71 protein-coding genes (1 of these 71 running past the window's edge) are annotated in these 82,816 nt (G+C 39.1%); 44 read left to right on the forward strand and 27 right to left on the reverse strand.

All coding sequences use genetic code 11. The annotated features are described in order from the left end of the window. The 3 genes from H5161_RS07115 to H5161_RS07125 form a co-directional block, all read right to left on the reverse strand. Positions 1-799 carry the 5' portion of a VWA domain-containing protein gene (locus H5161_RS07115; protein WP_182768995.1) on the reverse strand. The gene continues 389 nt to the left of window position 1, outside the view, so 799 of the gene's 1,188 nt are visible here — the first part of the coding sequence; the start codon lies at positions 797-799; its stop codon lies off the left edge, out of view. Between the two features lie 266 nt (positions 800-1,065). Next, a complete protein-coding gene (locus H5161_RS07120) occupies positions 1,066-1,911 on the reverse strand; it encodes a MoxR family ATPase (RefSeq protein ID WP_182768996.1) in 846 nt (281 codons plus the stop codon). 52 nt (positions 1,912-1,963) lie between these two features. Next, complete coding sequence (locus tag H5161_RS07125; RefSeq protein WP_039486721.1) at positions 1,964-2,203, reverse strand: DUF1653 domain-containing protein; 240 nt, start codon at positions 2,201-2,203, stop codon at positions 1,964-1,966. A 60-nt stretch (positions 2,204-2,263) separates the two neighbouring features. On the opposite strand from H5161_RS07125, the gene H5161_RS07130 reads away from it, so the two are divergent. From H5161_RS07130 to rpoS, 11 genes are all read left to right on the forward strand, one after another. Continuing rightward, on the forward strand, positions 2,264-2,743 hold the full coding sequence (locus H5161_RS07130) for a DUF2947 domain-containing protein (RefSeq protein ID WP_002958965.1): 480 nt from the start codon (positions 2,264-2,266) through the stop codon (positions 2,741-2,743). A 75-nt stretch (positions 2,744-2,818) separates the two neighbouring features. Further along, complete coding sequence (locus H5161_RS07135; protein ID WP_182768997.1) at positions 2,819-3,454, forward strand: hypothetical protein; 636 nt, start codon at positions 2,819-2,821, stop codon at positions 3,452-3,454. Between the two features lie 37 nt (positions 3,455-3,491). Further along, positions 3,492-3,779, forward strand: a complete 288-nt coding sequence (gene ftsB / locus H5161_RS07140; RefSeq protein WP_002958963.1) for a cell division protein FtsB — start codon at positions 3,492-3,494, stop codon at positions 3,777-3,779. Next, positions 3,769-4,470 (forward strand): 2-C-methyl-D-erythritol 4-phosphate cytidylyltransferase, encoded by a 702-nt coding sequence (gene ispD, locus H5161_RS07145; RefSeq protein ID WP_182673805.1) that lies wholly within the window; start codon positions 3,769-3,771, stop codon positions 4,468-4,470. Before ftsB ends, ispD begins: the two co-directional genes overlap by 11 nt. Next, positions 4,467-4,964 (forward strand): 2-C-methyl-D-erythritol 2,4-cyclodiphosphate synthase, encoded by a 498-nt coding sequence (ispF, locus tag H5161_RS07150; RefSeq protein ID WP_024604077.1) that lies wholly within the window; start codon positions 4,467-4,469, stop codon positions 4,962-4,964. Before ispD ends, ispF begins: the two co-directional genes overlap by 4 nt. Next, a complete protein-coding gene (gene truD, locus H5161_RS07155) occupies positions 4,961-6,013 on the forward strand; it encodes a tRNA pseudouridine(13) synthase TruD (RefSeq protein WP_182768998.1) in 1,053 nt (350 codons plus the stop codon). The genes ispF and truD overlap by 4 nt, the downstream gene beginning before the upstream one ends. Continuing rightward, positions 5,994-6,758, forward strand: a complete 765-nt coding sequence (surE, locus tag H5161_RS07160) for a 5'/3'-nucleotidase SurE (RefSeq protein ID WP_182768999.1) — start codon at positions 5,994-5,996, stop codon at positions 6,756-6,758. Before truD ends, surE begins: the two co-directional genes overlap by 20 nt. Then, positions 6,748-7,386, forward strand: coding sequence for a protein-L-isoaspartate(D-aspartate) O-methyltransferase (locus H5161_RS07165; protein WP_002958958.1), 639 nt, complete (start codon positions 6,748-6,750; stop codon positions 7,384-7,386). The genes surE and H5161_RS07165 overlap by 11 nt, the downstream gene beginning before the upstream one ends. A 9-nt stretch (positions 7,387-7,395) precedes the next feature. Continuing rightward, a complete protein-coding gene (locus H5161_RS07170) occupies positions 7,396-7,974 on the forward strand; it encodes a YqaA family protein (RefSeq protein WP_002958957.1) in 579 nt (192 codons plus the stop codon). Positions 7,975-8,015: 41 nt separating this feature from the next. Further along, on the forward strand, positions 8,016-8,840 hold the full coding sequence (locus H5161_RS07175; RefSeq protein WP_182769000.1) for a peptidoglycan DD-metalloendopeptidase family protein: 825 nt from the start codon (positions 8,016-8,018) through the stop codon (positions 8,838-8,840). 35 nt (positions 8,841-8,875) lie between these two features. Continuing rightward, complete coding sequence (gene rpoS, locus H5161_RS07180; protein ID WP_002958955.1) at positions 8,876-9,850, forward strand: RNA polymerase sigma factor RpoS; 975 nt, start codon at positions 8,876-8,878, stop codon at positions 9,848-9,850. 91 nt (positions 9,851-9,941) lie between these two features. On the opposite strand, the gene mutS is transcribed toward rpoS, so the two are convergent. Then, positions 9,942-12,527, reverse strand: a complete 2,586-nt coding sequence (gene mutS, locus H5161_RS07185) for a DNA mismatch repair protein MutS (protein WP_182693730.1) — start codon at positions 12,525-12,527, stop codon at positions 9,942-9,944. Between the two features lie 21 nt (positions 12,528-12,548). Between mutS and H5161_RS07190 the strand changes: the two genes are divergently transcribed. Both H5161_RS07190 and recA read left to right on the forward strand, forming a co-directional pair. Further along, positions 12,549-13,037, forward strand: a complete 489-nt coding sequence (locus H5161_RS07190; RefSeq protein ID WP_024597314.1) for a CinA family protein — start codon at positions 12,549-12,551, stop codon at positions 13,035-13,037. Between the two features lie 67 nt (positions 13,038-13,104). Beyond that, positions 13,105-14,148 (forward strand): recombinase RecA, encoded by a 1,044-nt coding sequence (gene recA / locus H5161_RS07195; RefSeq protein WP_002958952.1) that lies wholly within the window; start codon positions 13,105-13,107, stop codon positions 14,146-14,148. Between the two features lie 190 nt (positions 14,149-14,338). On the opposite strand, the gene H5161_RS07200 is transcribed toward recA, so the two are convergent. Together H5161_RS07200 and H5161_RS07205 are read right to left on the reverse strand one after the other, a co-directional pair. After that, positions 14,339-16,462: a TonB-dependent siderophore receptor gene (locus H5161_RS07200; RefSeq protein WP_182769001.1), complete on the reverse strand. Its 2,124-nt coding sequence runs from the start codon at positions 16,460-16,462 to the stop codon at positions 14,339-14,341. 219 nt (positions 16,463-16,681) lie between these two features. Next, the gene (locus H5161_RS07205; protein ID WP_024600614.1) at positions 16,682-17,848 is read right to left on the reverse strand and encodes a DcaP family trimeric outer membrane transporter; all 1,167 of its coding nucleotides are present in this window, start codon (positions 17,846-17,848) and stop codon (positions 16,682-16,684) included. Between the two features lie 441 nt (positions 17,849-18,289). On the opposite strand from H5161_RS07205, the gene acs reads away from it, so the two are divergent. Beyond that, entirely contained in the window at positions 18,290-20,230 is a 1,941-nt protein-coding gene (gene acs, locus H5161_RS07210; RefSeq protein WP_024597311.1) for an acetate--CoA ligase, read from the forward strand. A gap of 104 nt (positions 20,231-20,334) precedes the next feature. Further along, the gene (locus H5161_RS07215) at positions 20,335-20,985 is read left to right on the forward strand and encodes a response regulator transcription factor (RefSeq protein WP_002958948.1); all 651 of its coding nucleotides are present in this window, start codon (positions 20,335-20,337) and stop codon (positions 20,983-20,985) included. A gap of 99 nt (positions 20,986-21,084) precedes the next feature. Here the strand turns inward: H5161_RS07215 and purU are convergent, their stop codons facing one another. Both purU and H5161_RS07225 read right to left on the reverse strand, forming a co-directional pair. Beyond that, positions 21,085-21,915 carry a formyltetrahydrofolate deformylase gene (gene purU / locus H5161_RS07220; RefSeq protein WP_024597310.1) on the reverse strand — a complete coding sequence of 277 codons (831 nt, stop codon included), beginning with the start codon at positions 21,913-21,915 and terminating at the stop codon, positions 21,085-21,087. A gap of 206 nt (positions 21,916-22,121) precedes the next feature. Continuing rightward, positions 22,122-24,008 (reverse strand): hypothetical protein, encoded by a 1,887-nt coding sequence (locus H5161_RS07225; RefSeq protein ID WP_182725105.1) that lies wholly within the window; start codon positions 24,006-24,008, stop codon positions 22,122-22,124. Positions 24,009-24,320: 312 nt separating this feature from the next. Here H5161_RS07225 and H5161_RS07230 point away from each other — a divergent pair, with 312 nt between their 5' ends. From H5161_RS07230 to H5161_RS07240, 3 genes are all read left to right on the forward strand, one after another. After that, a complete protein-coding gene (locus tag H5161_RS07230; RefSeq protein ID WP_154903681.1) occupies positions 24,321-25,298 on the forward strand; it encodes a DNA topoisomerase IB in 978 nt (325 codons plus the stop codon). 210 nt (positions 25,299-25,508) lie between these two features. After that, a complete protein-coding gene (locus H5161_RS07235) occupies positions 25,509-26,834 on the forward strand; it encodes a murein L,D-transpeptidase (protein WP_182769002.1) in 1,326 nt (441 codons plus the stop codon). 11 nt (positions 26,835-26,845) lie between these two features. Further along, positions 26,846-27,847 carry a D-Ala-D-Ala carboxypeptidase family metallohydrolase gene (locus H5161_RS07240; RefSeq protein WP_182769003.1) on the forward strand — a complete coding sequence of 334 codons (1,002 nt, stop codon included), beginning with the start codon at positions 26,846-26,848 and terminating at the stop codon, positions 27,845-27,847. A gap of 275 nt (positions 27,848-28,122) precedes the next feature. Here the strand turns inward: H5161_RS07240 and pelG are convergent, their stop codons facing one another. Genes pelG through H5161_RS07275 form a run of 7 tightly spaced genes read right to left on the reverse strand, consistent with a single transcriptional unit; the run spans position 28,123 to position 39,779 of the window. Next, on the reverse strand, positions 28,123-29,487 hold the full coding sequence (pelG, locus tag H5161_RS07245) for an exopolysaccharide Pel transporter PelG (protein ID WP_024597305.1): 1,365 nt from the start codon (positions 29,485-29,487) through the stop codon (positions 28,123-28,125). Next, positions 29,475-30,992, reverse strand: coding sequence for a GT4 family glycosyltransferase PelF (gene pelF, locus H5161_RS07250; protein WP_182769004.1), 1,518 nt, complete (start codon positions 30,990-30,992; stop codon positions 29,475-29,477). Before pelF ends, pelG begins: the two co-directional genes overlap by 13 nt. Continuing rightward, positions 30,985-31,968, reverse strand: coding sequence for a protein PelE (locus tag H5161_RS07255; protein ID WP_182769005.1), 984 nt, complete (start codon positions 31,966-31,968; stop codon positions 30,985-30,987). The genes pelF and H5161_RS07255 overlap by 8 nt, the downstream gene beginning before the upstream one ends. Next, the gene (locus H5161_RS07260; protein WP_182712257.1) at positions 31,965-33,263 is read right to left on the reverse strand and encodes a PelD GGDEF domain-containing protein; all 1,299 of its coding nucleotides are present in this window, start codon (positions 33,261-33,263) and stop codon (positions 31,965-31,967) included. Before H5161_RS07260 ends, H5161_RS07255 begins: the two co-directional genes overlap by 4 nt. Continuing rightward, positions 33,260-33,775: a hypothetical protein gene (locus H5161_RS07265; RefSeq protein ID WP_002958938.1), complete on the reverse strand. Its 516-nt coding sequence runs from the start codon at positions 33,773-33,775 to the stop codon at positions 33,260-33,262. The genes H5161_RS07260 and H5161_RS07265 overlap by 4 nt, the downstream gene beginning before the upstream one ends. A 14-nt stretch (positions 33,776-33,789) precedes the next feature. Next, positions 33,790-37,071 carry a tetratricopeptide repeat protein gene (locus tag H5161_RS07270; RefSeq protein WP_182769006.1) on the reverse strand — a complete coding sequence of 1,094 codons (3,282 nt, stop codon included), beginning with the start codon at positions 37,069-37,071 and terminating at the stop codon, positions 33,790-33,792. Continuing rightward, a complete protein-coding gene (locus H5161_RS07275; RefSeq protein WP_182769007.1) occupies positions 37,071-39,779 on the reverse strand; it encodes an endo alpha-1,4 polygalactosaminidase in 2,709 nt (902 codons plus the stop codon). Before H5161_RS07275 ends, H5161_RS07270 begins: the two co-directional genes overlap by 1 nt. A gap of 485 nt (positions 39,780-40,264) precedes the next feature. Here H5161_RS07275 and H5161_RS07280 point away from each other — a divergent pair, with 485 nt between their 5' ends. From H5161_RS07280 to H5161_RS07300, 5 genes are all read left to right on the forward strand, one after another. Then, a complete protein-coding gene (locus H5161_RS07280) occupies positions 40,265-41,932 on the forward strand; it encodes a methyl-accepting chemotaxis protein (protein ID WP_182753351.1) in 1,668 nt (555 codons plus the stop codon). Between the two features lie 106 nt (positions 41,933-42,038). Beyond that, complete coding sequence (locus tag H5161_RS07285) at positions 42,039-42,554, forward strand: MarR family winged helix-turn-helix transcriptional regulator (RefSeq protein ID WP_259398680.1); 516 nt, start codon at positions 42,039-42,041, stop codon at positions 42,552-42,554. A 133-nt stretch (positions 42,555-42,687) separates the two neighbouring features. Further along, positions 42,688-43,437, forward strand: coding sequence for a serine/threonine protein kinase (locus H5161_RS07290; RefSeq protein ID WP_182769008.1), 750 nt, complete (start codon positions 42,688-42,690; stop codon positions 43,435-43,437). Between the two features lie 314 nt (positions 43,438-43,751). Next, a complete protein-coding gene (locus H5161_RS07295; RefSeq protein ID WP_165724231.1) occupies positions 43,752-45,104 on the forward strand; it encodes a magnesium transporter in 1,353 nt (450 codons plus the stop codon). A gap of 55 nt (positions 45,105-45,159) precedes the next feature. Further along, a complete protein-coding gene (locus H5161_RS07300; protein ID WP_024596278.1) occupies positions 45,160-46,221 on the forward strand; it encodes a DUF21 domain-containing protein in 1,062 nt (353 codons plus the stop codon). A 32-nt stretch (positions 46,222-46,253) separates the two neighbouring features. Here the strand turns inward: H5161_RS07300 and H5161_RS07305 are convergent, their stop codons facing one another. Continuing rightward, on the reverse strand, positions 46,254-46,859 hold the full coding sequence (locus H5161_RS07305; protein ID WP_002958928.1) for a TIGR04211 family SH3 domain-containing protein: 606 nt from the start codon (positions 46,857-46,859) through the stop codon (positions 46,254-46,256). 307 nt (positions 46,860-47,166) lie between these two features. Here H5161_RS07305 and H5161_RS07310 point away from each other — a divergent pair, with 307 nt between their 5' ends. From H5161_RS07310 to H5161_RS07325, 4 genes are all read left to right on the forward strand, one after another. Continuing rightward, positions 47,167-48,690 carry a CYTH and CHAD domain-containing protein gene (locus H5161_RS07310; protein WP_182769009.1) on the forward strand — a complete coding sequence of 508 codons (1,524 nt, stop codon included), beginning with the start codon at positions 47,167-47,169 and terminating at the stop codon, positions 48,688-48,690. Further along, positions 48,691-49,356 carry an START domain-containing protein gene (locus tag H5161_RS07315; RefSeq protein ID WP_154903669.1) on the forward strand — a complete coding sequence of 222 codons (666 nt, stop codon included), beginning with the start codon at positions 48,691-48,693 and terminating at the stop codon, positions 49,354-49,356. Positions 49,357-49,443: 87 nt separating this feature from the next. Next, positions 49,444-50,253 (forward strand): phosphate/phosphite/phosphonate ABC transporter substrate-binding protein, encoded by an 810-nt coding sequence (locus H5161_RS07320; RefSeq protein ID WP_182769010.1) that lies wholly within the window; start codon positions 49,444-49,446, stop codon positions 50,251-50,253. Continuing rightward, positions 50,240-52,471: an ATP-binding protein gene (locus H5161_RS07325; RefSeq protein WP_182695060.1), complete on the forward strand. Its 2,232-nt coding sequence runs from the start codon at positions 50,240-50,242 to the stop codon at positions 52,469-52,471. Before H5161_RS07320 ends, H5161_RS07325 begins: the two co-directional genes overlap by 14 nt. A 39-nt stretch (positions 52,472-52,510) precedes the next feature. Here the strand turns inward: H5161_RS07325 and H5161_RS07330 are convergent, their stop codons facing one another. Further along, positions 52,511-54,028, reverse strand: a complete 1,518-nt coding sequence (locus H5161_RS07330; RefSeq protein WP_182769011.1) for a S10 family peptidase — start codon at positions 54,026-54,028, stop codon at positions 52,511-52,513. 363 nt (positions 54,029-54,391) lie between these two features. Here H5161_RS07330 and H5161_RS07335 point away from each other — a divergent pair, with 363 nt between their 5' ends. The 4 genes from H5161_RS07335 (at position 54,392) to mrcB (ending at position 59,897) form a co-directional block, all read left to right on the forward strand. Then, a complete protein-coding gene (locus tag H5161_RS07335) occupies positions 54,392-55,615 on the forward strand; it encodes a diguanylate cyclase domain-containing protein (RefSeq protein WP_002958922.1) in 1,224 nt (407 codons plus the stop codon). Between the two features lie 211 nt (positions 55,616-55,826). After that, positions 55,827-56,165 carry a P-II family nitrogen regulator gene (locus H5161_RS07340; RefSeq protein WP_004587162.1) on the forward strand — a complete coding sequence of 113 codons (339 nt, stop codon included), beginning with the start codon at positions 55,827-55,829 and terminating at the stop codon, positions 56,163-56,165. Between the two features lie 9 nt (positions 56,166-56,174). Continuing rightward, positions 56,175-57,404 carry an ammonium transporter gene (locus H5161_RS07345; RefSeq protein WP_024596272.1) on the forward strand — a complete coding sequence of 410 codons (1,230 nt, stop codon included), beginning with the start codon at positions 56,175-56,177 and terminating at the stop codon, positions 57,402-57,404. Between the two features lie 150 nt (positions 57,405-57,554). After that, positions 57,555-59,897 carry a penicillin-binding protein 1B gene (gene mrcB, locus H5161_RS07350; RefSeq protein ID WP_024596271.1) on the forward strand — a complete coding sequence of 781 codons (2,343 nt, stop codon included), beginning with the start codon at positions 57,555-57,557 and terminating at the stop codon, positions 59,895-59,897. 214 nt (positions 59,898-60,111) lie between these two features. On the opposite strand, the gene H5161_RS07355 is transcribed toward mrcB, so the two are convergent. From H5161_RS07355 to H5161_RS07375, 5 genes are all read right to left on the reverse strand, one after another. Continuing rightward, positions 60,112-61,953, reverse strand: a complete 1,842-nt coding sequence (locus H5161_RS07355; RefSeq protein WP_182769012.1) for a methyl-accepting chemotaxis protein — start codon at positions 61,951-61,953, stop codon at positions 60,112-60,114. Between the two features lie 179 nt (positions 61,954-62,132). After that, complete coding sequence (gene hemL, locus H5161_RS07360) at positions 62,133-63,413, reverse strand: glutamate-1-semialdehyde 2,1-aminomutase (RefSeq protein WP_024596268.1); 1,281 nt, start codon at positions 63,411-63,413, stop codon at positions 62,133-62,135. Positions 63,414-63,446: 33 nt separating this feature from the next. Further along, positions 63,447-64,463 carry an aspartate carbamoyltransferase gene (locus H5161_RS07365; protein WP_002958914.1) on the reverse strand — a complete coding sequence of 339 codons (1,017 nt, stop codon included), beginning with the start codon at positions 64,461-64,463 and terminating at the stop codon, positions 63,447-63,449. Positions 64,464-64,577: 114 nt separating this feature from the next. Continuing rightward, on the reverse strand, positions 64,578-65,012 hold the full coding sequence (locus H5161_RS07370; protein ID WP_002958913.1) for a CopD family protein: 435 nt from the start codon (positions 65,010-65,012) through the stop codon (positions 64,578-64,580). Between the two features lie 14 nt (positions 65,013-65,026). After that, on the reverse strand, positions 65,027-66,709 hold the full coding sequence (locus H5161_RS07375; RefSeq protein ID WP_002958912.1) for a chloride channel protein: 1,683 nt from the start codon (positions 66,707-66,709) through the stop codon (positions 65,027-65,029). Between the two features lie 321 nt (positions 66,710-67,030). Between H5161_RS07375 and erpA the strand changes: the two genes are divergently transcribed. Continuing rightward, on the forward strand, positions 67,031-67,369 hold the full coding sequence (gene erpA / locus H5161_RS07380) for an iron-sulfur cluster insertion protein ErpA (protein WP_002958911.1): 339 nt from the start codon (positions 67,031-67,033) through the stop codon (positions 67,367-67,369). A 49-nt stretch (positions 67,370-67,418) separates the two neighbouring features. On the opposite strand, the gene H5161_RS07385 is transcribed toward erpA, so the two are convergent. Then, positions 67,419-67,607, reverse strand: a complete 189-nt coding sequence (locus tag H5161_RS07385; RefSeq protein ID WP_024596569.1) for a hypothetical protein — start codon at positions 67,605-67,607, stop codon at positions 67,419-67,421. Positions 67,608-68,053: 446 nt separating this feature from the next. Between H5161_RS07385 and H5161_RS07390 the strand changes: the two genes are divergently transcribed. After that, positions 68,054-68,293 (forward strand): helix-turn-helix domain-containing protein, encoded by a 240-nt coding sequence (locus H5161_RS07390; RefSeq protein WP_002958908.1) that lies wholly within the window; start codon positions 68,054-68,056, stop codon positions 68,291-68,293. Positions 68,294-68,363: 70 nt separating this feature from the next. Here the strand turns inward: H5161_RS07390 and H5161_RS07395 are convergent, their stop codons facing one another. From H5161_RS07395 to H5161_RS07410, 4 genes are read right to left on the reverse strand one after another with little or no spacing between them, the layout of a single operon-like run. Then, the gene (locus H5161_RS07395) at positions 68,364-69,743 is read right to left on the reverse strand and encodes an AmpG family muropeptide MFS transporter (RefSeq protein WP_182712249.1); all 1,380 of its coding nucleotides are present in this window, start codon (positions 69,741-69,743) and stop codon (positions 68,364-68,366) included. 49 nt (positions 69,744-69,792) lie between these two features. Beyond that, positions 69,793-70,413, reverse strand: a complete 621-nt coding sequence (locus H5161_RS07400; protein WP_182695057.1) for a peptidylprolyl isomerase — start codon at positions 70,411-70,413, stop codon at positions 69,793-69,795. 2 nt (positions 70,414-70,415) lie between these two features. Continuing rightward, complete coding sequence (locus tag H5161_RS07405) at positions 70,416-70,976, reverse strand: YajG family lipoprotein (RefSeq protein WP_182695056.1); 561 nt, start codon at positions 70,974-70,976, stop codon at positions 70,416-70,418. Continuing rightward, complete coding sequence (locus H5161_RS07410; protein WP_024604970.1) at positions 70,977-72,119, reverse strand: methyltransferase; 1,143 nt, start codon at positions 72,117-72,119, stop codon at positions 70,977-70,979. A gap of 42 nt (positions 72,120-72,161) precedes the next feature. Between H5161_RS07410 and H5161_RS07415 the strand changes: the two genes are divergently transcribed. The 11 genes from H5161_RS07415 to nqrM all read left to right on the forward strand — a co-directional run bounded on the left by H5161_RS07415 (position 72,162) and on the right by nqrM (position 82,331). After that, on the forward strand, positions 72,162-72,773 hold the full coding sequence (locus H5161_RS07415; RefSeq protein ID WP_024596565.1) for an alpha-ketoglutarate-dependent dioxygenase AlkB: 612 nt from the start codon (positions 72,162-72,164) through the stop codon (positions 72,771-72,773). A 61-nt stretch (positions 72,774-72,834) separates the two neighbouring features. After that, positions 72,835-73,146 carry a BolA family transcriptional regulator gene (locus H5161_RS07420; protein WP_182769013.1) on the forward strand — a complete coding sequence of 104 codons (312 nt, stop codon included), beginning with the start codon at positions 72,835-72,837 and terminating at the stop codon, positions 73,144-73,146. A 113-nt stretch (positions 73,147-73,259) separates the two neighbouring features. Further along, complete coding sequence (gene fabV / locus H5161_RS07425; RefSeq protein WP_182695055.1) at positions 73,260-74,453, forward strand: enoyl-ACP reductase FabV; 1,194 nt, start codon at positions 73,260-73,262, stop codon at positions 74,451-74,453. Between the two features lie 628 nt (positions 74,454-75,081). Further along, complete coding sequence (locus H5161_RS07430; RefSeq protein WP_024596562.1) at positions 75,082-76,425, forward strand: Na(+)-translocating NADH-quinone reductase subunit A; 1,344 nt, start codon at positions 75,082-75,084, stop codon at positions 76,423-76,425. Between the two features lie 4 nt (positions 76,426-76,429). Further along, on the forward strand, positions 76,430-77,632 hold the full coding sequence (locus H5161_RS07435) for an NADH:ubiquinone reductase (Na(+)-transporting) subunit B (RefSeq protein WP_002958899.1): 1,203 nt from the start codon (positions 76,430-76,432) through the stop codon (positions 77,630-77,632). Continuing rightward, positions 77,625-78,377 carry a Na(+)-translocating NADH-quinone reductase subunit C gene (locus H5161_RS07440; RefSeq protein WP_002958898.1) on the forward strand — a complete coding sequence of 251 codons (753 nt, stop codon included), beginning with the start codon at positions 77,625-77,627 and terminating at the stop codon, positions 78,375-78,377. Before H5161_RS07435 ends, H5161_RS07440 begins: the two co-directional genes overlap by 8 nt. Continuing rightward, the gene (locus H5161_RS07445; RefSeq protein WP_002958897.1) at positions 78,377-79,009 is read left to right on the forward strand and encodes an NADH:ubiquinone reductase (Na(+)-transporting) subunit D; all 633 of its coding nucleotides are present in this window, start codon (positions 78,377-78,379) and stop codon (positions 79,007-79,009) included. Before H5161_RS07440 ends, H5161_RS07445 begins: the two co-directional genes overlap by 1 nt. A 10-nt stretch (positions 79,010-79,019) precedes the next feature. After that, positions 79,020-79,628 carry an NADH:ubiquinone reductase (Na(+)-transporting) subunit E gene (gene nqrE / locus H5161_RS07450; protein WP_002958896.1) on the forward strand — a complete coding sequence of 203 codons (609 nt, stop codon included), beginning with the start codon at positions 79,020-79,022 and terminating at the stop codon, positions 79,626-79,628. An 18-nt stretch (positions 79,629-79,646) separates the two neighbouring features. Next, a complete protein-coding gene (gene nqrF / locus H5161_RS07455) occupies positions 79,647-80,876 on the forward strand; it encodes an NADH:ubiquinone reductase (Na(+)-transporting) subunit F (protein WP_002958895.1) in 1,230 nt (409 codons plus the stop codon). 109 nt (positions 80,877-80,985) lie between these two features. Next, a complete protein-coding gene (locus H5161_RS07460; RefSeq protein ID WP_024596561.1) occupies positions 80,986-82,017 on the forward strand; it encodes an FAD:protein FMN transferase in 1,032 nt (343 codons plus the stop codon). Positions 82,018-82,118: 101 nt separating this feature from the next. Next, positions 82,119-82,331: a (Na+)-NQR maturation NqrM gene (nqrM, locus tag H5161_RS07465; RefSeq protein WP_007376137.1), complete on the forward strand. Its 213-nt coding sequence runs from the start codon at positions 82,119-82,121 to the stop codon at positions 82,329-82,331. The last annotated feature ends 485 nt before the right edge of the window (positions 82,332-82,816 follow it).

Raw genomic sequence — 82,816 nt, forward strand, 5'->3', positions numbered from 1 at the left:
TAAATTCGCTGTGAGCGGCGCTAAATAATTCTTCGCAGGTGTGGATATAGTCATCCATTGAGCCGCCAATATCAAACAGCATGAGTACTTTTACTGCATTGTGGCGTTCGGGTGCCATTTTTACATCAAGCATGCCGCCTTGCTTTGCAGTAGCGTGAATGGTCTCGTTTAAATCAAGCGTGTCGCTTGCGCCAGTGCGGGCAAACTTTCGTAACTTTTTAAGGGCGAGTTTAACTGTGCGCGAACTAATTTCTCTGTCGGTGTCGAGGTTTTTGTATTCTCGTTTATCCCACACTTTTACCGCTTGGCGGTTACGGTTGCCGTCTTGCCCTATACGCACGCCTTCGGGGTTATAGCCGTATGCACCAAAAGGTGATGTGCCGCCAGTGCCCACCCATTTATTGCCGCCTGCGTGGCGTTTTTGTTGCTCTTCTAAACGCTCTTTTAGGGTTTTCATAAGCTCGTCGAGCCCGCCCATGGCTTTTAGTTGGGCTTTTTCTTCATCGCTTAGGTGTTTTTCAAACTCTTTGCGTAGCCAATCTTCAGGTAGGTTGTGCTGTTGCTTTAAACTCTCGAGCAAATCAAGGTCAGCAATACCGCTAAAGTAATCGCTAAAGGCTTTATCAAACCTATCAAAATGGGTTTCGTCTTTTACCATTATGGTGCGAGCTAAATGGTAAAAGGCGTCTACGTCGGCAAATATAACGCCTTTTTTTAAGGCGTTAATTAAGTCGAGTAACTCGCGCAGGCTTACAGGCAAGCGGTATTTACGTAGCGTGAAAAAAAACTGTACTAACATATTAGGGCCTGTTTATCTTTCGAGGTTAAATTTGCAGCAGTGTGTTTGGTATTTAGGTAAGGCAGAGCCTATGTAGTGTGGTTATTCCCCATAAATAGGCGATAACACAGCATAAATACCAAACACGCGCTGCCTGAAGGTTCGTCCTAGGGACGATTAACTCTTTGTTGCTCGGCTTTTACTTAGCCCACTAGGTTACAAACCTCGCGCCACGATTAAATCGTCCCTAGTTAGAACAAATTTTAATCCTGAAAGGTCAACAGGCCCTAGCGGCTCATAAATGCGAGCTTTTCGATTAGGCTTATATCTTGCTCATTTTTAAGTAATGCGCCAAACATTGGCATTAAACCGCCTTTTTTAGCTTTGTCGTGCAGTGTTTTAGCGTCTATGTCTTCAGCCATTAAAAGCTTTAACCAGTCGAGTAATTCGCTGGTGGAAGGTTTCTTTTTAAGGCCGTTTGCTTCGCGCAGGTTAAAAAACACTTCAAGTGCTTTGCGTACTAAATCCTGTTTAACGTTAGGGTAGTGCACGTCAATAATTTGCTGCATTTCGTCGCTGCTAGGAAAATCAATATAATGAAAAAAGCAGCGGCGTAAAAATGCGTCCGGCAATTCTTTTTCGTTATTTGATGTGATGATCACAATAGGGCGCTCTTTTGCGACAATGCGCTCGTTAGTCTCATAAACATGAAACTCCATTTTATCAAGCTCAAGTAGTAAGTCGTTTGGGAACTCTATGTCGGCTTTGTCTATTTCATCAATCAAAAGCACTGGGCGTTTACCGTTGAGCTCTGCATATGTAAATGCCTGCCAAAGCTTACCTTTAACGATGTAGTTGCCAATATTGTGTACACGCTCGTCACCTAGTTGGCTGTCGCGCAGGCGCGAAACCGCGTCGTACTCGTATAAACCTTGCTGTGCTTTAGTAGTCGATTTTATATGCCACTGAATAAGCGTAGTATCTAAGCTTTTAGCCAACTCCTCAGCCAGCATGGTTTTACCTGTGCCAGGTTCGCCTTTAATTAAAAGTGGTTTTTCGAGCATAATGGCAGCATTTACAGCTTGTTTAAGCGCGCTACTCGCTATGTAATTGTCAGTTGAATTAAATTGCACGGTGTACCCTTGTCTGGTCTGAGCAGTAAGTTATTTTGTTATAATGCCATAGTTAAGCAGCAGGTCCAATATAAGCAAAACGCTGTATGACCTCACCTTCTTTTTCAACAGTTTCTAAAAACATACTAAGTGGGCGCGCCCATATACCAAATTCACCATAAAGTGCTTGGTAAATCACAAGCTGTTCCTCGGTTTCGCTATGGGTGGCAACATGAATAACTTTATATTGCGGGCCTTTGTAGTGTTGGTATATGCCTGGTTTTAGGGAAAGTGGTTTTATTGCTGTAGTCATGTTTTGATCTCTTGTATAATTTGGCTTTGCACTTTTAATGTTAACTAATTTGCCAATACTATGAACTATATTTCTTTAGATGATTACAAAAAGGCGTGGGTTTTTCGCCACAAAGATTTACCTGTATCTGATGAAGACGCAGCAAAAATAAAGCCTATGAGCGACGAGCGCGCAGCCGTACTTTGGACAACCATGGTGAGCCGTGAGTTTGATCACCCTGATTTTTTTGAAGACACCGATTGGTGTGGTCAAGAAAAAAGCTTTAGCCAAGAAGTAGATTGGCAAGATGCGTGGGAAAATGGCGATGCGTTACCACCAGAAGCAATCTTAACGTTTTTAGATTGGGAAGCTAACACCACGGTTTATTTTTGTATGGCACGCGATAATATTATCGAAACGACGTTTGATGTATTTAAACGCAATTGGCAAAACTTTATGTTTTTAGCTGATGGCAGTTTATTGATTGGTAAAAAGCGTAATACGGTTGTGCAATTTTTAGAATCAGGTAAAGCAAAATTAGGTGAAAAGCCAAGCGCTTAAAATAGTGCGCTGCGCTTAAAAAACATTCAATACTGTGTTATAAAACATTTACCTGAATATTTTTGAGTACAGCTTTTGGTCGCTAAAAATCAGTCACTTGGTGCTCAACAGCAAGTTGAAATTTGGCAAACTGATGCACAAAAAGTGTTGTATGCACAATTGTGCAATGCGTTTTATCAGCGTGAGGTTCAGCGATTAGTTGCAGAGCCTAATGCCGATAAACTGCGCCGCCAGTTAAAAAGCCTACCTTATTATATTGAGCGAGCGGCAACGTTAGTTGCCAGTGGTGACACGCCTTTTACGCTTGATGCACAAAATGGTACGTGGCTTGAAAAGCAAAAACCGACCCCCCCCGATGTGAATGTTCAAGCTAATGAACTTTTTTATCAAACGTATGCCAAAGTGGGGCTTATTGTGCCCGTTATATTGCATGGCTACGATCAGGTGCGTCTTAGAATAGACAGTATCGATCAGTTAGGCGAAAATAAGCTGCATTGTAACGAGCTTGGTTGGTTTGATTTTTTAGGAAATGGGCTAGAGCAGCAAAATGCTCAGCTAATAAAGCCAAGTAAAGTGAGTTTAACCGCTGCATGTTGCGGGCATCAGTGGCAATTTTCGAAGCGTTGCATGCCACGGGTTTTATCACTACGCGAAATGCTTTTAGCGGGTAGTATTAATTGGCGCAATTTAAAGCGCCCCTTAGCGTATTAAAGTTAAGGTATTTGGAATTTAAAATAAGGAGTGTTAAATGCGTATTTTTCAAGTTGGCTTACTGTGCTTAGCACTGTTTGTACAATACAGGTTATGGTTTGGTCATAATGGCTTACAAGACTACACACGACTAAAAGGTGCAGTAACGTCGCATCATCAAACCAACGAAAAACTCATTAAACGTAATAAAGTACTTAAAGCAGATATTGAAGACTTAAAGCTTGGCCAAGAAGGCATTGAAGAGCGTGCACGCAACGAATTGGGAATGATTAAACCGGACGAAACATTTATTCGTGTTTTACCGGGCAAACAATATGACAAATAAACAGACTATTGCAGCAATTGTACCTGCTGCGGGTGTTGGCAGTAGAATGCAGCACAATGCGCCTAAGCAATATATACAATTAGCCGGTAAAACCATTTTAGAACACACCTTAGCTAAACTTTCTCAATTACCTCAATTACGCACTATTGTTGTTGCCCTTAGCGACAGCGACCCCTATTTTGACGAACTCCCACTGCTTGATAATCGCATTGTGCGAGCCAGTGGCGGAAAAGAGCGAGCCGACTCGGTGCTCAATAGCTTGCTTTTTTTAGCGCCTAACCCACCAACATGGGTATTGGTGCATGATGCTGCTCGTCCATTAGTTAATATCAGTGATATAGAACGTTTAATTGATGAATGCATTAACGCTGATGAAGGCGGTATTTTAGCTAGCAAAGTAAAAGACACTATAAAACGCGGCCACACTCATGCCCTACAAACTGTGCCGCGAGATGATTTATGGCAAGCACTTACCCCGCAGTTTTTTAAATATGACGAGCTTAAAAATGCACTGCAAAACGCATTAGCAAGTGGGGCTACTATTACCGATGAAGCCAGTGCAATTGAGTGGGCGGGTAAACCGGTTAAGCTTGTAGCAGGTCGTAGCGATAATATTAAAATAACCACGCCAGAGGATTTAGATCTGGCTGGGTTTTTATTACATAAACAACAAAACGAGAGTGGATTATGATACGAATTGGCCATGGTTTTGACGTACATAAATTTGGCGGCGAAGGCCCGTTAACTATTTGTGGTGAAAAAATTGATTACCCACAGGGCTTTTTAGCGCACTCAGATGGTGATGTTGCTATTCATGCATTATGCGATGCTATTTTAGGCTCACTTGCAATGGGTGATATTGGTAAGCACTTTCCCGATACGGCAAGCGAGTATGAAAATATCGATAGCCGTATTTTACTTCGCCATGTGGTGGGCTTAGCTAAAGAACAAGGTTATGTACTTGGTAATGGCGATGTGACTATTGTTGCTCAGGCACCAAAAATGTTGCCACATATTCAAGCTATGCGCGCTAATTTAGCCAGCGATTTAAATTGCGACCTTAGCCAAATTAACGTTAAAGCCACTACTACCGAAAAGCTAGGCTTTGAAGGGCGCAAAGAAGGTATTTCGAGCCATGCGGTGGTTATTATGAGTAAAGAGCTTGCGAGTACAAAAAACGCATGAGCGATTTAAATTATTTATACGGTGCACCGCTTTCTAAAGCTGATTTTAAAACCACAGCTGAAGACTTTATGGTTGATGAAGACTTAGGTATAGAATTTACCGGCAGTGGCGAACACGTGTGTTTGCAGGTGGTTAAAAAAGGCGAAAATACGCAATACGTTGCAAAGCTAATTGCGCAGCGTGCGGGTGTTTCACCGCGAGACGTAAGCTATGCAGGCATGAAAGATCGCCACGGCGTGTGCTCGCAGTGGTTTAGTGTAAAAGTACCGATTAAAAAGCCTATCGATTTTAGCGATTTAAATAGTGAGAGTATTTTTATTGTGTCGCAACAGCGCCACGACCGTAAGTTACGTACGGGCTGCCACAAAGGTAATAAATTTACTATTACACTTCGTAACGTAACCAACCCTCTTGATATTCTATGCCGTATTAATGCCGTGCGCGCAGGTGTGCCTAATTACTTTGGCGAGCAGCGCTTTGGTCATGGCGGTCATAACTTAGTTATGGCTGAAAAAATGTTTGCCGGTGAGCGTATTCGCGATAAAAAGTTGCGCGGTATTATTATTTCAGCAGCACGATCGCATGTATTTAATCAGTTAGTGAGCCTGCGTGTAAAAGAGCATGGTTTAGCTAAAACAATGCATCGTGAAGTATTTATGCTTAGCGGCAGCAATGCATTTTTTGAAGATGCAATTAATGACGAAAACATAGAGCGATTAGCCACTGGCGATATTATGATGTCGGCACCTATGGTGGGTAAAAGTGAAAAAGGCTTAACCGAGCAAGAAAAAGTATGGCTTGTACCTTACCAAACATGGTGTGATGGTTTAGGTGAGTTAGGCCTTAAAAATGAGCGCCGAATGCTGCGCTTAATTCCACAAAACTTAACTGTTGAAACACTTGATGAAACCACACTAAAACTAAGCTTTGGTTTACCAAAAGGGTGTTTTGCAACCGCATTATTACGTGAGCTGGTGGATTACACAGATGCTAGCCCTCGAGAGCGCAAAGAAAAGGATAATGGCATAAATGAAGATACTGTTAAGTAACGATGATGGCGTAAATGCCAAAGGCATTGCGGTTTTATATCAGGCGCTTAAACAAATTGCAGATGTAACCCTTGTTGCACCTGATCGCAACTGTAGTGGTGCGAGTAATTCTTTAACACTTATGAACCCGCTACGAGCGACTACACTCGAAAATGGTTTTATGTCAGTTAATGGCACACCCACTGATTGTGTACATTTAGGTGTAAATCAGCTAGCTGATGAAAAGCCAGATCTAGTTGTTGCAGGTATTAACCATGGTGCCAATTTGGGTGATGACACGCTTTATTCCGGTACTGTTGCCGCTGCAACTGAAGGTCGCCATTTAGGTCTGCCTGCAATTGCGGTATCGCTTTGCTCACATAATGGCGATCATTTTGAAACAGCCGCTGCTGTTACCGTAAATATTATTAAAGGCTTGGCTTCGCATCCGCTTCCAAAAGATCAAATAATAAATATTAATGTGCCAGATATTCCATTAAGTGAATTAAAAGGGGTGCAAGTAACACGTTTAGGTGCTCGTCATAAAGCTGAAACGATGACGAAACAAACCGATCCTTGGGGGCGTGATATTTATTGGTACGGATCGCTTGGCACCGAAAGCGATGCTGGTGAAGGCACCGACTTTTACGCAATCAATAATGGCTATGCCTCAGTTACGCCACTGAGTGTTGATATGACAGCTAAAGATAGCTTAAAGGCAGTAGGAGAATGGTTAGCCGATTTGGAGATTAATCGTGCTCGCTAATTATACCCGCAGTGCTAAAGCGCTTTCTGACTTACTAAAGCGTGAAGGTGTTGAAGATACGCAAGTACTTAGTGCTATAGCTGATATTCCGCGCCATATTTTTATAGATGATGTGCTAAAACACAAAGCCTATGAAAATACAGCGCTCCCTATTGGGCAAGGGCAAACAATTTCTCAGCCTTACATAGTAGCGCGCATGACAGAGCTACTTCGTTTAGCTGGTGTGCGCAATAAAGTGCTAGAAATAGGTACGGGATCTGGGTATCAAACTGCAATATTGGCCAAAACGTTTACAAAGGTTTACTCGGTAGAGCGTATTAAAACACTTCAGTGGCAGGCAAAAAGACGTTTGCAGCAACTCGATTTATATAATGTAACCATGAAGCATGGCGATGGTTGGCAAGGCTGGCAATCACAAGCGCCGTTTGATGGTATTATAGTGACTGCTGCGGCCTCTAAAGTTCCGCAAGACTTACTTGCTCAGTTGGCCGATGGTGGCGTGTTATTAGCCCCAATTGGTGAGAGCGATCAAAAATTAGTAATGGTTATCCGCAAAGGCGATAATTACAAAGAGCATGTTATTGCTCCCGTTAGATTTGTGCCGTTAGTACCTGGCGATATTGAATAGGAATTCATTTTGAAGTTGTTTACCAAGTTATACGATATGGCCCTAGTGTGGGCAAAACACCGTCATGCGGAACGTTACTTAGCTGCTATGAGCTTTGCAGAATCAGTTTTTTTCCCGATACCACCCGATGTAATGCTTGCACCTATGTCGCTTGCGCAACCAAACAAAGCATGGCGATTTGCAAGCTTTGCCACAATAGCATCGGTTATTGGTGGAGTGGTTGGTTACTTACTTGGTTTTTGGCTATTTGAACCCGTTGTAGAGCCATTGATTGCACAAATGCACTGGCAAGAAAAGTTTGATATAGCACTAAACTGGTTTAAGGATTACGGTGTTTGGGTTGTGTTTTTAGCCGGTTTTTCGCCTATACCATATAAAGTATTTACGATTGGCGCAGGTGTTTTACAAATGGCATTTTTGCCATTTTTAATAGCATCAGCCATTGGGCGCGGTGCGCGATTCTTTTTAGTTTCAGCCTTAATGAAGTGGGGCGGAGCTCAAATGGAGCGAAAATTACGTCAGTATATTGAAATACTTGGTTGGGGATTAGTGGTATTAATTGCGCTAGCTTACTTTTTATTGCGTTAAGCGTTAAAAATATCAATTTTCTAATTTAGGGGAAAAATACAATGAATAAACAGTGTTTACTGTATGTAACTATATTTATTAGTATTTTTCTCTTTGGTTGCTCTTCTCGCCATGTTCCTGCACCTGTTAGTAGCTTAAATAATAATGTTAATGATTTAGGTCATACTGTTAACATCAATGGGGCTAGCTATAAAGTACAAAAAGGAGATACGCTCTACTCTATTGCCTTTAGTGCTGGGCAAGACTTTAGGGAGTTGGCAAAAAACAATTCAATTCCATCACCTTACACAATTTTCCCTGGGCAAAACATCTCCTTACTCCCTAAGCCCGAAAAAACAAAAAGGGATGGAAATTATACGAATTCGAGTAAAAAGTCTATAAAAAAATTACAAAAAAATAACAAAATTTTAAAGAAAGAGCTTGATCCCCCAAAACAACGAGAGTATGTTCAGAAACAAGCCAGTAACAAAATTAGTAATACTAAACGTTTGTCGAGCAGTAAAGTTAAGTGGTTTTGGCCTGCACAGGGCAAAATTACCAAACGCTTTTCTAATAAGGAAAACGGTTATAAAGGTTTACAGATTACTAATCGCAAAGGGGCTTCAGTCTTAGCTGCGGCACAAGGAACAGTGGTATACGCGGGTAACGCCCTTCGAGGTTATGGTAGTTTAATCATATTGAAACATAATGATGATTACCTAAGTGCTTATGCACATAACTCGAAATTACTTGTTAAAGAAAAGCAGAAAGTTAAGGCAGGACAAAAAATAGCAGAAATTGGTAATTCAGAATCTCCGGTCACCGCGCTTCGCTTTGAAATCCGCTACCGAGGGCAAGCTGTTAATCCTGCTAAATACCTACCCTAATTTTTAGGTATTGATAATTGCTCGGGAGAAGGCTTATGGCTAGCGCAGCAAAACTTGACAAACATACTACGACTGACGAAAAGTTCGATGACATCGATGTTGATGAAAGCACAGCTCTACTAGATAAAGTAGACGACGATGAAATCTTTGCTAAAGAAGAAGTAACTAAAAATCTTGACGCAACTCAACTTTATTTAGGCGAAATTGGTTTTTCTCCTTTGCTTAGTGCTGAAGAAGAAGTGTTTTTTTCTCGCAAATCACTTCGAGGGTGTGAAGCCTCACGTAAACGTATGATTGAAAGTAACTTACGTTTGGTTGTTAAAATAGCACGTCGTTACAATAATCGCGGCCTTGCTCTACTTGATTTAATTGAAGAGGGTAACTTAGGCTTAATTCGCGCAGTTGAAAAATTTGACCCTGAGCGTGGATTTAGATTCTCTACTTACGCTACATGGTGGATACGTCAAACAATTGAACGTGCCATTATGAACCAAACGCGTACCATTCGCTTACCTATTCATGTAGTTAAAGAGCTTAATGTTTATTTACGTACAGCGCGTGAGTTAACTCAAAAGCTTGACCATGAGCCAACAGCTGACGAAATTGCAGCTTGCCTAGATAGACCCGTTGAAGACGTTACTAAAATGCTACGTTTAAACGAAAGAATTGCATCAGTAGACATGCCTATTGGTGGCGAAAACGACAGTGTACTACTTGATATCATTCCTGATGAAAAAAGTGCTGGTCCTGAAGGCGAAGTACAAAATAATGATATTAATAAACATATTGTTGATTGGTTAGGTGAATTAAACCCTAAACAACGTGAAGTGTTAGCACGTCGATTTGGACTGCTTGGCTATGAGCCATCTACACTTGAAGATGTAGGTCGTGAAATAGGCTTAACACGTGAGCGAGTAAGACAAATTCAGGTAGAGGCATTACGTCGTCTAAAAGATATTTTGCAACAAGAAGGTTTAAGTACAGATAGCTTGTTTAATCAGTTTTCGTAACTAGTTAAATAGTTTAAGAGACTATGTGTGTTAAAAAGCCGAAGAGTTTATTCTTCGGCTTTTTTTATGCTTGTAAATTAGGTGATATAAATTACAGCAATGCTTTTAGTTTATATAACAAATCGTGCGCTTGGCGTGGCGATAAATTATCAGGGTCGATTGCGCTTAACTGCTCTTCAACTTCAGAAGGTGTACTTTGTGCAATTTCGTTATTAAAAGTAAAGGCTTGTTGCTCTGTATTTGGTGCAGTAACGCTTTGATGATTTTCAAGCAACTTAAGTTTTTGCTTTGCTTGTGCAATCACAGCTTTTGGCACACCTGCAAGAGCTGCTACTTGTAAACCAAAGCTTTTGCTTGCTGCACCGTCGAGAACTGTATGCATAAATGCAATCGTGTCGTTATGCTCTATTGCATCAAGGTGCACGTTTACAAGGCCCGTAGTTTGCTCAGCAAGTTCTGTTAATTCAAAGTAGTGCGTAGCAAACAATGTTTTAGCAGATATTTTTGATGCTAAATGATCGGCTGTTGCATACGCAAGAGAGAGTCCATCGTAAGTACTTGTACCGCGACCAATCTCATCCATTAACACTAAAGACTGCGCCGTGGCATTATTTAAAATAGTCGCTGTTTCGGTCATTTCTACCATGAAGGTTGAACGCCCTGATGCTAAATCATCGCTTGCACCAATACGTGTAAATATGCGGTCGATATTACCAATTTTAGCGCTGTCAGCGGGTACATAACTGCCAATGTGAGCCATTAAAACAATAAGTGCCGTTTGGCGCATATAGGTTGATTTACCGCCCATGTTTGGACCGGTAATAATTAGCATTTTACGTTGGCTGTTTAATTCAACAGGGTTAGCAATAAACGGTTCTTTCATTACTTGTTCAACAACAGGGTGACGACCTTGCTTAATGCTTATATTGTCGTTATCGCACAATTCTGGTTTTGCATAATTGAGTGCGAATGCACGCTCAGCTAAATTGTTTAAAACGTCTAAATCGGCCAATGCTGCTGCCATCATTTGCAACTGCTCAATATGTGGAGCAATAAATCTAAACAGCTCCTCGTATAGTTGTTTTTCAAGCGCGAGAGCTTTTGATTGGCTACCGAGTACTTTATCCTCGTGCTCTTTAAGCTCTGGAATAATGTAGCGTTCGTTATTTTTAAGCGTTTGGCGACGAATGTAGTCGGCTGGCACTAAGTGCGCATTAGCTCTACTTACTTCAATAAAAAAGCCATGTACGCGGTTATAACCAATTTTAAGCGTACTAATGCCCGTACGTTCGCGCTCTCGCAGTTCTAATTGCTCAAGGACATCAGTGGCACCTTTGCTTAAGTTACGCCACTCATCAAGTTCACTATTGTAACCTGGAGCAATAACACCACCGTCACGAATAAGTACCGGTGGGTTTTCTATCACAGCTCGTTCTAATAACGCTTGTAAATCAGGGAGTTCAGGCGAGTGCTTGATGATACCTGCTATACGAGGATCGTTAGCGTCAGCTAACAAAGTATGCAGTGGTGCAAGTGCTTGTAGCGCACTGCGCAGGCGAGTTAAATCACGCGGGCGTGCAGTACATAAAGCTAGGCGTGCAATAACACGCTCTACGTCACCAATCTCTTTTAATGATTCGTGTAATTCACCGCAAAGCTGCGCATCTAAAATAGCGCTAATTGCATTTAAACGTGAATTTAGCTCGTCTTTATTACGAATTGGTGTATGAATACGGCGCTTAAGTAAGCGAGAACCCATAGGTGTGGCTGTTTTATCAAGTACTTGAGCAAGTGTATTTTCAAACCCGCCTGATAAATTAACAGTTAATTCTAAATTTTTACGGGTAGCGGCATCTAAAATAACAGCGTGTTCGTTGTGCTCAAGCGTAATTGCACGAATATGCGGCAGTGCAATACGTTGTGTATCTTTTACGTATTGCATTAGGCAACCTGCAGCAACAAGCGCGCTATGGGCTTTATCAACACCAAAGCCAACTAAATCTTTAGTACCAAACTGATCGCATAATAAGTGCTGAGCCGTATCTAAGTCGAATTCCCACTCTGGGCGACGGCGAGCACCTTTTATATGTTCAATTAAATGAACGTTTTCAAAGCTTTCGCTATACAGAAGCTCGGCTGGTGATAGGCGCTGAATAGTTGAGCTAAAGGCTTCGTCGGTATTTACTTCGACAATATTAAAACGACCAGAGTTAATGTCTAAATAAGCAATCCCGTATAGGCCTTTTTTACTTTGCCAAACGCTGGTAAGGAGATTGTCTTGTCGTTCTTGTAAAAGCGCTTCATCAGAAATTGTACCGGGTGTAACTATACGCACTACTTTACGATCAACAGGGCCTTTACTGGTTGCAGGATCTCCCACTTGTTCGCAGATAGCGACTGACTCACCCATTTGGACTAGACGTGCTAAGTAGTTTTCTACCGCATGGTAGGGTACGCCCGCCATAGGAATGGGATCGCCGCCAGCTTTACCACGATGAGTTTGCGAAATATCGAGTAATTGAGCGGCGCGTTTAGCGTCATCAAAAAAAAGTTCGTAAAAATCGCCCATACGATAAAACAATAAAATATCGCGATGCTCTGATTTTATTTTTAGATACTGCTGCATCATAGGGGTTTGTTGTTTTATAGTGTGTGGTGCATAAAGATCAAACGACATGTATTTACCCAAAGGCTGAATATGGAATTACATCAAGAGATTAAAACACTTGCTGCGCAATTAGGCGCTATTTTAACGGATAAATGCTTATGGATCACTACTGCTGAGTCATGTACTGGTGGCGGAGTGAGTTATGCGCTTACCGATACACCTGGAAGTTCAGCTTATATCGACCGTGCATTTGTCACTTATAGTAACCAAGCAAAGCAAGATTTGCTCAATGTTAGTGCTAGTACATTAAATCAATACGGTGCTGTGAGCGAGCAAACAGTCCATGAAATGGCAGTAGGTGCTATTAAAGCAACAAACGCTAATATATCTATAGCTGTATCGGGCATTGCAGGGCCTGGCGGGGCGACAGAAGGTAAACCTGTTGGACTTGTATGGTTTGGCATACAAATTGATGACAAAGTACTGACCTTTAAACAAATATTTACTGGTGATAGGGCTCAAGTAAGACTGCAAGCTATTGTATTTGCATTAAAAAGTGTAATAGATGAGATAAAATGAAAAAATTAGCTTGATACTGTGATTTCATACAGTATACTTGTTCGCATTAGCTGGATTGGAGAACAAAATGAACGATAACAAACAAAAAGCGTTAGACGCAGCACTATCACAAATTGAACGTCAATTTGGTAAAGGCTCAATTATGAAATTGGGTGACAACAAAGCGTTAAACATTGAATCTGTATCTACAGGTTCACTAGGTATTGATATTGCCTTAGGCATAGGTGGCTTACCTATGGGACGTATTGTTGAAGTGTATGGTCCTGAGTCATCTGGTAAAACAACGCTTACTTTACAAGTTATCGCAGAAGCTCAAAAAGAAGGTAAAACATGTGCCTTTATTGATGCTGAGCATGCTCTTGATCCTGTATATGCACAAAAACTAGGTGTAAATATTGATGACCTTTTTGTATCTCAACCTGATACAGGTGAGCAAGCACTAGAAATTTGTGACATGTTAGTACGTTCAAGCGCAGTAGACGTCGTTATTATTGACTCGGTTGCTGCACTTACACCAAAAGCTGAGATTGAAGGCGACATGGGCGACTCGCACATGGGCTTACAAGCACGTTTAATGTCACAAGCATTACGTAAGCTTACTGGTAATATTAAACGTTCTAACACGTTATGTATTTTCATTAACCAAATCCGTATGAAAATTGGTGTTATGTTTGGTAACCCAGAAACAACAACGGGTGGTAATGCACTTAAGTTTTACGCATCGGTACGTATTGATATTCGTCGTATTGGTTCTGTGAAAGAAGGTGATGAAGTTGTTGGTAACGAAACCCGCGTTAAAATTGTTAAAAACAAAGTAGCGCCGCCATTTAAACAAGCTGAATTTATCATCATGTATGGCGAAGGTATTTCTAAGCAAGGCGAGTTAATTGATTTAGGTGTTAAGCATAAAATTGTTGAAAAAGCAGGTGCTTGGTACAGTTACAGTGGCAACAAGGTTGGCCAAGGTAAATCTAACTCAATTAAGTTTTTGAAAGAAAACCCAGAAATTGCAGATGAGATCGAAGGTAAGTTACGCGAAATGCTTTTACTAAAAGCAACTATTGAACCTGAAGACGGTGAAGATAAGTTAGGCGACGATCCAGACCTTTAAACTGCACCCAAATGAGTTTTTAAGCTTGATTTGACCCGAGCTTTGAAAAGCGCTAATCAGTAATGATTAGCGCTTTTTTGTTATTAAAAACTTACATCAGGTTAGATAAAATAAAAACGACACATTAAAAATGTGTCGTTTTTTTCTATTGAATTAAAAAAATCTAGAGTCTTTAATTAATCAAATATATTTATAATTGCCAGTTTACAGATAGGGCGTAGTTACGAGGTGCACCGTAGTAACCTTGTGCCCAGTACAGGCTGTGCAAATATTTTTCACCGGTGGTGTTATTTACATTGAAAGTGACTCCTACGTTATCTGTAATTTCGTAAGTGGCCATTAAATCAAGTAACCCGTATGCATCTTGGTGAGTAGTGACGCTTGCAATACCATTTGCATCTTCGACTTGAACTCGGCTAGTTGAATCCTGCCAGCGATAGTTTGCACCAAATGATAAACCATCAACTAAAGGTACTTGGTAGGTTGCGGCCACTTTAAGTTGGTTTTCAGGTGTGTAATCTTTAACTAAATCATCACCATCAATATTTAGGTTACTAAAACTTACACTTGCGCTTAAATCATCTGTTATTCGACCACTTAGTTCAACTTCAAAGCCGTTGCTGTTAATACCATCTGCTGCATAATAACGCGTATCACTAGGTAGTGAGTCGGGTAAAGCTATGGCAAGCCCTTCCTGCTTTGCATCGAAGTAAGCAAAAGTTACGAAAATTTGGTCATCAAGTAACTGTGCTTTTATACCAACTTCACTGCTTTTACCTATTACGGGAGCTAATTGGTTGGCATTAATATCAAGCTCTTTTTGCGGTACAAATGTTTCTGTGTAGCTTGCATAAGCTGATAGAGACTCGTTAAAGTCGTACACCGTGCCAATATAAGGAATAACTTCAGAGTCGCTTCTTGTTTGCTCAACACCGTAAGCACTCCCTTTTGTTTTCCAATCGGTATAACGCACACCAGCGAGCACACTTAAAGGCTCACTTAATCTAATGCGAGTAGATATGTAAGCTGATTTTTGCTCGTTAGTAATATCACTACCATTTAAGCCATCAGCAAGTGTTGCCTCTGGTACTACACCATCCCACGTTTTAAGTGATGGCATAGCTGGAAAACCATTGCCTGTAGTATAATCGTAAAGAGACTGCTCGTTGTAATCCATTTTAGCTTGGCTAACACCAAATGATAGGTCGTGCTCTTGGCCAAATAAATCAAACTTACCACTGGCATATAAATCAAATAAGTCATGCTTATCTTCGTAATCATAACGGCTAGCATAACCTGTTAAACCAAGTTCAGTATCTTTATCAGGGGTGCCGTATACGTAGAACAACTCTGAGTCTTGTTCGTTTTCGATGTGAGCATAACGTGCTCTAGCTACCCATGTTGCCGATAAGTTTTGTTCAAGTGTTATATATACTTGCTCAGCACTGTTATCCCAGTAAGACCAGTCAGCAGCGGTGCTGGTTGATTCGTCGTAATCGGTTGCTGTTCCGTCTGTATAATAAAGAGGTAGTGCACCCCACAGCGGGCTATCTGCGTCTTTTTGTTGGTTAACGTAGTTAACGCTTAATAATGTGTTGTCTGTTAATTTGCCTTCGTAGGCTAAGTAAACAATGGTTTTATCTGTTTCGTAGCGATCTAAATATGAGTCAGCTTTTTGCTTTGTAAATACAGCGCGTACAGCGTGGTCTTCATTTATTGGCGTAGATACATCTAAATCTAAACGTTTTTTATTCCATGAGCCATAAGATGCTGATGCATTTGCCTGTGTTGTATAAGTTGGCTTTTTTAAAACCATGTTTACAGTTGCAGAAGGATTACCAGCGCCAGTCATTAAACCATTAGCACCGCGAACTATCTCTACACGGTCATAAATTGATGTATCAAGACTGCCTTGAATAGAGCCTGAGCTTTGTGGGATCCCTAAGCCATCAACTTGAAAGTTCGTAATTTCAAAACCACGGGCCTTAAAGTAAGTACGATCTGTTTCTATTTGCTCTACTGTTACGCCTGGCGTGCTTTCAAGTACTGAGTTTATATCGTCTAGTGAAAAGTCGTCCATTAGTGCGCGTGAAACTACCGAGATTGATTGTGGTGTTTCTTTAATTGTTAAACCTAGTTTGGTAGCCGATTGCGCTTCTTCAGTAATGTAGTTTTTATGATGCTGACCATATACCGCAATTTTTTCGAGAGGTTCAGATTTTACATTTGCCTCATCAGCAAGTGCATAACCAGATAAAATTAAAGAAGTAGCAAAGCTTAGTTTAGATAAACGCAAAACTTGAGGGGACGACATAAGTTTTTCCAGTTAGTTCAAAAGAAGTGCGTAACTTAATCTAAATGATATCGATTTGCAATTGTGTTTGGTGTTTTTATCAATAATAATTCTATTTTTTTGGATTTTAGCGCCACATATAAAGATTTTAGGTACGAATTGATGAATTATATAGAACTCAATCTCGCTTATAAAAAAAGCGGCCTAGGCCGCTTTTTAAAGTAGTTAGCTTTTTAGCTATTAAAAAGAGTATTTAACAGAAAACTGTAAGCGGTCTAAATCGCCATCAACGCCGCTTTCAGTTTCACGCTCAGCATGCTTTAGCTCAGCACCAAAAGTTAGACGTTTAACCGGTGAGTATAGAATGTTAGCGCTATAGCTTTGGCTTGATTCAGTCGGATCACCAGAAATAGCTAATAAATCAGTGTTGTTATCAGCAGAGAAGAATGAGTATAAGAACGTTGAACGCCATTGGCTTGTCCACTTGTGCTGGTAAGCAACAAAACCAGAAGTCGAATCAATTGCATCTAGTTCATCACCATTAAGTACAGCACCGTGAGCAACGTTTAAGCCTACGTAACGGCCTAAGCCTTTACCTTGAGTAAGCATAAATTTAAGGTTGTCTTCACCAAGGTTTATTTTACCTGATGCACTAATACCAAAAGAAGTTTCATCTGCATCAACACTGCCTACTTTATAAGTAAGTTGGCGAGCAAGCGCTGCAACCACAATGTTACCCCAATCGGCTTTGTGTGTGTAACGAGCTGTAAAGTCAGGCAATGATGCATCATCAGTTACTACCATACCGCTAGTAGTAGAAATTGTACTTTCTGGGTTTTCTAATGAAAACGACCATGCGCCAGTGGTGTATTTAATTTGCGATTGACGCACAAACACAGTACCCTCAGCAGGGCCTACAAAATCAAGCGTTTCAGCAAGCGCCCCCACGTTTTGGAAGTTAGACCATGTTTGACCAAATAACCAACCATCGTAAGTCACAAACGCATGGCGAATACGCGGGGCGTAAGAATTTGAAACTCGCTCATTACCGCCAGCAGCCGAGGCCAAAAAATCAATTTCAATTTTAGTATTAACGGTTTTACCGTTATCCATAACAGTGGCTGTGCCAAAGTTAAAACGTGACTCACGAGCATGCATATCAAATACAGCATCTGAGCTGTTATCATCGCCAACTGTTAACGTACTTGGTACGTAAAAGTCACGACCTACGTTTGAGCCTGCAGGCGCACCCGCTGAATAATCACTCCACATAGAGTCGAGTTTAATGTATCCACCGTAAGTAAATTCCGTATCACCAATTTTTGCGGCAGTCGCTGCATAAGCAGTGCTTGATAGTGCACATAATACAGCGCTTGCTGCTAATGTTTTTAATGGGGTAAATTTCATTGTGGTGTCCTTTATAGGCTACTTGTTGTTTGTTGCTTTTTTTTTCATGTAAGGTTGTATTACTTGCTACTAGTATTACTTACGAATAAAAAAGGGTGTTAATTTGGCTTTTCAATACACATATTGTTTTCATTCGTTAAATAAAGCTTTGGCAAGTAATACCGCAAATATCTTTATTAAAGTACACAAACACTTTTGAATATGTGCAATATTTACTCAATTATCTATTGGTCTATAAGACTAAGGTTTTAGAGTTGATTAGTTTGCATTTACTTACATTTAACGCGTTGTATTATTTATGTAAAAAATTGAAAGCAGGTGGATTATAAACTACAAATGAGTAAATTGGAGTAGAGTACAACTAAGGTCTAATACTTAATAAAGTACTGCTGAGTAATCCTTGATAAAAGCTTAAGGCAAGTAATTTAAATGGAGACGAAGATGTCACAAAGTATCTATCCAGTTCCTGCGCATATTAAAGATGCGACTCTCATTGATAAAAATAAATATAATACGCTTTATAAGCAATCTATTGATGACCCAGAAAGTTTTTGGCGTGAGCATGGCAAACGCCTCGATTGGTCTACTCCTTACACTAAAGTTAAAAACACCTCTTTTGATAAAGGCCACATCAGTATTAAATGGTATGAAGATGGCTATTTAAATGCGTCTTACAACTGTATTGACCGCCACTTAAAAACGAAAGCAGACAAAATTGCGCTTATTTGGGAAGGAGATGATCCTTCTCAAAGTGAGAACATTACTTATCAAAAACTTCATGACGAAGTGGCTAAATTTGCCAATGGTTTAAAAAAACTGGGTGTACAAAAAGGTGACCGCGTAGCTATTTATATGCCAATGACCCCACAAGCGGTGTATGCAATGCAAGCTTGTGCACGTATTGGTGCTATTCATTCTGTTGTATTTGGTGGTTTTTCACCATCGGCTATTGCTGATCGTATTAGAGATTCTGGTGCTAAGGTTGTTATTACTTCTGATGAGGGACGCAGAGCAGGAAATTGTGTTCCATTAAAAGCAAATGTAGATGAAGCGGTAGCGCAAGAAACTGTAACCACAATTGAACACGTTATTGTGCATCAATTAACAGGCGGTGAAGTTGATTGGAATGAGCACGATATATGGTGGCACGAGCTAGTTGCTGACTTACCGGCACAGTGTGAGCCAGAGCCAATGAATGCTGAAGATCCTTTGTTTATATTGTATACATCAGGTTCTACTGGTCAGCCTAAAGGTGTTGTACATACTACAGGTGGCTACTTAGTTTACTCATCAATGACACATGAATACGTATTTGATTTAAAAGAAGATGATGTGTATTGGTGTAGTGCCGATGTAGGTTGGATCACAGGCCACAGTTACATTGCGTACGGGCCATTAGTAAACGGTTGTACTCAGGTTTTATTTGAAGGAGTCCCCACTTATCCAACTGCAGGGCGTATGGGCGAAGTAGTTGATAAACACGGTGTTACTATTTTATATACCGCCCCTACAGCAATTAGAGCACTAATGGCTAAAGGTGATGAGCCTACAGCTTCGTCACATCGCGATAGTTTACGTATTTTAGGTTCAGTAGGTGAGCCAATAAATCCAGAAGCGTGGACATGGTATTACGAGAGTATTGGTAAATCTAATTGCCCGATTGTTGATACATGGTGGCAAACAGAAACCGGTGGCATTATGATCACACCACTTCCGGGCGCTACTGATACAAAACCAGGTTCTGCAACACATCCATTTTTTGGTATTGCGCCTGCATTATTTGATGCTGAAGGTAATACACTCGAAGGTGCCGTAGATGGTAATTTAGTTATTTTAGATAGTTGGCCATCGCAAGCTCGAACTGTTTATGGCGACCATGAACGTTTTGAACAAACTTATTTTAGCGCCTACCCAGGAGTTTACTTTACAGGCGATGGTTGTCGTCGTGATGAAGATGGTTATTACTGGATCACAGGTCGTGTGGACGATGTACTTAATGTGTCTGGGCACCGCCTTGGTACTGCCGAAATTGAAAGTGCGTTAGTTGCGCATGAAGCGGTAGCAGAAGCTGCTGTTGTAGGTTACCCGCATGATATTAAAGGCCAAGGTATTTATGTTTACATTACGCCTAACGAAGGTGTAACTGTAAGCGATGAATTAACTAAAGAGGTACGTAATTGGGTTCGTAAAGAGCTCAGCCCAATTGCATCTCCAGATATGATTCAATGGTCACCGGGTTTGCCAAAAACACGTTCAGGCAAGATTATGCGTCGTATTTTACGTAAAATCGCTGCAAATGAGCACCAACAACTCGGTGATACGTCAACGCTTGCCGATCCTTCAGTTGTCGATGAACTAATCGAGAACAGATTAAATCGTTAAATGTGCGTTAAAAACTTGATTACAAGTTGATTCTAAACGTAGTATATCGGCTGTCAGTAAAGGTTTTAAACCTAACTGGCAGCCGAATTTATTAGGAGTGAACCATGAGTCAGTTTTTAATAGCGGACGATCATCCGTTATTTCGTGAAGCACTAAAGGGCGCACTGAGCGCAAAATTTGAGGGTTTAGAGGTTTTTGAATCATCCGATTTTGACAGCACACTGCAAGTGTTAAGCGAGCAAGAGGATCTTGATATATTACTGCTAGACCTTCACATGCCAGGTAATGGTGATTTATATGGTCTTATTCGTATTAGAGAAGAATACCCAAGCTTACCTATTGCCGTTGTTTCGGGTAGTGAAGACGTGAATATCGTTTCTAAAGTAATGGGTTACGGCGCTATGGGTTTTATTCCTAAATCATCATCGTCTGATGATATTGCCAGTGCAATTAACCAAATACTTGAAGGCGATACATGGCTACCAAAAGAGCTAAAAAACAAAGTAGCTGAAATTGAAGGTGAAGATAGAGAAATAGCAGCGCAAGTTGCCTCATTAACGCCTCAACAATACCGAGTGCTGCAATATCTGCACGAAGGTTTACTTAATAAGCAAATTGCTTATGAACTACACATATCAGAAGCGACAGTAAAAGCACACATTACAGCCATATTTAGAAAACTCGGTGTGTACAATCGTACCCAAGCCGTTTTAATTGCCGCTAAATTAAAGCTCGAACCAATAGAGCAGGCATAATTTACATTTAAAAAGTTATTAGCTTATTTATGATAAAAAAATGCCAGCAACAATGCTGGCATTTTTTATATGTAGAATAATTGAGCAGTTGGATTAATGCTAAGAAAACACCACGGTTTTATTACCATTAATAAATAGCTTATGCTCTGAGGCAAGTTGAAGTGCTTTACAAAACACTGTTTTTTCAACATCTTTGCCCATTTTAGCCATCATTTCGGCGGTATTAGCATGTGTAACGCTGGTTACATCTTGCAAAATAATAGGCCCTTCATCAAGCTCATTATTAACAAAGTGAGCGGTAGCACCAATAATTTTTACACCGCGCTCAAATGCTTGATGATAAGGTTTAGCCCCTATAAATGCTGGCAAAAATGAGTGATGAATATTAATTATTTTACCTTCAAATCGACCCACAAATTCAGGACTTAAAATACGCATGTATTTAGCAAGACCAATAATGTCAGGATTGTAACTGGCAATTAAATCGCCTACCTTTTTATCATGTTCGCTACGGGTTAACCCTTCGTGCGATACAACATGAAATGGCACACCAAACCCTTTAGCTAGCGGCTCTAAATCAGCATAGTTAGCAATTACAGCGAGTACTTCAATATTAAGAGTTTGTTCAAATTGCTTTAACAGCATACCACCTAAACAATGAGCTTCTTTAGTTGCCAGTAAAACTACTTTAGTTTTTGCGCCGCAATGTAGCGCAAGTTTAGCGCCTTGTGGCAACAGTGCGCGTAATTGATCTAAAAAGTCGCTTTGTGGCTCACCTGTAAGCTCTGTACGCATAAAAAATCGCTGCGCGTCTTTATCTACAAATTCGTTGTTACGCGTAATGTTTAAATTATTTTTATGGCAAAGCCCTGTAATTTTAGCTATTAAGCCTACATCATCAGCACATTGGGTGGTTAGTATATAGCTCATTGTCCTCATTCTTACCCTGTAATTAATCCTTTCATTATTTGTGTTTTGGCACATAAAGCAAGGGCTTTGTGAACTAATCCAATATTAATCATGTTGTTGAGTGCAAAAGAGGTAATAAAGTTAAAAAGTATTGAATAGAGGTTAAAAAAAATGCCACCTAAGTTAACAAGGTGGCATTAATAAAAGTTATCTAGGTTTGAGGTTAATTAACCCTTGGGCTCGGGAGATAAGTTTTCTTCTTGTCTTAAATACCCGGCAGCTTCTTCATCATCTTTCGTTATCGCTTGCTGAGTAGGTATAGCGCGCGTTTGTTGGTTTAGTTGATGTATTTGTGACGCATTACCTAAATCACGCTCACTGGTGATTGAGGCGATAGATTCGCGGTCTTTTAAGAATGAAATAACGTCTTTTTTGATTGCTTGTAATTGTCCTTCGTCTTTATGCATTTCCATAATGTGGCGAGGATGTTCAAGGTTTTTCATACCTGTTGCAGCAAACGTAGTAGAGATAACACGAGAAACAATAATCCAAGGCGTTATGCTACTGCGTACTAAAGTATTTTCTGAGCGGGTGCTATCGTGAATACCAGTACCTGTTGATATTTTAGACTCAGTAAAAGTGCCTTCACATTTAAAGTACACAAGCAGTGACTCAAATTGCATTTCTGCAAAAAATAGATGCGCTGTGTTTGCAAGTAACTGCGCAAATGCTTTAATAAGTACGCCTATTAGCAATAAGTGAAAGCTTGTCATTAATAGCTCACTAAATTGAATGACATGTTGGTTATTAAATGCCTGTTTAAAACTATTAATATTTGCCGCATCAATGTAATGGTAAATATTAATAAACGAATACGCTAAAAGTACAGTAAATGCTAACGCTACAATATAAAGTAAGTTACCGCTCACCAAAGCAAGTAATCTCGCGAGTGTAAAGTTTTTACCTAAGTCCATTGAGTGCAGTTTAGGCTGAATCTCTTGGATCATTTCACCTTTAAAACCGCCTTTACCTTCTATTTGTTCTTGAAGCTTAGGGTCTAATTCTCTGTAAACTCTGTTAGGTACTTCTTTATAACGGCGATTAGCCATTACTAGGTTATCGAGGTTTATGAAAATCTCGTCTGGATGAACAGACTCTTGCCAGTTTTCACGTAGTTCAGATACTTCAGCTGAAGGGGTAACTGAATTTAAACGCGCTTTAATCATGATAAAAGCAAGCGCACAGCTTAGAGTTGCTAATACAATAATTGCAATTAAGTACATTCCAGCATGAAGACTAGGCAGTTGCTCAAGCCAGTTATCTATTTCTTGTTTACTAATGTGCTGCTCTTTCATCAACCATGACATAGAAAGACCAATAGCGATGGGTAAAATAAAAGATAAAGAAATAATTTTAGCGAGTGCACCAGTACCAAGTGCTTCAATATTCTTTTCTGCATTTCGAGAGATAGGTTTACCTGTAGAGCGCCACGAAAAAAGCACGTAAAACATTAATATTGCACTATAGACCGGAAATGCTAATTCCCCAGCTTCACCGGTAAAGCCCGACAAAGATACAAATGCAACAAGGCCATAAGCAATAAGGGCGACAAAGGTGCTTACCCATGAGCCAAATAATCGCTGGGCAACATTTCGAATAGGATATGGTAGAAACAATAACTTAGGGATTAAGCTGTGAAGTAAGCGTGATAAAAAACCATTAGGCTCTTTAAATGTACTGTTTTTACGACCAACCAGCATTTCTTCAAGTGATTGCGCTGTGTAGGCTACTTCTTTTTGTTCTTCTTGAGCGGTTGATGCTTGCGATTTACTGTAGTTATAAGCAAGTGAAGTTGGGTGGTTTCTACCTACAAAGTATTTAAGTGTTGCGTAAATACCTGCCGATAGTGAGCGAATGCCGAATGCTAAAATAAGCATGCCAAACACCATTAAAATCCAACCCGCGGTTGTATCTTCTTTCACAGAGCCCGCAGCAATAACAAGTAAACTAATACCTGCTATAGACTCAATGAGTCCTCTTAATGCTGTTACTTTACCTTCCAGTTTGAAGGGGTTTTTTAGTCCAAGATCAATCGATCCATAATCAAAAGCCATTGAATTCTCCATTTAAACAGCACCCCAATTGCGGGGGACAAAGTGTAATTAATCTGAACTTAGGGTAATAAATCTATCTCAAGTAGCTTTTTTTAGCGCTAAGTGCATCGAGTTTAATCGTAATAGGCTTGTTGCTGGCGCGTAAGTTCGACCTACTTTTACGAAAACCTAAATAGAATTATTAATATATATTAAGTATTTATAATTGTTGTTGGTTTTTTATTATATATCAATAATCTTGTTCAGTTTAAGGTTATTTTAAAGTGATACATTTTGTATTCCGACGCATGCTTAAATATAACTGGAGGGTTAATGAAGCTAATTTATGTAGACGATAATTTACCAGGGATCACTCGTAAACTTAAACAGAAAAGTTGGCTTTACTTTGATCCAATCGGTAAGCAAATAAAAGAGCAAAATGTGATTGATCGTTTGAATGGATTGGCATTTCCGCCTGCCTATAAAAACGCTTGGTTTTGCCCAGAAGAAAACGGACATATTTTAGCGACAGGATTTGATAGTAAGGGGCGAAAGCAATACCGTTACCATCCTGAATTTAGGGCGCAACAAGAAGCAAAAAAATACCAAGCATGTGGAGTATTTGGTAATAAACTCCCTTTGTTAAGAGCGCGTTTAGAAACAGACTTACAAGGCGATGAGCTTAATATTGAACGCACTTTAGCAGCAGTTGTAAGACTTATGGATTTAGGTGCGCTGAGGGTAGGTAACGAGCGTAACGTAAAGCAAAATAAAAGTTTTGGTGCGACAACATTACGAACACGCCATGCACAACTCACGGGCAAAAATATTCAGCTAAAATATCGTGCCAAATCAGGTAAAGAACGTGAAGTAAATATAACCGACAGGGTGCTTAGCCATGTTATAAAAGACTTACAAGATTTACCCGGGCAGCATTTATTTCAGTATATAAATGAAGGTGAGCGCACAAATGTTACATCAAGTGAAATAAACCAATATATTCAGCAAATAATGGGCGAGGAGTTTAGTGCAAAACACTTTAGAACTTGGCGAGCAAGCGTTATTGCATTCAAACAATTAGCTAAAGCTAAAGGGGCGCTTAGTTTAAAAAACATGCTTGATAGCGTATCTGAGCAACTTGGTAATACTCCCGCTATAGCACGCAAATCTTATGTGCATCCCGATTTAATTACGCTGTGTAAAGAAGATGAAGATACTCAAACTGCGTGGAGAGAGTCTCTTTCATTACCACGAAAAACAAAGTACTTGAGTCGTTATGAACGTGGTTTTTTAGCTTTTTTAAAAGATTAATTGCCATAGCAACTTTACACACTTGAGCATAGTAATTACATATTCTCTAGTTTAATTTATTAACGTTTAGAATAAGATTTTTTAAAAAGTCATTAAATTTCAATTGTTTATTTTGAAACTTTAATTTGGCATTACCGTTGCACCTCCAGTGTACTACTTAGTGGTAAGTACATAAGCATTTATCAACGATATTTAGCGAGGAGGTACACAGTGAAGGGGTCATTTTCAAATCAAGCGCTTACTAAAGCAAAGGGTTTTACTTTAAAAACTGCATTGTTTATTGGCATGAGCGGCTTATGCTCAGCACCAACACTCGCTGCCAATGAGCTTGAAAGTGTGGTACTCGCTAACTCTTCACTAACTACTTACAACTCACAAAAGTACGTGCAAGCAGATGACACCTACTACTTTGACCAATATTCAGCGCAGTTAATTGAACGTACAGAAAAAGCCATTAATTGGTATCAAGAAATAGTTAACAAAGGTGGTTTTACACACTTATATAACGATGAATTGCTTGAACTAGGCAGTAATAATAAACAAGTGAGCTTACTTGCACAGCGTTTATACCAAGAGCGTGACTTAAAAATTAACGTTTGCGACGAAGCTATATGCACGTTTGATAAAGATATAGAGCAAGCTGTTAAGCAATTTCAAACCCGCCATGGTTTAAAAGTTGATGGCCGAGTGGGTAAGCGTACTTTTGCATCGCTTAATGTGCCCGCACAGCAAAAACTCGATAAATTAAAACTTAACTTTTATAGAATAACTAACTTTGCAGGCGCAAGTGATGAGCAGTATGTGTATGTAAATATTCCTGAATACAGCTTACGATTTGTAAAAGCGGGCGATGTAAAATTAAAAAATAACGTAATTGTAGGTAAACCAAGTTGGGAAACACCTGCATTTAGCGACGAAATAGAAAAGTTTGTAGTTAATCCTGAATGGCGTATACCCACCTCAATTGCCACCAAAGAAATTGCTCCAAAGGTAGCCGAGGACCCTGACTATCTTGTAAAAAATAATATTGAAATTAGAAAAAACAGCTACCTAGACTCACAAACTGTTAATCCAAGCAATATTGATTGGGACTCTATTAAGCCGTACCAATTTGATCACTTTTTAGTAAAACGTGCTGGTGAAGAAAACCCCCTAGGGGAAGTTAAGTATTTATTCCCCAATGCCGAAGCAATTTATGTTCACGATACGCCAGCAAAGCACCGCTTTAGCCAAGCAAACCGAGCCTTATCGCATGGCTGTATAAGAATAGAAAAGCCTTTTTCGTTAGCGCGTGAAATTATTAAGTACGAAGGAGAAGCGCAAACACTCAATAATATGGACAGCGCACTTGCTCAAAACAGTACTCAGACGTTTTATTTAGATGAGCCTCTTCCTATTCATTTAGTTTATTGGACTGCATGGGTTGACGAAAATAAGCTGGTTAACTTTAGAGATGACATATATCAACGCGATAAAAAAGCACTATTAAAAAATGATGAACAGTCGGTGATTGCCGCTTTATTAAAAAATAAATAATGAGAGGGTTTATGCAATTTATTCATTATATTTCTATCGCCATATTTACAATTATATTTAGCAATAGTGTATTTGCTGCCGCGCCTACAAAGCCTGCGCATCAGGTAGTTGATATAAAAAACAAAGCCAACTTTGAAGATGCAGAATTTAGCCTAAAAATTAACGATATAGTTATGCCATATTCGGTGTTTTCAGTATTTGTAATGCCCAAAGAGCAAGTTGAGTTTGAAGTGCTTTTTGCGCAATCAAAAAATGCTTACACGCTAATTAACACTCAGGGGAAATCTAAGCTTACAGACACCAACCGTTGGCAATGGCAAGCACCCAAAGAGCCTGGTTTAACAACGGTAATTATTGAGTCGCCCGATAAAAAACAGCGTATGAAAATCAACGTATTTGTAAAAGTACCGGCAGACAATGTTGAAGGAGGAAAGCTCAAGTATTACCACATTGGGCACTACCCTAAACCTTCACAGATTAAAGACGCTTCACACTACATAGTGCCCGATGGCTTTGTGAAGGTAACGCCTGAAAATGAAAGCGTAAAAATATCACCTCACTTTTCACTAAAGGAATTTGTTAGTAAGCAGCGAAGTAAGTACCCAAAGTATTTATTTTTACAAAATAAGTTGTTACTTAAACTAGAAAAAATACGCAAAGAACTGATTTTAGAAGGTATACCGGTTAGTAATATGGTGGTTATGAGCGGTTATAGAACTCCGTACTACAACAAATCAATTGGCAATGTAAAACTTAGCCGACATGTATTTGGTGATGCTGCCGATATTTTTATAGATAACGATGGCAACTACCGTATGGATGATATTAATAATGACGGTAAGCATTCAATTGGTGACGCTGAAGCGATCGCCGATATAGTGGAGTCGTTAGCTAGACGTGAATCATTTAAAGGTTTACTAGGTGGTTTAGGTATTTATGGGCCTAAGTCGCACAGAGGCGCATTTATACATGTTGATACGCGTGGCTTTAAAGCGCGATGGGTGAGTAAGTAATGGCAACGGCTACCTCATTTAGCATAAAGCTAAACTAGTTAAGTCTAATTGTACAAGAGATTAGCTAAGCCAAGGTAGGGTGGCTTGGTTTTTATAAGCCCTTTGTTTTATAAACATTTTATACATTTACTGAGCTAGTCTTTTTTGCTTTAAACTGAGGCGCTTATATGAGCTATAAACATGGTGTGTATCAGCCGCTTTCCAATAATTAATTATTTTAATTTTGTACGAAAAGCTTTAAATATAAAGGCTGCATAAGCAGCCTTTATATTATGCTATTGCAGCATAAACGTTTCGTATTCTAAATCTTCAAATTGTTTAGAAAGCCAAAATAACCCAACAACAGAGGTAACAATAGTTGAGAGAGCAAAGCCGTAACCATAAAATTGCGGCCCAAAAGCGATTGATAGCAAAGTTAAAACAACGTTTATTACCAAAAATAGCCCCGCTAAAAATAGGACGGTTGAGCGTTTATCTAAATAAAACAAAATATTTAAAATAGACAAAAATATAACTTGTACACCCACACCAACTACATCAATAAATAAAAGCGTTTTATAGTTTGGATCAATACCAATAAAGGTAAGTATTTGCTCGCCCCATAATAATAAGCACGCTACGGTAATACCTTGAATTTTAAATATATCGTATAAACCGGCACGTGCAGTTTGGATCATATTATCTTTTAAATAGTAAATCTCTTCTAACGATGAACCCTCTCGAATAGCTGTGTAAAAACGGTCGTATTCTTCTACAAAGTCGGTTTCCATTTTTACTAAAAATACTGCCATACCGGGAATAATAGACAAATAGGCTAAAAATATAGGCAAGTCGTAAATTGGGCTGGCTCGTAACGTGCCAATAATTTGAATTGATGTGCTTGGTGAATACCAAAAAATGATTTTATCAGCCCACACACCAATGTTATAAAACAGACCACAAAAGAATAGGCTGTAATACACTTTTTTATTGCTTAAAAAGTCAAAGCTTATAAGTTTTTCACCTGGGTAGCGGCGAATAATCATAAACAAAAAGCTAAAAAAGAGCAGAGCTTCGCCTGCAAAAAACGCAAAAAATAAGCCGTCTAACTGCCAGTCTCTTAATAAATATGCAAGCAATACCATAAAGGCGTAACCACTTAGCATAGTTATTAAAATTAACCGGTATTCTTTCATACCTGATAGAAAAATAGCGCCAAGCCACTGATTACATAAGCTTACAAAGGCACCTAAAATTATAATCTTAGTAACAACAGGTATAGGGAGCATAGGCCATACAGCCAAGCCTACCAATAGCGCGGCTATTGTTGTTATAAGTTGCGCACCAAGTAAATTAGGCAGTACCTTTGCCTCTTCTTTTTGAAAAAATAAATCGGCAATAAATCGAGTTAATAATAACTGCAAGCCACCCGTTAAAATAAGTGAAGCTGCCATCATGTAGGTAACAAGCGTTAAAAACTGAATAATAAGTACTTTGGGTAATACAACGCCTAAACTTAAAATACCAATTAGCATTAACGCTACAATAGAGAGCAGCCAAGGGCCTGAGCCTATTAAGCCCGCGTAGCCGTATGCTTCAAAAACTGAGAGCAGGGTATTTTTTTTGAGAATTTTTCGTATCTCAAAACCTATTCCGGCCATGCCATTGTATCCTTATAAAGTTTATCGTAACGGGCAAACATGTGGCTCTCGTCATAAAATTCTTGTACGCGGTCTAAACCACTTTTTTGATACTCAAGCCAAACTTGCTCATTTGTTAGCATGTTTGATATTTGTTGTGCTGTTTCGCTAGGTGAAGCAATTGAGACAACTTCACCGGCTTTACCTAATGCTTTATCTTCATCAGTTCCGCCTTCGATTATTTCGCGGCACGAGCCAACATCACTAGCAAGTACAGGCACACCGGCCGCCATTGCTTCTAAAAGTACTAAAGGCTGCGCTTCGGAAATCGAGGTTAAAGCTACAATTCCGAGCTTAGGCAAAATTTTGGTAATATCTTGCATACCTAAAAACTTTACACTGCTTTGTAAATCAAGACTGCCTACAAGTAGTTCACACTCTTTGTAATATTGCGGATCTTCTTCATAAGGGCCGATGATCCAGCCTTCTACTTCAGGCAGCATCGATTGCGCCTCTTTAATCGCACGTATAAAGGTTTTAATATCTTTTATAGGCACTACACGTCCAATTAATCCAACAACTGGTGGTATCTGTTTTGGACGCTGCTCAAGCGCTTCAATAAAGCGCACTGTTTTAATTCCATTAGGTACAACAAATGCTTTTTCTGGCGCTGCACCATCCTTTATTTGGCGCTGCCTGTTACCGCCGTATAGCGAAATGACCTTATCTGCTTCTTGGTATGTTGTTCGGCCGATTTGCTCAAAAAAGCTGATCCACATACGGCGAATAAAGCCCATTTCGGTATTTAAGTTTTTACCTAGGCTTTGCTCAGACTCTTTGATCCAACTGGCTTGAATAAGATCTATTTTTCTCTCTTTGGTGTAAATACCATGCTCGGTCAACAAAAAGGGAGTATCGCTTATTACACTGGCACCAGATCCTAAAATACCAGCATACCCAGTAGATATTGAGTGAATAAGTTTAACCTTTGGAAGTCCACGTGCAATTTCGGCTATTTTAAATAGCGGTTTATATAAATTGCGGTATGACCAAAAAAAGTCAATAAAAGAGGATTCATCACAAAAAGTTGAATAGTAATTGGTGAGTACTTGCCACGATGATTCACTATATAAAAAGTCGGCTTCGTTAATACCGTCTTTTTTAGCCAAAGTCTCAAATGCAAACTTTAATAACTCAGTTGGGATGGGCTCATCACAATCTCTAAAATAATTTTGTAGCTGCTGCCAAAAATCAAAGAGTTCTTTTTTATATTTAACGCCATGCTTGGCTTTTATTTCAGAAGTGTCATTTTCCACTAAATAATGTACATGCAGCTTTGTAACATTTTTAGGCAAAGTATATTGAATCTCGCCATAATGCTCTGGTGCTCCACCTATAAAAACAAGCTCAAAGTTATAATGAGGTAACCCTTCAATTATTTGATGAACCCAGCTAGATACGCCACCACGTACATAAGGGTAAGTGCCTTCTAAAAGCAGTAAAATGTCTGCATTTTTATTACTCATGCCAATACTCCTGCAAATGACGTAATTCACTGCCCTTAGGTTGTTCTGGGAGTTCTTTTAAGTAGCGTTTACAGTCGTCAAACTTGTTCATACAAAAGGCAACTTCGGCTTTATAAGGCAATACATGGCGCCTTGCCATACCAAACTCAGTTGCTTTAAGTAGATACTCATGGGCTATTTCGTATTTGTCTAAGGCTAAAGATATGCGCCCTAAAAATATAAAAGTTGCAGGTGTTTTTACGTGCTCAATACTTTGCAATGCAAGTGCTTCTGCTTTTTCTAAAACGTATTTACGCAGTGCGCCTTGGGCTAAGCCTAAATAGCTCAGTTCCCAATAAAGTTCGGCTAGCTGTTTTTGTAAATGACTCAATTTTGGCTGCTTAGTTGTAACTGCTATTTCTTGCTGATACAAACTGATTTTTTCGTTAAGTTTGGTTTCTTTACCATCAAGGGTTGAGTAGGCGAGTAGTCGAATATCATCTTCTAAATCTTTAAGTGCTAGCTTTAAAATAGGAATAGCTTGTGAGTCACTCATGTGACGAGCCGCCATTACAGCACTTAAACGCTTATTTGGCTCATTAGCGTGCTTCAAAATTGCTTTAAGTCCGCCAATTGAATAGGTTGGATTTGCTGATATTGCTCTGGCTTCAAAAGGAAGCTCAGGTATTTTATGCTCCTCTATTTCTATCTCGTCATTCTTGAGAGGTTTACAAAGAGCAAACGTAAGCGCTACTACAACACCTATAATTCCAAGTACTGGTAATGTAAACAATAATAAAAACATGAGTAGCAAAGAGCTATAAGGAGTCGTTTTGTATTTTTTAGGTATAAAAACATAACTAACAATAGCAAAAAAGATACTAGCGATAGCATGCAATAATATAGCTAAAAACCAATTAGGTGTTTCCAGTACTTCTATTAGTGCAAAGTACTGACAAATACACCCTAATATAGCCGCTACAATAATTATAATCATGAAAGTGAAACCAATCTCTTTATGTCATCTGAGCTTATAGGTAGTGCAAGTTGCTGCTCAATAACAATATCAAGCTCAGCTAAAGTGCTACCAGTGCGCTCTTTACACCAAGTGTTCATTCGGGCGATAAACCCTGCTTTTTCAAGTTCATCAGCTAATGGCATCAATAGCAGTAATACCTGATTTTGATTATCGTACAAATAAATGTCTAAACCACGACGGGCTTCACTTAAATAACTCATAAGTTGAGTGGATTTATCAGTAATATTATTAGCTTTTATTTTTAGTAGCTGCGATGGAATGTTGTATCGTTTTGCTTCTTTATTCGCACGTTTAACTTGGCGAATAAAGTATGGATACTCTTCATAAGTCATTACTGGGTTTGTTATTTCATGGCGCAGTAGGTCGCCAATATGCCCAGCCATTACAGCAAGTAATGTTAGAGTTGTATTTTTAAGCGCAAAAAATTGTATTCTTTCAACCAAAATAGCGCCGTAAATAGTATTGTTTACGTCGATAAGTGGGATTGCCATATGGTATTTACTTATACCCGATGATGCTTTTTCGTCTTTTACCGATACTAATTCTTTTTCTTCGATCATCGCTAATATAAGAGGATCGTTTTTAGCTATTTGACTCATCTTACCTATAGAGGCAAGTGGTGGTTCTAAAACACTGTCGTTTTCAACTTTATATAACCCCGCTCTTTCTAGCGAACCGTACTCAACAAACAAGTCGATTATTTTTTGCGCTGCGCTATCAAGTCTTCTTTCTTTTAATAGCCCGATAGAGGTTCTTACTGCTTGTAGTGATTCACGTAAACTTAACGTATGGCCAGCTAGCATTTGCTCAATTCTATCGTGAGATGAATTAATTAAATGATACTGACGAGTAAATGTTTCAAGACGATCTGTTACGTACTCAAGCTGAATACTTTGCTGTTGATTAGTACGCTCCCACACATCCCTAAATTCGCCTGTGATCATAATTACAATAATGTAGCCAATCATAGCGTTAATATTGAAGTCGCTTTGCGGTGATAAAATATTTGCTTGAAGTAAAAAAAGTTGGCCAACAAGCAAACATAAAATACTAATAAAGCCTTTTGAAAAGCCATAGCGTAAAGAAACTAAAAGTGGGCCAAGTACAGGCCACGAAAACCCTCCCTCAGTCCAAAATGGGTCCTGTGCGTTAAATAATACAGGCAGCCCTAAAGCAAGCGCGGTAAATATAAATACCTCAGCCCATATTTGTAGCTCAGGAACGTCTCTTGGTCTAAGGAAATGTGTTTTCACTCACTAACCTCTATATAAGAAATTAAATCGGCAATCACATCTTGTGCTGTTGCTGCAATGCTATCGCGGCCCCAGCCACTTTTAGCAATAGTACCTGTCCAAACTGGTGTGGTTTGTCCATTTACAGTGAGTGATAATGTAAGTGCAACAACAGGTTCGCCATCAAGGCCTGCTTTATAGCGCCACTCTTCAATGCTGCCTGTTAGTACATAGTCAGCTTGTTGAGTGCTTAACCATTGCATAGCATTGTCTAAACGGTATTGATCATCCAGTGGTGGAAGCTCTTTGCTGTTTACGCGAGGTGCACGTATTAGAGTTGGTAATTTATTTTGTTGCCAAATGCTGGCTAAAATATCTTCAGCACGCTCACCGGCAAGCGGTGTTTGAGCATGATTAACAAGCGGCATTAGTGCCACTGTTTTTGAAGGGCTAAGCTCTATATCATCAGCAACTCTGCTGGTGGTACATGCTGATAATAGTAATACCAAACACGGTATAATTAAACGAAACATACTCTCTCCTAACATTAAAAATGTACGTAATAACCTAATTGTAATTGTGTATCTGAGTTACCCACTTTATTACTACTTTGGTAACCCAGCTGTAATTTAAATAAATCATCGCCCAGTACAGACCAACCTGCGCCACTTGAAACTGATACATCTACTGTATCGTTAAGTGTTTGATAGCCAGTACTTATATCAAATAACCACGAAGGGTTTGCGCCTAAATAAGGCGGCTCTAACGAACCCGTTGAGGCAAATGAGGTACCTAGTGCAAAGCGCCTAAATGGTTGAAGGTCAACTCTTAGAGGTCTTGTGTCTGTATTTATTAATGCATTTACACGTTCAAAGTCTTGCCATTGTGCACTAAAATAAGCGTTCCAAATTGGGCGGTCTTTTAAAATGCTGTATTGGTAACGAGCATTATATTCTTGGCCGTTTATTAGTGAGCTGCCATCGTCTCTTCGAGAAAAAGACATCGCTGCTGCTGATAGTTGTACGTTTTGTCTACCATCAATGTTGTAGTTAACATAAGCCGTGGCTTTATCTAGTTGAGCATAACTAAGTAGCGCTTCTGATTGGCGGTTTTCAACATTATATTCAAGCTTTAAACCTATCTGTGTACGCGAATCCCATTGATAACGAGAGTCTAAGCTAAGACCTTGGCGGCTAACTAAGCTGCCTTGGTGAGAATCTATTTTTGCATCAAAATACCAACGACCAAATGTCATTTTATCTTCTATCGCAAACAGTAATCCGTTGTTATCAAGATTTTGCTGATTACTTAAACTTAATTTCCATTGCCCATTAGCATAAGGAAAATAAACGTTTACATCGTACTGGCTACTGTTTAAACCAGCCTCTGGCGATAGGTTAATTTCAAGCGCCCTAAAGTAGGATGCACGTGCATTTCTAAGTAAGCTCAATTGTGATTCGTCAAGCTCACCAGTCAGTTCTTCATACCAACGCTGCATTGTTGCGTATGGCTGCTTTAGATAGAGTAGGGCGTTTAGTTCATCTAATTTGCTTAGTGAGCCTTCGGCTAATAGTTGTTTCGCTTTATTAAATTCGCCGTTGGTCATATAAAGTTGTAGTTTTTGCCATGGCTCTAATTTTTGTGCAGCCCTGCGCGCTAACCACCAGTTTGTTTGGGGCTCACCAATAGTGTCGGGGGCAAGTTCTTCCATTGTGTTTAATTGCATTAAATGAGGAACAGCCATCGCGCCCGCCCAGCGGAACATTAAGCCTCTGTATGCATATTTATCTTTAGGTAAGTGTTGCAGTAAATAGTGATTAAGTTCAGCAGCATTTGCATAATAACCAAGTTGCTTCATTACATCGGCTAAGTTAACCAGTGTTGTTAAATCGCTTGGATCTGCAATGGCTAATTTACGCAAATAAAAGTAAGCACTGTTATATGACTTTTCGTGAATAGATAAGCTTGCTAATAGCTGGGTCCACGCATAGGAAGGGTCGCTTTGAGAATAGCGAGCTAAAATGCGGCTGATCATCACGGTGTCGTGCATTTGCAGCGCTAACCAACCTTGTGCCAGCACAACATCAGAGTCATATTCACTTAATTTAGCGGCGCGGTTTAAAGTTGTATAAGCTGAATTTAAATCACTTTGGTTTTGATACCAATTTGAAAGAATTAACCAAGCAGGGTAGAGAGCTTTATTGTAGCGCTGCTTATCAAGTTCAGCATGAATACGTGCAACTGATTTAGCATCATTTACTTGTGTGCTTAATAATGCAATTTGAATCAATTGACGGTCAGTTTGCGACTCACTTTTCCATAAATAATCAAGAAGCTCCTGAGGCCGACCTTCAAAGCGCAGTTGTTGGTAGTGCAGCATGTCGCCTACGCTCAAAGGACTTATTTTTTGTAACTTTTCTAATGCATATAGCTCATGAGCTTTGTCCTTAACTCGCATTGCCATGTCAACATTGGCGCTCCAAAACTCATCGTCAGAACTTTCATGTTTGTTTTTTAGTACTTGCAGAGCTGTAGAAAAGTCATCTTCTAGCCAAAATGCGCGGGCAATCCAAAGTAAATCTTCTTCATTTTTAGGCCCTTTATATGTAGGCCACAAAGCTCTTAATGCTTTTAAATTACCAGTATCGTGAAGTACTTTTGCTTTCCAATATTGTGATAATGCACTTTTACCATTTATTTGCTCAAAGCGTTCAATATTATTTAATTCTTGCTTTGTGTTACCAATAAATTCGTTAGCTTGCATCCAATTAGCAAAGCCATTACCTTTTAGATTTCTATTTTGGGCTTTATATTCGTATATATCATTAGCGTCTTGGTATAAATATAAAGCGGTGGCATCGTTAATACTATCGGTAAGCATCGCAGGAGTTACAGCTTTGTTAGACATTAGCCATTTAAACTCTCGAAGTGCTTCTTTAGGCTTGTTTTGCCAGCGCTTTATCTTCCAATTTAATAAATGTAGCTCTTTGTCAGCTGGGCTTTGTAGTAATAGCTTTGCAAGTAATTGCTCAGCTCCTTTTGCATTTCCATTTGCTAAACGCAGGTGCATTGCTTGTGTTAAGTACTCGCTGTTATTTGGATCGGTCTTTAATAAACTTTCAATGGCTTGAGCCGCATCTTCTGTATTGCCTGCTAAGTTAGCCAAATAAAGTGTGCGTTTAATATTGGCTTGGTCGCCATAGGTTTTCCACCATGCATAAGCTTGTATCGGGTTATTTGCACCAAGTGCAGTTTCAATCGCTTTAGCTGCAATATCAGCATTTATATTTGTTTTATAAATAGCGAATGCTTTGTCTGGTTCGCCTGCGCTTAACCAGTAATCGGCTGCAAGGAGAGGCTGTTTATTTTTTTGATAGTACTGAGCAACTTTTGCATTTAACCCAACTGCTTTTGCAATAGTTAATATTTGTTCGTTCCAGTTTTTATGAGCACCAATTTTTAAAGATAACTCTTCAAAGCGGTCGTCAACTTTAGCACCGCTTGCTAGCCATAATGAGTAGAGCAGCTTTATTTCAAGTGTTGCTTTGCGCTCGCCTCTAGGTAGCTTTTCAAGCTCGTTAGTAGCTTGTGAATACTCACTAAGCCCTATATGTAGCTCAACTAATTTTGCGCGTAGCTTTTCGTTGTCGGGCTCTGTATTGAGCGCTGCATTAAGGTAAGACTTCTCAAAGGTATAGTCTTGTGAAAGTGCATCATCTTCAAAAAATAAGGTATGTGGAAATAATGCATAAAGTGCAAAACAACTTACGGCTAATATCGCTAATATTGTTTTTACTGAAATTAACTGAGGGCGCTTTTTAGCATTCATTATAGTGCGGCTCCGTCGCAGTTAAGGTAACCATAAAAATCACCTGCAGGTATTTTGAAATGTGTTAATTTACCTCGGTTAATACCTTTGAAGCGCTCACCCAAATTAGATACAAATTCGCAAGAGCGTGCATTAATTAAATCAAGCGAAGCAGGTACCCACGCTTTAAAGCTAACAGGCCCGTTAACTTGCCAGCTATTAACAACCACATTTGCAGATGCTAAATAAGGTTTTTTACTATTTTGGCTATGATCAAAGCTAAGGCGAGCTATGTTATTTATAATATGTATGTAGTCACCTTTTTCAGTTACACCAGATACACCTTCACTTTGAGCTATGTTTGGCACATCAAAATCGGTAGGTATTCGCAAAGTATGAATGTACTTTGAGCTAAATAACCATTCATTATTACTGTTTTTTGCAAGTGCAGAAAAGTAAAAATCCTTTGCTACTTTTGCATAATGGCTTAAATGCACAGGTGTATTTGGTCTTGCTAAAACATAATCTATGTTGTGTTTAAGAGCGTCTAGTCCCGCAAGAACTTCACCTGAATAAAAGTGATAATAAATAGTGTAAGGTTTTAACCTATATGGCTTTTCTGTTATTTCGAATGTTTCGGTTAAGCGTCTAAAGCCGTAATAAGGGCCATGCCATAAGTTTGTGTAAACATTTTCATTTAATATGGGGGCGTAAATTTGATACAGCAAATCTCTTTCAGGGCGACCGATAGGGGAGATGTGAGAAAGGCTTGGGTTATCAGCATTTACATCAGTATTACCGCCATTGACATTTAACACACCAGCGTCACGAGCAAGTTCAAGTGCTTTTGGGCCAGGTGTTGCATCACCAGACCATAGCATCATTACTGTTTTTTTATTTTTAGGTGCGAGCTTGTCATTAATGTACTTTATCGAGTCGGTAATTTCTTTTTTAAGGCTAATTGTGTTGTAGCCAGGCACGTCTAGATGAAAACCGTAATCTGTGTCGTCTTCATCTATTTTTTTTCGCCCAGATAGAGCAGTCCAAAAATAGGGGTGGCTATAGGTGTGTGAAGCAACTTCTACGTAAGGCAGGTTAAAAATACTACGCGCAATGCCTTCGAGTTTGGCACTTTGTTTAGAATGAATACCGCCTTCTTCAATATCAGCTTGGATCACTGATGACGTTAACGGTAGTTTGTAGTGTTTAATTATTTCATCTCGAATTACTTCTGCTGAATAAGGCTTACCTGCGTAGTGGGCAATACTTGTAAATCCATCTCCATCGATATGCAAAGTAAGCATTCGCCTGCCGCTTTCGGTGGTTGTATCTGGCACTAATATAGGTGGTAACCCCATTGCTTGAGTAAGCAATGTACGCGGATCAATAACCCATTTGCTGCCTTCCATCGGAAATGTATCAATTAGCCAAGGAGCAACCACGACTGCACCATATTTAGTTTTAGCCGCTTGTACAATTATTGTGTTATCAGCTGATTTTATTGTAATTAAAGGAGTCGCATTAGTTGCTAATTTTAGTAAATATGGTTTAACGATAGGGGGAGGTGTTGTGGATTCTCCTTTGAGCCAAGGTGCAAAGCTATCTTGTTTATATGGACCTTCAGGTAGTGTGTTTAACGACTCAATACCCATGTTAAATAGTAATTTAGTTGACTGTGGTAACTCGCCTAAAATAAGTTCTGGCACAACACCTAAATTAGCTTCAAGCCAATTGGTAAGTGTTGGGGTGTAAAATGCATCGCTTGAGGTCCACGAAATAATACCGGCATGTAAGCTAGGGTCAACCAAAGGTAAGTCGCGTTTTGCCATATCTATGTAATCAGGTATGTACCCCAAATACTCAATCATGGTCGCAAGCTTTAAGTGTACGGTAGTGTATATGAGTGGTTTTACGTTACTGTTATAAGGGATTAAAATGCGCCTAGGGATCGGCGTAATTGATGATGTGCCCCACGTTTGCAAGTGACCGTCGGTCACCCACGGATTGAAACCTGCGTCTATAATATTTTGTGCCATAGTAAGGCGATTACCGGGCTTTGCATAATCAATAACTTGGACGTTGAGGCCTAAACTTTGTGCTGTTTTTAATTGTGCGCTTAGCCAATCTTGGTCGTTTTTGTTGGTCACTTTATAGCTATTGTCGGTTGGGTTGAAGTGGCTATACAAACCCTCAGCAACTAAGTCACTTGCTAAATTAGCGAGTTTAGGCAATAACTCAAATCCCCGATTGAGGATAAGGTGCTTATCAAAAGTCTCAGATAGTGAGCTTATTATGGTGACTAACCCAGCTTGTTGATCGGGTTTACTGTGTGTAGCATCTAATAGCTGATAGCTATCTAGGGTATCTAAAAATAAGCCGCTAAAGCCGCGTGCTTTTAATGCCGCAGCGCTACTTTTAATATGTTGTTGCCAATGTGCTGATGCTAAATCGGCAATATGGCTATTCCAGTTAGGGTTTACTGCGAGTGAAGACTCACTTTCAATAAACGACTCACCAACACTTAAATAAGCATAAACAGCTATGTCACGCTGTTTAAACCAATTGAGTTCGTGCTCAGTCACAAGGTCAGGCTGAACTACAACGCGAGAATAAAAGGTCATTTCGGCTAATGGCATCGGCGCTGAGTAGTAAAAAGCGATACTATTATTTACAGGCGTTGCGAATGCGTGAGCCGACACGAGAAGTGCAAGGTATAAAATATACTTCATTAATAATTCATTTTTATTAGATTATAACTGTGACTCAAAGTGATGTGTTCCAATTTTTATCTAGTTGTTTGGTATTAGGAATATAGGACTATTATATGTTAATGGAAGTTTGATATCTATATATTCATTATTTATATGAACCTAAAACCAATATTAACATGGCTAATGACTTAACTCATTACATACGAAGCAATTGGGCCGCTCAGTACGCTATCAAATTAATTTTAGATCAATACAGCCGTTAGAATTTTGAATATAACAAGAAGGGTGGTAAATAATATATAGATTAATACAAAGGTCGCAGTGTTTTTAGTGTTCAAATACCTCCCTTGTGACTATAATATCAGCACGCAGAGCATGGTATCAGTATACTCCCACCAAATTTTTTATTTACTATGTTTTAAACCCAATAAAACATAGTAAACAGTCGTAATTTAACTTTGGCAATTGTCGCTATATATGCATTTATACACCCCGGAGAAAAAATGAGTAATTTAAGCTTGAAAAACAAATTGCTGTTACTAGCTATTTTACCGCTAATGCTACTTTTGATCAGCTTAATGCTGAGTTCTTATTATTTAGAGAATAAAAATCAGCAACAAAATTTTGAAGCATTTCAAACTAAGTTAATAAGTGACAAGCAAACGTTACTAAGTACCGAAATTGAAATTGCTAGCAAAATTGTTCGCTATCAATTAGCAAATGGCTCTGAGCAAGATGCTAAAAACGCTTTAAGAGACTTAACATTTGGCCAAGGTGGTTACTTTTTTATATACGACACCAATGGCATTAGTGTTTTTCATGCATTACTAGGTGATGCTATTGAAGGGCAAAACAAAATAGGGATGACTGACCCTAACGGTAAAAAAATAATAGTGGGCTTATTAGATCAAGCTAGAAAAGGCGGCGGCGCTTTTAACTATCATTTTCAAAAACCAAATACCACAGGCTTAGTTGAAAAGATGGGCTATGCAGCAATGATACCAGGCACAAACTGGATGATTGGTACTGGCGCATATATGGATGATATAGACGCAGAGCTACTTAAATACCAAACAACAATGCAAGAGCATATGAATGATAAGGTAATGACCTTATTATTAATTGCTTTGTTTTGGGTTGTTTTAACAATTATATGTGCGTTAGTTGCCGCAAACACAATGGTAAAACCAATACAGCGCATGGCGCAAAGCCTTGACGATATTGCAAAAGGTGAGGGCGATTTAACTAAGCGTCTAGACATTGATACTAACGATGAAATAGGTCAACTTGGCGAAGCATTTAATATGTTTGTAAGTAAGCTACATGGCATTATTGCTAATGTCGTTGATGTAACACACGATGTAAAAACAGCTTCTGGTGACATAAATACACAAACACGATTAATTGAAGACAAGTTACTTAATCACAATCATGAAACAGATCTTGTTGCGACGGCTATTACCGAAATGTCGGCTACTTCTCATGAGGTGGCTCAAAATACAAACCAAGTGGCAGAGTCAACTCAAGCGGCAACGCAAGAAGTTGCTAAAGCTCAAGAGTGTGTTGATATTTCACTCAGTGAGGTTTCAAACTTAATGGGCGAAATTAACCAAGCTGCTGAACAGGTTGATTCACTCAGTGATCAATCTAAAAAGATTAATAGCGTACTAAGTGTAATTGGTGGAATTGCTGAGCAAACAAACTTACTTGCACTCAACGCTGCAATAGAAGCTGCGCGAGCAGGTGAGCAAGGCAGAGGGTTTGCAGTTGTAGCCGATGAAGTAAGAAGCCTAGCAAGTCGTACTCAAGTTAGCACACTAGAGATTAGTGAAATGTTGAGTGAGCTACATAACTTAGTATCAGATGCAGTTGCAGCAATGCAAGCAAGCCAAAGTAGTTGTAATCGCTCTGTTGAATCCTCTCGTGCTATTTCAGAAAGTTTAGGCGCGGTAACAAGCTCAGTTAGATCAATTAACGATATGAGTACGCAAATTGCGACAGCGGCGCTGGAGCAAAGTAGTGTTACAGAAGAAATAAACCGTAATGTATTTGCTATTCAAGAAATAGTTAATGAGCTAACTATTTCAAGTAAAACTACCTCTTCGGTAGGTCAGCATTTAGCTGGGCGTGGTGAAAGCTTAGGACACTTAGTTGGCCAGTTTAAGATTTAACAAAGCTCAAAGCCCTACACTAAAAGCAGCTAATAGCGGCTTTATTTTTATGGGCGATTTTTTATAAAAATTATTGAATTTTTTGCATGCGTTAAGGTCTATCAGCATGCAAATATACCTATACAGTGAAATAACCATGCAAAACATGCCATCAATTAAACGTTGTACTCGAGAAGAGTTAGCGCCAGAGCAAGATTTGGGGCGTTTAGTCTCTTTTTTACGTTCGAGATTAGCCATTCATGTTGATGCCAAGTTACTTCCTATGGACTTAACTTCTGCGCAATATATTGTGGTTGTACTACTTGCGAGAGAGTCGGTTAATACGCTTGCAGGACTTTGCGAATATATGGTTTATGATCGTGGCGCTATGAGCCGCTTACTAAACCGACTTGAAGAAAAAGGACTCATTATTAAAACGCAATGTGAGCTTGATAAGCGCTCAACTATTTTGTGTTTAAGTGAAAAAGGTAAAGCTCTTTGTCCTGAAATTATGCCTGTAGTGAACGAAGTCTATGCGCAAGCATTAAGTGGTTTTTCAGAGCCAGAAAAAAACCAAATAATCGACTTACTATTCAAAGCTATAAATAATCTTGATTCACTGCCAAACTCCCCCCAAAAGTAGATTATCAATAAAATAGCGATACTGTTTCAATAGAAAGTTAGCGTGCTAATTAGTTGATCTGATTGTGCGCAGAATCTAACTTTGATAATATAGTTGCCTAGGCAATTAAAGTTATCATCTTGTTAGGTTTGTTATGATTGAAAATAATTTGTTAGTACAATTACAGCAGCAATATCCAGAACATACTTTTATGCAACATCACTTAAGTGTTGTCCATAAGGGACGTTTTGCTAACGCGATTGTGTATCGATATAAAGATAATGAATTTGATTTAATTGTTAAAGATTTTAGCCAAAGCCCGTGGTTTATCCGCAAAACATTTGCACGAATGTCGGTAAATCAAGAGTACAAGGGGTTGAGCCGTTTAGCAGAGCTTAACGCAGTTGCTAACCGCTTTTGTAGATTGTCGCCGATAGCGGTTGCTTATAACTATATTGAAGGCACGCCACTGCGCGCTTTAATTCATGAAGACAAAACACTACCTGTTAACTTTTTTAATGAGCTTGAGCGTCAAGTAGCAAAAATGCATCGCAAAGGCATCGTGCATTTAGACTTGCGTAATATGGGTAATATTTTATGCGGCGCAGACGGTAAACCTTACTTTATTGATTTTCAGTCCACTATTAGCTTTTCTCGTTTTCCACGTTGGTTGCAACGCTTTATGCGAGGATCTGACATGTCAGGCGTATATAAAGCATGGAATAAATTGGGTGAGCAGCCTCTGCCACAAAAAAAGCAAGACTATTTAGAGCGCTTTAATCACGTGCGTAAACGCTGGATTTTTAAAGGTTACCCAATACAGCGTGGCTATGCGTGGGGCGCTGCACTTATTACTCAATTTGTAGATTCTGACTTAGTACGAAATATTACTGATAGACTTTAATTTAAAGCATAAACCGTAATTTAAAAACACCTAATTCATTGTGTGATTTTGCCCATATTAGCCTAGCTAATATGGGATTTTTTTTATTATAAGTAATCCCTTTAGTTTGCTTACTTGTTGTTTAATCCCTCAAAAATAATTCCTTTTACTGTTTTTTTAATTTTTTAAAATAAATATTAGTACTGCATTTAGTTTGCCCATACAATGCGCAAAAATAGCTTGCGCATGCTTAATAAGTTCACGTTTTTTCTGCAATTTTTTATTGTTCAAGTAGACTATAAATAATGTGCGCTTTTAAATTTTAAGGTTTTAAGATGATTGAGTATCCGGTAGACCAACTTCCACAGCTCATAAATGATTTATTGCAATGCGATACAACAGAACGCAAAAATAAATTATTAGCAGATGCGCAGTTAACGCTTTCAACAGAGCACCTGTCATTACTTTTTGAGGCGATACCAAAAGAACAACGACTTGAAATTTGGCAGTTGCTTGATGAAGACACACAACACGAAATTTTTGTTAATTTAAGTGAAGATAGTTGTTTGTGGTTGCTGCAAACGCTAGAAGACACTGAGGCTTTTAAACTTCTTGATGAAGTTAATGTAGAAGAGCTACTGGAACTTGAAGAAGTTATACCAGAGCGATTTGTTGAGTATGCAAAAAAGCAACTCGATGAAGCGCAAACCAAACAATATGATTTAGCGCAGCAATACCCGCCAGAGCAATTAGGTCACTGGTTAGGTTTTGACTTTTTAAAAGTATCGGAGAAGCTAACAGCCGGTGGTGCTAAAAAATTGCTACACAAAGGTTTACCGCAATACAGTGAAGTTATTTATTTAGTAAGCCGCAAGGGTAGTTTAATAGGTGAGGTTGCGGTAAATGATTTAATAAAAGCCAGCGACACCGATAACTTAATGACATTGGCAAATCATGACTTTTCATCGCTCCATGCTGATGATGATTTATATGAAGCGGCAGAAGTGGTGATCCACAGTGAAAAAATGGCACTGCCAGTGGTTAATGTTGATAACAAATTACTTGGGCGATTAACCATTGCCTCTGCTTATGAATTACGACAAGAAATTGCTGATGAAGCAGCCGCTAAAGCCGGTGGTTTACGTGAAGACGAAGACCTGTTCGCAAGTGTGCGAAAAAGTGCTAAAAACCGTGGCATATGGTTAGGTATTAATTTAGCTACTGCCTTTTTAGCGTCGTGGTTTATCGGTTTATTTGGCGCAACGATAGAACAAGTTGTAGCACTAGCGGTATTAATGCCAGTGGTCGCTTCTATGGGGGGAATTGCAGGTAGTCAAACATTAACCGTTATTGTGCGAGGTTTAGCGCTTGGACAGGTTACAGATTCAAACCGTAATGCGTTGCTTAAAAAAGAGCTGCGTGTTGGCGCTGTAAATGGCTTGGTATGGGCGTTTGTAATCGGCCTACTTACCTTTTTATGGTTTAACGACTTAATGCTTAGTATTACGATTACGGTAGCCATATTATTGAATTTAGTGGCCGCGTCACTAGCAGGTGTTGTTATTCCGTCTATTTTAGACAAAATGAAAATTGATCCTGCGTTATCTGGTTCGGTAATTTTAACTACCGTTACCGATATTGTTGGGTTTGTTACCTTTTTAGGTTTAGGCAGTTTATTGCTTTTATAAGCCTTATACCAATTCGCTTAATTAAGTGAATTGGTATTACTAACAGGAAAATACAATGACCTTTGAAGTCATGATTTGGTGTGCAATTGCTTTGTGTATTTCACAATCGGCAATATTTTCGGGCTTAAACTTAGCGTTTTTTTCACTAAGTAGGCTTCAGCTTGAAATGGAAAGTGCAAAAGGGAACGAGGCGGCCATAAAAGTCATGGCCCTTCGAAACGACTCTAACTTTTTATTATCGACTATTTTGTGGGGTAACGTAGGTATTAACGTACTACTTACACTACTTTCTGATTCGGTATTAATGGGCGCAAGTTCGTTTTTATTCTCAACTATCGCAATTACTATTATTGGTGAAATAACACCACAGGCTTATTTTTCGCGTAATGCGTTAAAAATGGCGAGCCTACTTTCGCCGTTAATTAAGTTTTATCAGATTCTGTTTTATATAGTTGCTAAGCCAACGGCTTTAATTCTCGATGCATGGTTAGGTAAAGAGGGGATTACGTACTTTGCTGAAAGTGAGCTCAGGGGTATTATTCGCAAACACATAGAGGCTGAAGAAGCTGATGTTCAACACGTTGAGGGAATAGGCGCGCTTAACTTTTTTAGCTTAGATGAAATAAGCGTAACCAAAGAGGGTGAGGTAATTGATCCAGACTCGATTATTGCTTTGCCTACTAAGCTTGATTTGCCTATTTTCCCAGACCTTACATTAACAACTGATAATGAGTTTTTACGCAAACTACATAAGTCAGGTTATAACTGGGTGATCATTACCAATGAAGACGGTTGGCCTTTATTAGTGGTAGATGCTGACGGCTTTTTAAGATCAGCGTTATTTGAGCCAGATACGTTTGACCCTTATCACTATTGTCACAGACCTATAATTGTTGCTGATGAAGCGATGCGTTTAAGTGAAGTGATTTTAAAAATACGGGCTAATCATTCTTTAGATAAATCGTTTGATGGGGCCATTGATCACGATGTGGTATTAGTGTGGAGCGATGTGAAACGCATTATTACCGGCGCTGATATATTTGGTCGGTTGCTCAAAGGTATGAGTGCACCAAAACTCGAACTGCATGAAAGTACAGAGAATAAAAAGCCGCTGTAAAGCGGCTTTTTTGTATTTAGTTGGATGGAGCTTTACGCCCAACCTTCGTAGCGCTTACGACGTGACAGCACTATCGTTAATATAATACCTAAAAACAGGCCTAAAAACGCAATAGCACCACCGTAAGTCAGTAGCTGGCGTTTCTCTTTTGAGCTAGCAGCTTCTTTTTGAGTGCGCTCTTGTTCTAGCGTTGTTTTAAGTTTAGTGATTTGAGCAGATAGCTGCAGATTTTGATCTGTTAAAGTTTGATTTTGTTCTTGTAGCTGTGGAAGTTCTATTTGAGCTTGGCGTAGCTTTTCTTGCATAGTGCTCATTTCGCTACTTAGTGTTTTGTACTGTTGGTGTAAGCCCGCTGTTTTAGTAATAAACTTAGTTTCTATCCAGCCTTCGCGGTCTTTATCATCTTTAATTTTTATAAAGCCGTTTTCTTCATTTGATAACAAGGTTAACTTTGTTCCAGCATCTACAGAGCCGAGTAGTCGATAATTTTTACTCGCCCCAGAGCGCATAAAAGTGTATAGATTATCGATAATATAAGCGGTGTTTGCATTCGTTGAATTTGCAGGTTGTGCTTCTTGTGCATAACTCATGAATGTGGTGGCTGTTAAAAGTAGCCCTAATAAACAATGTTTTAGCATTTATCTACCTTGTTGATCTAACTGCGTCCGTTATGAACGTGATTTTTATTTCACATAAGTAGTTAGATAGTATGGATTAAATAGATCAATAGCAAGACTGATATTGTAACCCAGTACGGTAACGCAGGAGTAGTTATCGAGTCCACTAGGTTACAAACCTCACGCTGTGATTAAATTGCCCCTAGATAGAACGAATTTTAATCCGCAAAGGTCATCAGGCCCTAAAATAAGGTTAAAAAATTTGCATTGTTAAGGCGCTTTGTTTATTTTGAGCACTTATTTATTTTAAAGGTAATCCGCAAACCGAATGGATACTGAGATAGAACTGAAATTTTTGGTATCAGATGCCGTTATTCCACTGATCCCCTCGTTAATTACTCAATTTGCAAAAACGGTGAAGAATAAACCGTCTCGCAGCTTACAAAATGCATACTACGATACGCCAAGCAGAGAGCTTAGAGCGCTTGATATAGGCTTTAGAACGCGTTGTTCTGACAGCGAATGCGAGCAAACTATAAAGCTTGCAGGTGAAGTGGTAGGTGGTTTACACCAACGTCCAGAGTACAATTTACTAATTGAATCAAGCCGCCCTAATTTAATGGCGTTTGATGCTGATATTTGGCCTCATGGCATGCAAATAAGCGCCATCTCAAAAAACCTGTATCCAATATTTAGTACTAACTTTATTCGTCGTACTTGGTTAATTGAAACCGAAAGTGGCGCTAAAATTGAAGTCGTACTCGATAAAGGTGAAATTGCGGCTTCGGGTAAAATTGAAATTATTAGCGAGCTAGAAATTGAGCTTGTTGAGGGCAGTCGTAATGAGCTGTTTGCATTTGCAGATATATTAGTTAGCCAAAACTGCATACGCTTAGGTTTGTATTCTAAGGCCGCGCGTGGTTATCGACTTGCTGATGAAAAACCTTTAATGCCAAGCAAATCTATTGGTTTTGTACAATTACCAAAGTCGACTACTCAAGAGCGTGCTTTAGTTGAAGCCATGAACTTTGGCATTCGCTTTGTACAAAAGCACGAGCAATGCTATTTCGATAAGCCAAGTTTAAAAACACTTAAACGCGTAACTGACGGCATCAGTTTAATCCGCCATACTTTTTGGCTATACGACGATATAGTATCTAAAGAAAGTACAGAGCACTTACGTACCGAACTTAAATGGTTATTAAGTGAATTAGCGTGGGTAGAAAACGCGATTCAATTAAAAACGTACACGTCTAAACGCCATGCTTTTTATAAAAAAATTAATGCGGCGCCAGCACTTGCTCAAGTCATTGGAGACTTAAAAGAGTTACAGCCAAGCATTGACGATATAAATGCACTGTTTCACAGCGCACGTTATAATCGTTTATTACTATCGTTAACTACCTGGTTAATCGATAAGCAATGGCGTAAAGACTGGGGGCAAGCAGAGCTTCAAGCGGCTGAGCAAAATGTGTCGTCTATTGCCAATAGGCTTTTCAATAAAGACTGGAAAAACCTGCACGAGTTGCTTCCAAAGGAGCAAACACTCGATGTCGCTTCGTATTTAAACCTGCGAACTCAGCTTGAAAATAGCCTACTGAGCGGTAACTGTTTAGGATCGTTATTTGATAAAGAAGAACGCCTAGAGTTTAGATTGCCTTGGCTTGATATTTCTCATGGTATTTATGAATTAAGTACGCTTGAGTATTTAAAGCAATTATGTGCAGGGCAAGAGGACGAACAGCTTGCTAAAATCCAGTCATGGCTTGAACAAAAGTCTGAATATTTGGTCAGTGCCATGGAGCAAAGTCGCCTTGCTTCACTTGACATAGAACCTTACTGGCAAAAATAAATGATGCGCTTTTGTAATAAAATTCAGTTGCAAAAGTGTTTATTCGTTATTTTTTTATTAGTAAGTTTTAACACTTACGCTGAGCCCATATGGCATTTGTATAAAAACAAAAATGGCGTAAGTGTGTATTATCAAAGCCACAGTGATAATACCTTTGAAGTAAAAGCGCAGATGAGCGTGAAAGGCGTATCCACCAATGAGTTTTTAGAATTACTTAGTGATACCGATGCCGCACCCCAATGGCTCGAAAATATATCTCAGGTAAAGGTTATTAAGCACATAAGCCCATCAGAAAATTTAGTGTACAGTTATTTTAATTCTCCTTGGCCTGTTAGAGATAGAGATAGCATTACTTATTCTTGTTATTCACAGTTGACTGCAAATAAAAGCCAATTGCTTATTAAGGCTCGCCCTAATAAGCAGCCCAAAAACAATGGCGTTATAAGAATTACTACTTTAAATGCACGCTGGCTGCTGAGTGAGGACAAAGGCCGCCTTGATATTGAGTACCAAGTATATGCTTTGCCTGATGGGGCAATACCTACCTGGCTAAGCAATAAGGTCGGATTGAAAAGTACTTACATCACATTTATGAACTTGCATCATATGCTCACAGATAAAAAATACACTCCAAAACTACCTGTAATCAAAGCAGGTCAATGCTAAATATCGAATATATAATAATTTAATGGTGTGTTGAGTAGTCTTTAACTACGCTTAAGCAATAATGACACGCTATTATTTGGAGAATTGATGAAGTATTTAGTGGCTATATTATGTTTGATACACAGCTCATTCTTATTAGCTCAAGAATATACCTTTGGTGTAGTGCCGCAATACGAGCCGCAAAAGCTAAATACTATTTGGCAACCTTTGTTAAAACAAGTAAGTAAGCAAACAGGGGTAACAATAAAGCTAATTACAGTTGAGTCTATTCCTGTATTTGAAAAAGCCTTTGCTAATGGCGAGTACGACTTTGCATACATGAACCCATGGCATAGTGTTGTAGCATACGAAAAACAGGGGTATTTACCACTAATAAAAGATGCAGGGCGAAAGCTGCAAGGTATTTTGCTCGTAAATAAAGACAGTGGTATTGATAATTTAAGCCAACTAGAGGGCGCTGAAATAGCATTCCCTGCACCTAACGCATTAGGTGCGTCATTATTAATGAGAGCTGATTTAGCATTGTTATACGGGCTAACAATAAAGCCTGTATATGTCCAAACTCATCCATCGGTATATTTAAATGTAGCACTGCACTCAACAATGGCGGGCGGTGGTGTAATGGGTACATTTAAACAACAACCAGAAAGCTTACAAAACAAACTCAAAATTCTTTATAAAACGCGTGAAATTAGTCGCCACCCAATTGTCGCCCACCCAAGGGTTGATGCTGCAATACAGTTAAAAGTGCAACAAGCTATTTTAGATATAGGGCAAAGCGCAGAGCATAAACATTTACTTGCAGGTATCCCAATTATTAAACCTAGTATTGCAATTTTAGCAGAGTATCAGCAGTTAACTCAGTGGGGCTTGCGCTCATTTTATGTTGAAAATTAGAGGGTTTCGTAGTTTAAGGGCGCAAAGCTTTATTGTTGTATTGCTTTGTGGCTTGCTTATGGCATGTCTTTTTATGTTTTACGCATTACCTGAACAAGCGCGTTGGGTAAACGATGGGCTTTCAAAGGCTGCTCAGCGTTCTTTAGCGCAGTTATCGACTTCTATAACGACTCCGTTGTTAACTAGGCAGTATGCAGAGCTATATGAAGAGATAGACAGTCAACTTCAAACTCGCCCTAATTGGAAAAGTATTAAAATTGTTGATGTTGATTCAAAAAATCAATTGTATCCGCTTGAGAATTGGGTTGGAGCAAATGAAAACGGCGACATGCTGTTATCTCAACAGGTGATATTTTTAGACAAACCGCTGGCTAATATTAGCTTGGTTGTTAATTTTACTAATGAAATTAACGAATCTTCAAAACTTCATTACACCTTAATATATATACAATTTATTATTTTAGTTATCGTTTTTATAGGTTTGGCTTGGCTGGTGGATTACAGGGTTACATCGCCGTTGAGGACGCTAAAACTTGGGTTTTCACGTTTAGCCAAAGGCGACTTTGATTGCCATATAGATAAACAACAACAAAATGAAGTGGGCAGTGTAATAAATGCATTTAATAATATGGTTGATGAGGTTGCGAATAACCATCAAAAATTAAATGCATTACGAATTCAAGCTGAGTCTGCAAGTAAAGCAAAGTCAGATTTTATGGCCAGTATGAGCCACGAATTAAGAACTCCATTAAATGCAATTTTAGGCTTAGCCCAGCTGTATGGATATGATGAGAGTGCAAATAAAGTACAAAAAGAAAACGCGAAAAGCATTTATCAAGCTGGAGAACATTTACTATTACTCATAGACGATGTGCTTGATTTAACAGCTATTGAGTCGGGTAATATGCAGTTTAGTTTTTCTTATGTGCCTATTAAAAGCATATTAGAAGAGTCAGTAGAGCTTGTCACTGAGCTTATTAAAGGGCAATCAATAACACTGCAAACTCACGGTTTTGAGTCCTTAGAAGGGTTGAGTATTTATATTGATCAGCGCCGCTTTAAACAAGTGATGCTTAACTTGCTTTCAAATGCGATTAAATACAACAAACCAAATGGCAGTATTAATATTAATTGTCGGGTGTTAAGTAATAAACAATGCGAAATAGATGTAATAGATACCGGATGTGGATTTTCTCCAGATGACATTTCTCGCCTATTTAAACCTTTTGACCGCTTAGGCGCTGAAACCAGTAAAGTAAATGGAACCGGTATTGGTTTAGTGATAACTAAGCAGCTGGTAGAGCGTATGCAAGGGTCTTTGAGCGCACAAAGCGAGCAGCACAAAGGTTCTTGTTTTACGCTAAACTTTAACAGTTTTGATCAAACTGACTTGCCAGCACAAGTGCAAGCCCCTCAAATAACACAGCAAAGCTTAAATGCGGTAACGCTTCCTACGCTTGAGGTTTTAGTGGCAGAAGATCAAGTTACAAATCAGCAAGTGTTAAAACAGCAATTAACTATGCTTGGAGTGTGCTCTACTTTTGTAAGTAACGGTGAGCAAGCTTGGGAGGCCATACAAAATAAACGCTTTGATATTTTACTAACCGACATTCAAATGCCCTTACTCGATGGGTTAGGGTTAGCCAAAAAAATACGCGAAAACACTCATTTTGATGAACTGATTATAATTGCAATTACGGCCAACATTACCAAAAACAACATAGATAATTGTTATACTTGTGGAATGAATGGCTTTTTAACAAAGCCTATTGAGCTTGTTAAATTAAAGTCGTTATTGATGGAGCATTCTCAAACTATGGTCAATACACGTTCAGAAAAATCAGATGGTGAAAATATAGCTTCAGATAGTTTTGATCAATTAGATATTACGCTACTAAAAGCAATGCTTGGTGATGATCCTAGCGTACATTGCATGGTATTTAATGCGTTTTTACAAACAGCAGGGGAGCAAATTAAATTAGCTAACGCGTATGCTAAAAGTAAAAACTATGTTGATTTAGCTTTTCAGGCTCATGCATTAAAGTCGTCTTCAAAGTCTGTGGGGGCTATTGAGTTGGCAAATATATGCCAACAGATAGAAACACAGGCAGAGAGTGAAATAGTTAAAGGTGATTATATACAGCAGCTGGAAGAGTGCTTTAACGATGTAGTCACACAACTTAAAAGCTATTGTTTACGATATGAAAAACGCACATAAAAAATGGCTCTTAAAGAGCCATTTTTTGTTTTAGGTATATTAGTATTTAGCCGCTTGCCCTTTTTTGGGTAAAGCGTGCTGTATAAAGTCACGTAAATCGTTATTAGAGCTTTCTAAATCAGCGTGGCGAAGGTACATCATGTGTCCGCTTCTGTAGCCTTTAAAGCTCAAACGGTCTTTCATTTTACCGCTTGGGTCTAATTGCCATAACGTATATTTAGCGTCAAAGTAATTGGTTGCGCCATCAAAGTATCCTGATTGGATCATCACGTTTAAGTAAGGGTTTTGCGCCATTGCTAAACGTAGATTTTCGCCTGTATTATTACCGGTTCTATCCCATGGATGGACATTACCAAATAAGTTATATTTTACATCAGTTTTATAGTTTAACTCTTCACGTAAGTAGTGATTAATTGCAGGAGTGAAAGAGTGTAACCAAGAGGTAAGTTCAGCCCAGTAGTCTGGGGATTCACCCGCGTCTCTTTTATCCATTCCTAAATAACGAGAATCTAAGCGCCCCACAGTTTGACCGCGATCACGCAGTAGCTCTTTCCAGAAAAATTGAGTTGGAATATCTAAGTTATTTTGTTCAACAAATTTTTCTGATAAGCCAGCGTAGTGCGCCATTTTTGTAATTATGCGTCGCTTTTCATCAGCATTAATAAAGCCACCTTTAGCAAGCGCAGGGATTAACTCATTTACAGTAAACTCTTCAACTTCAGGTAATAACTCATCAAGATCTTTAGCTTGTAAATCGGCGTTAAGTGCTTTGTGATACCAAGCAGTCGCTGCAAAGTAAGGTAGGCGGTTAGCTGCTTTAATCGGACCATCGCGCTTAATACCAATGTCAGTAGGTGATACGAGAACAACACCGTTTATGTACATCCACTGACTGTTTTGAAGCTCATGAGCGAGTCCAGATACACGTGTTGTACCGTAGCTTTCACCAATTAAAAATTTAGGCGAGCGCCAGCGCTGTGCTCTATTTACAAAAGTATTTAACCACTCAGCAAGGTATTTAATATCGGCATTAACACCAAAAAATAACTCTTTTTGTTTTGCTTTGGAAGGCAGTTCGCCTTTTTCGTTTTCAAGTACGCGAGAATAGCCAGTATTTACCGGGTTTACGTAAACAATATCGGCAATATCAAGTACAGAATATGGGTTGTCTTTTACGCCATAAGGTTGAATTGGATAGCCTTCGTCATCAATTTTTAATACGCGAGGGCCAGTATAAGCAAGGTGCATCCATACCGAAGCCGAACCTGGCCCGCCATTAAAAGAAATAAGTAATGGGCGAACTGTCCTGTCGTCAACTTTGTCACGTGTGTAGTAGGTGTATTGTAGTGTAGCAACCGCGTCGCCTTTATCATCCCATACAGGTTGTGTGCCTGTAGCTACGGTATAACTAAAACGCTGGCCATTAATTTTAGCCTTATGTTGGGTAACTACTTTGCTGTCTACATCAATACGACGTTGGTTATCGGCAAGCGTGCTTGTACTAATTATTAATGCAATAACGGTTATCGGTAAACTGATAATACGACTAAGCTTCATTAGGTGTCCTTATTATTGTTGATACATCATTAAAGATAAAAATGAGTTAAATAACAAAAGTATTGAGACTAGTGGCCGATAATACTGGTTAAGTAAGGTATTAATACATTGAAAGGCGCGTATTAATCGCTTTTATAGTTATTTTGGATTTACTTTCTTTATTTAGTTAATTGCAAAATTCAGGTATATTGCGGCCTACTTGTATTGATTTTTTATACAGGCTATCACCAAAAAATCTAACGGATTACGCTTTCAAGCACATAAGTGCACTCTACACCGGATGTTTATGACTAATGCTATTGCAGTAATTGCGTGGTATTTGTCGTTTTGTGGTAAAACTAATTAAAGGTAAAGAGAAGCTTTATGCAAAGAGTATTAGTGGTTGAAGACAGTAAAGTAGTGCAGCAGGTACTTCGCCACTTAACTGCACAATACCTTGATGTGGCAATCGATTTTGCTTGGTCTTTAGCTGAATGTGCCACTTACGTAGAAAAATACGACTACACGCTTGCGTTAGTTGATTTAACCTTGCCAGATGCTCCTCACGGTGAAGTCGCAAAATATACTTTATCTAAAAAGATTCCTACGGTTGTTTTAACCTCAAAAATAGATGAGTACAAGCGCCAACAAATGCTTGAATTAGGTGTCGTTGATTATGTTATTAAAGATAATCGCGACTCTTACCATTACGCCGTTAAACTCGTTGCGCAATTGCTAAGAAACCAAGGTTGTAAAGCATTAGTAGCAGATGATTCATTACTGAGCCGCTCGTTAATGAAGCAAATGCTTGAAAAGCAATTGTTTGATGTGACAGATGCCCACGATGGACAACAAGCACTCGAAATATTAAAAGCTAATCCTGATATAAAGCTACTTATGACCGACTACGCTATGCCTTCTATGGATGGCTTTGAACTTGTTAAAGCGGTACGTAACTTTAGAGGCCGAGACGACTTAGCAATTATTGGCTTGTCGGGCGCGGGGAAACATGGCCTATCAGCGCGATTTATTAAATATGGCGCCAATGACTTTTTAACAAAGCCATTTATGAATGAGGAGTTTCATTGTCGAGTACTTCAAACAATGGAGCAACTATCGTTAATTTCAGATATTAAAGAAAGCGCGCATAGGGATCATTTAACAGGGCTTCATAATCGACGCTATTTTTATCAATATGCAGAAAAGCTCCTTAAAAGTAAAAACCAGAAAAATACTCTCGCATTGTTAGATATCGATTTTTTCAAAAATATTAACGATACATTAGGCCATGAGGGTGGCGATCAGGCTTTAAAGCAGGTTGGTTCATTAATCCGTACTACGTTTTCAAAGTTTACAGTTGCACGGGTTGGTGGAGAAGAGTTTGCCATAATATTACCTGAGATAGAGCTTGAACGTGGTCGTGAATACTTTGAAGCATTTAGAAAAAAGCTGGCTAGTTACGATTTTTCTATCAGCGATAAATCAATTAAAATTACTACAAGTATAGGCTTGGCAGACTTTCAAGACACTAGCTTGACGCAGGCAATGCGTGTTGCTGACAAAGCATTATACGAAGCTAAAAACCAAGGAAGAAACTGCGTGGTATAGCTCTGTTATATAAAGCTAAGCATGCAATTAATATATTGCACGCACCAATGTAGATAACTTGTTAAATTAACGCACCTAATTGGTGCGTTTTTTTTGTTATTTAGTTTCTGTTTTTCACTAACTTATTGTTTTAAAAAATATAAAAATAGTGGCACAAAGGTTGGATTGTTTAACCCAACAGGATAACAATAAAGAGTCCGAGGGGGCCGCTATGAAAATGATTAGTGCAATCATAAAACCATTTAAATTAGACGACGTGCGTGAAGCACTCGCTGATTTAGGAATTGAGGGGATGACAGTAGTTGATGTTAAAGGTTTTGGACGTCAACGAGGTCATACTGAGTTATATCGTGGTGCAGAATACCAAGTAGATTTTATTCCTAAGATCAAACTTGAAATTGCAACTCGTACTGAAAATTGTCAACGCGTTGTTGAAGCAATTACTAAAATTGCATCAACAGGTAAAATCGGTGACGGGAAAATTTTCGTGTACGACTTAGATCAAATTGTTCGTATCCGTACTGGCGAACTTGACGAAGAAGCAATTTAAGGGGGTCTCATGGAAAATACAATAATAGAACTAAAGTTTTCACTCGATACCTTCTATTTTTTAATATCAGGTATATTAGTAATGTGGATGGCAGCAGGTTTTGCCATGTTAGAAGCGGGCTTAGTTCGCTCTAAAAACACAGCTGAAATTTTAACTAAAAATGTCGCGCTGTATTCAATTGCATGTACGATGTTTTTATTAGTTGGCTACAACATTATGTATGTAGACAATGCCGAAGGTGGTTTTATTCCTTCAATAGGCGCTTTAATTGGCACACAAGCTGCTGATGCTGACCATTCTTTAGAATCTGATTTTTTCTTCCAAGTAGTATTTGTTGCAACGGCTATGTCGATTGTATCGGGTGCAGTTGCTGAGCGTATGAAGCTATGGGCTTTCCTTGGCTTTGCTGTAGTACTAACTGGTTTTATTTACCCTATTGAAGGTTACTGGACATGGGGTGGTGGTTTCTTATCTGAAATGGGCTTTGTAGATTTTGCAGGTTCTGCAATTGTACATGGCGCAGGTGCAGCTGCTGCACTAGCGGGTGTACTAATCCTAGGTGCTCGTAAAGGAAAATATGGTAAAAACGGTGAAATATACCCAATTCCAGGTTCAAACTTACCACTTGCTACACTAGGTACATTTATTTTATGGATGGGTTGGTTTGGCTTTAACGGTGGTTCTCAATTACTACTTTCGGATAAAGAAAACGCAACTGCGGTAGGTCAAATATTACTTAATACTAATGCAGCTGCTGCAATGGGTGCTATTGCTGCACTGTTTGTATGTAAGATACTTTGGGGCAAATCAGATTTAACCATGGTATTAAACGGTGCATTAGCAGGTTTAGTTGTAATTACTGCTGACCCACTTTCACCTTCTCCATTAATGGCATGTTTACTAGGTTTACTTGGTGGCTCATTAGTTGTGTTTAGCATTATAGCACTTGATAAAGTTAAGATTGACGATCCAGTAGGTGCTATCTCTGTACACGGTGTGTGTGGTGCATTAGGTATTATGTTAGTACCGCTAACCAATGGTGATGCAAGCTTTGTTAATCAGTTAATTGGTTTAGTGTGTATTCTTGCCTTTGTATTTGTAGCATCATTTATTGTTTGGACTGTGCTTAACAAAACAATGGGTATACGAGTAACTGAAGAGGAAGAACTAAACGGTATGGATCAACACGATTGTGGTATTGAAGCCTACCCAGAGTTTGTTTCTGTTCGAAATAGCTAATAGTTTATTTAAATAATAGTGTGTTTACATAAAGCCCTACTTCGGTAGGGCTTTTTTTGTTTCAGGGGGGGTTAACTTTTCGGATGTTAGGATATGCCCAATATGCTAAGCTCACACTCGAGAATAACCCTTGGAATAAATTACACTTAAATGGCCGACAATAAAAAAACACCTACCAGCAAACCTGCAGCTAAACGTGCTAGTAAATCGTCAAGCACGACAAAAAAAAGCACATCAAAGGGCAGTAAAAAAACAGTGAATCCCACTGTTAAACGCTCTTTTATGAGAAAAACATGGTCAGTGTTTTGGAAATTCAGCTTGGCTGTTTTTATTGCAATGGCAATGTATTTCATTTATTTAGATTCAAAAACTACACGTATATTTGAAGGTAATAAATGGCAACTTCCAGCGCAAGTGTATGCTCGTTCTATGGAGTTCTATCCGGGGCAATTTTTATCAAGCCAAGAAGTTGTGTTTGAGTTAGAGCGTCTACATTATTCATCTGTTAATAGATTAAGCAGAACAGGGCAGTTTGTTAAAACAGCAGATAGCATCAAGATTTATCGCCGTGATTTTGAATTTTATGATGGCCTTGAAGAATCACATATTATTGAACTTCGTTTTGCAGGGCAAAAAGTTGCGACTATTAAAGATAAGTTCGGCAGGCGTTTAAACTCTGCTCGCCTAGAACCTGTGCAAATAGCGCGAATTGGCAACGACTCTAAACAAGATAGAGAATTTGTACCGCTAGATAAGTTCCCAGCCATGCTTAAAGATACGCTACTGGTAGTTGAAGACCGTGATTTTTATGATCACCATGGTGTGTCGGTGTTTTCTATTTTACGTGCGCTTTATTCAAATATTAAAGCGGGACGCACCGTTCAAGGTGGCAGTACGCTTACTCAGCAATTAGCTAAAAATATTTACCTCACGCGTGAGCGTTCTTTAGTACGAAAAATAAATGAGGCCTTTATTGCCCTTATTTTAGATTATCGCTATTCAAAAGATCAGATATTAGAAGCTTACTTAAATGAGGTATACCTAGGGCAGTCATACAACCAAGGTATCCATGGTATGGGGCTTGCTTCTGACTTTTACTTTTCAAAGCCTGTAGACGAGCTTGAGTACGATCAAATTGCTCTGCTGGTGGCAATGGTTAAAGGCCCATCTTATTACAACCCACGTCGTTATAAAGAGCGCACAATGGAGCGCAGGGACTTAGTGCTGCGTCTAATGGTCGAAAATAAGTTACTTAGCACAAAAGAGTACCGTGCATCGCTTAATCGCCCAATTGATATTGCGCCAATGAAAGCCAGTTTACAAAAATCATACCCAGGCTATTTAGAGCTAGTAAACAGAGAGTTAAATGAATTATTACCTGATCAGCAAACACTTGATGCAGGCGTAAGAGTATTTACTTATTTTGACTTGCAAAAGCAAACAGCAATGGAAGAGTCGATTGAAAAGAGTTTACCGTACTTGGAAAATCGCCCTAGAACTGAAAAACTAGAAGCAGCCATGATCTCTGTTAATGTAGAAAAAGGCGGTGTTTCTGCACTTATTGCTGGTCGCGATGTTCGATATTCAGGATTTAACCGTGTTTTAGACACAAAACGTAATATAGGCTCGCTTGTAAAACCTGCCGTGTATTTAACCGCACTGCAATTGCCACATTATAATTTAGCTACTTTGCTTGATGACTCGCCAGTACAGGTCACAAATGAGCAAGGTAAAGTGTGGCAACCAGAAAATTTTGACCACCAATACCGTGGTGCAATTCCACTTTATAAAGCATTTAGTAACAGTATAAATATCCCAGCGGTTAATTTAGGCCTCGATGTAGGTGTTGATAAAGTAGTAAATACATTGAAAGGTTTAGGCGCAACAGGGGCGATAGACGAATACCCATCGCTGCTTTTAGGGGCTGTTGAAATGTCGAGTTTTGAAGTGGCTCAGCTTTATACAACAATTGCTGCAGATGGCGAATATAAAAAGCTCACTGCAATTTCGGCATTAACTGACTCTGTTGGTAAAGTACTTTATAAGCATAAAGTAAATGCAGAGCCTCGTTTTGATAAATCTGCAATGTATATGACCAAATACGCAATGAAACGCGTAACGAAAGATGGCACTGCTAAACGCTTAAATTTACACTTTCCGTCAATCCAGCTCGCTGGTAAAACAGGGACCAGCAACGATTTACGTGATAGTTGGTTTGCAGGCTTTGATCAAAATACAGTGACTGTTGCGTGGCTTGGTCGAGATGACAACAAAAGCACTGGTTTAACAGGTAGCGTAGGCGCATTAGAAGCATATATTCGTTACTTAAAACCACTTAACCCACAAGCAATAGCTGATACGCGTCCACCATCAATACGCTGGGCATTTGTAAATGAACAAACGGGTAAGCAGGCACCACCAGGATGTGGCAAGGTGATTCAGCTACCGCTTAGGGCGAGTGAGTTCGAGCCTAGGCCGCAATGCATACGTTAATTTAAGATTACTTTAAACAACAAAGCCGCTTATTTAGCGGCTTTGTTGTAAGTTGTAGTTAACGTAATAATACTTAATCAATTTGAGGGGTTAAATCTGACGTTAACTACGTTAAAAATTTCTGATATAGAACAACTAAATAACGAAATTTTTGCCTTGTTATCGACACGATTTTCTTCCCTTAAAATAGATCACTTAATTAAGCGAATTGGTATTAAGATTTAAAAAACTGCATTGATTTGGTTAAATCATTAGATAAGCGACTTAATTGCTGTGCATCTTGTAGCGTTGATTGAGCCGATGTTAGCGTTTGATCTGCTAAATTACTCACTTCTTGCGAATCATTTAATGCTTGTGTTGTTGCATTTGATTGCTGTTTAACACGCTCTGCAATTACTTCACCTTGATGTTTAATATCGCCCATACTTTGCTCTGCACTTTGCAATACTTCATTGGTTTGATTGGCTGCTTTTACTGATTGCTCCATTTTTTCAACACTTGAGCGCATTTTTTGCTGAGTGTCGTCAGATGCTTGTTGTAAAGAGCTAATAATTTGATGTATTTCTTGGGTTTGTGTTTGTGTACGCTGAGCAAGTGTTCTTACCTCATCAGCTACAACGGCAAATCCACGGCCATGCTCGCCGGCTCGCGCGGCTTCAATAGCGGCATTAAGTGCAAGCAAGTTTGTTTGATCGGCTATTTCACTGATCCCTTTACTTACTTTGCTAATTTCTTGGCTATCTTGTGCTAGTTTATCGAGCGCTTGTTGGCTCTCTGCAAATTCAATTTGGAGGTCTTGCATATATTTAGCAAGCTCCATTGTATTATCTGAACCTTGTTTCACATGAACTGCAGCATTTTGTGCGGTAAGCGTAGCTTGATGCGCTGACTCTTCAACTGCAAGTGCGTTTTGAGCCATATCGCTTAGTGCATTATAAATGGCATTGACTCGAATTTGCTGTTTTGAAACATCATTGCTTGTTTCGCTACTCGCATGTGATAGCGATTTAGTTGCGTCGCATAGCTCTTCTGTACTTGCTTTAACATCAAATAATAAATGTGAAAATGCATTAAGTAATGCATTGTAGCGCGATGCAATAATTCCCATTTCATCATTAGTGCTCGAATCGATAGTGGCATTTAAGTCGCCATTCGCGGCTCTATTAGCGGCATCAGCAAAGCGATTAATGGTATCAACAACTGCAAAATAAAAACCAATCATCAAATAAAATGCAAATAGCAAACTGATCAATGAAGCAGCTAAAACAAGATTTCGTGTCCACTGTTGAGTTTGTAGTTTTGCCTCAATAAGGCTCTCAAGGGTTGGAATGCTCTTACTAACAAGTTGATTAATACTGCTGTGAACATTGTTTGTTAGTTTAGTAAATTCTGATTGAGTTAATAGAATATCGTCTGGCTCAAGTAGTTTTTCATCTATCGCGTTTTTAAATGCACCCACAGCACTGTGTAAACTAGTTAAAGGAGGCATGAGCGCTTTGTTTACTGATTTATCTGCATTGTTGGCTACATTGAGTATTTTATCGAGTTGTTTTTCGTATAAAGGAAGTGACTTACTAAAATTTGAAAGTGCTATAAACGTATCGGGCGTAAAACGGTTACTAGCTAAAACAGTATTAGCGCTTTGCGCTGTTGAGTTTATTTGCATTATAAGTGCAGGAATTGGCGTGACTAAAGAGCGGTTTACATAAGCGCTTGCTAACTGACTGTCTAAGGCTAGATTTGATTGAATAGAAACAAGTTCAAGTACTTCATTTGCTTGTGTGTCTTTTATGTCAAAGCCGAGTGAGCGAGCTATTTTTATATTTTGATTCGTATCTCCCTGCATTTGATTTGAAAGTATAGCTCTGTAGCCTTTTAAGCCTTGCTGTTGTATTTTTGAAACAGTAATACTTTCACTTAATAACGAGACTAAAAAAAACAAACTAAGTGATAGAGGAACGAGTAAAATTCCAAACATTAAGCTGATTTTAGTTTTGTATTTTAAGTTTGCCATTAGCTGGATAGCGGGAAAAGAAAATTGGCGTAATCCTGACATAAGGCTCTCTTGTAATTTTTGTAATAGAGTAAAGGTGAATAGACCTTGTTATGCTTAATTATCATTCATTTATAGTACACTACAAATAAAAAAAGCCCTTTCGGGCTTTTTTCAATCTTTAGTCTTAATTACATACTTAAAAACAAGTGGTTACAAATGTATAAATAGTAATTATTAGCTTAAAGTTTAGCAAACGAGCGTTCTGCTGCCGCTATTGTGTCTTTTACTTCTTGTTCAGTATGCGCAGCACATACAAAACCAGCCTCAAATGCTGATGGAGCAAGGTACACGCCTTCTTCAAGCATAAGGTGGAAAAAACGTTTGAAGCGCTCTAGGTCACACTCAGTTGCTTGCTTGTATGTCGTTACTTTTTCAGCATCAGTAAAAAAGAATCCATACATGCCGCCCGCATAGTTAGTTGTTAGCGCAACACCGGCTTTTTTAGCACCAGCTTCAAAGCCTTCACAAATTGCTTTTGAAATAGCTTCTAACTTATCGTGAAGGCCAGGCTCACTTAATAGCTCAAGTGATTTTAAACCTGCAGCCATTGCAATAGGGTTACCAGAAAGAGTACCAGCTTGGTAAACTGGTCCTACAGGCGCAATGTAATCCATTATTTCAGTTTTACCACCAAACGCGCCAACTGGCATGCCGCCGCCAATTACTTTACCTAAACACGTAAGATCTGGTTTAATGTTGTAATAAGCTTGTGCACCGCCAAGTGCAACACGAAAGCCTGTCATTACTTCATCAAAAATAAGTACTGATTTATATTCGTCACACACATCACGCAAACCTTCTAAAAAGCCAGGCACTGGTGGAATACAGTTCATGTTACCGGCTACTGGCTCTACAATAATACAGGCAATTTCGTCTGCGTATTTTGCAAAAATAGCTTTTACTTCATCTAGGTTATTAAACGAAACTGTAAGTGTATGCTTAGCAAAGTCTTCAGGAATACCTGGAGAATTAGGTACACCCATTGTTAGTGCACCAGAGCCTGCCTTAACTAATAACGAGTCAGCGTGACCGTGGTAACAACCTTCAAATTTTAATATTTTATCGCGACCGGTAAAGCCACGTGCTAAACGAATTGCACTCATTGTCGCTTCAGTGCCTGAGCTAACCATGCGTACTTTTTCGATTGATGGAACTAGCTCTTTTACTTTTTCAGCCATTAATATTTCGGCTTCAGTTGGTGCGCCATAGCTAAGGCCATTTTCTACAGCTTCGTGTACAGCTTGTTTAATTGCAGGGTGATTATGGCCCATGATCATAGGCCCCCAAGAGCCAACATAATCAATGTAACGATTACCGTCGGCATCAAATGTAAACGCGCCTTCTGCTTTTGTAATGAATAGTGGCGTACCGCCTACACCATTAAAAGCACGAACTGGTGAGTTTACGCCACCAGGAATAGAAGCTTGGGCGCGTTCAAATAAGTCTTGGCTAATTGTCATGAAAAATCCTATAAATTGTCACTTAAAAGGGGGTTAGCTGTCGCGTTTGCGGCTAAACCAAGGTACGTCTACTTCATACTTATCGACTTTGTTTTCTACGCCGAGTGTTAAAGCAAACAGTGCCATACGAATTAATACGCCATTTTGTACCTGGCGGAATATTGCTAAATTGTCGTTACTGTTTAAGTCGTTATCAAGCTCGTTGGCTTCTAAGCGACTATCACGTGGAAGAGGATGCATTAATACAGAGTTAGGCTTACAGTGAGCGCTGTAGATAGATTGGCTAATCCTAAAGCCGCCACGGTATTTATTTGCTTCTTCTTGCGAAGGAAAACGCTCTTCTTGAATACGTGTTTGGTAAACAATATCGGCTGCTAAATTGCCTTCCATCTTATTTACTAGCTCAATTTTATGGCCGGCATTTTCTACTGCATCTAAAATGCTTGTTGGCATTTGTAAGCCGTCAGGCGCGACCATCGAAAACTTTACATTTTTATAATGGCACAATAGTTTAGATAAAGAATGCACTGTGCGGCCATACTTTAAATCGCCCACAAGCGCTATATGCATACCATCAATATTTTGACCAAAACGATGTAATTCGCGCTCAATGGTTAATAAGTCAAGTAATGCTTGAGTAGGGTGCTCATTTGGGCCGTCGCCGCCATTAATAACCGGCACAGTACAGCCGTCAGCAAATTCACTTACTGAGCCTGCATCAGGATGGCGCATAGCAACAGCGTCAGCATAAGCTGAAATAACGCGGGCGGTATCGTAAAGAGACTCACCCTTAGCAAGGGCTGAACTTTGCATACCTGTAGTTTCACGTACACCACCGCCAAGTAAGTTAAAGGCGGTGCCAAAGCTAACTCGTGTACGAGTGCTTGGTTCAAAAAACAAATTAGCTAAAATAGCGCCTTCTAGCACCGTAGTTTGCTTTTGCTTTTTAGCATAAGGCTCCATTTTTTTTGCTACTGCAAAAATACGTTCAATGCAGTCTCTGTCTAGCTGATTTACAGACAGTATATGCTCACCTTGGAAACTTAACATGGGGTTATTCCTAATCAATCAAATGGGCGCGATAATCCATAAATGGAGCACGCAATCGCGCGTGTTAAAGCAAGTATTGTAAATTGCAGCGAAGTTTAACATGCGCCGCAAAGCTTATAAATTAGGTTTTATTACCGCAAGTGCCACTATGATGAGCAACGCAATAACTGGGAGCTCATTAAAAATACGGTAAAAGCGGTCTGTCTTAGTGTTGCGGTCATGTTTAAAGTCATTTAATAACTTAAAACAGTAGCCGTGGTATATATATAATATGATTACCAGCACTAGCTTATAGTGCAACCACATACTGTATCTAAACCAATCACGACCATATTCAACAATGGTTAATACACCAAACACAGCGGTTAATACAGCAAATGGGGTAACGAAATAAAGTAGTCTGCGCTCCATAACTTTTAACATAGAGTTGCATGATCTTTCCTCGCTCATAGCGTGATATACAAATAATCGAGGCAAGTAAAAAATACCGGCAAACCACGCAATCATAAAAAATATGTGGAGTGTTTTATAAATCAATAATGCGCTCATAATAGTCCTATTTTTTAAAGTAAGCTGTTACGAATGGTTAAAATATGATGAATTTGATCCCAGCGTAATAGCCCCATAATTTGTTGATTATCTAAAAGGTTATAAACGTAAAGCGCGCCACTTCTTTTATCTTTTAGGATATCGAAAGCATCGGCTAGGGTGGCCTGACTACTGATGCCCTGCAAGCTAATATAATTTATATTTATTGTTTCATTAGACATTAGCGTTAAATCGTATTCAGCGAGACGATAGCCATTTTCTTCGTCAAAAACAATTAACGGAGTTTGGCTATCCATGGCATCTAATGTGCTTTTTATTTGCACTTTGTCGTCTGAATAAAGCAATTTAAAGTCTTCATCCATATCATCCATTATCCCCACTTTTTGTAATGCTTCGGTAGCGGGAGATACATGGTACGGTAATCCCTGAAAATCTAGTTGCTGCAAAAATATGGAGCGATTTCCAAAAAACTGTAATGCTGTTACATAGGCCGTGGTGATCACAAGCATAGCTGGAACAATTATTTCAGGTGACGATGTAAGCTCCATGACCGTTGTTAAAGCAGCTAGTGGTGCATGCAATGTGGCGGCCATTAATCCGGCCATACCTAAAACTCCATAAGTACCCGCTATATCAGTGCCAGGACTAATAAACTGAGCAAAAAAAGCCATTAGAGTGCCAATTAATACGCCAAGCCCAATTACCGGACCAATTAAACCACCAGGTATACCCAAACCGATAGCAAACAATGTAGCAAGTAGTTTAGCGATTAAAATAGTTGTGAGTAGCTTCACGTCATCAGGAGATTCAACCGCGATAGTTATTGCGCTCATACCAGAGCCCATAGCATGAGGCACTGCGTAAGCTATTAAGCTGGCAATGCATCCTGCAATTAATAAACGAGGGAACATACTTAAAGGTTTAAATGTTTTAATAATTAGCATTAAGTTTTGATTAAAGCTAAATGCAATAGCACCCAGCGCCATACCGCATAATATTAAATAAGGGTAATGCCAACCACTCAATGGCGCTATGGTAATGAGTGCAAGCTCTGAGCCTTCACCAAAAACAAACTGTGTTGCCAGTGCGCCAGTAACAGCGGCAAGCATGATAGGTACAAATATATGTACTTTATATTCACGAAGTACCACTTCCATTACAAAAATAACGGCTGCAAGTGGAGTATTAAACGACGCGGCTATGCCTGCAGCTACTCCACAACCACTTAGAGTACGCATGGCATTATGCGGTAAATGTAGCTTATCTGCCAAAATACTCGCCCCCGTTGCGCCCATATGCACGGAAGGACCTTCTCGGCCAACTGAAAAACCGCTAATGAGAGCAAGTGCGCCACCAACAAATTGATTAACCGTATTGTATAAAGGCATTTGCCCGTAGTGACGTTTAATTCTGTGTATAACAAAGGGGATACCCAAGCGGTAATGTTTAAACCCAGTAAAGGCAGCAAACGTGGCTATTAGTAATGCAGCAACTAAAGGCATTAGTACACGTTCAAGTGTTGGTAGGGTAGTAAAGTCGTCAGGTGTTTCTAAAAATAAGCTTTGGAAAAACAGAATGGTTAAGCGAAATAAAATAATAAAAAATGCAGCAATTAATCCGGCAACTACGCCTAATAAGCATAATTGTACAGATGTTTTAGGTTTTGCCAGCCGACGCCTGAGTTGCTCAAGCCACATGCATAATTCCTCGCTGTATTTTTCAGCAGCATTTTAGCAAAAGAGTTTAGCTAAGTCCTTGTGATTTTGAAATTTTCGTAACTTATATTAACAATTTGCAGTGAAGATTAAGACCTATTGCCTATAACTAAAATATTTAATGAGTTTATAGCGTATAAAGGTCGCTTTTAGTTTGCTTAAGTATTATTTTAGCTAGTTAATGTTTGGCCACTTTTTTACTAATTTATAGATATAACTTAGAGGAAAGAGTTGTTTTACTATACTTGATTAAAACACTCGGGTATTAGATAATCACGCCATTGCGATATTGAGGGTTTTAAAATGTCTGAAGAATTACCAATTAAGTTCAGCGATGCGGCTGCTGTTCGTGTTAAACAGTTAATCGACGAAGAAGAAAACCCAGACTTAAAACTGCGTGTTTATGTAACAGGCGGTGGTTGTTCTGGTTTTCAATATGGTTTTACTTTTGATGAAAAAGCGAATCCTGGCGATTTAGAAATTGTAAAAAATGGTGTAACACTCGTTATTGATCCAATGAGCATTCAATATTTGGTTGATGGTGAGGTTGATTACACTGAAGGATTAGAAGGCGCACGCTTTTTTGTATCTAATCCAAATGCAACAACAACCTGTGGTTGTGGTGCAAGCTTTAGCGTTTAACAGCCAAACGCTAAATAGAATAAAGCCGCTTTTGCGGCTTTTTTAATGCCTATAAATCAGTTGGTGCGTATTCGGTAATTTGCATTATCAATACAAAAAAGCCGAGTACAAAGGCTGAAAACGCTAAAATATACATAAAGCCTTTTTTACCTTGTTTAATTGGTACGCCGTTGTGGCGCAAAAAAAAGTACCAACCTAAACACAACACGATAGGTAATAAAAAAAGAAGTCTGAACATTACTTGGCCTTTTTAGTGCAAATTATTGCTTAATAATAAACGTGTAACATTAAAAAGGAACAAATATGTTATAAATATTTTTAAGCTGTTTTATGAAGGTAATATTATTTTTTTAATATTTTCTGATAACTTAGGTCAAATATTCAGTGTTTATAAATGTTCGTTCAGGTTGATTTTGTACCGAGTATGTAATTAATTATTTAACCAAAGTGTTAATAGTATATAATGTATCCAAGAATGAGACGGGCAAAATTTCATTCTCAATAAAAACAAATCTTTACCATATTATTAGCGTAGTTTTTAGCTGTGTTGGTGGAGTGAGTAGCAACACATGCTTTATTAAGCAATAGCTTGCTATTGAAAGTATGACTGCTTACCTGCCTACGGCTATTGATGGAAACTACTGCTTTAATGGGTACGTCAAATCATCTAGTAGGAGATGTAAAATGATGGGCAAAACAGTTTCTTCTGAAGAAAATGCAAAGCTAACAAAGTGGCTTAAAACTAAGCGCCATGAAAAGGGTCATACAATGCGAAGCCTAGCACAAGTGCTTGGAACGCCTCATTCATTTATCGGCAAGATTGAAAATCAAGAACGCCGTTTAGATGTCATTGAGTTTGTTCGCTATTGTACAGCTCTAGAAGTTGATCCACATGAAGCACTTAGCTTGCTAAAAGTAGATTAACTCAATAATTGCTTAGTACACTTTAAGGGGCACTTGATAGTGCTAAGCAATATGTTAATGCAGGGATGCATTAAATATTTTTGTGGTAATTCTTCTCAAGCTCATACAACTTATACCTAATCAGATATAAAAATATCAACGAAGGTAAAACCATTAAGGCTGTTAAAATAAAGAACAGCGACCAATTTCCCATTAACCAATCATCAATTACTACACCACTGTAGCTTGAAAGCAATGTTCGTCCTAAATTCCCTAATGACGCCAGTAATGCATAGTGCGTTGCACTAAATGCTCTATCGCATAACATCGATATAAAGGCCACCATAGCGACCAACGACCACGCTTGCGTAAAGCCATCAATAACAATAGCAAAGGCATACAGCCTTAGGTCAGGGCCAACTAAAGCAATCCACGAGAAGGCTAAGTTTGAAGCAGCCATTGCAATACCACTTACAAATAAACCCTTAACAATGCCATATTTTTGATTAAATAAACTGCCAACAAAGGTAAATATGATTGTAAGTACCGCTGTACCTACCTTCGAAAATGTAGCTATATCGCTATTACTAAAACCAATTTCTTTATAAAACACAATCGACATGCGCCCTAAAAACGCTTCGCCTATTTTAAATAAGAAAATAAACGCAAGTAATGCTAGTGCTGTTTTAACGCCATTTTTAGTAAAAAAAGCTCTAAAGGGATCAATAACGGTTACCGCAAGCCACGCAACAGTTTTTGTTAAAGGAGTTTGTTTTGTAGAGGACAGTTTTTCAAGGTACACACGCTCAAGTTCAGCATGTACTGCTTCGCGGTTAGTTTCGGGCTCTTTTGCAAACAGTGCTCCACTCATTAACAGCAGCATTACGGCAGCTAAAAAGTAATAAATTTGTGGCCAGTCGAGCGAGGGTATATCGGCCATGTAAAATGGAATGGCGCCTAAAAGTGCATAACCTGTCCACCAACCCGAAGTTGCCATTGCGGCTGCAGCGGTTGCTTTGTGTGATTCGCTTTCGCTTAGGGTGTCTATTCTAAAGGCATCAATAGCAATGTCTTGAGTAGCTGAAGCAATGGCGATTAATAAACAAATCGCAGCAACAATTGCCAAATTAGCTTTTAAATCAAGCCCTGCTAATAGCAAGGTGCCAATAAAAATAAAACTTTGGCAAAATAGTATCCAACTGCGACGTTGGCCTAGCCATTTATATAAAATAGGAAGTTTTGTACGGTCAATGAGTGGCGACCACAAAAAGTTTATGCTGTAAGCGCCAAATACAATGCCAAATAGGCCAATCATACTGCGACTTAGCCCTTCATCTTTTAGCCAAGCAGACATAACAGAGCCAATTAAAACCCACGGAAAACCGCTACTCATACCAAATATGAAAATGTGGATTAAGCGTTTGTCTTTAAAGTAAGAAAAATATTCGCTAATAGAGAGAGATTTGCTCATAGGGCCTTCATTGGCTTTGATGCAGAGCAGCTAAGCTGCTCTTAAAAAATTATAGTGGGACTTGTTCAAGCACTTTAATATTTAAGATGACAACAGGTTTTTTAGGTACGAAATCGTAGCCAATTTTTTCATTAAAACCGGTTTCAACAGTCATAATTTTATCAAGCGTGTCGTAACCATCCATTACGCTACCAAATACTGCAAAGCCCCAATCTTTCCCTGGATTTAAGTGATCGTTATTATCCATATTAAAAAAGAATTGGCGAGTTCCTGAGTGCGGTTGTCTATCTTGATAGGCCATAGCAATGCTATACATATCGTTTTTTAAACCGTTACCGCTTTCATTAAAAATAGGGTCATTTTCATGTAGGCCATCATAGTCTTTATCGTAACCGCCACCTTGAATAACAAAGTCGCGATCATTTTCTACATCGCGCTCAATACGGTGAAAAACGCTGCCTTGATAACTTTTGTCTGACACGTAAGTTAAAAAATTATTGACTGTGATGGGCGCTTTAGAGCGATCCAGCTCAACCACGATGCTACCCATTGACGTTACAATTTCTACGCGTGGAAAAATGTTGTCCTTTTGCACAAAGCGGCCTTCTTGGGCTGCTAAGCTACTTACACTAAAGAATAGGCCTAAGCAGATTAAAAAAAGTCGTCTCATAGTTAACCTTCTAAAAATTCTATTAATTCAGGGTCAGATACAATGCGGGTAATAACTTGCTCAGTCAACTTATTGAGCTGACCTTCTATTTTTGCTCGCTCATGACTAAATGGGCCTTCTAAATCAGCACTGCCTCTATACACTTTACTAAAGTTACTTGAGGCGCGAATAACACGCACGCCAAGTTCTATGTGGGCTTCGCTGGTATGGCTCACTAGCTTTTCGGTTACAACAGCTTGCAATGCATGAATATCTACTTCAAAGCGAACAGTTGCTAAGTTAGAAATACTGGCTCCATTGCGGCTAAGGGCGCTGTCTAACACACTTTTAATAGAGCTGGTAATGCCTTGGCTTGCAAAGGTTTTAGTTTTGTCTGACTCAATAAGTTTAAGTGTTGATGTATCGCCACGTAAATCAATTACACTAGTACTTAAGCTACTATTTATAGTGCTAATTTGACCATTTTTATAAACAGGGTTAAGTATTACTTGGCTAGGCTGATTCGCGCAGCCAGCAAGTATCAGTAATACACAACACCCAATTATAATGTTTGTTAATTTCATTTATAGCATTCCACTATTTTTTGTTGCACTTAAAACGACAAACTTTTTGTTTGAACCTAGCAACTTACAGTTGCCAAACATACGGTTTAATTTATCATGATAATCTAAATGACGATTACCAATAATACGCAGCTCGCCGCCTTCTTTTAAAGTATCTTTTGCTTGTTTAAACATTTGCCAAGCAATATGGTCGGTAACGGCCTGAGCTTGGTGAAATGGAGGGTTACAAAGCACCATATCTACACTGTCTCTTTCAAAGCCTGTTAAACAGTCGTTTTCGATGAACTCGCAGTTATCAAACTTATCGCCTAGGTTAATTTCTACATTTAACCGAGCCGACTCTACTGCCATGTAAGACTCATCAACAAAAGTAACTGATGCATTAGGGCAACGAGCAAGCGTCATTAATCCAACAACTCCGTTACCACAGCCTAAATCAATAATGCTTTTAGCTTTTGGTGTTTCTGGTAAGTAGTTAAAAAAGAAGCGTGCACCAATATCTAACGAATCACGCGAAAACACATTTGCATGGTTTGTTATATTAAACTCAGTACCTTCAAGCTCCCACGTTACAGGGAAATCTGCTGCTTTATATCCGCCTTTAGCTGTACTTAATATAAGGCGGGATTTTTTAACTGCTAGGCTAGTTTTTGTTTCACCAATAAATTGCTCAAATGATTTTATTGTTGAGTTATGAATTTCTTTTGTTTTACCTGCAGCAATTACTGGCGTACCAGGTGCAAGGACTTCACTGAGCTCACTTAACTGAAACTGTAAAAAACCTACATTACGAGGGATTTTAATAAGTACTAAATCAACATCCTGCGGTAATGCAGACAAACTATCTAATTGTGTGAAATCTGCTGTAGGCAGTTTGTTTTCTTGTAAGTTATAAGCCGCAGCTTGGTGGCTAATATAAGAATCGTTAACTGAACAAACCGTTAACTTATTAAAATAACAAGCAAGTGCACCAAAGCTATCGTTTAAAATAAGCAATGAGCGACAATCAGGGTGATGTTCGTTAACATAATTGATAAGGTACTCATCTGCCGAATCCCACGCTTGTAAGCTGCGGTTTTTTTGATCCAAAGGAAAGCGTTCAAGAGTAAAGGTTTTATCGCCTAGCTGGGCTTGCGTCGTCATAATGGTTCGTTGATCAGTAATCTAATGTAGGTAAATTCTAACATGCAACGGCAAAACGCCAACCCCCAACAGTTACCAAATGGCTTTTCTTATCAAAGTAGGGCACTTAGTGCACAAAAAAGCCTCGATCTATTTTATTATTTGCAAAAAAACCTACGTTGGCAGCAACCCGATGTAACTGTTTATGGTAAAACGGGGCCTATTCCACGGCTACAATGCTTCATGAGCGATTTAAATATTGAATACGGCTATTCAAGTAGTAAGCAAATAGTAGAGCCATGGGATGAATTGTTACTTAATATGAGAAGGCGTTTAGAGGCGCACTTAAATCAGCCTCTAAACTCATTACTCGTTAATTATTACCGAGATGGTAATGATACGATGGGCTGGCACAGTGATGATGAAATAGAGCTTGGTGATAAACCAACAATTGTGTGTGTCTCGCTAGGAGCTGATCGGGTTCTAAAGTTAAAGCACAAGGCGAGCAATAAAGTAACCGACTTAAAATTACAAAGTGGCAGCTGTTTAATAATGAATGGACATAGCCAGCGAGATTATCAACATGCAATACCTAAACAAACAACGCTTGCACATCCTCGAATAAGTTTAACTTACCGATTTATTAAGGACATTAAACAAAAGCAATTTAGTTAGCCAAGCGCTGCGTTAAATTGTTATAGTAAGTGTATAAATTAGCTAATTAAAACGGTCTTTTATGTCAATGCAGCAACAGATCCAAGAAAAAATAAGCAACGCTATTGCGTGTAAACATTTAAAAGTAATTAACGAAAGCCATATGCACAGTGCGGGCACTGAATCACACTTTAAAGTAATAGTGGTTAGCGAAGGTTTTACAGGTAAACGTTTATTGCAGCGCCATCGTGAAATTAATGAAATTCTAAAAGATGAATTAGCAAATCATATTCATGCACTCGCAATTCATACATATACACCCGATGAGTATACAGAGCAGGGCGGCGAGGCACCTGATTCACCTAATTGTATGGGCGGCTCTAAATTAGCTTAAATAATTAATAGCGATTTGATTGTTACACTTGTGGTTAACTGATCAGATCAGTGTTTTTAGTATTAGCCTTTAAACTAGCGCTAATTTTTATTGTAAAAGATATAGGATGATCAATGGTCATTAAGCCTAAAATTCGTGGATTTATCTGCACAAACGCACATCCAGCTGGTTGTGCAGAGCATGTTCAAGAACAAATTAACTATGTAAAACAACAAGGCGCATTAAAAAATGCACCAAAAAATGTATTAGTTATTGGCGCATCAACAGGCTACGGCTTGGCTTCGCGCATTACAGCAGCGTTTGGTGGTGGTGCTAAAACATTAGGTATTTTCTTTGAAAAAGAAGGTACAGAACGCAAAACAGGCTCTGCTGGTTGGTACAATACCGCTGCTTTTCAAGATGCAGCAGACGAAGCAGGCCTTTGGTCTAAAAATATTAATGGCGATGCGTTTTCTAACGAAATTAAACAAAAAGCAATCGACACTATTAAAGCAGATTTGGGCAAAGTAGATTGTATTATTTACAGCTTAGCGTCTCCTCGTCGTACAGACCCAAATACGGGCGAAGTTTACTCATCTACGCTTAAGCCAATTGGAAATGCCGTTACTACTAAAAACTTAAATACATCAAAGCGTGAAATTGATGAAATTACTGTTGAAGCTGCAAACCAAGACGATATCGACAACACCATTAAAGTAATGGGCGGTGAAGATTGGGAAATGTGGATTGACGCATTAAAAGAAGCGGATGTATTAGCCGATAACTTTAAAACGACTGCGTACACTTATATTGGTAAAGAGCTAACATGGCCAATATACGGACACGCTACTATTGGTAAGGCTAAAGAAGATTTAGACCGTGCAACCGCTGCTATTAAAAAATCAACAAAAGATTTAAATGGTGAGGCATATGTTTCATCACTTAATGCTGTGGTAACGCAAGCAAGTTCTGCTATTCCTATTATGCCGTTATATATCTCTGCTTTATTTAAAGTTATGAAAGCAGATGGCACATACGAAGGCACTATTGAGCAAATTCACGCTTTATTTAGTGAAAACTTGTATGGTGAATCTCCTCGCTTTGACGACGGTGGACATTTATTCCAAAACTACAAAGAGCTAGAAGACGATGTACAAGCTCGCGTGCAAGCTGTTTGGGATAAAGTAGATACGAGCAGCATTGATGAGCTAACAGATTATGTTGGTTACCATAATGAGTTTTTACGCTTATTTGGTTTTGGTATAGATAGTGTTGACTACGATCAAGATGTAGATTCAGTTAAGCCAATTGCCAATATGATTGACTAACAGAACTTAGGGCCTGTTTATCTTTCGAGGTTAAATTTGCAGCAGCCTGTTTGGTATTTAGGCAAGACAGAGCCTATGTAGTGTGGTTATTCCCCATAAATGGGCGATGACGTGGAATAAATGCCAAACATGCGCTGCCCAAAGGGTTCTGCCTAGGGGCTATTTACTCTTTGTTGCTTGGTTTTTACTTAGCCCACTAGGTTACAAACCTCACGCCGCGATTAAATAGCCCCTAGATTGAACAAATTTTAATCCTGAAAGGTCAACTGGCCCTAGTTATAAAAGCCGCTATCGCGGCTTTTTTTGTATTATGCGATTTGTTGAATTTACGATGAAATCAGGAATGATAATTGCTTAGGCTACCACTTTGGTCTAGCTTGATTTTTATTTAATTCACTTAACAAAACTAAATAAGTGTTTCTGTCGTATAATTTTCATAAATACACTCGCATAGTCATCTAAAATGATGTTAAAATCTCGACAATATGTGATGAGTTTTACTACGTTGCTTGTTTGATATCTCTAGCAAGCTGCTCTTTTGTACCTTGATATAACTTGGAATAACTCAAATGGCGACGTGGTTGATACGATTTTTCAGTTTCTTTCCTTTAATGTAATGCAAGTGCGTATGATCAACATAAAAAAAGGTCTGGATTTACCCTTAGAGGGCGCGCCACAGCAAGTTATACATGACGGTTCTGCTGTCAAACGTGTAGCTGTGCTTGGCGAAGAGTTTATCGGTATGCGTCCAACCATGCATGTTCGTGTGGATGACCAAGTCAAAAAAGGCCAGGTACTTTTTGAAGATAAAAAGAACCCAGGCGTCCTATTTACTGCTCCAGCTTCTGGTACAGTAAAAGAAATAAATCGTGGTGCTAAACGTGTGCTGCAATCTGTTGTTATTGAAGTAGCAGGCAGTGAGCAAATCACCTTTGACTCTTTCAAAGCAGACGAGCTTCCGAGCTTAGAGCGCGAAAAAGCCAAAGAAGTACTTATCCAGTCTGGTCAATGGACAGCACTTCGTGTTCGCCCATTCAGCAAAGTAGCGGCTGTGGATGCAAATCCTAGTTCTATTTTTGTGACCGCAATCGACACAAACCCATTAGCTGCAGATCCTGCAGTAATTATTGCAGAAAATGCGCAAGCATTTGAAGCGGGTCTTGCAGTTGTTTCGCGTTTGACCGATGGCAAAGTATTTGTGTGTAAAAAAGCAGGCAGCCAAGTTCCTAGCTCATCTATAGCTCAAGTAGAAGTACATGAGTTTGGTGGTGTGCATCCGGCTGGCCTCGTTGGCACTCATATCCATCATCTTGATGCAGTTTCTGTTAGCAAACAAGTTTGGCATATTGGTTACCAAGACGTTATTGCGTATGGTCACTTATTCCTTACTGGTGAAATTTACACAAATCGTGTTATTTCGCTTGCAGGTCCTCGCGTTAAAAACCCACGTTTAGTGAAAACACAATTAGGTGCTTCATTGGATGATTTAGTGGCTGGTGAGTTAGAAGACGGAGATAACCGCGTTATTTCTGGTTCTGTTCTATCGGGTTCTATTTCAAACGGTGTTCATGCATTCTTAGGTCGTTACCACGTTCAAGTATCTGTTTTACTTGAAGGTCGCGAAAAAGAATTGTTTGGCTGGATTGCACCAGGTAGTGATAAATTCTCTGTAACGCGTACATTCCTTTCTCACCTTGCACCAAGTCGTTTATTTAAAATGACAACGTCAACAGGTGGTTCAAAACGTGCCATGGTACCAATTGGTAGCTACGAGCGCGTAATGCCGTTAGATATTTTGCCTACTCTATTATTACGTGACTTAATTGCACGTGATTTAGACAGTGCAATTTCATTGGGCGCGCTTGAACTTGATGAAGAAGATTTAGCGTTATGTACCTTCGTTTGTCCAGGCAAATACGAGTATGGTTCTATCCTACGCGATTGCTTAACTACGATCGAGAAGGAAGGCTAGAGAGATGGGTTTAAAAAAATATCTAGAAGATATCGAGCCGAATTTTGAAGCCGGTGGTAAATATGAAAAGTTTTATGCACTGTATGAAGCAGCTGCAACTATTTTTTATACACCAGGCTACGTAAATAAAGGCGCGACACACGTACGCGATAACATCGACCTAAAACGTATGATGATTTTAGTGTGGATGGCGACGTTCCCAGCTATGTTTTTTGGTATGTTCAATATCGGTCATCAGGCCGCTGGTGCTTTAGCACAAGGTTTTGAACTAGCAAACACGTGGCAAGTTGGTTTGTTCCAGTTATTCGGTGGCGAGTTAACCGCTGATGCAGGCTGGGGCGCTAAGATGTTCTATGGAGCATGTTTCTTCTTACCTATCTACGCTGTAACATTTGCAGTAGGTGGTTTCTGGGAAGTTATATTTGCTTCAGTGCGTAAGCATGAAATTAACGAAGGTTTCTTCGTTACTTCTGTATTATTCGCACTTATTTTGCCAGCAACTATTCCTTTATGGCAAGTTGCGTTAGGTATTACGTTTGGTGTAGTAATCGCTAAAGAAATCTTTGGTGGTACTGGCCGTAACTTCTTAAACCCTGCTTTAGCCGGTCGTGCATTTTTATTCTTTGCATACCCAGCTCAAATCTCAGGTGACACAGTATGGACAGCAGTAGATTCTTTCTCTGGTGCAACTATGCTAGGCCAAGCATTTGCTGGCACACTTGACTTTGCAAACATGGAATTATGGTGGAATGCGTTTTATGGTTTCATTCAAGGTTCTGTAGGTGAAACATCTACACTTGCATTATTAGTAGGTGGTTTGTTCTTAATTTACGTTCGTATCGCTTCTTGGCGCATCGTACTAGGTGTATTCCTAGGTATGGTAGCAACTGCATTTTTATTAAATGCTGTTGGCTCAGAAACTAACCCTGTATTTGCAATGCCTTGGTATTGGCATTTCGTACTTGGTGGCTTTGCGTTTGGTATGTTCTTTATGGCTACTGACCCTGTATCAGCTGCATTTACTGACAAAGGTAAATTAGCATATGGTCTACTAATTGGCTTTATGGTGGTTATGATACGTGTTGTGAATCCTGCTTTCCCAGAAGGCATGATGCTAGCAATCTTATTTGCTAACTTGTTCGCTCCACTGTTCGATCACTTTGTAGTGCAGGCTAATATTAAGCGGAGGTTGGCACGTAATGTCTAGTAATAACGAATCAATCGGCAAAACGTTATCAGTTGTTGTAGCACTATGTTTAGTGTGTGCAATCATTGTATCGTTTGCTTCTGTACAGCTTCGTCCTTTACAGCAAGCTAATAAAAACAAAGATATTCAAAGCAATATCTTAGCTGCTGCGGGCATCGACAAAGTTGAAAATGTTCTTGAAACATTTGATGCAAAAATCGAAGCGCGCGTTGTAAACATGACTACAGGTGAGTTTGTAGATACAGACCCAACAATCTTTGACTTTGAAAAAAGCAAATATGATGCAGCGCTAAGTGTTTCTCTTCAAGAGAAAGGCGTTAAAGATATTGCTGGTATTCAACGTGTGACTAAAGAGTCACCGGTGTATATCTCTAAAAAAGAAGATGGCTCAGTTGATGCAATCATTCTTCCTATCCAAGGCTACGGCTTATGGGGCTTGATGTACGGTTTTATCTCGCTTGAAAGCGATGGTGAAACAGTTAAGGGCATTATCTTTTACAAGCATAATGAAACCCCAGGTCTTGGTGGCGAAATCCAAAATCCACAGTGGACTGCTACATGGGAAGGTAAAGAACTTCCAATTCAAATTGTTAAAGGTACTGCGGGCAATGATGAGCATAAGATCGATGGTCTTTCAGGTGCTACATTAACGTCTAACGGTGTTGATCATGCAGTTGACTTTTGGACTGGCGAAAATGGCTTTGGCCCTTTCCTTGCGAAAGTACGTAAAGGAGCATTGAAATAATGGCTGATACTAAAGAAATGAAGGCGGTCCTATTTGGCCCGGTTTTAGCTAACAACCCAATCGCACTACAAGTACTTGGTATTTGTTCTGCGCTAGCGGTAACGTCTAGCTTAAAAAATGCGTTAATTATGTCAATCGCATTGACACTTGTAACTGCGTTTTCGAGCTTCTTTATCTCGCTTATTCGTAACCAGATCCCATCATCTGTACGTATCATCGTACAAATGACAATTATCGCATCATTGGTAATCGTTGTTGACCAAGTATTACAGGCATTTTCTTATGCTACTGCAAAAGAGCTTTCTGTATTCGTTGGTCTAATCATTACTAACTGTATCGTAATGGGTCGTGCTGAAGCATACGCGATGAAGTCGCCACCACTTATGTCATTCCTTGACGGTATTGGTAACGGCTTAGGTTACTCTGTAGTACTACTTACTGTTGGTTTCATTCGTGAGCTATTTGGTAAGGGTTCACTATTCGGTGTTGATATTATCCCATTAGTACAAGATGGCGGTTGGTATCAGCCTATGGGTCTATTGATCTTACCACCGAGTGCATTCTTCATCATTGGTTTATTCATATGGGTACTGCGTACTTATAAGAAAGACCAAGTAGAAGCTAAAGCGTAAGGGGCAAATAGTGGAACATTATATTAGTTTATTTGTAAAAGCCGTTTTTATTGAGAACTTAGCGTTGTCATTCTTCTTAGGCATGTGTACTTTTTTAGCGGTATCTAAAAAAGTAACTACATCAATTGGCCTAGGTATAGCGGTTATAGTTGTATTGGGTATTTCTGTACCTGTAAACAACTTGGTTTATCATGCGGTACTTGCACCTGGTTCACTAACTTGGTTAGGTTACCCAGATGCAGATCTTAGCTTTTTACGTTTCTTAACTTTCATTGGTGTTATTGCAGCACTTGTGCAAATTCTTGAAATGGCGTTAGATAAGTTTTTCCCTGCACTATACAACGCGTTAGGTATCTTCTTACCACTTATCACAGTTAACTGTGCAATATTTGGTGCGGTATCATTCATGGTTGAGCGTAACTATAACTTCGGCGAGTCTGTTGTTTATGGTATTGGCGCTGGTGTTGGTTGGGCACTTGCAATTACATTACTTGCAGGTATCCGTGAGAAACTGAAATACTCAGACGTACCTGACGGCTTACGTGGTTTAGGTATTACCTTCATCACTGTTGGTTTAATGGGACTTGGCTTTATGTCATTCTCTGGTATTTCACTGTAAAGGTAGCGAGGATAAATCATGGATTATCAGATTTTCTTAGGCGTTGGTGTTTTTATCGCTATCGTTGTACTACTGGTTTTAGTCATCATTGGTGCTAAATCCCAGTTAGTTGCAAGTGGCGATATTATCATCGGCATTAATGGCGACCCAGATAAAGCCATTAAAACATCAGCAGGTAGTAAGCTTTTAGGCGCACTATCTGAGTCAGGTATATTTGTATCATCTGCTTGTGGTGGCGGTGGCTCTTGTGGTCAGTGTCGTGTACACATTAAAGAAGGTGGTGGTGATATTCTGCCAACTGAGCTTGATCACATATCTAAAGGTGAAGCCCGTGAAGGCTGTCGTTTAGCGTGTCAGGTAAATGTTAAAAATGACATGGAAATTGAACTTGAAGAGTCAATTTTCGGTGTTAAGAAGTGGGATTGTGAAGTTATCTCTAATGATAACAAAGCAACGTTCATCAAAGAACTTAAGCTGCAAATTCCAGATGGCGAGTCAGTGCCGTTTCGTGCGGGTGGTTACATCCAAATCGAAGCTCCACCTCACCATGTTAAATATGCAGATTTCGATGTTCCTGAAGAGTATCGTGGCGACTGGAACCATTTTGGTTTCTTCGATCTGGAGTCAAAAGTAGACGAAGAAACAATTCGTGCTTACTCAATGGCTAACTACCCAGAAGAAGAAGGCATCATTATGCTTAACGTGCGTATTGCTGCTCCACCTCCAAGAAACCTTAGCTTGCCATGTGGTAAAATGTCTTCGTACATTTGGTCACTTAAAGAAGGCGACAAGGTAACTATTTCGGGCCCATTTGGTGAGTTCTTTGCTAAAGACACTGACGCAGAAATGGTATTTGTTGGTGGTGGTGCTGGTATGGCGCCAATGCGTTCTCATATCTTTGACCAACTTAAACGTTTGAACTCTAAACGTAAGATGAGTTTTTGGTATGGTGCACGTTCTGAGCGTGAAATGTTCTACGTAGAAGATTTTGACGGCCTAGCCGCTGAAAATCCTAACTTCGTATGGCATACAGCACTTTCAGATCCACAGCCTGAAGATAACTGGGAAGGCTATACTGGCTTTATCCATAACGTGTTATTTGAGAACTATCTTAAAGATCACGAAGCGCCTGAAGATTGTGAGTACTACATGTGTGGTCCTCCAATGATGAATGCGGCAGTTATTACTATGCTTAAAGATTTAGGTGTTGAAGACGAAAATATCTTACTAGATGACTTCGGTGGCTAACACTAATACCAAAACAGTTTAGTTTTGGTTAAAATACCAGCCTCGTAGCACTTGTGTTACGAGGCTTTTTTTATTCTTTAATTTTATCAATCTATTAAGTAGAGCTGTTATGAATCGAGTAAGTACTTCACAGGGCATAATGGCCTTTTTACTAATTACACTGACTGTATTATTGTCTGGGTGTGGTGAAAAGCCAGAGTTAAAAGAAACCTTTTTAGAAGGTAAGACTATGGGTACCACTTATCATATTAAATATTATGATGAGCAAGCCCAGCTATCGGCTTCACAACTACAGCTGCAAATAGACGCTGTTTTAAAAGATGTGAACCAATCTATGTCTACTTACATAGAAGACTCTGAAATAAATACATTTAACAGATTACCTGCAAATCAAGTCATGCCAATTAGCGAAGATTTTAGGGCTGTTATAAGCGAGTCTATTCGCTTGGGTGAATCGACTAAAACACTCGACGTAACAATGGGGCCTTTAATTGATTTATGGGGCTTTGGGCCTGATAAAAAACCAACTAATCGCCCAAGTGATGAAGAGCTTGCAAGTATGGTTGAAAAAATAGGCATTGATAAACTTATCTTAAATGAGCAAGGACTGGCTAAAACAGTTAATGGACTGGAGCTTTCTTTTTCGGCAACAGCTAAGGGCTATGGTATTGATAAAGTTGCCCAGTTATTAGAAAGCCACGACATTACTAATTACATGGTTGAGATTGGTGGTGAGCTGCGTATAGCAGGTGAAAAGCCAAATAATCAGGATTGGAAAATCGCGATTGAGCAACCAGATGCGCAACCTGGAGAGCGTAAGGTACACCGTGTCTTATCGCCAGGTACAAGTGGTATAGCGACATCGGGTGATTACCGTATTTTTTATAAAATGGATGGCGAGATCTATACCCACTTAATTGATCCAGCAACAGGTATGCCTATTAAGCACGACTTAGTGTCGGTAACTGTGCTTCATCCAAGCGCTATGACGGCAGATGGTTTAGCGACGGCACTTACTGTAATGGGGATGCAAAAAGCGCAAGCTTATGCTGAACAACATGATTTACCGGTTTATTTAATAGGTAAATCAAAAGAGGGTTTAGTTACCTACTCAAGCCCAGCATTTAAGCCTTATTTATAGTATGGTGCTGACTTGTTTATTTCCGTGTTATTTGGGTATATAATAGCAGTCGCTCAAAAATATTTGAGTTTAATTTATTGCTGATCAATAGGGGCTAAGCAATGTCACTTTTTCTTCTTACTTTTGGCTTACTAATTTTGATAGTTTCGGCTATGGCCGTTGGTATGATCGTGCAAAAAAAATCTATGGCAAGCAGCTGTGGTGGTTTAGGTTCGGTTGGTATTGATAAAGCCTGTGATTGCGATGATCCATGTGATAAACGCAAAAACCGTTTAGCGAAGGAGCAAGCCTGGAAAGAAAACCAAATTATTTAAGCCTGTCTTAAATATTAAAAAGCGCTTTATAGCGCTTTTTTTGTGCCTGTAAAACGCCTTCGCATCATAGCTTCCAAAGCAATCCAATCTAAATGTATTAGACAAAGGTATATAGTTTAGTTTTTTTCACCTATTAGGTTTATTTTTCTCGTTTGTCAAATTGGAGCTAACACTCTAAAGTTTAACCATAGACAAAGAGCAAGGCTCTCGTCATAAGCTTGAGGCATAAGTTAGCCTCGCTTAAAAGAATCTTTATATTGTGTGTGAAGATGTTGTCAGTGTGAAAGGCAACTCAAGTTTGGTGGTGACTGAGTTTGAGTTGTTTTTATTCCCTACAATTGCCACGCAGTGTAAGCCAAGAATCTTTATATTGTGTGTGAAGATGTTGTCAGTGTGAAAGGCAACTCAAGTTCGGTGGATTCACTTCCATAAAGAACGAGTTTGAGTTGTTTTTATTCCCTACAATTGCCACGTAATGTAAACCA

Origin of the sequence: Pseudoalteromonas sp. SG43-5, assembly GCF_014164345.1 — a bacterium.
Taxonomy (GTDB): domain Bacteria; phylum Pseudomonadota; class Gammaproteobacteria; order Enterobacterales; family Alteromonadaceae; genus Pseudoalteromonas; species Pseudoalteromonas distincta.

Excerpts from the sequence above, each read along its gene's own strand:
- H5161_RS07310 (WP_182769009.1), top strand. The coding sequence starts at position 47,167 with ATGGATACTGAGATAGAACTGAAATTTTTGGTATCAGATGCCGTTATT.
- H5161_RS07240 (WP_182769003.1), top strand. The coding sequence starts at position 26,846 with ATGCAATTTATTCATTATATTTCTATCGCCATATTTACAATTATATTT.
- H5161_RS07205 (WP_024600614.1), bottom strand. The coding sequence starts at position 17,848 with ATGAAATTTACCCCATTAAAAACATTAGCAGCAAGCGCTGTATTATGT.
- H5161_RS07320 (WP_182769010.1), top strand. The coding sequence starts at position 49,444 with ATGAAGTATTTAGTGGCTATATTATGTTTGATACACAGCTCATTCTTA.
- H5161_RS07330 (WP_182769011.1), bottom strand. The coding sequence starts at position 54,028 with ATGAAGCTTAGTCGTATTATCAGTTTACCGATAACCGTTATTGCATTA.
- H5161_RS07395 (WP_182712249.1), bottom strand. The coding sequence starts at position 69,743 with ATGAGCAAATCTCTCTCTATTAGCGAATATTTTTCTTACTTTAAAGAC.
- surE (WP_182768999.1), top strand. The coding sequence starts at position 5,994 with ATGAAGATACTGTTAAGTAACGATGATGGCGTAAATGCCAAAGGCATT.
- H5161_RS07275 (WP_182769007.1), bottom strand. The coding sequence starts at position 39,779 with ATGAAGTATATTTTATACCTTGCACTTCTCGTGTCGGCTCACGCATTC.
- H5161_RS07335 (WP_002958922.1), top strand. The coding sequence starts at position 54,392 with ATGCAAAGAGTATTAGTGGTTGAAGACAGTAAAGTAGTGCAGCAGGTA.
- H5161_RS07190 (WP_024597314.1), top strand. The coding sequence starts at position 12,549 with ATGGAATTACATCAAGAGATTAAAACACTTGCTGCGCAATTAGGCGCT.
- fabV (WP_182695055.1), top strand. The coding sequence starts at position 73,260 with ATGGTCATTAAGCCTAAAATTCGTGGATTTATCTGCACAAACGCACAT.
- H5161_RS07125 (WP_039486721.1), bottom strand. The coding sequence starts at position 2,203 with ATGACTACAGCAATAAAACCACTTTCCCTAAAACCAGGCATATACCAA.
- H5161_RS07410 (WP_024604970.1), bottom strand. The coding sequence starts at position 72,119 with ATGACGACGCAAGCCCAGCTAGGCGATAAAACCTTTACTCTTGAACGC.
- H5161_RS07340 (WP_004587162.1), top strand. The coding sequence starts at position 55,827 with ATGAAAATGATTAGTGCAATCATAAAACCATTTAAATTAGACGACGTG.
- H5161_RS07200 (WP_182769001.1), bottom strand. The coding sequence starts at position 16,462 with ATGTCGTCCCCTCAAGTTTTGCGTTTATCTAAACTAAGCTTTGCTACT.
- H5161_RS07255 (WP_182769005.1), bottom strand. The coding sequence starts at position 31,968 with ATGATTATAATTATTGTAGCGGCTATATTAGGGTGTATTTGTCAGTAC.
- H5161_RS07460 (WP_024596561.1), top strand. The coding sequence starts at position 80,986 with ATGAATCGAGTAAGTACTTCACAGGGCATAATGGCCTTTTTACTAATT.
- purU (WP_024597310.1), bottom strand. The coding sequence starts at position 21,915 with ATGAGCTATATACTAACCACCCAATGTGCTGATGATGTAGGCTTAATA.
- H5161_RS07435 (WP_002958899.1), top strand. The coding sequence starts at position 76,430 with ATGGGTTTAAAAAAATATCTAGAAGATATCGAGCCGAATTTTGAAGCC.
- acs (WP_024597311.1), top strand. The coding sequence starts at position 18,290 with ATGTCACAAAGTATCTATCCAGTTCCTGCGCATATTAAAGATGCGACT.
- H5161_RS07355 (WP_182769012.1), bottom strand. The coding sequence starts at position 61,953 with ATGTCAGGATTACGCCAATTTTCTTTTCCCGCTATCCAGCTAATGGCA.
- ftsB (WP_002958963.1), top strand. The coding sequence starts at position 3,492 with ATGCGTATTTTTCAAGTTGGCTTACTGTGCTTAGCACTGTTTGTACAA.
- recA (WP_002958952.1), top strand. The coding sequence starts at position 13,105 with ATGAACGATAACAAACAAAAAGCGTTAGACGCAGCACTATCACAAATT.
- H5161_RS07400 (WP_182695057.1), bottom strand. The coding sequence starts at position 70,413 with ATGAGACGACTTTTTTTAATCTGCTTAGGCCTATTCTTTAGTGTAAGT.
- H5161_RS07430 (WP_024596562.1), top strand. The coding sequence starts at position 75,082 with ATGATCAACATAAAAAAAGGTCTGGATTTACCCTTAGAGGGCGCGCCA.
- hemL (WP_024596268.1), bottom strand. The coding sequence starts at position 63,413 with ATGACAATTAGCCAAGACTTATTTGAACGCGCCCAAGCTTCTATTCCT.
- H5161_RS07270 (WP_182769006.1), bottom strand. The coding sequence starts at position 37,071 with ATGAATGCTAAAAAGCGCCCTCAGTTAATTTCAGTAAAAACAATATTA.
- H5161_RS07345 (WP_024596272.1), top strand. The coding sequence starts at position 56,175 with ATGGAAAATACAATAATAGAACTAAAGTTTTCACTCGATACCTTCTAT.
- mrcB (WP_024596271.1), top strand. The coding sequence starts at position 57,555 with ATGGCCGACAATAAAAAAACACCTACCAGCAAACCTGCAGCTAAACGT.
- mutS (WP_182693730.1), bottom strand. The coding sequence starts at position 12,527 with ATGTCGTTTGATCTTTATGCACCACACACTATAAAACAACAAACCCCT.
- H5161_RS07230 (WP_154903681.1), top strand. The coding sequence starts at position 24,321 with ATGAAGCTAATTTATGTAGACGATAATTTACCAGGGATCACTCGTAAA.
- H5161_RS07175 (WP_182769000.1), top strand. The coding sequence starts at position 8,016 with ATGAATAAACAGTGTTTACTGTATGTAACTATATTTATTAGTATTTTT.
- H5161_RS07370 (WP_002958913.1), bottom strand. The coding sequence starts at position 65,012 with ATGAGCGCATTATTGATTTATAAAACACTCCACATATTTTTTATGATT.
- H5161_RS07280 (WP_182753351.1), top strand. The coding sequence starts at position 40,265 with ATGAGTAATTTAAGCTTGAAAAACAAATTGCTGTTACTAGCTATTTTA.
- pelF (WP_182769004.1), bottom strand. The coding sequence starts at position 30,992 with ATGAGTAATAAAAATGCAGACATTTTACTGCTTTTAGAAGGCACTTAC.
- nqrF (WP_002958895.1), top strand. The coding sequence starts at position 79,647 with ATGGATTATCAGATTTTCTTAGGCGTTGGTGTTTTTATCGCTATCGTT.
- nqrM (WP_007376137.1), top strand. The coding sequence starts at position 82,119 with ATGTCACTTTTTCTTCTTACTTTTGGCTTACTAATTTTGATAGTTTCG.
- H5161_RS07415 (WP_024596565.1), top strand. The coding sequence starts at position 72,162 with ATGCAACGGCAAAACGCCAACCCCCAACAGTTACCAAATGGCTTTTCT.
- H5161_RS07265 (WP_002958938.1), bottom strand. The coding sequence starts at position 33,775 with ATGTTTCGTTTAATTATACCGTGTTTGGTATTACTATTATCAGCATGT.
- erpA (WP_002958911.1), top strand. The coding sequence starts at position 67,031 with ATGTCTGAAGAATTACCAATTAAGTTCAGCGATGCGGCTGCTGTTCGT.
- H5161_RS07295 (WP_165724231.1), top strand. The coding sequence starts at position 43,752 with ATGATTGAGTATCCGGTAGACCAACTTCCACAGCTCATAAATGATTTA.
- H5161_RS07405 (WP_182695056.1), bottom strand. The coding sequence starts at position 70,976 with ATGAAATTAACAAACATTATAATTGGGTGTTGTGTATTACTGATACTT.
- H5161_RS07225 (WP_182725105.1), bottom strand. The coding sequence starts at position 24,008 with ATGGCTTTTGATTATGGATCGATTGATCTTGGACTAAAAAACCCCTTC.
- H5161_RS07385 (WP_024596569.1), bottom strand. The coding sequence starts at position 67,607 with ATGTTCAGACTTCTTTTTTTATTACCTATCGTGTTGTGTTTAGGTTGG.
- H5161_RS07390 (WP_002958908.1), top strand. The coding sequence starts at position 68,054 with ATGATGGGCAAAACAGTTTCTTCTGAAGAAAATGCAAAGCTAACAAAG.
- H5161_RS07215 (WP_002958948.1), top strand. The coding sequence starts at position 20,335 with ATGAGTCAGTTTTTAATAGCGGACGATCATCCGTTATTTCGTGAAGCA.
- H5161_RS07290 (WP_182769008.1), top strand. The coding sequence starts at position 42,688 with ATGATTGAAAATAATTTGTTAGTACAATTACAGCAGCAATATCCAGAA.
- rpoS (WP_002958955.1), top strand. The coding sequence starts at position 8,876 with ATGGCTAGCGCAGCAAAACTTGACAAACATACTACGACTGACGAAAAG.
- ispD (WP_182673805.1), top strand. The coding sequence starts at position 3,769 with ATGACAAATAAACAGACTATTGCAGCAATTGTACCTGCTGCGGGTGTT.
- H5161_RS07315 (WP_154903669.1), top strand. The coding sequence starts at position 48,691 with ATGATGCGCTTTTGTAATAAAATTCAGTTGCAAAAGTGTTTATTCGTT.
- H5161_RS07375 (WP_002958912.1), bottom strand. The coding sequence starts at position 66,709 with ATGTGGCTTGAGCAACTCAGGCGTCGGCTGGCAAAACCTAAAACATCT.
- pelG (WP_024597305.1), bottom strand. The coding sequence starts at position 29,487 with ATGGCCGGAATAGGTTTTGAGATACGAAAAATTCTCAAAAAAAATACC.
- H5161_RS07440 (WP_002958898.1), top strand. The coding sequence starts at position 77,625 with ATGTCTAGTAATAACGAATCAATCGGCAAAACGTTATCAGTTGTTGTA.
- H5161_RS07420 (WP_182769013.1), top strand. The coding sequence starts at position 72,835 with ATGTCAATGCAGCAACAGATCCAAGAAAAAATAAGCAACGCTATTGCG.
- H5161_RS07305 (WP_002958928.1), bottom strand. The coding sequence starts at position 46,859 with ATGCTAAAACATTGTTTATTAGGGCTACTTTTAACAGCCACCACATTC.
- H5161_RS07130 (WP_002958965.1), top strand. The coding sequence starts at position 2,264 with ATGAACTATATTTCTTTAGATGATTACAAAAAGGCGTGGGTTTTTCGC.
- truD (WP_182768998.1), top strand. The coding sequence starts at position 4,961 with ATGAGCGATTTAAATTATTTATACGGTGCACCGCTTTCTAAAGCTGAT.
- H5161_RS07365 (WP_002958914.1), bottom strand. The coding sequence starts at position 64,463 with ATGTTAAGTTTCCAAGGTGAGCATATACTGTCTGTAAATCAGCTAGAC.
- H5161_RS07285 (WP_259398680.1), top strand. The coding sequence starts at position 42,039 with ATGCAAATATACCTATACAGTGAAATAACCATGCAAAACATGCCATCA.
- H5161_RS07445 (WP_002958897.1), top strand. The coding sequence starts at position 78,377 with ATGGCTGATACTAAAGAAATGAAGGCGGTCCTATTTGGCCCGGTTTTA.
- H5161_RS07325 (WP_182695060.1), top strand. The coding sequence starts at position 50,240 with ATGTTGAAAATTAGAGGGTTTCGTAGTTTAAGGGCGCAAAGCTTTATT.
- ispF (WP_024604077.1), top strand. The coding sequence starts at position 4,467 with ATGATACGAATTGGCCATGGTTTTGACGTACATAAATTTGGCGGCGAA.
- H5161_RS07300 (WP_024596278.1), top strand. The coding sequence starts at position 45,160 with ATGACCTTTGAAGTCATGATTTGGTGTGCAATTGCTTTGTGTATTTCA.